The 85,818-nt window shown below is 41.8% G+C and carries 84 protein-coding genes, 3 tRNA genes and 3 rRNA genes; 31 read left to right on the plus strand and 59 right to left on the minus strand.

All coding sequences use genetic code 11. The features are described from left to right. The 19 genes from A7968_RS20915 to A7968_RS21000 all read right to left on the minus strand — a co-directional run. Positions 1 to 117 (minus strand): 16S ribosomal RNA (locus A7968_RS20915); the annotation flags it as partial. 786 nt (positions 118 to 903) lie between these two features. Next, positions 904 to 1,305, minus strand: coding sequence for a 50S ribosomal protein L17 (rplQ, locus tag A7968_RS20920; RefSeq protein WP_016710207.1), 402 nt, complete (start codon positions 1,303 to 1,305; stop codon positions 904 to 906). 39 nt (positions 1,306 to 1,344) lie between these two features. Beyond that, complete coding sequence (locus A7968_RS20925; protein WP_064668465.1) at positions 1,345 to 2,331, minus strand: DNA-directed RNA polymerase subunit alpha; 987 nt, start codon at positions 2,329 to 2,331, stop codon at positions 1,345 to 1,347. A gap of 24 nt (positions 2,332 to 2,355) precedes the next feature. After that, positions 2,356 to 2,976 carry a 30S ribosomal protein S4 gene (gene rpsD, locus A7968_RS20930; RefSeq protein WP_016710205.1) on the minus strand — a complete coding sequence of 207 codons (621 nt, stop codon included), beginning with the start codon at positions 2,974 to 2,976 and terminating at the stop codon, positions 2,356 to 2,358. Positions 2,977 to 2,997: 21 nt separating this feature from the next. After that, the gene (gene rpsK, locus A7968_RS20935) at positions 2,998 to 3,384 is read right to left on the minus strand and encodes a 30S ribosomal protein S11 (protein WP_002959471.1); all 387 of its coding nucleotides are present in this window, start codon (positions 3,382 to 3,384) and stop codon (positions 2,998 to 3,000) included. 12 nt (positions 3,385 to 3,396) lie between these two features. After that, complete coding sequence (gene rpsM / locus A7968_RS20940) at positions 3,397 to 3,753, minus strand: 30S ribosomal protein S13 (protein WP_016710204.1); 357 nt, start codon at positions 3,751 to 3,753, stop codon at positions 3,397 to 3,399. A gap of 125 nt (positions 3,754 to 3,878) precedes the next feature. Continuing rightward, positions 3,879 to 3,992, minus strand: coding sequence for a 50S ribosomal protein L36 (gene rpmJ, locus A7968_RS23050; protein WP_002959476.1), 114 nt, complete (start codon positions 3,990 to 3,992; stop codon positions 3,879 to 3,881). A gap of 22 nt (positions 3,993 to 4,014) precedes the next feature. Continuing rightward, positions 4,015 to 5,343 (minus strand): preprotein translocase subunit SecY, encoded by a 1,329-nt coding sequence (secY, locus tag A7968_RS20945; protein WP_064668466.1) that lies wholly within the window; start codon positions 5,341 to 5,343, stop codon positions 4,015 to 4,017. A 10-nt stretch (positions 5,344 to 5,353) separates the two neighbouring features. Beyond that, complete coding sequence (gene rplO, locus A7968_RS20950) at positions 5,354 to 5,788, minus strand: 50S ribosomal protein L15 (protein WP_064668467.1); 435 nt, start codon at positions 5,786 to 5,788, stop codon at positions 5,354 to 5,356. 5 nt (positions 5,789 to 5,793) lie between these two features. Further along, positions 5,794 to 5,976 carry a 50S ribosomal protein L30 gene (gene rpmD, locus A7968_RS20955; RefSeq protein WP_016710201.1) on the minus strand — a complete coding sequence of 61 codons (183 nt, stop codon included), beginning with the start codon at positions 5,974 to 5,976 and terminating at the stop codon, positions 5,794 to 5,796. Positions 5,977 to 5,979: 3 nt separating this feature from the next. Beyond that, positions 5,980 to 6,486, minus strand: a complete 507-nt coding sequence (gene rpsE, locus A7968_RS20960; RefSeq protein WP_002959485.1) for a 30S ribosomal protein S5 — start codon at positions 6,484 to 6,486, stop codon at positions 5,980 to 5,982. Positions 6,487 to 6,495: 9 nt separating this feature from the next. Beyond that, on the minus strand, positions 6,496 to 6,846 hold the full coding sequence (gene rplR, locus A7968_RS20965; protein ID WP_008115388.1) for a 50S ribosomal protein L18: 351 nt from the start codon (positions 6,844 to 6,846) through the stop codon (positions 6,496 to 6,498). Between the two features lie 9 nt (positions 6,847 to 6,855). Next, the gene (gene rplF / locus A7968_RS20970) at positions 6,856 to 7,389 is read right to left on the minus strand and encodes a 50S ribosomal protein L6 (protein ID WP_064668468.1); all 534 of its coding nucleotides are present in this window, start codon (positions 7,387 to 7,389) and stop codon (positions 6,856 to 6,858) included. Between the two features lie 13 nt (positions 7,390 to 7,402). Beyond that, entirely contained in the window at positions 7,403 to 7,795 is a 393-nt protein-coding gene (rpsH, locus tag A7968_RS20975) for a 30S ribosomal protein S8 (RefSeq protein WP_064668469.1), read from the minus strand. Between the two features lie 21 nt (positions 7,796 to 7,816). Continuing rightward, positions 7,817 to 8,122, minus strand: a complete 306-nt coding sequence (gene rpsN / locus A7968_RS20980) for a 30S ribosomal protein S14 (protein WP_058562128.1) — start codon at positions 8,120 to 8,122, stop codon at positions 7,817 to 7,819. Between the two features lie 10 nt (positions 8,123 to 8,132). Then, positions 8,133 to 8,672, minus strand: coding sequence for a 50S ribosomal protein L5 (rplE, locus tag A7968_RS20985; protein WP_016710195.1), 540 nt, complete (start codon positions 8,670 to 8,672; stop codon positions 8,133 to 8,135). Positions 8,673 to 8,688: 16 nt separating this feature from the next. Further along, entirely contained in the window at positions 8,689 to 9,003 is a 315-nt protein-coding gene (gene rplX / locus A7968_RS20990; RefSeq protein ID WP_016710194.1) for a 50S ribosomal protein L24, read from the minus strand. Positions 9,004 to 9,013: 10 nt separating this feature from the next. Beyond that, a complete protein-coding gene (gene rplN, locus A7968_RS20995; protein WP_011329449.1) occupies positions 9,014 to 9,382 on the minus strand; it encodes a 50S ribosomal protein L14 in 369 nt (122 codons plus the stop codon). A 275-nt stretch (positions 9,383 to 9,657) separates the two neighbouring features. Beyond that, on the minus strand, positions 9,658 to 11,598 hold the full coding sequence (locus A7968_RS21000) for an AsmA family protein (RefSeq protein WP_064668470.1): 1,941 nt from the start codon (positions 11,596 to 11,598) through the stop codon (positions 9,658 to 9,660). Positions 11,599 to 11,835: 237 nt separating this feature from the next. Here A7968_RS21000 and A7968_RS21005 point away from each other — a divergent pair, with 237 nt between their 5' ends. From A7968_RS21005 to A7968_RS21020, 4 genes are all read left to right on the plus strand, one after another. Next, positions 11,836 to 12,255 carry a hypothetical protein gene (locus A7968_RS21005; protein WP_016710192.1) on the plus strand — a complete coding sequence of 140 codons (420 nt, stop codon included), beginning with the start codon at positions 11,836 to 11,838 and terminating at the stop codon, positions 12,253 to 12,255. An 8-nt stretch (positions 12,256 to 12,263) separates the two neighbouring features. Beyond that, positions 12,264 to 12,464, plus strand: a complete 201-nt coding sequence (locus tag A7968_RS21010) for a helix-turn-helix transcriptional regulator (protein ID WP_016710191.1) — start codon at positions 12,264 to 12,266, stop codon at positions 12,462 to 12,464. A gap of 150 nt (positions 12,465 to 12,614) precedes the next feature. Next, entirely contained in the window at positions 12,615 to 13,778 is a 1,164-nt protein-coding gene (locus tag A7968_RS21015) for a hypothetical protein (RefSeq protein WP_064668471.1), read from the plus strand. Between the two features lie 290 nt (positions 13,779 to 14,068). After that, positions 14,069 to 14,746, plus strand: coding sequence for a TorF family putative porin (locus tag A7968_RS21020; RefSeq protein WP_064668472.1), 678 nt, complete (start codon positions 14,069 to 14,071; stop codon positions 14,744 to 14,746). A gap of 148 nt (positions 14,747 to 14,894) precedes the next feature. Here A7968_RS21020 and A7968_RS21025 read toward each other — a convergent pair whose 3' ends face one another. Next, the gene (locus A7968_RS21025) at positions 14,895 to 15,788 is read right to left on the minus strand and encodes an aldo/keto reductase (RefSeq protein WP_064668473.1); all 894 of its coding nucleotides are present in this window, start codon (positions 15,786 to 15,788) and stop codon (positions 14,895 to 14,897) included. Between the two features lie 168 nt (positions 15,789 to 15,956). Between A7968_RS21025 and A7968_RS21030 the strand changes: the two genes are divergently transcribed. Genes A7968_RS21030 through A7968_RS21045 form a run of 4 tightly spaced genes read left to right on the plus strand, consistent with a single transcriptional unit; the run spans position 15,957 to position 19,819 of the window. Then, positions 15,957 to 16,667 carry a YIP1 family protein gene (locus tag A7968_RS21030; RefSeq protein WP_064668474.1) on the plus strand — a complete coding sequence of 237 codons (711 nt, stop codon included), beginning with the start codon at positions 15,957 to 15,959 and terminating at the stop codon, positions 16,665 to 16,667. Positions 16,668 to 16,714: 47 nt separating this feature from the next. Further along, complete coding sequence (locus tag A7968_RS21035) at positions 16,715 to 17,881, plus strand: efflux RND transporter periplasmic adaptor subunit (RefSeq protein ID WP_064668475.1); 1,167 nt, start codon at positions 16,715 to 16,717, stop codon at positions 17,879 to 17,881. Then, positions 17,881 to 18,588: an ABC transporter ATP-binding protein gene (locus tag A7968_RS21040; protein ID WP_064668476.1), complete on the plus strand. Its 708-nt coding sequence runs from the start codon at positions 17,881 to 17,883 to the stop codon at positions 18,586 to 18,588. The genes A7968_RS21035 and A7968_RS21040 overlap by 1 nt, the downstream gene beginning before the upstream one ends. Continuing rightward, positions 18,581 to 19,819 carry an ABC transporter permease gene (locus A7968_RS21045; protein WP_064668477.1) on the plus strand — a complete coding sequence of 413 codons (1,239 nt, stop codon included), beginning with the start codon at positions 18,581 to 18,583 and terminating at the stop codon, positions 19,817 to 19,819. The genes A7968_RS21040 and A7968_RS21045 overlap by 8 nt, the downstream gene beginning before the upstream one ends. Here the strand turns inward: A7968_RS21045 and A7968_RS21050 are convergent, their stop codons facing one another. Both A7968_RS21050 and A7968_RS21055 read right to left on the minus strand, forming a co-directional pair. After that, entirely contained in the window at positions 19,820 to 20,149 is a 330-nt protein-coding gene (locus tag A7968_RS21050) for a Bor/Iss family lipoprotein (protein WP_064668478.1), read from the minus strand. It abuts the gene before it with no gap. Next, complete coding sequence (locus A7968_RS21055) at positions 20,146 to 20,460, minus strand: Bor family protein (protein ID WP_064668479.1); 315 nt, start codon at positions 20,458 to 20,460, stop codon at positions 20,146 to 20,148. Before A7968_RS21055 ends, A7968_RS21050 begins: the two co-directional genes overlap by 4 nt. 204 nt (positions 20,461 to 20,664) lie before the next feature. Between A7968_RS21055 and A7968_RS21060 the strand changes: the two genes are divergently transcribed. Further along, positions 20,665 to 21,540, plus strand: a complete 876-nt coding sequence (locus tag A7968_RS21060) for an endonuclease/exonuclease/phosphatase family protein (RefSeq protein WP_064668480.1) — start codon at positions 20,665 to 20,667, stop codon at positions 21,538 to 21,540. Positions 21,541 to 21,589: 49 nt separating this feature from the next. Continuing rightward, complete coding sequence (locus tag A7968_RS21065) at positions 21,590 to 21,895, plus strand: YfeK family protein (protein ID WP_244270416.1); 306 nt, start codon at positions 21,590 to 21,592, stop codon at positions 21,893 to 21,895. A 68-nt stretch (positions 21,896 to 21,963) separates the two neighbouring features. On the opposite strand, the gene A7968_RS21070 is transcribed toward A7968_RS21065, so the two are convergent. Then, the gene (locus tag A7968_RS21070; RefSeq protein WP_064668482.1) at positions 21,964 to 22,416 is read right to left on the minus strand and encodes a hypothetical protein; all 453 of its coding nucleotides are present in this window, start codon (positions 22,414 to 22,416) and stop codon (positions 21,964 to 21,966) included. A gap of 182 nt (positions 22,417 to 22,598) precedes the next feature. On the opposite strand from A7968_RS21070, the gene A7968_RS21075 reads away from it, so the two are divergent. After that, positions 22,599 to 23,276: a nitroreductase family protein gene (locus tag A7968_RS21075; protein ID WP_064668483.1), complete on the plus strand. Its 678-nt coding sequence runs from the start codon at positions 22,599 to 22,601 to the stop codon at positions 23,274 to 23,276. Here the strand turns inward: A7968_RS21075 and A7968_RS21080 are convergent. Further along, positions 23,269 to 23,577 carry an ArsR/SmtB family transcription factor gene (locus A7968_RS21080; RefSeq protein ID WP_064668484.1) on the minus strand — a complete coding sequence of 103 codons (309 nt, stop codon included), beginning with the start codon at positions 23,575 to 23,577 and terminating at the stop codon, positions 23,269 to 23,271. The genes A7968_RS21075 and A7968_RS21080 overlap by 8 nt on opposite strands. 97 nt (positions 23,578 to 23,674) lie before the next feature. On the opposite strand from A7968_RS21080, the gene A7968_RS21085 reads away from it, so the two are divergent. The 3 genes from A7968_RS21085 to A7968_RS21095 all read left to right on the plus strand — a co-directional run bounded on the left by A7968_RS21085 (position 23,675) and on the right by A7968_RS21095 (position 26,066). After that, the gene (locus tag A7968_RS21085; RefSeq protein WP_064668485.1) at positions 23,675 to 23,863 is read left to right on the plus strand and encodes a YgaP family membrane protein; all 189 of its coding nucleotides are present in this window, start codon (positions 23,675 to 23,677) and stop codon (positions 23,861 to 23,863) included. Further along, positions 23,863 to 24,207, plus strand: a complete 345-nt coding sequence (locus A7968_RS21090; RefSeq protein WP_064668486.1) for a rhodanese-like domain-containing protein — start codon at positions 23,863 to 23,865, stop codon at positions 24,205 to 24,207. The genes A7968_RS21085 and A7968_RS21090 overlap by 1 nt, the downstream gene beginning before the upstream one ends. A gap of 77 nt (positions 24,208 to 24,284) precedes the next feature. Next, positions 24,285 to 26,066, plus strand: coding sequence for an alkaline phosphatase D family protein (locus A7968_RS21095; RefSeq protein ID WP_064668487.1), 1,782 nt, complete (start codon positions 24,285 to 24,287; stop codon positions 26,064 to 26,066). Positions 26,067 to 26,152: 86 nt separating this feature from the next. Here A7968_RS21095 and A7968_RS21100 read toward each other — a convergent pair whose 3' ends face one another. The 8 genes from A7968_RS21100 to A7968_RS21135 form a co-directional block, all read right to left on the minus strand. Further along, a complete protein-coding gene (locus A7968_RS21100) occupies positions 26,153 to 27,067 on the minus strand; it encodes a DMT family transporter (RefSeq protein ID WP_064668488.1) in 915 nt (304 codons plus the stop codon). Between the two features lie 191 nt (positions 27,068 to 27,258). Beyond that, a complete protein-coding gene (locus A7968_RS21105) occupies positions 27,259 to 27,822 on the minus strand; it encodes a hypothetical protein (protein WP_064668489.1) in 564 nt (187 codons plus the stop codon). A 37-nt stretch (positions 27,823 to 27,859) separates the two neighbouring features. Then, entirely contained in the window at positions 27,860 to 28,402 is a 543-nt protein-coding gene (locus tag A7968_RS21110) for a PH domain-containing protein (protein WP_064668490.1), read from the minus strand. Between the two features lie 125 nt (positions 28,403 to 28,527). Next, positions 28,528 to 32,838, minus strand: a complete 4,311-nt coding sequence (locus A7968_RS21115; protein ID WP_064668491.1) for an alpha-1,6-glucosidase domain-containing protein — start codon at positions 32,836 to 32,838, stop codon at positions 28,528 to 28,530. 21 nt (positions 32,839 to 32,859) lie between these two features. After that, on the minus strand, positions 32,860 to 35,742 hold the full coding sequence (locus A7968_RS21120; protein ID WP_064668492.1) for a TonB-dependent receptor: 2,883 nt from the start codon (positions 35,740 to 35,742) through the stop codon (positions 32,860 to 32,862). Positions 35,743 to 36,045: 303 nt separating this feature from the next. Continuing rightward, a complete protein-coding gene (locus A7968_RS21125; RefSeq protein ID WP_064668493.1) occupies positions 36,046 to 36,663 on the minus strand; it encodes a LysE family translocator in 618 nt (205 codons plus the stop codon). Beyond that, a complete protein-coding gene (locus A7968_RS21130; protein WP_064668494.1) occupies positions 36,664 to 36,846 on the minus strand; it encodes a hypothetical protein in 183 nt (60 codons plus the stop codon). It lies immediately after the preceding gene. 12 nt (positions 36,847 to 36,858) lie between these two features. Beyond that, entirely contained in the window at positions 36,859 to 37,257 is a 399-nt protein-coding gene (locus tag A7968_RS21135; protein WP_064668495.1) for a DUF3224 domain-containing protein, read from the minus strand. Positions 37,258 to 37,345: 88 nt separating this feature from the next. On the opposite strand from A7968_RS21135, the gene A7968_RS21140 reads away from it, so the two are divergent. After that, positions 37,346 to 39,127, plus strand: coding sequence for an ABC transporter transmembrane domain-containing protein (locus A7968_RS21140; protein ID WP_064668496.1), 1,782 nt, complete (start codon positions 37,346 to 37,348; stop codon positions 39,125 to 39,127). 160 nt (positions 39,128 to 39,287) lie between these two features. On the opposite strand, the gene A7968_RS21150 is transcribed toward A7968_RS21140, so the two are convergent. Then, positions 39,288 to 39,920: a YiaD family glycine zipper/OmpA-like lipoprotein gene (locus A7968_RS21150; RefSeq protein WP_064668498.1), complete on the minus strand. Its 633-nt coding sequence runs from the start codon at positions 39,918 to 39,920 to the stop codon at positions 39,288 to 39,290. Between the two features lie 261 nt (positions 39,921 to 40,181). Between A7968_RS21150 and chrA the strand changes: the two genes are divergently transcribed. Further along, entirely contained in the window at positions 40,182 to 41,333 is a 1,152-nt protein-coding gene (chrA, locus tag A7968_RS21155; RefSeq protein WP_064668499.1) for a chromate efflux transporter, read from the plus strand. On the opposite strand, the gene A7968_RS21160 is transcribed toward chrA, so the two are convergent. The 4 genes from A7968_RS21160 to speA all read right to left on the minus strand — a co-directional run bounded on the left by A7968_RS21160 (position 41,296) and on the right by speA (position 46,314). Continuing rightward, positions 41,296 to 42,504 (minus strand): mechanosensitive ion channel family protein, encoded by a 1,209-nt coding sequence (locus A7968_RS21160; protein WP_064668533.1) that lies wholly within the window; start codon positions 42,502 to 42,504, stop codon positions 41,296 to 41,298. The genes chrA and A7968_RS21160 overlap by 38 nt on opposite strands. A 47-nt stretch (positions 42,505 to 42,551) precedes the next feature. Beyond that, positions 42,552 to 43,475, minus strand: coding sequence for a 1-acylglycerol-3-phosphate O-acyltransferase, YihG family (gene yihG, locus A7968_RS21165; protein WP_064668500.1), 924 nt, complete (start codon positions 43,473 to 43,475; stop codon positions 42,552 to 42,554). Between the two features lie 19 nt (positions 43,476 to 43,494). Further along, complete coding sequence (yihG, locus tag A7968_RS21170) at positions 43,495 to 44,373, minus strand: 1-acylglycerol-3-phosphate O-acyltransferase, YihG family (RefSeq protein ID WP_064668501.1); 879 nt, start codon at positions 44,371 to 44,373, stop codon at positions 43,495 to 43,497. A 63-nt stretch (positions 44,374 to 44,436) separates the two neighbouring features. After that, positions 44,437 to 46,314, minus strand: a complete 1,878-nt coding sequence (speA, locus tag A7968_RS21175) for a biosynthetic arginine decarboxylase (protein WP_064668502.1) — start codon at positions 46,312 to 46,314, stop codon at positions 44,437 to 44,439. Between the two features lie 201 nt (positions 46,315 to 46,515). Here speA and speE point away from each other — a divergent pair, with 201 nt between their 5' ends. Beyond that, positions 46,516 to 47,379 (plus strand): polyamine aminopropyltransferase, encoded by an 864-nt coding sequence (gene speE / locus A7968_RS21180; RefSeq protein WP_064668503.1) that lies wholly within the window; start codon positions 46,516 to 46,518, stop codon positions 47,377 to 47,379. 80 nt (positions 47,380 to 47,459) lie between these two features. Here the strand turns inward: speE and A7968_RS21185 are convergent, their stop codons facing one another. The 3 genes from A7968_RS21185 to A7968_RS21195 all read right to left on the minus strand — a co-directional run bounded on the left by A7968_RS21185 (position 47,460) and on the right by A7968_RS21195 (position 50,977). Beyond that, positions 47,460 to 49,061 (minus strand): methyl-accepting chemotaxis protein, encoded by a 1,602-nt coding sequence (locus tag A7968_RS21185; RefSeq protein WP_064668504.1) that lies wholly within the window; start codon positions 49,059 to 49,061, stop codon positions 47,460 to 47,462. A 70-nt stretch (positions 49,062 to 49,131) separates the two neighbouring features. Beyond that, positions 49,132 to 50,361: a hypothetical protein gene (locus A7968_RS21190; protein WP_064668534.1), complete on the minus strand. Its 1,230-nt coding sequence runs from the start codon at positions 50,359 to 50,361 to the stop codon at positions 49,132 to 49,134. Continuing rightward, entirely contained in the window at positions 50,348 to 50,977 is a 630-nt protein-coding gene (locus tag A7968_RS21195; RefSeq protein WP_064668505.1) for a cupredoxin domain-containing protein, read from the minus strand. The genes A7968_RS21190 and A7968_RS21195 overlap by 14 nt, the downstream gene beginning before the upstream one ends. 188 nt (positions 50,978 to 51,165) lie before the next feature. On the opposite strand from A7968_RS21195, the gene A7968_RS21200 reads away from it, so the two are divergent. Beyond that, the gene (locus A7968_RS21200; protein WP_064668506.1) at positions 51,166 to 53,208 is read left to right on the plus strand and encodes a glycoside hydrolase family 97 protein; all 2,043 of its coding nucleotides are present in this window, start codon (positions 51,166 to 51,168) and stop codon (positions 53,206 to 53,208) included. 189 nt (positions 53,209 to 53,397) lie between these two features. Here A7968_RS21200 and envZ read toward each other — a convergent pair whose 3' ends face one another. After that, a complete protein-coding gene (envZ, locus tag A7968_RS21205; RefSeq protein ID WP_064668507.1) occupies positions 53,398 to 54,693 on the minus strand; it encodes a two-component system sensor histidine kinase EnvZ in 1,296 nt (431 codons plus the stop codon). A 6-nt stretch (positions 54,694 to 54,699) separates the two neighbouring features. Beyond that, a complete protein-coding gene (ompR, locus tag A7968_RS21210; RefSeq protein WP_064668508.1) occupies positions 54,700 to 55,419 on the minus strand; it encodes an osmolarity response regulator transcription factor OmpR in 720 nt (239 codons plus the stop codon). Positions 55,420 to 55,617: 198 nt separating this feature from the next. Between ompR and greB the strand changes: the two genes are divergently transcribed. The 4 genes from greB (at position 55,618) to A7968_RS21230 (ending at position 59,681) form a co-directional block, all read left to right on the plus strand. Beyond that, positions 55,618 to 56,097 (plus strand): transcription elongation factor GreB, encoded by a 480-nt coding sequence (gene greB / locus A7968_RS21215; protein WP_064668509.1) that lies wholly within the window; start codon positions 55,618 to 55,620, stop codon positions 56,095 to 56,097. A 143-nt stretch (positions 56,098 to 56,240) separates the two neighbouring features. Next, on the plus strand, positions 56,241 to 56,552 hold the full coding sequence (locus tag A7968_RS21220; protein ID WP_064668510.1) for a hypothetical protein: 312 nt from the start codon (positions 56,241 to 56,243) through the stop codon (positions 56,550 to 56,552). Between the two features lie 50 nt (positions 56,553 to 56,602). After that, on the plus strand, positions 56,603 to 57,184 hold the full coding sequence (locus tag A7968_RS21225; protein ID WP_064668511.1) for a CBS domain-containing protein: 582 nt from the start codon (positions 56,603 to 56,605) through the stop codon (positions 57,182 to 57,184). Between the two features lie 163 nt (positions 57,185 to 57,347). Further along, entirely contained in the window at positions 57,348 to 59,681 is a 2,334-nt protein-coding gene (locus tag A7968_RS21230; protein WP_064668512.1) for a Tex family protein, read from the plus strand. Between the two features lie 55 nt (positions 59,682 to 59,736). On the opposite strand, the gene A7968_RS21235 is transcribed toward A7968_RS21230, so the two are convergent. From A7968_RS21235 to bioH, 6 genes are all read right to left on the minus strand, one after another. Then, positions 59,737 to 60,486: a TonB-dependent receptor gene (locus A7968_RS21235; RefSeq protein ID WP_064668513.1), complete on the minus strand. Its 750-nt coding sequence runs from the start codon at positions 60,484 to 60,486 to the stop codon at positions 59,737 to 59,739. A gap of 64 nt (positions 60,487 to 60,550) precedes the next feature. After that, complete coding sequence (locus A7968_RS21240) at positions 60,551 to 61,279, minus strand: hypothetical protein (RefSeq protein WP_064668514.1); 729 nt, start codon at positions 61,277 to 61,279, stop codon at positions 60,551 to 60,553. Positions 61,280 to 61,485: 206 nt separating this feature from the next. Beyond that, positions 61,486 to 66,936, minus strand: a complete 5,451-nt coding sequence (locus A7968_RS21245) for a S8 family serine peptidase (protein ID WP_227008875.1) — start codon at positions 66,934 to 66,936, stop codon at positions 61,486 to 61,488. Positions 66,937 to 67,322: 386 nt separating this feature from the next. Beyond that, complete coding sequence (locus A7968_RS21250) at positions 67,323 to 68,195, minus strand: putative metalloprotease CJM1_0395 family protein (protein WP_064668515.1); 873 nt, start codon at positions 68,193 to 68,195, stop codon at positions 67,323 to 67,325. A gap of 6 nt (positions 68,196 to 68,201) precedes the next feature. Next, positions 68,202 to 68,510, minus strand: a complete 309-nt coding sequence (locus A7968_RS21255) for a hypothetical protein (RefSeq protein ID WP_064668516.1) — start codon at positions 68,508 to 68,510, stop codon at positions 68,202 to 68,204. A 100-nt stretch (positions 68,511 to 68,610) separates the two neighbouring features. Then, positions 68,611 to 69,348, minus strand: coding sequence for a pimeloyl-ACP methyl ester esterase BioH (gene bioH, locus A7968_RS21260; protein WP_064668517.1), 738 nt, complete (start codon positions 69,346 to 69,348; stop codon positions 68,611 to 68,613). A 58-nt stretch (positions 69,349 to 69,406) separates the two neighbouring features. Between bioH and A7968_RS21265 the strand changes: the two genes are divergently transcribed. Further along, positions 69,407 to 70,108: a ComF family protein gene (locus tag A7968_RS21265; RefSeq protein ID WP_064668518.1), complete on the plus strand. Its 702-nt coding sequence runs from the start codon at positions 69,407 to 69,409 to the stop codon at positions 70,106 to 70,108. A 16-nt stretch (positions 70,109 to 70,124) separates the two neighbouring features. Here the strand turns inward: A7968_RS21265 and A7968_RS21270 are convergent, their stop codons facing one another. Next, complete coding sequence (locus tag A7968_RS21270; protein WP_064668519.1) at positions 70,125 to 72,677, minus strand: M14 metallopeptidase family protein; 2,553 nt, start codon at positions 72,675 to 72,677, stop codon at positions 70,125 to 70,127. 145 nt (positions 72,678 to 72,822) lie between these two features. On the opposite strand from A7968_RS21270, the gene nfuA reads away from it, so the two are divergent. After that, entirely contained in the window at positions 72,823 to 73,398 is a 576-nt protein-coding gene (nfuA, locus tag A7968_RS21275) for a Fe-S biogenesis protein NfuA (protein ID WP_064668520.1), read from the plus strand. 12 nt (positions 73,399 to 73,410) lie between these two features. After that, positions 73,411 to 73,683: a hypothetical protein gene (locus A7968_RS21280; RefSeq protein WP_064668521.1), complete on the plus strand. Its 273-nt coding sequence runs from the start codon at positions 73,411 to 73,413 to the stop codon at positions 73,681 to 73,683. A 338-nt stretch (positions 73,684 to 74,021) separates the two neighbouring features. On the opposite strand, the gene A7968_RS21285 is transcribed toward A7968_RS21280, so the two are convergent. The 5 genes from A7968_RS21285 to nudE all read right to left on the minus strand — a co-directional run bounded on the left by A7968_RS21285 (position 74,022) and on the right by nudE (position 75,895). Continuing rightward, positions 74,022 to 74,098: transfer RNA gene (locus A7968_RS21285), tRNA-Met, on the minus strand. Between the two features lie 60 nt (positions 74,099 to 74,158). Continuing rightward, positions 74,159 to 74,235 (minus strand) — tRNA-Met (locus tag A7968_RS21290). A 78-nt stretch (positions 74,236 to 74,313) separates the two neighbouring features. Next, positions 74,314 to 74,390 (minus strand) — tRNA-Met (locus A7968_RS21295). A gap of 142 nt (positions 74,391 to 74,532) precedes the next feature. Beyond that, a complete protein-coding gene (gene cysQ, locus A7968_RS21300; RefSeq protein WP_064668522.1) occupies positions 74,533 to 75,330 on the minus strand; it encodes a 3'(2'),5'-bisphosphate nucleotidase CysQ in 798 nt (265 codons plus the stop codon). Then, positions 75,323 to 75,895: an ADP compounds hydrolase NudE gene (gene nudE / locus A7968_RS21305; protein ID WP_192543012.1), complete on the minus strand. Its 573-nt coding sequence runs from the start codon at positions 75,893 to 75,895 to the stop codon at positions 75,323 to 75,325. The genes cysQ and nudE overlap by 8 nt, the downstream gene beginning before the upstream one ends. Before the next feature lie 61 nt (positions 75,896 to 75,956). On the opposite strand from nudE, the gene yrfG reads away from it, so the two are divergent. After that, positions 75,957 to 76,607, plus strand: coding sequence for a GMP/IMP nucleotidase (yrfG, locus tag A7968_RS21310; protein ID WP_064668524.1), 651 nt, complete (start codon positions 75,957 to 75,959; stop codon positions 76,605 to 76,607). Here the strand turns inward: yrfG and A7968_RS21315 are convergent. Then, positions 76,604 to 77,227, minus strand: a complete 624-nt coding sequence (locus tag A7968_RS21315) for a dUTP diphosphatase (RefSeq protein WP_064668525.1) — start codon at positions 77,225 to 77,227, stop codon at positions 76,604 to 76,606. The two genes, yrfG and A7968_RS21315, sit on opposite strands and share 4 nt — an antisense overlap. A gap of 121 nt (positions 77,228 to 77,348) precedes the next feature. Here A7968_RS21315 and A7968_RS21320 point away from each other — a divergent pair, with 121 nt between their 5' ends. After that, on the plus strand, positions 77,349 to 77,978 hold the full coding sequence (locus A7968_RS21320; protein WP_064668526.1) for a peroxiredoxin-like family protein: 630 nt from the start codon (positions 77,349 to 77,351) through the stop codon (positions 77,976 to 77,978). A gap of 30 nt (positions 77,979 to 78,008) precedes the next feature. Here the strand turns inward: A7968_RS21320 and A7968_RS21325 are convergent, their stop codons facing one another. Together A7968_RS21325 and A7968_RS21330 are read right to left on the minus strand one after the other, a co-directional pair. Further along, positions 78,009 to 78,377, minus strand: a complete 369-nt coding sequence (locus A7968_RS21325; protein ID WP_064668527.1) for a YacL family protein — start codon at positions 78,375 to 78,377, stop codon at positions 78,009 to 78,011. A gap of 112 nt (positions 78,378 to 78,489) precedes the next feature. Next, positions 78,490 to 78,714: a hypothetical protein gene (locus A7968_RS21330; RefSeq protein ID WP_064668528.1), complete on the minus strand. Its 225-nt coding sequence runs from the start codon at positions 78,712 to 78,714 to the stop codon at positions 78,490 to 78,492. A 309-nt stretch (positions 78,715 to 79,023) separates the two neighbouring features. Between A7968_RS21330 and uvrD the strand changes: the two genes are divergently transcribed. From uvrD to A7968_RS21350, 4 genes are all read left to right on the plus strand, one after another. Continuing rightward, on the plus strand, positions 79,024 to 81,189 hold the full coding sequence (uvrD, locus tag A7968_RS21335) for a DNA helicase II (RefSeq protein WP_064668529.1): 2,166 nt from the start codon (positions 79,024 to 79,026) through the stop codon (positions 81,187 to 81,189). After that, positions 81,167 to 83,260 carry a GNAT family N-acetyltransferase gene (locus tag A7968_RS21340; RefSeq protein WP_064668530.1) on the plus strand — a complete coding sequence of 698 codons (2,094 nt, stop codon included), beginning with the start codon at positions 81,167 to 81,169 and terminating at the stop codon, positions 83,258 to 83,260. Before uvrD ends, A7968_RS21340 begins: the two co-directional genes overlap by 23 nt. Beyond that, complete coding sequence (locus A7968_RS21345; protein WP_064668531.1) at positions 83,229 to 84,338, plus strand: ABC transporter substrate-binding protein; 1,110 nt, start codon at positions 83,229 to 83,231, stop codon at positions 84,336 to 84,338. Before A7968_RS21340 ends, A7968_RS21345 begins: the two co-directional genes overlap by 32 nt. Positions 84,339 to 84,404: 66 nt before the next feature. After that, positions 84,405 to 85,253, plus strand: a complete 849-nt coding sequence (locus tag A7968_RS21350) for a hypothetical protein (RefSeq protein ID WP_064668532.1) — start codon at positions 84,405 to 84,407, stop codon at positions 85,251 to 85,253. Between the two features lie 127 nt (positions 85,254 to 85,380). Here the strand turns inward: A7968_RS21350 and rrf are convergent. Further along, positions 85,381 to 85,495: ribosomal RNA gene (gene rrf, locus A7968_RS21355) — 5S ribosomal RNA — on the minus strand. Between the two features lie 135 nt (positions 85,496 to 85,630). Next, positions 85,631 to 85,818 (minus strand): 23S ribosomal RNA (locus A7968_RS21360); the annotation flags it as partial.

The raw sequence follows: 85,818 nt of genomic DNA on the forward strand, positions 1-85,818 counted from the left end.
CTCACCCGTCCGCCGCTCGTCAGCAAAGTAGCAAGCTACTCTCTGTTACCGCTCGACTTGCATGTGTTAGGCCTGCCGCCAGCGTTCAATCTGAGCCATGATCAAACTCTTCAATTAAAAGTTTTTTCTGTCTTCTCCCATAAAGAGAGCCGACACGCTCAATGAATTCTGAATTATTTGTTTTTGTTGCCAAAAACGAATTGACTGTGCTGCAATAAATAAATTTATTGCTGTTGGTCACTCAGTTTCAATTGAGACTCTAAATTTGTTTGCGTCATCTAGCGAACTAGAATCTGCTGTTAGAACTCAATCTGTACGAGTGCCCACACAGATGATTGCTTTATATTGTTAAAGAACGTTGCGATTAAAGCGCATTGCTTTATCTCGCTAGGGCTGCGCATGTTACGCTTTCCTATTTTTTTGTCAACACTTAATTTTAAACCTTCTCAAAAATCTAAACTCAAGTTTTACTCGACTTACTAAGTAGCTAGTGCCCCGCTATGCGTTGCGCTCTGCCGTCTCAGTGGGGTCGCATTATAGGGAGATCCAAAAACAGATCAACCCTTTTTTGAAGAAAACTTTAAATAAATAACCATTCGTTGATTATTTGAACTAAACGCCCAAAAACAATACTAAACATAGCTATTTTCAGCCACTTTAGATGACTAAACGGTAAGATCTTTTAAATGGTTTGAACAAAATGATCATTATTGATGATCAACAATGCGATCAATATACATAGTTAAGTAGCGATAATAGAGTAGCTGATTGCTATTACATTAAAAGATGTTTTGAAAAGAGAGCTGCGCTTATTGGATGGTACTGAAGTAGCTTGTTTATTTATAGGAATTTTAGATATTAAAAAGCCGAGCATTAAGCTCGGCTTTTTGGTGTCTTTAAGACTTACTCAGCAGACTGCGCGTCTTCTTGAACTTCTTCGTTCGCAGATGTGCGACCTACTAGTTCAATATAAGCCATTGGTGCATTGTCACCAGCACGGAAGCCACACTTAATAATACGAGTGTAACCACCTGGACGGTCTGTGTTGCGAGGACCGATTTCACTGAACAATTTACCAACTACTTCTTTATCACGCGTGCGAGCAAACGCTAAACGGCGATTTGCTACACTGTCAGTCTTAGCCAGTGTGATTAAAGGTTCAATTACACGACGTAACTCTTTCGCTTTTGGCAAAGTAGTTTTGATGATTTCATGTTTCACCAAAGAACCTGCCATATTGCTGAACATCGCTTTACGATGGCTGCTGTTACGGTTTAATTGACGACCACTCTTACGATGGCGCATGACCCTATCCTTCTAACTAAACTAATATAGTGATTTAGATTATTCAGCTAGGCTTGCAGGTGGCCAATTTTCTAGGCGCATACCTAGAGATAGACCACGTGAAGCTAGCACGTCTTTAATTTCAGTCAGAGACTTCTTGCCTAAGTTAGGCGTTTTAAGAAGCTCGACTTCTGTGCGCTGAACTAAATCACCGATATATTGAATTTGCTCGGCTTTCAAACAGTTTGCTGAACGCACTGTTAGTTCAAGATCATCAACTGGACGAAGTAGAATAGGATCGAATTCTGGCTTCTCTTCTTTCTCTTCTGGCTCAGTAACATCACGTAAATCTACGAATGCTTCTAGCTGCTCAGCTAAGATAGTAGACGCACGGCGGATCGCTTCTTCTGGATCGATAGTGCCGTTTGTTTCCATATCAATGATTAACTTGTCTAAGTCTGTACGTTGTTCAACACGTGCTGATTCAACCGAGTACGCAATACGTTCAACAGGACTAAATGATGCATCAAGCAACAATCTACCAATTGGACGCTCATCGTCATCAGAGGATAAACGGCTAGATGCCGGCACATACCCACGACCACGTTCAACACGAATTCTCATGCTGATCGCACTGTTATCTGCCGTTAAATGACAAATAACATGTTCTGGGTTAGCAATGGTTACATCGCCATCGTGCTGAATATCAGCCGCAGTCACAGGGCCTACACCAGACTTAGTCAGGGTAAGAAAAACTTCATCTTTACCTTCCAAAGTAACTGCTAGACCTTTAAGATTTAACAGAATTTCAATGATGTCTTCTTGTACGCCTTCTTTCGCGCTGTATTCGTGCAACACACCGTCGATTTCAACTTCGGTTACTGCACATCCTGGCATTGACGAAAGAAGTATACGGCGTAAGGCATTCCCAAGAGTATGACCGAAGCCACGCTCTAATGGCTCTAAAACGACTTTAGAACGAGTTGGGTTAATAGCGTCGATATCGACTAACCTTGGTTTTAGAAATTCTGTAACAGAACCCTGCATTTTATCCTCTCTTAACTCTTAACTTTACTTAGAGTAAAGTTCGACGATTAGTTGTTCATTGATGTCCGCAGACAGGTCTGAACGCTCTGGTAGGCGTTTAAAATTACCTTCCATTTTCTTACCGTCAACTTCAACCCAAGTCGGTTTTTCACGTTGCTCGGCTAGTTCTAGAGCAGCGATGATACGAGCTTGTGTCTTAGACTTTTCACGGATAACTACTACATCTTCTGGAGTAATTACGAATGAAGGAATGTTCACAACACGACCATTAACTAAAACCGCTTTGTGGCTTACTAACTGACGTGCTTCTGCACGTGTGCTAGCAAAACCCATGCGGTATACAACATTGTCTAAACGTTGCTCTAAAAGCTGTAACAAGTTTTCACCTGTGTTGCCTTTAAGGCGAGCAGCTTCTTTGTAGTAGTTACGGAATTGCTTTTCTAATACACCGTAGATACGACGTACTTTTTGCTTTTCACGTAATTGTAAACCGTAATCAGATAAGCGACCTTTACGAGCGCCGTGCTGACCAGGTGCAGTCTCAAGTTTACACTTAGAGTCGATAGCTCTTACGCCGCTCTTAAGGAACAGGTCAGTACCTTCACGACGACTCAGCTTGAGCTTAGGGCCCAAATATCTTGCCATGTTATTTCTCCTAACCTATTGTTAAACGCGACGTTTCTTCGGTGGACGACAACCATTGTGTGGTATTGGCGTCACGTCAGTGATGTTGGTGATACGGTAACCAGCAGCATTCAAAGCACGTACAGCAGATTCACGACCTGGACCTGGACCTTTGATGAAAACTTCTAGATTTTTTAAACCGTATTCTTGAGCAGCAGTACCTGCACGCTCTGCAGCAACCTGAGCAGCGAATGGTGTAGATTTACGTGAACCACGGAAACCTGAACCACCGGCAGTAGCCCATGATAGTGCATTACCTTGACGGTCGGTAATTGTAACAATAGTGTTGTTGAAAGAAGCATGAACATGAGCCATACCATCAGCAACTTGCTTTTTAACCTTTTTACGACGAATTGGTGTCTTAGCCATAATACTATCCCCTTATCGCTTAATAGGCTTACGAGGACCCTTACGGGTACGCGCGTTAGTCTTTGTTCTTTGACCACGTAGTGGTAAAGAGCGACGGTGACGTAGGCCACGGTAACAACCAAGGTCCATAAGGCGCTTGATATTCAAAGTAACTTCACGACGAAGATCACCTTCTACAGTGTACTTGCCAACTTCTTCACGAAGTACGTCAAGTGTTTCGTCTGAAAGTTCACCGATTTTTGTGGTTTCGGCGATACCAGTCGCTACTAAGATAGCCTTAGAGCGAGTCTTACCTATGCCATAAATAGCTGTTAAACCAATAACTGCATGTTTATGATCAGGGACGTTAATGCCAGCGATACGGGCCACTAACACATCTCCTATATTTGAATTTGGTTATCATCTGTTTGAAGAGCCCGTAAGGATACTCAAACGAAGACCAAATCACAATTGAAAACACAGGCCGAGAAACCTCAGCCTGCACGACTTATTAATTAACCTTGCCTTTGCTTATGCTTAGGCTCACTGCAAATTACACGTACAACACCGGCACGTTTAATAACTTTACAGTTACGGCATATTTTCTTAACGGAAGCACGTACTTTCATTGCTCAACTCCGTAAACTGACCTTATCGACCGTAGCCTTTAAGGTTCGCTTTTTTCAGCACAGAATCATATTGATGAGACATCATATGAGTCTGTACTTGTGCCATAAAGTCCATGATGACAACAACGATAATCAAAATTGATGTACCGCCGAAGTAGAATGGCGTTTGCCATGCCATCGTCATGAATTCGGGCACCAGACAGATAAAGGTTATATACAAAGCACCTGCCAATGTCAGGCGTGTCATCACTTTATCAATGTATTTCGATGTCTGCTCGCCTGGACGAATACCTGGGATAAATGCGCCAGATTTTTTCAGGTTATCTGCTGTTTCACGTGGGTTAAACACCAACGCTGTATAGAAAAAGCAGAAGAAGATAATAGCCGCAGCTAAAACTATTGCATACAAAGGCTGACCTGGAGTCAACGTTGTAGCAATCGCTTGTAGCACATCAGCGACAGGACCTTCACCCTGGCCGAACCAGCTGGCAATAGTACCAGGGAACAGAATTATACTGCTAGCAAAGATTGGTGGAATAACACCCGCCATGTTTACTTTTAGTGGTAAATGCGTGCTTTGGGCAGCAAATACTTGACGACCTTGTTGGCGCTTTGCGTAGTTAACGACGATACGACGTTGTCCACGTTCAAAGAACACTACAAGATAAGTAACAGCGAATACGATTACCGCAATCAATAACAGTGCTAAAACATGTAAATCACCTTGGCGCGCCATTTCGGCTGTCGAACCAATAGCAGACGGCAGGTTAGCTACAATACCAACAAATATCAGAACTGAGATACCGTTACCGATACCACGTTCAGTTATTTGCTCGCCCAACCACATCAGGAACATAGTACCGGTTACTAAACTCACCACTGCGGTGAAATAGAATCCGAGACCAGGGTTAACAACTAACCCGTCCATCATACCCGGTAAGCTTGTGGCAATACCGATTGATTGGATAGTAGCAAGCAAGAGCGTGCCGTAGCGTGTGTACTGGCTAATTTTCTTACGACCTTGTTCACCTTCTTTCTTAAGCTCTATAAACGGAGGATACATATGCGTTAATAGTTGCGTAATAATTGAAGCTGTGATGTAAGGCATTATACCCAGTGCTAACACCGAAGCGCGCTCAAGCGCACCACCGCTGAACATGTTAAACATTTCAACAATGGTGCCCTTTTGTTGCTCGAAGAAATCGGCAAGTACAGCGGCGTCAATCCCAGGGATTGGCACAAATGAACCTAGACGGTAAATAATGATAGCGCCCAATACGAATAGTAATCGACGTTTCAATTCCGAAAGCCCACTTTGTGCACTTTGTATATCTTGACCTGGTTTAGCCATTAGTACTTCCTTAGTCTTCTACCTTGCCTCCGGCGGCTTCGATAGCTTCGCGAGCACCTTTAGAGGCTTTAAGGCCTTTAACGGTAACAGCGCGTGAAACTTCGCCAGATTTAACAACTTTAACGAACAGAACGTTCTTTTTAACTAGACCAGCTGCCTGTAACGTACCTAGGTCTACCACATCGCCTTCAACTTTAGCGATTTCGTATAGGTTAATTTCTGCAGATACTAAAGATTTGCGAGAAGTGAAACCAAACTTAGGTAGACGACGTTGCATAGGCATTTGACCGCCTTCAAAACCAACGCGTACTTTACCGCCAGAACGTGATTTTTGACCTTTGTGACCACGGCCACCAGTCTTACCAAGACCAGAACCGATACCACGACCAACACGTTTACCAGCAGATTTAGATCCTGCAGCAGGAGAAAGTGTATTCAAATGCATTCGAATTACCCCTCAACCTTAACCATGTATGAAACTTGGTTGATCATACCACGTACACATGCTGTGTCTTCCAACTCAACAGTGTGATTGATACGACGTAAACCAAGACCGCGTAATGTAGCTTTATGCTTCGGTAAACGACCGATAGAGCTCTTTACTTGTGTTACTTTTACAGTTTTATTAGCCATGGTTTACCCCAGAATCTCGTCTACTCGAAGACCACGTTTTGCAGCGATCGACTGAGGAGAATTCATATTCTCAAGAGCTGAGATCGTTGCACGTACAACGTTGATCGGGTTAGTAGAACCGTAACATTTAGAAAGTACGTTCTGCACACCAGTAACTTCTAGTACTGCACGCATAGCACCACCTGCGATGATACCAGTACCTTCAGAGGCTGGTTTCATAAACACAAGAGAGCCAGCATGACGTCCTTTAACAGGATGCTGTAATGTGTTGCCATTTAGGTCTACGTTGATCATGTTACGACGTGCTTTTTCCATTGCTTTTTGAATAGCAGCTGGAACTTCACGTGCTTTACCATAACCGAAACCTACTTTACCTGCGCCGTCACCAACTACAGTTAGTGCAGTGAAGCTAAAGATACGACCACCTTTAACTACTTTAGACACACGGTTCACCGCGATTAGCTTTTCAGCTAGATCAGGCTGTTGTTGCTTTGCTTCTACGTTAGCCATTGTCTACTCCTAGAATTGCAAACCGGCTTCACGCGCAGCATCTGCTAGCGCCTTCACACGGCCGTGATATTTAAAGCCACTGCGATCAAAAGCAATCTTTTCGATGCCTTTGTCAGCCGCACGTTCAGCAACCGCTTTACCAACTGCTTGTGCAGCTGCAACGTTGCCTGTGCCTTTAACTGTTTCGCTAATAGCTTTTTCAACAGTAGAAGCAGCAGCCAGTACATTACCCTCAGCGTTTACAACTTGAGCGTAAATGTGACGTGGCGTGCGGTGGATAACAAGACGCGTTGTGCCTTGTTCAATATAATTTCTACGAGTGCGTTTAGCACGACGTAGACGAGCTGTTTTTTTATCCATCGTCTTACCTTACTTCTTCTTAGCCTCTTTACGGCGTACATTCTCATCTGAATAACGAACACCTTTACCTTTATAAGGCTCAGGTTTACGGTATGCACGAATGTTAGCAGCTGTTTGACCAACTAACTGCTTATCTACGCCCTTAACTAGAACTTCTGTTTGGCTTGGAGTTTCAATCGTAATTCCTTCAGGAACTGCGAAATTAACTGGGTGTGAGAAACCAAGAGTTAAATCTAATGTTTTACCCTTAGCTGCAGCACGGTAACCAACGCCTACTAACTGAAGTTTCTTCTCGTAACCTTCATGCGTACCAACAACCATGTTGTTGATTAGAGCGCGAGCAGTACCTGCTTGTGCCCATGCATTGGCTACGCCTTCACGAGGTAAAGTTGTAATAACGTTGTCATTAAGTTGTACTTCAACTGCATCGTTGATAGTACGCGTTAATTCGCCGTTTTTGCCTTTAACTGTGATGTCCTGGCCTTTTAATGTAACTTCTACACCGGCAGGAACATTAATTGGTGCCTTTGCTATGCGAGACATAGTTCCCCTCCGATTAAGCTACAAAACCAATGATTTCACCACCAACACCAGCACTACGTGCGGCGCGGTCTGTCATTAGGCCTTTAGAAGTTGATACGATAGCGATACCTAGACCACCCATTACCTTTGGTAATTCGTCACGTCTCTTATAGATACGTAAACCAGGGCGGCTAACACGCTGGATATTTTCAATAACAGCTTTGCCTTCGAAGTATTTCAACTCGATAGAAAGCTCAGGTTTAACATCGCCGCTTACTGCGAAATCAGTGATGTAACCTTCATCTTTTAATACTTTAGCTAATGCTACTTTCAGTTTTGAATTAGGCATCGTTACAGATACTTTCTTCGCTGACTGACCGTTACGGATACGTGTGAACAAATCCGCGATAGGATCTTGCAAGCTCATAGTCTTACTCCCGTGATTCTATTACCAGCTAGCCTTTTTAAGGCCAGGAATTTCACCGCGCATAGCTGCTTCGCGAACTTTAATACGGCTCATGCCGAATTTGCGAAGGTAACCATGTGGGCGGCCCGTAATGTTACAACGATTACGTTGACGTGCAGGGCTAGAATCACGTGGTAAAGCTTGTAGCTTTAATACCGCGTCCCAACGATCATCGTCAGATGTTTTCACATCGCTGATGATAGCTTTTAGTGCTGCGCGCTTTTCAGCGAACTGAGCAACTAATTTCGTGCGCTTTGCTTCGCGCGCTTTCATAGAATTCTTTGCCATAACCCTACCCTTATTTCTTGAATGGGAAGTTAAACGCTTCTAACAACGCACGGCCTTCCTCATCTGTTTTCGCAGATGTAGTGATTGTGATATCCATACCGCGTACACGGTCTACTTTATCATAATCAATTTCTGGGAAGATGATTTGTTCACGTACGCCCATGCTGTAGTTACCACGTCCATCAAAAGACTTAGCACTCACACCACGGAAGTCACGGATACGTGGGATAGCGATTGAAACCAAACGCTCAAAAAAGTCCCACATACGCTCGCCGCGTAAGGTTACTTTACAGCCAATTGGGTAGCCTTCACGTACTTTAAAGCCAGCAACAGATTTGCGTGCTTTAGTAATAAGTGGCTTCTGACCAGCAATAGCTTCTAGATCCGCAACAGCGTTATCTAAAATTTTCTTGTCAGCTAGGGCTTCGCCCACACCCATATTCAATGTGATCTTTTCGATCTGAGGGACTTGCATGACAGAGCTGAAACCAAACTTCTCTTGAAGTTCAGCAACTACTTTGTCTTTATATACTTCATGCAGTTTCGCCATCATTCTACTCCAACTATTAGATAGTTTTACCAGTAGATTTAAAGATACGTAATTTCTTACCATCTTCAATCTTGAAACCTACACGATCTGCTTTACTCGTTTCCGAGTTGAAGATCGCAACGTTTGATACGTCAATAGACGCTTCTTTCTCAACAATGCCGCCAGGCTGGTTCAATTGTGGAACCGGCTTTTGGTGCTTCTTGATTAAGTTAATGCCTTCGACAAATACTCGACCAGACTCGGTAACAACTGAAAGCACTTTGCCGCGCTTACCTTTGTCTTTACCTGCTAGAACGATTACTTCGTCATCACGACGGATTTTTGCTGCCATGATTGACTCCTTACAGTACTTCTGGGGCTAGTGAAACGATTTTCATGAACTTATCATTACGAAGTTCGCGAGTCACAGGGCCGAAAATACGTGTACCAATTGGCTGCAAGTTATCATTTAAGATAACAGCCGCATTGCTGTCAAAACGGATCAAAGAACCATCTGGACGACGAACGCCTTTCTTAGTACGCACAACTACCGCGTTTTTAACATCACCTTTCTTCACTTTACCGCGAGGAATTGCTTCTTTAACAGAAACTTTAATGATGTCACCAATCGCTGCATAACGACGGTGCGAACCGCCTAAGACTTTAATACACTGCACTTTGCGAGCGCCGCTGTTATCAGCAACTTCCAGCTGAGTTTGCATTTGGATCATGTTAATGACCTCCGGTGTAGTTATTACAACTGCCTTAAATCGTTTAAAATCAAGGCATTTAGGTTAAAAACCACTCGAAAAACAATCTAGTTGCATTCCAAGGGCGGGCAATTGTATCAGCATTGGAGGGGTAGTGGTAGGTTATTTTTTAATTAATTTAGAAATACGAGGGTGGTTATTTTGCTTGGCAAACAGTTTTTGCTATTTTTTCATTGATTATAAAACAATCAAGGCAAATTTATGCCCTGATTGTTTTATCACCGAATAAAATCGGCTTAATTGCCAAATAAACCTTTTAATTTATCTTTAATTTTATCTTTTGCTTTTTCTTTAACTTCGTCTTCTGCGGCTTTGCTTACGTCTAAACTAATGCCAACATCATGGAATGGTCCTTTGATACGCACCGGTATTTTAAAGCCAGTGCTATCATCTGTCGTGCCCTGCCCCTCAAGTGAATCAACAATGCCAGTGACTAAGCGATAGTTAACCGTCGTAGCTGGAAGGTTTATATCTCCTTCACCACTGATACGTACTAACGGGCTTAGTAAACTAAGATCCGTATTTTTACCAACGCCATTAGTAAAGTTAAAGCTACCAGTCAGTGCTGAGAAATCGGTTTGCTGGGAATTATCAAAGCCAGTATCTAGCCCTTCTGATACTGCTCCAAGGTTGCCTTTAATTAGCTCTTTGCCTTTACGTACCATTTCAGCGATATTAGCGCCTTTAACTGCGCCATCAGCAAACTCAAATGCTAGTTTACCTTGCAGGGCACCCATAAAATCTTTTTGGCTTTGCCCTGATGTTGCTAAGTCCCAATTTAACGAGCCTTTGCCCATTAGCTTATCAAAACCAGCAGCATCGGTTAGCAATGGTTGGGCATCTATTTTATCTAATGAGAAGTTGGTGGCAATTTTATATGGTGCTTGTTTCGCATTAACTGTAATTGTGCCTTTACCATTACCTTCGTAGGCGGCAAATTTATCCAGACTAACGGAAGCAACCGCGTTTTTAAGATTAATTGTAAACTGATTGGCACCAAGTTTGATTTCATTTGCTTTTAAGCCACTTGAGCGGATCACGACATTAGCATCAAGGGCATTTAAGCCACTTAAATCCATTTTTGTGTCATCCCAAACAATTGGCTGCGCGGGAGCATCCTTTGCAGGCTCTGGCGCTTCAGTTTGTGCAACCGCTTCTGGTAGGTATGGATTTAAATCAAGCATGCCTAAATCAATATCAGCCGTAACAGCTAGGCGCTTGCCAAGGTTTAACTCACTTTTACCCTTGATCTCTAACGAATCCAATGTCGCAACTAATTCAGCTAGGTTAAACTTGTCACCTTGCATGCGCATTTTACCGCTAACGCTAAAGGCATTAAATGCGTTTTCTTTAGCGTTCAGCTCTACTCCTTGCCATTTAGCAATATCTTTAACGGAATCACCGCTAAGTGCTAATTGACCTTGAATATCTTTGCCTTGCTCAGCAATTGAGCCTTTAAACTCAACATCGACCAATCGAGAAGTCACACTTTTAGTCACATTAAAGGTATCACCTGCAATGGCTTTAGCGGGGTTATCAACCGTTACATCCAGTTCAAAGCGCTCTTGCATATAAGTAATTGCGCCTTTTACCTCTAATGTTTTATGTAATGAAGGCAGTAAAATTGCTAACTCAAGATCGCTGATCTCTTGCTTAACGCCAGTCGCACCATCTAAGTAAACAAACTTACCGCCGTAAATGGCCACTTCACCTAATGCAATATCAAAGTTTTCAGGTAGCTTAACTGGGCCACTATTTTGTTGCTGCGCTGCTGGCTGCTCTGCAACCGCATCAAATAATTGCCAGTTTGCTTTACCATTTTTATCTGTTTCAAGCAGAATATTTGGTTCATTGATCACAAACTTTTCTAGTTTCAGTTCACCACCAAATAGCGAAAACCACGGAATATGAATGGCCAGTTGCTGCATGCTTGCCATATCAGCGCGTGAGCCCGTTTTCATATTGGCAAAGTGCACATCTTCAAGCTCAAGTTTTAATGACGGAAAAACAGATAAGGTTTTGTCACCTTTAATGGTCAGAGCTCGCCCTGTGGTTTGCTCTACCTGTTGCGAAACTTTGTTAAAGATTGCATCGGTAGGGATTAAAAACGGCGCTGCAACGATTAAAGCAACAAGCAATAACAGTATAACGCCAATAACTTTAAATAAGGTTTTCATGATGGTCCTTTCAAATGTGCAAATAATACTCTTATCATAGCGGGAGTTAGCACTAAAATCATTGCTATAGCTATAAAAAAGCCATTTCCTAGTAGTTACACCCTCGATATAAAATCTTACTGAAACATTGTGATACCTTTAGGTTACAAAAATAACTTGACCAAATGATACCTCAAGGTTACATTGATACCTGTAGGTTACAAAAACACAAATTAAAACTTTCACAGGATGGATATTATGAAACAACAAGATATTAAAACCGAAGAAAAATTTATGGCGCAAAACGCATGGTTTTCCATATTCATGGGTGTAACTTTACTAATTATCAGTGGTTACCCCATACTTAATCACACATCAGTACCGTTGTTGTTTTTAGGAAGTGCAGCTTTTCTTGGCTCATTCTTTATGTTTGTGATCAGAGGCGGTTTTACATGGAAATTAAGTTACCGCCTGACTTATAAAGATGAGTATTTAAACACCATAGATACGATTGCCTATAAACATGTTGTACTGGCACTGTTATTTAGCATGGGCACAATATATTTATGCTCTGACAGTCTCGCGTTACAAGTATCGCATAGTATGATGGCTACTTTTTACTTAGCTGTTATGAGTTTGGTGTACGGTATTTCCATCCTTTGGCAAAGTCGTGATTAGGAGTTAATGTGCAAAACCATATAGCAGAATTTCGCAAAGCCGCGGGGCTATCGCAGCAAGAACTAGCCGATGCGATTAATGTTTCGCGCAAAACCATTAGTACGGTCGAAACATCGCGCTTTACACCGTCGGTGATCATTGCGTTGAAAATAGCACTGCACTTTAATACCTCGGTTGAGAGTCTATTTATACTCGATGAGCACGATTAATACAGCAATGATGCAATCTTGAGATTTTCAGAACTATCTTGATTGCATCCCTTCTATTCTTCGGTATGATGCACAGCCCTGTTGTTTTAGAGCGTTTTGCGCTAAAATTGAACAACATGAAAAATGTATCTAACCGGAGTACCATCAGGCATGAAAAAACTGCTCATTTCACCTTCACAAATGGCATTAGGCGAACAAGAAGGCCAGATTTATCAAAATATTTTAAAACAGGCTTCTGAGATCAGCTTAAATCTGATGGCGGTGAAAATAGAAAATCATCCTGAAGACTTCTTAGGTTGGTGTTACGAATTACTACATGCTAGCCGTGACCGTATCAATCATGATTTACTTGAAACCAATCAGTTACCAACTTTAAAGAAACTTCATGATTTATTAATTTCAGCAATTAGCTTTTTGCAGTTAAAAACACTACGTGTCGCGCCTTGGCCAGTCGTCAGTGTATTTATTGAGCAGCACAAAGACGTATTAGCCCTTGATGAGCAATTGCGCCTGACTCAGTATATTGCAGGTATTCGTGAACAATCTTTAAAAGAAATGATCCCTGAAGATTTATTAACCTTTACTGGTAAACATACTTCATCGCTTGATCCAAGCAGCTATAACTTTGATGTTGAATGGTTCAGCTCAACTAAGAGCGCCAAGGCTTTCCATCAAATGCTTGCTGACCTTCCTGCTTTATTTGATGAGGCGTTAGCGCATATTCCTCTTGAAGGCGAAGTAACCGAAGCTGATTACCAAGAGTTTGTGCTAAAATACGTACACGCTTTTACTGACAACAATGAAAAGCCAACCTTAGCACCGGCAACTCGTTTATTGGCCATGCGTCGCCCTGATGTATTTACACCATTAAACAACTCACGTTTAGATGCCTTATGTTCTGCGTTAGCAATCACTAAATTAAACAATCGTGACTTTGCACGCTATTGGCAAGACATTGTACAAGCGATCCACGCTATGTCTTGGTTTAAAATGGCCAATGGTGACAGCGAGCTGGATCAACAACTTGTTGCAATCAAAGCACTAGTCCCATGTTTTTTCTATTATGCTGATACAAACAGCGCTGAAAACTCAAATTACATCAAGTTATTGAGTAAACCCAAACGTACTACCAGTACCGCTACTAAAAAAGTACGCCGCGGCAAAGAGTCAGCTGAAATATTAGTTGACCGCGCCCTTGCTGCAGATGATATTCCAGAGCATATCCGCGCAAAACGTGATTCTATTATCAGTGAAGTACAAAAAGGCCGCGGCGTTGCTGAGACCATCAGCCTGATGCGTACAATTTTTGGTTAAGCCACAGTAAAGAATACAAAAACCCGCTGCAACTCAGTTGTGCATGCGGGTTTTTTTATGCACCAACAAAGTGCGCTGCCATCACCTATAATTACACTCTCCTCCGAAGCCCATAATTTAACCACATGTTTTAAATAGATTTTAAATTTAATTTAGAAGGTTTCACTTAACTTGGCACAAGCAGTGCAAATATCTTGTTAGACAACTAGAAATGGGATCGACAATTACTAGACTGCAATCTAATAAATAATTGCGAACCAAAAAATCAGCATAACAACAGGATACTAAACATGTTAAAACTAAAATCAGCGATTGCTATCAGCACTCTTGCACTTATGGCCGCTACATCAACAGCTGCTTATGCCGAAGTAACAGCTAACGCCGCAGCAACATCAAACTACTTATGGCGTGGCCAAGAACAAACTGGCGGTGACGCAGCTATATCAGGCGGTATTGATTACGCTAGCGAGTCAGGTTTTTATGCCGGAACTTGGGCGTCTAACGCCAGCTGGGCCGATGAAATGACCTACGAGCTTGACCTTTACGCTGGTTTTGGTGGCGATATTAATGAAAACATGAGCTACGACGTTGGCTACATCTATTACGCTTACCCTGATGCAGCTTCTGGCGCCGATGCAGACTTTTCAGAAATTTACGGCAGCATCAGCATGGGTGCCTTTAGTTTTGGTGCATCAGTACTTGCAACATCAGCGGCAAGTGGCGATGGTACAGACTTTGGTGATTCGCTATACCTAACTGCAGATTACGGTTTTGCAATTGGCAGTAATGGTACTGAAATGGCCTTACACTTAGGCCATTACTCAGGTGACTTTATTGGTGATGACGACATCATAGACTACGGCGTATCTATCTCTAAAGATGGCTTTACCTTTGGCCTCTCAGATACCGATATGGATGACAGTGATATTAAGGCTTACGTTGCTTTTGCAATGGATTTTAGCCTATAAAAAGAATGTGTTACTTGCTGCAACACTAAGGGCCGAAAGGCCCTTTCTCGATCTTGGTAAGCGGTAAGCCATAAGTCAAAGAAACTAATCAATCCAGATTTTATGTCAAGGCTTACCTTAAACTCAGGCTGCTTAAAACTTACCACTCCTATGGCACGCTATGCCCTGTAGAACCTTGCCAAATCCGATACCATTGCTCTCGGCTAAGCTTTAATTGTTTAGCGGCAACAGCTGATTTAACTCGTGCAATATTACCTGTGCCCAGTACCACTGATGGGCTGCTTGGGTGCATTAATAACCATGCATATACGACTTGATCTATTGAACTTGCACCTATTTCACTGCCTACTTGTTCGAGTACATGACGCAAACGAATGGCTTTTTCATCGTTTTCAGCAAATAAACGTCCACCTGCAAGCGGTGACCAACACATTGGTTTAATACCCAATAACTGGCATTGGTCTAAACTTCCATCATCGAGTACTTTCATTTCATAAGGTGAAAACTCAATCTGGTTTGTCACTAACTCAAAATCTAAACGCGATTGTAATAAGCTCAATTGTGAAGGGGTAAAGTTAGATACACCAAACTCCAATACATCGCCATTTTGCTTCAGGGTAGTAAATGCTTGAGCTACCTCATCGGCATCCATCAAGTAATCAGGGCGGTGAATAAGTAAAACATCTAAACGGTCAGTATTAAAATGTTTAAGAGAGCGCTGTGCTGAGGCAATGATATGCTGTGCACTTGAATCATAATGATTAGCTTGGCCTGCTAAACCGAGACTCGGGAATGCTGGTTTAATACCGCACTTGGTAATAATTTTAATCTCATCACGGATACTCGGCTTTAGTGCCAAAGCTTTGCCAAATTCGGCCTCGCAACCATATTCACCATAAATATCAGCATGATCGGTATGTTTTACGCCCGCCTCAATAGCTTGCTCAAGAAACGTTAAACATTGTTGTGGTGAAACTTGCCAATCAAGTAGTCGCCAAAAACCAAGCACTAACTCATCTATTTTTCGTTCTACGTTGTTCATCTCTACCTTCATTTTATTAATTAATATCTCAACAATTAAGCGAACGTTAATAAACCGTTACATTTTAACCGTATTTATGCAAGGGTTATGCTTTATTCTACCGACTTAATAAGGTATTAATAGCAATAATGTATGTACCAATATAATGGCTAAAAAGGAATAATAACAATGAAATCATCAAACGCCCTAACTGCTTGCGTTGATATTTTTATCAGCCCAAGTAAAGCTTTTAACGGTTTAAAAGACGCAAGAGGTTGGTCTTGGCTTGCTTTTACACTCATAGCCGCAGCACTCGTTATTAGTACTTATGTATTTTACAGTCACGCAGATACGCAATTTATTTTAGAAGAGCAAATTGCTGCGGCCAGCGTAGACGCCACAATTGGCGAACAGAAAATGATTCGTCAAAGCATGGAGCAAAGTATTGATAACCAAGTGTGGTTTGCCATTGGCGGAGGTATCTTCGGACTCATAATTATAAATGCATTGCTCGCTGGATATTATCTATTGGTATCAAAACAAGATCCAGATGCTGAGTATGGTTATGGCGCTTGGTATGGGTTTGGTTTTTGGGCCATGATGCCAATGGTTATTTCAAGTCTCGGCATTATAGCGCTAGTTTTTACGGCAACGACCAACGAACTCTCGGTGAGATTGTTTAGTTACGCTTCTATAAATCAATTATTGCTAGGCTTAGAGCTTGGCCATCCATTTTATACCATGATGGAAAGTTTAAATATCTTTAGTATCTGGGGAATTGCTTTAGCTGCTATTGGTCTCAAATGTTGGACTAATTTCAGCTTAAACAAAGCGATTCTTTTTGCAGCCCTACCCAGTGTTGTTATTTATGTGATTTGGACAATTATTGCATTGCTTTAAATTGACCGGGTAAGCTTGCTTACCCACGAACATATACGGAAATAACAATGAAAAAAGCTATAATCATCATCTTGGCAATTGCCGCTTTTGTCACACTCATAGTGTCCAAACAAATTACTGGCAGTAAAGATGCACCTGAAGTAAATATAGCGTTAGTTGAACAAGGCAGTATTGCCGACTCTATTATGGCCTCTGGTAATTTGGTATTTAATACTCAAGTACAGTTGCGCTCTGAAGTGACCGGTCGTGTAGACAAAGTATTTGTTGAAGAAGGGCAAAGTGTCCAACAAGGTGATATTTTAATGCGCCTTGATACCACAGCATTTGAATCAGAAGTCACCCGTAATCAAGCCGTTTTACGTGCCAGTGAAATCGAAATTAAACACAGTAAAACCCGGCTAGTAAATATTGAGCGTCAGTTGAAGCGCCAAAAAGAATTATATGATGTAGGTCTTGCGGGCCAAGAAGTATACGAAAACCTACAAAATGCGCGTGACCTTGCCAAGATCGATATAGAAGCGCGAGTTGAAGCTTATAATCAGGCTAAAGCATCTCTCTCCATTGCCGAAGATAGGCTAAGTAAAAGTGTATTCCGCGCACCAATGAGTGGTTTACTTGCCTCTGTAAATATTAAAGAAGGTGAAACGGTCATTGCAGGTACTACTAACATTATTGGCTCAGACCTTATGCTAGTAGCCGACCCCAGTGCTATTTTAGCTGAGTTGAGGGTTGATGAAACTGATATTGCAGGAATTAAACTTAACCAACATGCAGATATTTATGCAGCCGCTTACCCAAATCAACCTTTCACAGGAAAAGTAATAAATATAGGTACTTCTGCTAAAAACCAAACCGGTTCGCAAGGGTTATCATTTAGAGTGAAAGTACTGCTCGATAAAACCGATAGGCAACTGTATGCGGGCATGAGTTGTCGTGCAGAAATAGCCACGAGTATTGCCGTTGATGGCCTAAAGCTACCAATCGAAGCGGTACAAAAAGAAGATGACAAGTACTTTGTATGGCGCTTAAATGACGATAACACCGTTACTAAAGCCTATGTAGAAGTGGGTATTTCATCTGATATTGAACAAGCAATAACCAAAGGCTTGGAAAAAGGCCAACGTATCGTAATAGGTCCAGCTCGTCCTGTTAGCAAGTTGAATGAAAATGACCTAGTTAAAGTGAAGCAACCTACCGCCAAGGATACACAATAATGTCAGCGGTGATCCAACTTAAGCATATCAACAAGCAATACAAAATGGGAGAGCAGATATTTAAAGCCCTTGATGATGTAAATGTTGAAATTGCTGAAAATGAATATGTGGCAATCATTGGCCCTTCAGGTTCAGGGAAATCAACTTTAATGAATTTACTAGGCTGTTTAGATACACCAACGAGCGGCGATTACTATTTAAAAGACAAACTTGTAAAAAGCATGACGGAAACAGAACTGGCACATCAGCGCAATGAAAGCGTTGGTTTTATTTTCCAAAGTTTTAATCTACTACCTCGCGCATCGGCATTAGAAAACGTAATGCAGCCTTTGGTATATCGCTTTATTGCTGCTAAACAACGCAAGCAAAAAGCTCGAGAAGCACTACAACGTGTTGGTCTAGGCGATAAAGTTGATCACTTATCAAGCCAGCTTTCGGGTGGTCAGCGGCAACGTGTCGCCATTGCACGTGCGCTAGTAACTAAGCCACATATTTTGCTTGGCGATGAACCAACCGGAAATCTAGATAGTAAGACAACGACCGAGATCATGGCGTTGTTTGATGAGCTACATAGTGAAGGCCACACTATTATTTTGGTAACTCACGAGCAAGATATTGCTGATCATTGTCAGCGCGTCATTCGCCTAGTTGACGGCAAAGTGGTCAGTGATGTACGTAAAGGTGAGGGGAATAAACAACATGTTTAAATCTGCTCTTGCCATCATGGAAGGTACTAAAGCGGCGTTGATGGCAATCAAAGCCAATGCAATGCGCAGTGCGCTCACCTGCTTAGGTATTATCATCGGCGTTGCAGCAGTTATCACCGTGGTTGCCGTTATGCAGGGATTTACTAAACAAATCAATGATCAATTGGCTGACATGGCCCCAGATGTTACGTCTATCAAACCATTTACTAGCATTGAGCAAGAAATGGTAGGTAAAAATGCGAAACTCACCTACACAGACTTTTTAACCTTAAAAGCACGAGTAAAAGAAGCCGAAACATTCACTGCACTCATGTTCACTTGGCGATTTTCAGGGGGCGCTGAGTATGGGAATAAAAGCCATTCATCACGAGTAATGGGCACAGAGCAAGATTATCAAAAAGCATACCGCACATTCCCTGAGTTGGGCCGCTTTATACGTGCAGAGGATGATGAAAAACGCCGCCGTGTAGCTTTTATTGGCCCATCAATCATAGAAAAACTAAACCTGCCAGAAAACCCCGTTGGCGAATATATAAAACTTGGTGGCGAATGGTTTAGGATTATTGGCGTTGCTGAAAAGCAAGGTAGCTTACTTGGATTTGATCAAGACGATTATATCAATATCCCTATCAGTACCATGAGTGCATTAGAAGGCGCGAGCAGCACCAGTAATGTACAAATTATGTTTCGACTTAAAGAAAATAGCGACGAAGAGCTCGTCCTTGCTAAAATCACCCGTATTTTGCGGCAATTACATAAATTAAAAGACGGCGAGGAGAACGATTTTGAATTTGAAACAGCTGAAAAAGCACGCGCCAATGTCGATAAGTTTACCGGCAGCGCCACGGCTATTACCGCTGGAATCGTCGGTATTAGCTTAGTTGTGGGTGGTATTGGTGTTATGAATATCATGTTGGTGTCTGTAACTGAACGTACCCGTGTTATCGGTACTTTAAAAGCGTTAGGCGCAACACCTGGCTTTATAATGCTACAGTTTTTAGTTGAGGCGGTGGTATTGTCGTTATTTGGTGGTTTGATCGGCTTAGCTATTGGCTATGGCGCTGCAGCATTCATTTCGTTTATGGTACCCAGCATGCCCGACGCTTATATCCCTGGGTGGGCAGTGATGCTGTCATTCGGCTTTACTTCACTGATTGGTATTGTATTTGGCTTAGCCCCGGCGATTAAAGCAGCAAGGCTAAATCCAATAGATGCATTACGTTACGAATGATCATTGCACTTTATAAGGTACCTGAGCACAGCTTACTTCTACTGTTTTTGGGTACCAAATAGGGCCAACTTCGTTAACAACCAATTCTGCTAAGCCATTAGTAAATGATTTATAGGAGTGCACACTTTGCCACTGCGAGTCAGTACAGATTTCAGATAAATCAACCGCACTCGAGCCCTCATAAAGGGCGGCGGCAAAGTTGTGATGCCATTGCTCACTTTTATGGTTTTCAGCTAAGTCATCATACTCACCGTTATCAAAGTGAATATTAGTACACCCCGCTAACACGACAATAAATACAATTGCGAGCAACCCTGTTAACTGTTTCATATACTTACTCCTGCGCTATCTTGTTGCTGACACCAGACTTTAATTGTGTGCGGTGCATAAATACCTAACGTGACTAACCCAAGCGCACCATCGGTAAATGTTTGTTGTGATTGCATTTGCACCACAGTTTGCTCACCACATACTTTTTTTACATCAATACGCTGTTCACCAACTAGTCCCCACATAAAAAATGGGCGGCTATCTTGGTAGGTCGGCTCTGAAGTCAATTTCGCTATTTTTTGTGGTTGAATTGTTACTGCTGAACAACCGCCAAGCACAATAAATAACAAACTAGTTAAAAAAATTCGCATAACTTTATCCTGATTAATTAAGTGGTACAGAGTGTAAAGTGAATGGGTACTAAAAAAAGTAAGAAACTGTATTGAAAATGTAGACAACAGGCTGTATTCATTAGCTTGGCAAGCTTTTTTAGGAACTTTATCTTATTTAGAGTGCCTAAAACGCAGTACCACTGTTATAACCACAGTTTTAGTCATATTGCTTTAAGGTCATTGATGCAGAAAAAATCATTTTCTTTTATTACTGTTGTTGCGACTGTCATTGTCTTACTAAGCATCACAGCACTGGCTACAGCACCATTGTCGGATGAAGGTAAAGGCTTTACTGAAACAGCTAATACAGTCACGCAATGTGCCCAGCAGCTAGCTGCCAGCAGGCAACAAACGTATAGCAAAAAATATATTATCCCTGAGCAGTTAAAGCTACTTAGCTGGAACATTTACAAAGCTCAAATTCAGGGCTTGTATCAAGATTTAGCACAACTCAACCAACAGGCGGATATCCTATTACTCCAAGAGGTAATTGAGGATCAACGTCTCAGTGCCCTAAAACCCTATTGGCGTTTTTCACCAGGCTACAAAAGTGGCGATGTGCAATCAGGCGTGATGACGCTAAGCCGCTGGCCTGCGACAGTGCATTGTACATTTACTCATACAGAGCCGTGGCTACGTAGTCCAAAAGCGACCAATATTGTTGAGTATGTGATGGCGGACCAGCAGCACTTATTAAGTGTAAATTTACACGGTATCAATTTCACGTTAGGTACTGAAGACTATGAACAACAAATCGATGCTGCTGTACAAGTAATGCAACAACACCAAGGTCCGATTATTTTTGCCGGTGATTTAAATGCATGGAGTGATGCAAGACAAGCTGTGGTGATTAACGCATTATCAAAACTAGGCCTTTCAGAAGCGCTATACCTTGACGATAAACGCACTAAAGCGTTTGGCTTGGCCCTTGATCAAGTATGGACTCGCGGTGTGACTATCAAAACGACCCGCGTGCCACAGTATCAAAGCTCTGATCACAACCCAATACTAGTAACTTTACACCTAAATGAGGTTATAGATGAAACACTTACCCAATAATATACGCGTTGTTCTTGCCTGCCTTTTACTCTGTGTTAGTCAGCTTAGTATGGCAGCAAGCGCAGATCAGGAAGTCAGTCACTTAATCAGTTTTATTGAGCAAAGTAAGGCAACCTTTATCCGTAATGGTGATGAACATACCAGTGAAGAAGCAGCTGAGCACTTAGCCATGAAATACCGCAAAGCTAAACGCTACGCAAAAACCGCCGATGACTTTATCGCGAACCTTGCCAGCAAGAGCTCATGGAGTGGTAAGCCTTACACTGTGATCTTAGCCGATGGCACGACACTCACTGCCAACAAGTGGTTAAGTGATGAATTAATACTTTTTAGAAAAACAGAAAAGCCGCAATAGATGCGGCTTGGTTTCACTCTTTAGGAGAGGTGATTTAAATTCTGAAATATCGTTTAAAAAATTAAAGATTAATATTGTAGTAAATTATTTTCATCTTGCTCTTCATTCTGATCAATAGAATCAATCATAATATCAGCAATATCATTAGTTTGTTCAATTTTGTCTTTTGCTAAATAGGCATTACGAACGGTGTCATTATTTTTAGCAAGATATGCTTCACCGACTGAAAAGTTATCATCCGTAAAGTTATCAACTGCATCCGCCTTAGCGAGCGACTTTTGAATATCTAAATATTGCTGCACCTTATTGTTTACAGCCTGACTGATTTCACCAAATGCAGGGACTTCTGGTGTGATAGGTTGAGCATTCAAAGCTCGTGCTTGTGCTGATATTTGAATCATATCAGTCTTAGTTGCTTGCTCCACGGGCGTGGTTTGTGCTGTTGCAAACTGTTTATTTGCATCACCTAAACGGGTGTTAAGTTGATATTGATTGATTTGATTAGCGGCTTGAATGTTCATGATCTCTCTCCATCTAGATCGACACTATATGCAAAGATAGGTGAATGTTTTGTGAACACAACGTTCGATAAACAAACAGAAAAACCCAAAAGAGCGAAACTGTAAAGTAGATACTACTTGCACCTAATCTTGCGACTAGGTATAAAAATAACCACACATACTTTTATAAGAAGCGAAAAGCCATGCAGCAACATGATAATCAACCACTTAATGACTTTACCGAATATCCACACGATGAAATGCTGGAGCGCGCACAAGAGTTTTTAGCAACCAGCCAACGCCGCCATAGTATTCGTAGTTTTAGCGACCGACCGGTGCCAAAAGATATTATTCAAACCTGCATTAAAGCCGCAGCTACAGCACCAAGTGGTGCAAACCACCAACCGTGGCATTTTGTAGCAATTAATAGTAGTGATGTGAAAAAGCAAATTCGTGAAGCAGCCGAGAAATTAGAACGCTCATTTTATGAAGGCCGCGCTGGTGAAGAGTGGTTAGATGCTCTAAAGCCATTAGGCACTGATGCCAGCAAACCTTATTTAGAGCATGCACCTTGGCTAATTGCCGTATTCAGCCAAAAGAAAGGCGGCTTAAATACTGATGATAAAAACACCAACTACTATGTGCATGAGTCAGTCGGTATTGCCACCGGCTTTTTAATTCAAGCATTACATCGCGCAGGGCTTGCAACACTAACTCACACACCTAAACCAATGAGCTTTTTAACCGACATTTGTGGCCGCGACAAAGACAACGAACGCCCCTATATGCTGCTCATTGCCGGTTACCCAAGCGATGATGCTACTGTGCCTAATCACGCACTGGTGAAAAAATCACTCGATGAAGTTGCTACGTTTATTTAGTGTTTTCCTCTTTGCAAAACCATTGATAGAGCATCGCTATGATCGACTCAACTTTAGGGTCGGTCAAATAATAATAAATAGTATGACCATCACGGCGTGTAGCCACCATCTCGGCTTTACGTAAGCTCGCCAAATGTTGCGACAGCGCAGATTGCGCTAACGGCACACGCTCATTTAACTGCCCTACACTTAACTCATTGTTTAATAGGCTACATAAAATCATTAAGCGATTTTTATTCGCCATCAATTTTAAAAACTGTTCAGCCTGCTGTGCATTATTCGCTAATTGCTCAATATTCATAACGATCCCACTAAAACGTTCTAAGTAAAGTATAGACTTTTACATTAGTAAAACCTAATATAAATAACATTAGAAAAAACTAATATAAGGTGCATATATGAAAGTGAGCGATGGAATTCTTTTACTTGCAGGTAGTATGGTGACAATTTCAGTCATATTGAGCTACTTTGTAGATAGCCGTTTTATGTGGTTAACATTATTTATAGGAGTAAACCTGATCCAAACAGCGTTTACTAAATGGTGCCCACTGATAAATTTTTTGCGCAAACGAGGGTTTACAGACTAATGCTTACTTCAATCCCAGATCTAATGAAAATAATTACGCCAAACCAACGTCGTATTACTGCTGAGCAAGCAAAGCAAGAGCTTGAACAAAATCACGGCCTACTCATTGACGTACGAGAACCAGCAGAGCACGCCACCAAAGCGGCAACGGGGGCGATTAATATTCCTCGTGGTTTACTTGAAATGAAGTTGATGGAAATTGAAAAAGATCCAGCTCGACCCATTTACTTACACTGTGCCAGTGGCGCACGGGCCACATTAAGCGCTGAAGCACTTACCCGTGTCGGTTATGAGAATGTCAGTGTAATTACCTGTAAAGCTGACGATATTTGCCAAGTATTTTAATATAACTGGCATCACAGCTTCACATAAAAGTCATACTGGTCGGATAAGCTCGTACTTTTAATTTACGGTACAGAGCAATGACGTTTACACGAAGAAGTTTCTTAAAAGCCTCGGCGGCAGGGTTTGGTGTCGCCGTTTTATCATTAGGATTAACAGCTTGCCGGTTTGACGATGAAGATGACGACATTCTTGACGTGAGCTTTGATCATGGTGTTGCCAGTGGTGATCCATTAGCCGACAGCCTAATTCTGTGGACTCGTGTAACCCCTCTAGATCCAACCACCACCAGCATTAAAGTACAATGGCAAGCAGCAACCGACCCTGACTTTACTAATATCAGCCACAATGGTGAAACACATATAAGTGCAGCCACTGACTTCACCCTAAAAGTCGACCTACAAGGCTTAAACGCCAACACCACTTACTATTATCGCTTTAAATCAAATGGCAAAACCTCACCGATTGGTGCAGGTAAAACACTACCAACAGGCAGCATTGATAAAGTGAAATTTGCTGTTATATCGTGTGCCAACTACCCAGCAGGCTTTTTTCATGTGTATGGTGAAATAGCCAAACAAACAGACATAGACGCTGTATTGCATTTAGGTGATTACATCTATGAATACGGCAATGATGGCTACGCTACTGAAGATGCTGCTATTTTAGGCCGTTTACTGCCAGAAGATAACAGTGACGAAATAATTAGCTTAGCTGATTACCGTAACCGCTATGCCCACTATCGTACTGATGCAAACTTACAAGCTGCGCATAGCCTCTGTGCATTTATTACTGTGTGGGATGACCACGAAATTACCAATGACACATGGCAAAATGGCGCAGAAAACCATAATGAAGGCGAAGGTGAATTTAGCGAACGTAAGCTACATGCCCTACAGGCCTATTTTGAATGGATGCCAATCCGTAACGTTGCAGATAAAGAACGAATTTACCGTCGCTTTGAGTTTGGTAATTTAGTCTCTTTATACATGCTAGACACGCGTGTACTCGCCCGTGATGAGCAACTAAACTATGCTGATTTTGACCTGACCAGTGCACAAGGACAAAGTGATTTTGCAAACGCAGTAAGCTCACCAACGCGCGCATTACTTGGCAATGAGCAGCTTACTTGGCTCACTGATGGCATGACAACATCAAACTCAAAATGGCAGGTACTTGGCCAACAAGTACTGATGACCAAAATGCATTTGCCGTTTGAAGTACTGCAACTACTAGTGAGCTTACAAATAAGTCAAGCAAATGGCGGCGACACTAATGCATTATTAGCACAAGCATCGGCATTATTTGCTGAACTTGCACAAATCAAAGGCCGCGTGCTTGCAGGCGATCCAAGTGTTACTGATGCGGAACGCGCTCGAGTTGATACTACTGCACCATACAATTTAGATGCATGGGATGGTTACGCCTACGAACGTGAAGTGCTGCTTGGTACTGCCATTGCCGCACAAAAGAACTTAGTGGTTTTAGCGGGTGATACTCATAACGGTTGGGCTGGGCAATTAGTTACTGATGCTGCAAACCCAATTGCAGCGTCACAAAATGCCGGTGTAGAATTTGCTACCTCTTCGGTGTCTTCGCCTGGTCTTGAAGAATACCTAGCGCTGAATACACAAGGACCTGAAGTTACGGCACAAATGGAGCAAGTTATTGCACTATTAGTCAATGATCTTATCTATAACAACTTAGTCGATAGAGGTTACTTAACCGTGACCTTTACCCCAGAGCAAGCCACCGCTAAGTGGAATTACGTGAGCAGCATTAAAACCGCTTCATACGAAATGCAAACCGAGCGCAGTAAAGAGCTACGTATGCTAGCAGGTCAGCCAGTAATACAAGGGTAAAGATTCTAGGTGCTAGGAAAAAGGTTTTGATGAAAGATTAAAACAGCCCGGCGATCAGTTGATCGCCGGAATTTTACACTGCGGCTTTAATCATTGGTAATTCCTTTCAAATTCTTAGTGTGACTATTTCTCTCAAAGTGCATAAATAAAACATGAGCGATACTTGATAGCACGATCAATACAATGCCTGCGATACCCAATAAAGTTTGAGTTTGTTGAAGAAAAATGTAGCCCAAAATACTAGAAAATAGAATTTGCGCATATTCAAGCGGCATTAGCTTAGATAAGTCACTTTTATTAAAAGCGAAAAACCGTGCTGCAAGTTTAGTAATAAGTAGCCCACCATATAGCGTAATTAGTAGTGCACTATTTGTATCTATAGGTTTCCACACAAAAATAGCGACGGGTAATAAGATAATCGCCGAATAGAGGGGAGCAAAAACCATTTGAGGCACAACTTTCTCTGCATTGCCGATTTTCTTTAAGTTAATATTATAAATGACTAAAATAGCTACCGCTGACAGCGCAAAGAGCAATCCTAGATAGAGATTTTGCTGCGCTACTTGGCTCGTCATTAGTTTTGGTGAAAGCAACATCATCACTCCAGCTAAATTCAAAATAATAGCGATATAGACATAGGCTTTTGGTTTTTCTCTAAAGATAAACACCGACAAAATGGATGTTATAAGTGGCACAAAAAAGTTAATCGCGGTTACTTCCGCTAAACTTAAATATTGCAGAGCATAAAACAAACATATTGTTGAACTAACACCAAGCAGTCCTCTGAAAATATGTAACTTCATTTTTTGGGGTTTAATATTTTCCCATTTACCTTTAGAGAATAATATAATGGCCGCAAAAGCAGCAATTATATTAACCAAAAAGACAACTTGGAATGGGCTGATAGCTTTACCTAAAAAACCACCGATTAGTAACATCACACTTAAAATGAGTGAATCTGACAACATCCAAATTACTGCGGCTGACTCTTTGCTAGCCATTTAATTCTCTCCCTGTGTTTGTATAGCACAAATATATGCGACAAAATTAGCGCCCCATTAGAAATCAACCACTTTGACCCCTAATAAAACTGCATCCTTTTCAGATAAAACCGCTTTAAAATACACCCATAAAAGGTACAAAACAAGGGCGTATAAAAATAATTTGAGTTGATCAGGTAGGACGCACTGTATTAATTTCGCGGATACTCGCACATTGCCATATACCAATTGCCAGTTACATGTTCGTACTTACCATAATCTTTAGCGCCGTAACCGAGCACACATAAACCTATTTTCTCAGGGTTACCAAAAACAAAATAACCTTCTTGTTGCCTATCCTGGTATGAAAAGGTAAATGCTTTTCTAATCAACCAAACACCCTGAAAATATTGAATCCAAAGAACATCTATATTTTTATTCAGTAAAAACTCAGTGAGCTCATCCAAACTTGAATCGGTCACCTTCACGAATTCTTTACTGCCTTTTTTTCTTATTAACTTATGCGCGAAACGCTCACCACTTTTATCATCAACCCATTGTACAGCCTGAAGATCTCTTTGCTCTGCAAGTAAAATGGCGTGCTCCAAATCATTCTCGTGTTTTTTGAGAAAGTTTTTAGCTTTTGATTCAGGGCTATTAACCGTAAAAAATAAAAAGCTTGCTAGAAAAATAACTACAAGCACCGAGAATAAAACAATGAATCTTGGTATCAGAGTCTTCCTACGAAACAGCTTAATATAAGGTGTATTTTCCATATGTTCCTTAAAGCAAAATAGGATTACTCATATCTAACTATTTCCGCTCATCCAATAACGTCACTAACATTTGTTCAATATTTTTCACACTGTAAGTAAGTGCGCGTATTAGCTCAACTTGGCTTTGTGGCTCATCACTGTTCGCTTTTGTTGGTTGCTGTGCGGTTAGATTATCTTTTTGAGTTAAGATTGCCTCGCGAAACTCACTGGCATCAACTACCCCAAGTAACGATACTAATGCGCCATGACCAGACTGACCTGCGGTTTCAAAGCTTAGTCGATATAAACCAAATAAACGCATCAACGGGCCTTGGCTTAACCCGACGTCAGTTATTTTTTCAAGTGGGATGGACTTTTCTTCTTTGAAAAATACACCGCGCTTTACTACCAGTTTACGCTCAAGTAATTGAGCCGACATAGCGGCTAATATACTGCCACTTACAATCCAAACAATCAGTACTATTACCGGGATAAGCGGAATAGTCACAACTCCTAAGGTGCTTGCACATACTGCAAAAATTAACCAATAAGGCTTTATTTTAGGATCAAACGTAGCACTTTTTAACATAGCTTCTGACATCGTAGTTACCCATAATCGTATTATGATTATAAATTACGCTAACTTTGCCTAGGCTGCAATTTGATCATAAAAAAACCGAGCATCTAGGATACTCGGTTCTGATTGTTTATAAAGTGTATTAATGCTTAGTTCTTATTGATCAGTACCTGCACATTATTACGATTAGGGCCAATAACCGTAAAGGTATAATTGCCTGCGTCAGTAATGGCTACATTAATATTTGCCCCTACAGCTTCAAGCAAACTTTGCTCGCCAACTATAACCTGTGGAGATTCACCTTTGCCGCCGTAGTCCACAGTGTTCCAATCTTCAGAGGCTATTTTGAACTCATAATCACCGGCATCTAAATCAAGTGATGTACTATAAATAGCATTCCCTTGATAGATTAGGGGGTTGTCGGTACCCCAGCCATTTAAGCTGCCACGTAAGTAAACTTGAGTGTCTGCAAACATTTGCGCATTAAATACACTCAGCGTGGGTGCATTCAAATCACTGGCATCAAAAATGAACTGATATTCACCCTCGGTTGCAACATCCATCGTCATATTAGCGCCTTTAACAGCTAATAACTTATCTTCGGCAACGGTTACGATTGCATCCGCTTCACCGGAACCATAATCAACGGTATCCCAATCTTCAGAAGCAATTTTAAATTCATAACTGCCTACACTGAGTATTTTAGTAAAGGTATAAACGCCTTTACCTTGATAGATTAACTCATCACTGGTGCCCCATTCATTTAAGCTGCCACGAACAAATACAGGCGTGCCAACGAATCGTTCTTCGTTATAAATTCTCAGCGTTGGATTGTCTTTATCGCTGGCATCAAACGAGAATACATAAGTTGCATCAATTGCGGCATTAAAGGTCATATTCGCGCCACTGCGCATTAAAGGCTCGGTTTGATTTTCCAACACAGCTTTATCAGCATCAGACAGCGCGCCAAAATCCACACTCGACCAATCTTCAGAGGCAATTTTAAATTCATAATCTCCCGCAGTTAAAGTAATAGCGATACGGTATTCACCATTGCCCATATACTCAAAGCTGTCAGCTGTGCCCCAATCATTTAAACTACCTCGCACATATACTGTGGTGCTGCCAAAAGGCACTACGTCTGGCGCGCCCACTGTTGCATTCGCACTTAAGCCTACACCTTGGTTCTCGCCTTGTGGTTTTACAAATACCGCGATTGTATAAGCTGGGACTGTAAATGTACCGTCGGTTTCACTGGCAGTAAAACTCACTCCAGACATACTGCTATCGGTGCTGTTTTTAAGTATTGGATGTAATTCAAACCCAGCAGCGGTTGGTACTGTATGTGAAAGCGCTTGCTCAGTTGCATTAATTACTACTACGAGCGCGTCAACTTGGTTATCTAAATCTGCAAAACCTTGACCGTCATCAATGCTCATTACAATCAAACCATGTTGCTGGTTTTTACCAACATTGTGAAAACCTACACGGTCAATAACATCTTGCTCTGTGGTGAGTCTAAATAATGGGCTGCTACTACGAATAGCTAAAAACTCTTGGAACACATCCCCTGCGTAAGCTATATCTTGCGGCTGTGCAGCAGCTTGTGGATTACCAGAGACCTTAATGATCTCAGGCCATTTCTGTTGGTTTTTCTCAGCATTAGGTAAACCAATATTCCAATTATTATTTTCTTTCGTTAAATCTACCGCATTAAACCAATCACCCGCATTGTAGCTGTCACGATCCATTGATTTTGAGCGCAGTAAATCTGCACCTAATTGCATAAACGGGATACCTTGGCTTACTAATGGAATTGCTAATGCCATATTATGCGCACGCACTCGTTGCTCAATACTCATACTTGTTGCATGTTTATATTGCAGTTGATCCCATAAGGTTTCGTTATCGTGCTTTGATACGTAGTTAATGCTGTCAGCAGGGTCTAAAGCATAAGCCGTCGGCTGCGTATTCCAGCTAAAGCTATTACCTTTTGCCGAATTACCTTTAAAGTCTTTCAGGATATAGTTTTGTAAATTACCCGCCAGTGATAAACGCAGAGTATCTTGGTCTGCTAAATTACCATCGGTCGGGTTATTGCTAAACATAGCCCCACCGCGCACAGCCTCACGGATGCGGTCATTGAATGTGCCAACTTCAGAGCCTGCCATATCAGCTTGCTTAGCTTGAGTGAACAATCGGTTATTAGCGACTTCACCAAAATCCCAGCCTTCGCCATAAAAGTAGTTGTCAGGGTCAACAGCTTGCACCGCTTCACGCGCTGCTAAAATTGATGATTTAGGCATGTGGCCCATTACATCAAAACGGAAACTGTCATAACCAAAGTCGCGAGCAAGTATGACCAGTGAATCGCTAACAAACTTGTCCATCATCACATGTTCAGTCGCGGTGTTTTCACAGCATGTTGAGCGCTCTATCGTGCCTGATACTTCATTGTATCTGTGGTAATAACCAGGCACGAGTTTATCAAACACTGATTTTTCCCAAATGCCTGATGACGTTGTATGGTTATATACCACATCAAGAACCACACGAAGACCGACTTCTTGCAGTGATTGCACCATGGCGCGTGTCTCTTTAACCCGAGCAATGCCCTCGCTGCTTGAAGCATACGAGCCTTCAGGAGCAATAAAGTGATGCGGGTCGTAACCCCAGTTAAAGCCGTCTAAATCACGCATCGCGCTGGCAAGTGCTTGTGTATCATCAGAACCCGAAAAGTAACTCTGCATTAAATCAGCAATGATGCTGTTTTTATCTTCGATTTTACAAGCATCGGCGGCATCGTCTATTCGCTCACATAACTTACCTAAGGTGTCAGTGATTTCAACGCGTTGCTCTGCATCTTCTTCAATGGTGCCAATGTCAGTGACTGGTAGTAAGTGAAAATGCGTTAAACCTTTGTCAGCTAGTTGTTTAAGATGCTGCATGGGTACACTGTCAAGCTCAGTAAATGCTAAGTATTTACCTCTGTTTGCTGCGCTTACTGACGTATCACGAACACTAAAATCACGCACATGACCTTCATAGATAATGGCATCCTCAGGGTTAGTAATTGTTGGCACAATGCGCTCGTCCCAGCCCTCTGGTTTAGTGTCGTCATCATTTAAATTGATCAACTGCGAATACAGGCCATTACTAGATACATTGAGTGAGTAAGGGTCAGTGCTCCATAAACTTTCAATCGCTTGAGTAGTGGGGTGGTAAACATCAAACGCAAAGCGGTAGTAATGACGGTCGTATTTACTATCTAAACTCACTGACCAAATACCGGTATTGTTGTCTAACGTCATGGCGGTGCTATGCACTTGTGCTTTATCGGCGTCAAATACATTAAGCATCATATTGCTAGCGGTTGGTGCCCATACTGAAACATCAATTACATTGTTATTATAATGCACGCCTAGCATGGCTTCGTTCGCGTCACTTTCACCTTGGGTGTACAGCGCATCCAACGCTTTGGCGGTTTGCACAAAACTTGCTTCAAGTAGCTTGCCATCAGCATCGTAGCCTGCAACGGCTAACTGCTGCTTAATGAGTTGCTTGGCGGTTTCGCCATCCCAATTACCTTGATAGGCAGTCCAATCTGTTAAGTGCGGTACTTTCGCTGCCTGTGCATCGGTTAAACTCGTTGTCGTTAATTCAACGGTTTTACCATTTAAGCCTGTATCAACATCAACAACCAATTCGGCGGCAGCAGATGAATGCAGCTTAATGATTTGTGTAAGCTTATTACTTGGCTTATACAGTACAGTATTTAAATCAATCCAGTGAGCTGATGCACCATCAATTGCAACTGGGCGCTCACCAAGGCTTACAACTGGGTATTCAAATACAGATGGCTCACCGTCAAAGGTGAAATTCATACGCACAAAACGCTCATCGTCTTGCATCAGTGGCATGGTTAAATCCACATCACCATGTGCTTTGCCTGAGCCTTCTGTGCCAATATGAATAATAAAATTAGCACACTCGGTGTAACCGTCTTTGAGTGCCACAATCCAGTAAGCACCATAGTTAGGATCAATACCGTCGTATTCGTGACCATCGGACCACTCTGTAGCATCAAACGGTGGCGCGTAAGCATCACAGCCGTCGGTATTCCATGAGTGTAATCGATAACCTTCGTACCCTTCATTTTCAGGGCGCTTATAAAATAAAATAGCCTCGCCTTCGCCTGCAAATACCACAGGGTCTGGTAAGTCGGGGTTATAGCCACTGGTACAGCTTTCATTATTTGCATCTGGAAATAACGGTGCGTCGCAAGAGATAGGCTCTGGGTCAACGCATTGAGTGCCTGCTGAGTTAGGCACTTGTGGTACATCGCAAGTCAACAAGGCTTGACCTGCTTTGACATCGCTACTGCCTGAGCCACCACAGCCAAACAGTAGTGTTAAGCTCACCGCTAATAGCAAATGAGTCAATTTAGTTATTTTATTCATTATTTATGCTCCAATTTGCTATTAGTGGCTATAGGTAAAACCTAAATAAACCTGACGACCAAAGTACTGGGTAGTACCGGTGATATTTTCATTGCCAAAGTAACTTTGGGTTGGTTCATCGGTAAGGTTATTAACCTGCAGCAACATGCCAAATGAGTCAGTAAATTGATAAGAGGTTTGAAAGTCGACCACGGTCTCAGCATCAAAATTGACCACCTGCTCATTGATCGCCACTTGCTCTGAGACAAAGTCTGAGCGGTAACGCACATTAAGGCGGGTTTCAAAATTATCTAAGCTGTAAAATATAGTGCCGTTTAACACGTTTTTAGACAAACCAGGTAAGCCTTGTGTAACCGTTTCACCACCTAAGCTAGTGATCGATTCAACTTCGCTTTCGGTGTATGAGTAGCTCCCGTTAAAACCGAGGCCATCAAACGGCGCGGGCAAAAACGAAAGTACTTGCGTGTAGGCAAGTTCAATACCGCGAATATAACCACCATTGGCGTTATTTACCGCCGTTGTGTAAGTGCCGTTAGTTGTGGCAACTTGCTCGCCGCTGACGGGGTTTTCTATATAGTCTGGAACGTTAAAACCGTTACCTTTAAAGTCAAACCCTTCAATGGCGATGGTATCGATAAACGAATCAATGTTTTTATAAAAACCTGCGATCACTAGCGCACCATCTGACTCATCAAAATAATGCTCATAAGAGATATCGTATTGGTCGGCATAAAATGGTTTTAAGAATGGGTTATTGGTACTTGAGCCGTTAATTTTTCCAGTAGTTTCATCAGCTTGTGCACTGGCATCTCCCGCTAGGCGATTAATCGGTGGACGCGACATCACTTTAGCCGCCGCAAAGCGTAATTGCGTGTTATCCGTTAGCTGAAAGTTTAAATTAAGGGATGGCAGATAATCGGTATACGTTGTGCCAAGTACATTAGGTAAATAATTTTGATTTATGATGCCGATACTGTCGGTAATGTTTTGGGCACCCAGTGCCAAATCACCATTAACGTTTTCTAAAATAGTGGCCGATTGGTCGGTATCTACACGGCGAATACCAATATTACCCAGCACTGGCATATTGCCAATTTCAGTATTAATATTGAGCATGGCGTAAGCTGAAAGCACTTCCTCGTATACCGAACCACTTTGTAACATAGTCCACGAGTAGTTAGTGGTGTAACCTTGTGGATCTACTACACCATCTGCGTTACCCCAGGTGGTCACCGGTGTAGGCGCACCTTCTGGGAACCACGCATTGAGCGCTTTATCTACATCAATCGCTAAATAGGATGGAAAGTAGCTAAACTCGCCTTCCCAATCAACAACATTTACCATGTCATTGGTTAAACGCAGTGGCGGCTCAGTTGCTGAGAAATCACCGTCATTGCCGTATTCAAACACCGAACGATTGTTGCTGTATTCGCGATCTGAATAACGCGCACCAAATTCCACAGAGCTAAACCAGCTGTTATCCAACTCGTATTTAAAATCAAGGCGATAAGCTTTTACTTCATCTTCATTTTGATAAGGGTAAATACCGTACTTACTGACCATTACCCGGTCGATATCGCTAAATGCAGCGGCTTGATTAAAGCCTACATCCGGTAAATTCAAACCATTGAGCTGGTAGTTTATTGATACATTTTTATCTAACACTGGTTCTTGCGCTGTCGCATCTTCGGCAACCAACGCCCACAATAAACCATTGCGGAAATTACTTTTAGCCCGTGACAACGACACATCAACGTTAACATTTAAGCGCTCTGTCACTTGCCAATCAGCGTTAATGCCATAGCTATCTACTTCGTCAAAGTCTTGGTTATCATCATTGACAATTTCAACACGAGTGTAGCCTTTTGAAGTACGATTAACAGAGGCGCCAACCACTGAATTACCCTCTAGCTGAGCGTTTGTATAAGTGGCCGTTGGGCCGCCTAACTTTACTCGTAAACCACGGGCAAATGACTCAGTATCAAAGCGTGATAAAAACACGTCTCCTTTTAATTTAAAATTATCCACCGGCACCCACTCAATCGCCGCCATATAACCGTTACGGGTTTCTTCACCCCCTAAATGCTGGAGCTCAAAGCCTTCGCTGATATATTCGTTTTCTGGTTTTACTTCAGGGCCATTAGTATCATTAGCAACACCGTCGACATCTTTATGATCGTTATAGGCCAGGCCAATAAATTGTGTTGCTACGCTTGGTTGAAATAACCGTGCATAGCCAAGGGCGACACCTAAAGTATCGTCAAGATACTTACCTTGATAGGAAAAGCTGATGCGATCGCCAAACTCAGTGGCATCGTTCACCTCTGACGCTCGGTCGTTGTACATACCTCTGGCGTTAACCACAAACTTGTGTTGCTGATCATTATTAAGCGGGCTGGCTGTTTGCAGCTCTACCGTACCTGCCACGCCGCCTTCAATTAATGACGCCTTTGGTGATTTATACACCGCAGCTGAGCTGATCAACTCAGACGGGTATTGATCAAACTCAATACTGCGACTGCCGCTAGTTGATACTTGCTCGCGACCATTCAAAGTTGAAAATACAAAGCCACCGGACATACCGCGAATGTTGATTTCTGCCGCTTGCCCGCCGGTTCGTACCGCAGAGATCCCCGGCAGTCGTGTCAGTGCATCTGCCATAGATACATCAGGCAAAGCGCCTAAATCATCCGCCGACAACTGCTCTGATACCGTATCGGTAAAGCGTTTTTGATTAAGTGATTGGATTAAACTACGACTAAAGCCACGCACTTCAATGACTTCAAGGTCCTCGTCTAGTTGTGGTTTTTTTGCGGTGTTTGGTGCGTCACTTTCAGCCGCCGCCAATGCATTGCAGGTTGCAAACATCGCGAGCATTAACGCACTCAGTTTGAATTTCCCCATAAGTTTCCTACCCTATTGATTTTATAATTGTGTGCTGTTTATTTTTAATTTGTGGATAAAATAAAACCAACAAAGTGTAACCAAATAGTAAATTAAGTGTGATGAATACGTATGCAGCAGAAAGGGTAATAGCTAGCAAGGAGAGGAACTTAGTTTCTAAGTGTTGCGATCATGTAGATAACGTGAAATAAATTAACTGACCAATAGAGTAACTGAGTTTTACAACGCTCGCATATAGGGGAGTTGAAAATTACTAAGAGTAGCTTTTAAGGTAAGCGGTAAGGATTGCTAAAATTTAATAACCTACACCATAAGCACCACTCTTATTGCCAACCCTATAAAAACCACCGCTAATATTTTATCAAGCCAAGGGGATGATTTAGTAAAAGCAAAACGCTTTTTTGAAAGCTCTGTCAAGGCTGCAACAAGCAAATACCAGCCGGTATCAATCAACAACACGGTTAAACACATGATCATACCAACCTGAAAAGTTAAGTTTACAGGGTCAATAAACTGTGAGAACAAGGCTAAAAAGAATACAGCGAGTTTAGGGTTCAAAAATGCGATAGCAAAACCATCTTGTAGCGCTTGTTTGCTATTACCACTTTGCTGAGCAATCTGTAACTCATCAGCACTTGGTTTTGCTAATAAGATTTTAATTCCTAAATATGCCAAGTATGCTGCGCCTAGATACACTAACACTTGATATACAGTGGGAAATTGCAACATCAGCGCACCGAGGCCAAGTAACGATGCTGCGGCATAAAAACCGACACCAACACCATGACTTAGCGCTGCCAGCATGCCATTTTTCATACTGCCATGAATGCTGTGTTTTAACACCACAGCCAAACTTGGCCCAGGTGACATTGCACCCATCATACAGACAGCGACTAAACTGAGCCACAGTGATAGTGTCATCTACAACTCGTTATTTTCAATGAGCAACGCATAGCCATTCGCTTCGCCGAAAAACCCTGTGATTGAGCTTACATTTATGACTTTCCAGCCATCTTGGTTTAACTGATAAATCTTTTCATTAAGTGCTTTAATATCTGCGCCACCAAAAAAACGCGTCTTTTTAAATTCTATTATTTTTTGCACTGCTATAACCTTTTAAAGTTGATACTCAAAATCATAAAAATGAATACCAGCTTCGATGCGAATTGCCATTTTCCCGCTAAGGCCGGTAAGTTCATGGCTACCCGAATCTGGCACTACATTTAAAATCAATGAATCTTGGCCTTTATCCATAGTACCAAAATGTTGCAGGACAAAGCTGCCTTGTTTACCTGCAAGAGTACCAACTACTTGTTCAATTGCCACATAACCGGCACTACCTTGGGTGGCGGTCATGGCGCTGAGCATTTCGCCGGTGCTGGTCGCCTCAAGCTCCCCAATAAAGGTTTTATCAATCGACATACGACCTAAATTTACGCCATCAATGCCTTTTGCATAGCCTTCAATGGGGTTGAGTTTAACGTTAAATTCACCGGTTATTTTATGAGTTGCCATGTTAGTCCCTTAGTTGTTATGAAGTTAGTTATTGAAATTATGATTTAAGTAACCATATCTATACCCTATTGCACAAAAAGAATCCAGCATGAGCACCAATAAAGCCGAGCCAAAAGACAAAGCTGCTTTTAGTAGTTTGATTCCGATTTTTCAGTTTATTAAACCCTATAAATGGGTGGTATTTTCGGCGCTTGTGGCGCTACTTGTAACCGCTGGGGTTAATTTATCACTGGGCCAAGGGGTTAAATTTGTAATCGATCATGGCTTTATTGCCGGCTCTCAAGAGCAATTAAAACAAGCCATAATCGTGCTAATTGGCTTAATCAGCCTATTAGCCATCGGCACCTTTAGTCGCTTTTATTTAATGTCGTGGATTGGTGAGCGCGTTAGTAACGATATTCGCAAAGCGGTATTTGATCGCATAGTTACTTTGCATCCAAGTTATTTTGAAGAGAACCGCAGCGGCGAGCTAATGTCGCGCTTAACAACCGACACCACTTTATTGCAGTCAATCATTGGCTCGTCATTTTCCATGGCACTGCGCAGCGCACTAATGTTGGTAGGTGGTTTAGCCATGTTGTTATTTACTAATTTAAAGCTCACTTTAGTGGTGGTGGCTTGTGTGCCCTTGGTGCTCGTACCAATGATGATTTTTGGTAAAAAAGTTCGCAAGCTTGCCAGCTCTAGCCAAGATGCCATTGCCGATATCAGCACTTATGCCGGTGAAATAATTCAAAATATTAAAGTAGTGCAAAGTTATAGTCATGAACAACGTGAGCAAGCCGCATTTGCCGCTGAAACCGAAAAAGCTTTTAAGGTTGCTAAAAGTCGTATTAAACAACGTTCGTTTTTAATTGCCGCAGTGATATTTTTAACCTTTAGCGCCATTAGTGTGATGCTGTGGGTCGGTGGTAGTGATGTACTGGCAGGGACTATGAGTGGTGGTGAGCTAGGTGCATTTGTGTTTTATGCCATTATGGTGGCAATGTCGGTAGCAACGGTGGCCGAGGTCTATGGCGAGCTGCAACGCGCGGCGGGTGCCGCAGCAAGACTACTTGAATTACTCGCGGTAAAAAGCGAAATAGTTAACCCAGTACAACATCTTGATGACCAGTTACACAACAATACTGATTTAGCCGCCATAGAGCTCAGTAATATTACCTTTAACTACCCGTCCCGACCTGATGTTAGTGCACTTAAAAATGTATCACTCAGTATTGAGCAAGGGCAAACGGTGGCGATTGTAGGTCCTTCTGGTGCTGGTAAAACCACGTTATTTGAATTACTGCAACGTTTTTACGACCCTGCCACTGGCGCTATAAAATTCCATGGCATTGATATAAAAGATCTATCACTCAATACGCTACGAAACAGCATGGGCATGGTGGCACAAAACCCGATATTGTTTAGCTCTGATGTAATGCATAACATTCGTTATGGCAACCCAGATGCAACCGACGAACAAGTATATTCCGCAGCCAAACACGCCCATGCTGATGAATTTATTGCGCAACTACCTAATGGTTATGCAAGCTTTTTAGGTGAGCAAGGAGTGCGCTTATCTGGCGGGCAAAAACAACGTATTGTACTAGCACGCGCAATATTAAAAGACCCCGAGATACTGTTACTTGATGAAGCAACCAGCGCCCTTGATGCACAAAGTGAGCATCATGTGCAAGCTGCGCTGGAGCACTTAATGCAAAACAGAACCACTTTGATCATTGCTCATCGCCTCGCCACAGTAAAACACGCCGACGTTATTGTGGTAATGGAACAAGGTGAAATTATAGCAACAGGGACTCACCAACAGTTATTAGCGACAAACCCGCTATATCAAAAATTATGTGAGTTGCAGTTTAATAGGGATTGAAAGCGGTAAGCGGTAAGCGGTAAGCGGTAAGCGGTAAGCGGTAAGCGGTAAGCGGTAAGCGGTAAGCGGTAAGCGGTAAGCGGTAAGCGGTAAGCGGTAAGCGGTAAGCGGTAAATAATCTCAATCATTTGCTTAGGTAGCAAATGATTGAGATAAAACATTAACCTTCGGTATTAGGTACGATTTGAATTTCTACACGACGGTTTTGCGCTCGGCCGTTGGCGCTGTCGTTACTGGCGATTGGACGAGTTTCGCCGTAACCGCGAGTACTAATACGTGCCGCTAGAATTTGCTGATTCACTAAGTAACTTTTAACACTCTGCGCACGCTGCTCAGATAGGTTCATATTGTAGCTGTCTTTGCCTGTGCTATCTGTATGACCTTCGATGCTTAGGTAGGTTTTTTCATATTTGTTCATCACTTTTGCAATAGCATCTAAAGTGTTATGAAACCCTGATGAAATATACGATTGATCAGTCGCAAAAGTGATATTTGATGGCATCACTAAACGTAAGTTATCGCCTTCACGCACAACTTCTACACCTGAGCCTGCGAGCTCATCACGAAATGCTGCTTCTTGCTTATCCATGTAATCACCAACAGCTGCGCCTGCTAGCGCACCAATAGCGGCACCAATAAAGATACGTTTATCATCATGATCTCCCGTTGCCTTACCAAGCACAGCACCGGTAGCTGCACCAATGCCTGCGCCCATACCTGTGTTGGTGGTTTCACAACCGGTTAGTAATAGCCCAACAATTGTTGCCGTTAGTAATGGTTTGGTTAAAGTCATGGTATCTCCTGGTTATTATTTCTTTCATTAACATCTATTATGCAACAATTGCAATGAACGAAATATGAAGAAGATGTTAAAAGCACAGCGCCTACTGAACCACGGTAGAGGTAATTGAACAGCTATACATATACCCAGCTAAACATGATAAAAACAAATAAACACATATTTCCTGTACTCAGATACAATCTGGATGAACCATCTAAATGTCACGAAAATTTGTCATAATGTAATTATCTCAATATTAAGAGCGATACGTTTATGTTGCTTGTTATTTTTAAACAGTTTTTCTTACTTGGTTGTATGAGCTTTGGCGGGCCTGCAGCACATCTAGGTTATTTTAAACGCCACTTTGTTGATAACTTACAATGGCTCAATGCGCAGCGTTATGCGCAACTGATCAGCCTTAGTCAAGCTTTGCCTGGGCCTGGCTCAAGTCAGGTTGGCTTCGCGATTGGTGTAGAACGTGCTGGGGTATTAGGCGGTATTGTGGCATTTATTGGCTTTACCTTGCCGTCATTTTTGATCATGGCGCTACTCGCCATCAGCGCCCATCAATTTGACGCTATTTATTTCGCAATTATTGCCGGTTTAAAATTGTTTGCTGTGGTGATCGTCGCTGATGCAACCCTTAGTATGGCAAAAAGTTTTTGTACTAGCTGGGCTCTTAAAGCGATTGCTGTATTAAGTACTTCAGTGCTGATATTAGTTCCTAACTTAAGCAGCCAAATTTTAGTACTCGTTATTGCAGCGGTAATTGGCGCTTTTTATCCTTTACTGAAACTAGCCCCAGATGAAGCCTCTAGTGAGAGCCGTAGCCTCGCAATTAATTGGCCCGCCTTAATACTATTTGCACTGTTATTGCTGGTTAGTTTTGTACCATTAGGTTCTCAATTTTCGGCGTTTGCACCTTTTTATCAAGCCGGTGCAATGGTATTTGGCGGCGGTCATGTTGTGTTGCCGGTTTTACAAGCAGGTTTACCAAGTTTACCAACCGAGCAATTTTTAAGTGCCTACGCGAGTGCGCAAGCCGTGCCAGGCCCCATGTTTACCATTGCAACTTATCTTGGTGCTGAACTCAATAATAATCAGCCATTAATGGGGGCAGTGGTTGCCACTTTGCTAATTTTCACCCCAGGATTTTTATTGATGTTAGCATTTCAAAAAAGCTGGTTACAATTAGCGCAGAGACCGCGTTTTGCTAGTAGCATAGCTGCACTCAACGCTGCCGTTGTGGGATTTTTAGCCGCAGCATTGTATTCACCGATTTGGACATCAGCCGTTCACTCTATTTGGCATATAGTGATTGTTGCCGCCGCTTTTACATGGTTAAGACTTGCAAAGCCACCTATTTGGTGGCTGTTAATCGCATTTGTTAGTCTTGGTCTACTCCAGTATTATTTGCCACTTTAATCGTAGGTTTAATACCAGTTGGGTTAATTGGTGCAGGGCTAAATTGCCCTGTTACGCTTTGATAAGGACGCAAATCAAAAATAGGTAAAACGGCAAGTAAATGATCCATGATCTCTGCTTGCAGGTGCTCATACGATATCCAACGTTTGTCTTCACTAAAACAGTAAAACTCAATAGGTAAACCATGATTTAATGGTTGCAACTCACGCACCATCAAGGTCAGTGAAGTATTGATCTTACTATGTTGCTTTAAATACCCTTCAGCATAACGACGGAACAACCCTAAGTTTGATACCGGATCAGGTAAGGTATTCATTTTAATATAGTCTTTCAGCGCGATAGTTTGGCCAATGGTTTTAGTAAGCTCATCGTCCGCTAAACGAATACTGTTCATATCAATATTCAGTGAACGCTTAATACGACGCCCACCCGACTCTTGCATCCCGCGCCAGTTTTTAAACGAACCTGCTACCAGCATATAAGTTGGAATAGTCGTAATAGTGTTATCCCAGTTGCGTACTTTTACGGTGTTTAAGCCTAAATCAATCACCTCACCATCCGCGCCGTAATTATCTACTTGGATCCAGTCACCATAGGTCACTAAGCGGTTTGCAGCGATTTGAATGCTAGCAACAAAACCTAAAATAGTGTCTTTAAATACCAATAAGGTAACTGCGGCAATTGCACCAAAACCAGAGAGAATATAAGTGGGTGATTTTTCAAGTACAATACTGACTATCAAGATGGCACAAATCATGAAAGTGATTAGCTTAACAACTTGAATTAGACCTTGAATGGGCACTTCACGGGCAAACTCTAGCTGGTTATAAATACCTCCAGCAATACTGACGATACTACTAATAATAAAACCAACATGAATAATAAGCAGCGTTTGGCCAATCGTTTTAAATACCTCAGCGGCAAATTCACCAACGGGGTAAACGCTGTCAAACGTCGCCAAGAATAATACACAACACAACATGCCAGCAAAACGGCGATTAAGCTTAGTCAGCATTGGTGCCAAAACACCGATTCGTTCGGGAGATAGTTTTGTCACCACTTTTTGAATGCCTGGCAACATTAAGCGACGGGTAAATAAATACAGGACTAAGAGCGAGAACACCCCGATCGCGGTGGCGGTAAGGGAGCTAAACAACGCTGTATCAGGCATACCTTCAAACCAAGGTGTTACTAATTGCTGTAGACGAGTTTGTGTAGTCACGGTTGTTCAATCTCCTTATTATTGATTATTACAGCGTCAAATGCCTGCTCGGCATACGCTGTAGCCAATTCACTATCTTTACTTAACCATAATTGGTTGATCGATTCTTGGAAACGCGCTCTAAACTGGCTATCTTGCTGGTAGTTACCCAATAATTCAGAGCTTACAGGCACTAAGCTAATATTAACGGTTACTTTATCTAAACGCCCGCGTAAAAAACTACCACAAATATGATTACTTTGCGCTTGGTACAATAGGGTTGTATTGAGAATGGCATCAAATTGATCGCCAAGTACTTCTAATGCAAATGCAACGCCGCCTGCTTTAGGTTTTAATAAATGCGTAAAGGGGCTTTGTTGTGCGTGATGCTTTGCTTTGGTAAACCGGGTGCCTTCAACAAAATTAATAATGGTGGTTGGGTGACTACGGAAATTACGGCAGCTATGCTTAGTACGTGCAACATCAAGGCCTTTAAGTTCTGGATTTTTAGCAAGCTGAGCCTTACTCACTCGCTTCATAAATGGCATCCCCATAGCCCACGCACCAGAGCCAATAAGCGGCACATATTTAAGCTCATCTTTTAAAAAGAACTTAGGCGCGGGCAACACATCAATGGCACTAAGTACCACAATATCAAGCCAACTAAAATGATTTGATATCAGTAAGTACCAACCGAGTTTATTGACATCCCCATTAATAACTGTGGTGATTTCTGCGTTGCTTAACTTTAAACCGAGTCTGTTACCACTACACCAACCTTGATAAGCACTATGCAGTAAGTTACTTACCCAAGCCATAGGCAATACTAGCTTTATTAACCCAAGTGCTAGCACAATGCAGCCCCACAGTAACGTATTACTAAAAAGTACAACGCCTACAGTAAGGCCGTTTAGCCATTTCGGTATGATATTTTTTAGCATGTGTACTCACTGTTAAAAATCACTTAGCTTGTTGCTCAAGTTTAACAAGTTGCTGCTCTTTCTCTTGCCATAAGCGATTTAATTCTGATTGGAAGCTTACTCTAAACTCTGAGTCGCCAGTGTAATCGCCAATTAATTCTTCACTTACCGGTATAACCTCAACGTGTACGTTGATCTGCTTAACTCGACCACTGGCAAAATCAACAAAGGTGGGTATGCCATCAGGATACTGAATTGTTACGTTTACTACTTTAGATATTTGCTCCCCCATTGCTTGCATTACAAATGCAACACCACCGGCTTTTGGTTTCAACAAGTGTGGAAACGGACTATTTTGACGCTGGTGCTTTGCCTCTGTAAAACGCGTACCTTCTACAAAGTTAACAATACTCACTGGCATTTCTTTAAATTTTTCGCAGGCTTTACGCGTCGTTTCTAAATCTTTACCACGCAGTTTGGGGTTCTTTTTAAGCTGGCTTTTACTGGTGCGGGTCATAAACGGGAAATCTAGCGCCCACCACGCCAAGCCTAAAATTGGCACATAGAGTAGCTCTTTTTTTAAGAAGAAGTTTAAAAATGGGATACGGCGATTCAATAAACGCTGTAGTACCAAAATATCCACCCAGCTTTGATGGTTGGCAATAACCAAGTACCAGTCTTTTAACTTAACGTCCTCAAGACCGGTAACGTTTAATTGATACGGTGTAAAGACATTTTGATTTAACGAGTTACAAGTCACCCACATAGTCGCACACTTTTTAGCCGCCCAACTCATGGCTTTTTGCAATGGTTTAATCGGCAGTAATTTAATTAAGCCACAAATAAAAATCGGGATAAACCAAATCACAGTATTTATGGTGTAGAAAAATATACTAAAAATACAACGGATCAAAGACATTACTACTTAATTCCTTTCATTAAAACTGTTCGGTGACGTATAACATATTATGCAGTATCGCAATTAATCTTCAAAATAGGTATACCCTGCAAGGCCGGCATTTAGCTCCGCTAAATATTGCTGCTTAACAGGTTCACTAATATCTAATTGTTGGACTGTGGTAGCAAAGTTCTCCGCAAAAATATCGCTATCATAATCAACAAACTTTAATACATCCTTAACGCTATCACCCTTAATCGCATTAGTAAGCTGATAGCCTTGCTCGGTGAGTTCGACGTGCACAGAGTCAGTATCACCAAACAAGTTATGTAGGTCCCCCAATATCTCTTGGTACGCACCAACCATAAACATAGCAATGTGGTACTGCTGCCCAGGTACATATTGTGGAATAGGCAAACTGGTTTCAATCCCTGCCCCCTCAACATATTCACGAATTTGACCGTCAGAATCACAGGTAATATCCTGAATAATGGCACGTTGTGTTAGCGGCTTGTCGAGATTTTCAATCGGCATTACCGGAAATAACTGCTGAATGCCCCAAACATCAGGCAATGATTGAAATAATGAAAAATTCACAAACAGTTTATCAGCTAATTTTTCGTTTAAGTCATCAAGCACTTCACGGTGCGCACGGGCATTGCTTAATGAAGCTCGAACACGATGCAAAATAGTAAAATAAAGCTGCTCTATTTTTGCCCACTCCAGCATGCTTACTAAACCATGTACGTATTGATCATGTGCTTCGCTAAATAAATGCATCGCATCGTGGTAAATTTCCAGTGCCATACGTGGGTTTAAACGCTGTAAACATTGCCACATCTCATCAAGTACTAAGGCACTATTTGGCGCAGGCGCACTTGGGTTACTGTGATTAGGTGCTTGTTCTACGTCAATAACATCAGTGATCAACACTGCGTGGTGCGCAGTGAGTGCACGACCTGATTCTGTAATAATCGCTGGATGCGATAGTTCATGCTGCTCACAGACTTCTGCAAACGCATTAACTACATTACGGGCATATTCTTCAACCGTGTAATTCATCGAACAGGCACTACGTGAACCAGAACCTTCGTAATCAACACCTAAACCACCACCAACATCCACCGTATTAAGTGGCACACCTAATTGGCTTAATTCGGCAAAGTGACGTGAACATTCACGTAAAGCACGGTGAATATCACGAATATTGGCAATTTGCGAACCAATATGAAAATGCACCATTTGCATTAAATGCAGCTTGTTATGTTGTTTAAGTACTTCAACGGCAGTTAACACTTGCCCAGCCGTTAAGCCAAATTTACCTTTTTCGCCACCGGTATTTTGCCACTTGCCTTTGCCCACTGAATTTAAACGGATACGAATACCAATAGCGGGTTCTATGCCTAAATCTTCAATTTCAGCTAATAAGGTTGTTAATTCGGAGAGTTTTTCAACCACAATTTTTACTTTGTGACCCATTGCTTGGCCAATGCAAGCTAAACGTAAAAACTCACTGTCTTTATAGCCATTACACACAATCGTGATCGGTTGCTTCGCGACACCCAAAATTGCCATTAATTCAGGTTTAGAGCCAGCCTCCAAGCCAACTAAACCACTCGGGTGTGCTAATAGTTTGCTGACCACGGAACGTTGTTGGTTTACTTTAATCGGGTATACACAAGTATATTGCCCTTGATAAGCACGCGCATTACGGGCACTACTAAATGCACTGGTGAGTGTATCAACCCGATTTTGCAAAATATCGGTAAAACGCACTAATACAGGTAGCGTTAATCCTTGTTTTTTGAACTGCTCAGTCAACTCGGTTAATGAAATAGCGGCTTTAGTTTGATCACCATCCGGATAGGCAACAAGCTCACCTTGGCTATTGATATCAAAGTAACCATCGCTCCAATGTGCGACGTTATATGTAGAGCGTGCTGTATCTAAACCCCAGGTCATGGCAAATTCTTCTATAGTTAACTGTTTGGCGGAATCACGTATTTTAATACGTCATAACTCCCTACGCTAACAAAAAATGACCTTTAAACCAAAGCAAGGATAAAATATTCGCTATACTGGTTAAAATTTCATTGAGCAAAACGCCAAGCACTGGCAGAATTGCCCCTTTTTCATACTCAACTCAAAAGTGTAACTAGCGACATGGCAAATTTAGATCAAAGTAAATGGTTTACCGAAATCAGTGAACGTGACGGCAGCGCGTTTTCTCTGCGCATCAACAAAAAGTTAGAAGAGCAGCAATCACCTTTTCAAAAGGTTGAAATGTATGAAACAACTGACTTTGGCAACCTAATGATTATTGACGGTTGTACTATGGTAAGTAGCCGCGAGAACTTTTTTTACCATGAAATGATCAGCCACCCTGCTTTACTTGCTCACCCAAACCCAAAAAATATAGTGATTATCGGCGGTGGTGATTGCGGTACTTTACGTGAAGTACTTAAGCATCCTGGCGTTGAGTCTGTTACCCAAATCGATATCGATGAAGTAGTAACACAAATGTCGTTAAAATATTTCCCTGAATTATGTGAAGCAAACCAAGATCCACGCGCTACAGTAATGTTTGACGATGGTATTAAATACATGCGTGAACTGGCTGCTGATTCAATTGATGTAGTGATTGTTGATGGCACCGATCCAGTAGGCCCAGGTGAAGGTTTATTCAACCATGCATTTTACACTAGCTGCTTAAATGCCCTTCGCACTGGCGGCATTATGGTACAGCAAAGTGAATCGCCACTTATGCACATGCCATTATTAGTAGAAATGCGCGATGCAATGACAGACGTTGGCTTTAAAGACTTACAAACTCTGCCATTCCCACAGCCGATTTACCCAAGTGGTTTATGGTCAGTGACACTCGCGCGTAAAGATGAACCTTTCGCAGGCTTTAGAGAAGATGCTGCCGCAGAGCTTGCCCAAGGTACTGAATACTATAACAGCGGTATTCATCACGGCGCACTGGCAACTCCTAATTATATGAAGCGTGCTTTTGCTAAACAGTAAACTTTGTATATTTGATTGATCTAAAAAAGGGTTCATGCGAACCCTTTTTTATTGCCTGTCACTGTATGTGCTGCTTTGGGCTAAACTTTAAAACGTTGTACCAACCGATTCAGCTCATCGGTTAATTGATTCATTCTTACAGCCACTTCCTCGGTGGAACGCGCAAGTTCGCCACCTTGCATAGTTTGGTCATTTAAGGACGATAAATTATGGCTAATTTCTTCAGCAACCGCAGTTTGCTCATCGGTTGCTTGCGCTGTTTGCATCGCCATATCATTCACTTTTATTGATGATTGCTGCATAGCATTTAGCACATCATTAGTTTGTGTAAATGAGCTTACCGCTTCATCAGCGAAGCGCTTACCACCATTAATTGCCGTTAACGACTGTTCTACGCTATTGGCAAATTGTTCCACCATTTTTTGTATATCATTAGTACTTTCTTGGGTGCGAGTTGCCAAAGTCCGGACTTCATCAGCCACCACCGCAAAGCCTCGACCTTGCTCTCCCGCTCTTGCAGCTTCAATAGCAGCGTTCAACGCAAGTAAATTAGTTTGCTCTGCAATTGCACGGATCACCTCGAGTACTTTGGCGATATTATCAGAGCTTTGCTGTAGCTCGGTTGATTTATTACTCGCGTGTTCCATGTTGTCAGATAACGCGACTATTTTATCACTCGAATTAGCCACCGCCGTCAACCCCTGTTTAGCTAGTTGTTGTGAATTATCGGCTTCTTTAGATGACTGCTGCGCCACATTAGCGACTTCGCGACTAGCGACACTCATTTCATGCACCGCACTGACGATAGACTCAGATGCTTGGCTGAGCTTTTGGTTGATCTGATTATTTTGATTAGCAAACTGATTGAGATCAACACCTAAGTGATTTAGCTCTTTTGCCTGCTCTAAAATATCTCGTATAAGCTGTTGTAGGTTATCTAAAAAACGATTAAATGCCGTGGCTAACTCAGTAAACTCATCCTTGCTTTTCACTGCTATTCGCCCGGTTAAATCGCCATCACCTGAGGCGATATCATTGATTCGCGCAGTCACATAATTCATTTGCTTCGTTAATTGCCGCGGAATGCTATAACTAAACCAACCAGAGATAGCTAACAACACTACTACCATAATCAATAAAAATCCTTTGGTGGTGGTGATTTTTTCAAGCAGTTTTTGCTTTTCGTTTTTAGATGTTAGTTCGGCTTGCTCACCGGCTTTATCTAAAATGTCACGTAGTGCCGCGAATTCTGTATCAGCTTGAAGGCTCTTTTGCTGATTTTGTGGATCATTAATATATGCATTTGATGCCGACAGCCAGTTATCAAAAGCGCGGTTAAAATTTGTAAATTGCGCTGTAACTTCTGGATAAGCTGATAAATACTGTAAATACAGCTTAAATCTTTCAGCCACTTGCTCGGCATTTTCTTGATGTTCTTGTCGCTCTTCTTTACTGCCTATTTTATTAGTAACTAGATGTAACTCTGCTACTTTGGCTTGATAGAGATCGCGATCGCCATTAACGACTACTGAAATTGCATTTAGAAACCGCTCAGATTGTGCATCTAAAGCCGCTTTTTGTAGATTAATTAAATATGTGTAACCTGTGATCAGCACAATTATTGCAACCCCAAGTAGTACAATTGGAACGGAGCTTTTAATACGAATACTCTGTAATTTCATGCCTCACCTTTACCTAAAAATTCAGTATCAATCGATATTTGAAGGTAGTTCAAATGCAAAAAAATTACCATTAATAGCGCCACTGCACATTTAAGCTCAGCTGCTGTTGCGATAACTTTTTAGCAACCCCCATCGCCTCACGATTATCGGCCTGACTATGTAACGCAGAACCTTCAATGCCCAATTGCCATTGCGGGGTTAATTGATAGCGCCAAGTTGCAGTTATACCTTCACCATGACTAGCGTTTGGATCAAACGCCCAATCATCATGATCAGTTACCTCAAAAAAATCATACCGTACAGAGAACCGGTGTTTTTCGGTTTTATGGCTAAGTAACGCAAAATGGCTGTAAAAATCATTGTTAACACCACGATTTTTGCCCATTGCCGTTTTACCAGACATAGCTTGCACTATTAAGCGGGTTTGAGCTGTAAATTTATAAAGCCAAGCTGCACTGGCAAAGCGCGTATCCCATGCATATTGACCTGTAGCATAATTAAGTGCAGTCGGATCGCCATTATTATCAAAATAATAAAAGCGAAATTGTGATTTTTTTAAGTAATCCCAATGCATTCCCAAGTAATAACCAAACCGTCCATCAACCTCTTCAAAGGGCAAAACCTGATTTGCTTGATGCTGTAATTGTGGTGTATTGAAAGATGCAATCGGTGCAAAAGCGATACTCTCATTGAGAGTCGTTTGACGGTCATGTAATGCAAATCCACGCCATGAAAGTAACGTTCCAGCCGGATCATTGCCTTTAAAACTCGCGCCCACAAAGCTAAAGCTATGGGCACTATTAAAGCTTCGACCAGGGCGCTTAATGGTTGCCTCTACGCCTAAGGTACGTATTTCTTCGCCTACCCATGAGTTTATTGCAGAGTTAGTATAATTATAAGGCGAGAGCCAACCTATATCGGGGTTTTCTAATGACAACTGCGGGTAAAAAGCACCAACGCGTACATGCCATTTATAATTACTTGCTGTGAGTGGTTGATACTGGAAATAAGCTTGGCTAAAACCTAACGTCGCCTGCGGATCTTGGTAGGTATTAATAACCCCATGTGCCGACCAACTGGTACTTAAATCGACTCTGAAATCAAGCAAACCTTGGGAGAGCACAATACCATCATTATCAGTGTCATACCGGTACAGTCCAATTCCACCTTGCTGCCAACTCAATTGTGGATCACCTTTTACTGCACTCAACTGTAGTAAACCTTTAACCTGTGCAACCGCATTTAAACTGAACGCTAATCCCAGCAGATTAAAAGCCAAAATGGTTTTATTCATAGTCATCAAATTCATCAACACCAATCGTAATACGAGGAACGATAGATTGTCCTATTTGATAGACAATCGCTGCGCTGCTTAGGGTGATAGTTTTGCTCTCTGTTTGACTAATATCACTGAATCCTTCATGCCATACATTAAACTTAAACTCGCCGTGATCTGGAGTCAGTTCAATTTGCCCTTGGTTATTGGTAACGCCATAAAATGGACTATCAACCACCACAATATAACCCAACATCCAATCATGAATATTACAACCTAGCTCAACGACCCCAGTTTGCTCAAAGCGGATCGGGGCTTGCGGTTGTTCACGATACAGCTTTAATTCAAATGATTTGGCGCTTGAAAAAGAGTAAACGTGATGCATGATAGAATCCGCATTGGGAAACTCAACCTGTGCATTTTGCGGTACCACTAAAATATGAGGAGTAAACTGCCGCTCTTTTTGCGTCATGGTAAATGGCGAGTCCGTTGGCAATGCTTGTAGAGTATTATCTGTTGCAGTTAGCCATACCACCGCATTCGCAAGCGGCTGCTGGTTTTGATCATTAATGGTGATGGTTACAGCATGACTTTTATTCATCATAAAAATAAATAAAGTAGCGATAAATAGTTTGCTCATCTGGATGTCTTATTATTTGACTTTATTCATTATAGACCGATTCAATTAATACTTTGTTAATTTTATTTTTCATATTTAGCTAAAACTTTGCCAACTAATAAATTGAATACGTATGCAGCCATCTCGTAATCAAGGCGCTTGCGCTTTATGCTAAATGATTCAATTAGGTTACACCTCAAGGAACAGCTATGCGATTACCTTTGCTACTTCTACTTGGATTTTCAAGTGCTTGCTTTGCTAAAGACGCGACGATTCAATCCCCGAACGGAAATATAAAAATAACCATTTCGGATCAGCAAGCTATGCCAAGCTATAAAATTAGCTTTAACGGCAAACATGTTATTGAAAACTCTTCTCTTGGCTTTGAATTTAAACAACAAGCCCCTTTTGCCGAGGGTTTCAAAATAACTGACGTAAAAAACGCTCAACATGACAGTCAATGGCAACAGCCTTGGGGTGAGAGAGCAACAATTATTGACCAGCATAACGAAATCGCCGTTACCTTTAGTAAAGCAGCCCCTCACGCCGGTACTTACACAGTTCGCTTTAGAGCTTTTGATGATGGCGTAGGTTTTCGCTACGAAGTACCTAAACAGGCAGGGTTTGAAAACATCGAAATAACCAAAGAGCTTACCGAATTTGCCATTGCGGGTGCTGATAAAGCCACGGCCTGGTGGATCCCTGCGCGTGGCTGGAACCGTTATGAATATGTTTATAACACCACCCCACTACAACAAGCTGCGTTGGTGCACACACCATTTACGTTTAAAAATGCTGACGGTGTGCATGTGAGCATTCACGAAGCAGCACTGGTTGATTACGCGGGGATGGTATTAAATCAACGCCGCCCAGGTACTCTACAAGCCGATTTAACACCTTGGTCTGATGGCATTGCGGTAAAAAAACACGGCGCGTTTAATACACCGTGGCGCACCATTCAAATTGGCGAGAAAGCCGTTGATTTGATCAACTCAGATATTATTTTAAACCTTAACGAACCAAACAAACTCGGCGATGTGTCTTGGGTTAAACCCGGTAAATATGTCGGTATTTGGTGGGGCATGCACATCAATGAGAACACTTGGGGCAGCGGTGAAAAACATGGCGCAACCACCAAAGAAACCAAGCGATACATGGATTTTGCGGCTACATACGGTTTTGATGGCGTATTAGTTGAAGGTTGGAATATTGGCTGGGATGGCGACTGGTTCTTCAACGGTGATGTATTTAGCTTTACTAAACCTTACGATGATTTTGATATTGCAGAGCTTACTCGCTATGGCAAAGAAAAGGGCGTACAGCTAATCGGCCACCACGAAACCTCAGGCAACGTAACCAACTACCGCGAGCAAATGGAAGACGCCTACGCACTGTACGAAAAATCTAACGTCAGCCAAGTAAAAACGGGCTATGTAGCAGATGGTGGTAACATCAAACGTATTGATGAAAACGGTATTATCCGAAAAGAATGGCATGACGGCCAGTTTATGGTGAACGAATACCTACACAGCATAAAACTCGCTGCTAAACATAAAATTAGCATTAACACCCATGAACCAATAAAGGATACCGGCCTGCGCCGTACTTATCCAAATTGGATTGCTCGTGAAGGTGCTCGCGGCCAAGAGTTTAATGCCTGGGGCACACCGCCAAACCCACCTGAGCATATTCCAATGCTCGCTTTTACGCGTATGCTGGCAGGGCCGATGGATTTCACTCCGGGTATTTTTGATATGAGTTTTAACGGGTTAGGTGCAGATACCAACCGACCACAAACCACACTAGCCAAGCAACTTGCTTTATATGTAGTGATGTATAGCCCAATTCAAATGGCCGCTGACTTACCGCGTAATTATTTAGCTAAGCCTGATGCGTTTCAGTTTATTCAAGACGTGCCAACTGATTGGCAGCAAAGTATTGCGCTTGATGGGGAAGTTGGCGACTACGTGGTATTTGCACGTAAAGAACGTAAACGCGATAACTATTCGGGGAACGATTGGTACTTAGGTGCAGTGACAGATGAGCAAGCCCGTAGCGTAGAAGTTAAACTCGACTTTTTAGAGCAAGGCAAAAAGTTTGAAGCACAGATTTACCGTGATGGTAAAAACGCTGAATGGAAAAATAACCCGTATGATTTAATCATCGAAAAACGTGTTGTAACAGCGGCAGATAAATTAACCCTAAAGCTCGCCACCAGCGGCGGCACAGCGATTAGATTTAAAGCACTGTAGGAATATCAGCTATCAGCTATCAGCTATCAGCTATCAGCTATCAGCTATCAGCTATCAGCTATCAGCTATCAGCTATCAGCTATCAGCTATCAGCTATCAGCTATCAGCTATCAGCTATCAGCTATCAGCTAAAAATTAAAGTCATGCTTACTAAAAAGCAAGCATGGCTTTTAAACTGACGGCTTACGGCTACTTAGGTAAATAAATTTGTGCACTTAAACCACCTTCTGGGCGATTAACAAGTTTAACTTTACCGCCGTGCATATCAATTATGCGCTTTATGATCGCCAAACCTAAGCCGCTGCCTTCACTGCCTCTGGCTGCGTCACCTTGTTTAAACGGTTCAAATACAGTTTCTAGTTCACTCTCAGGAATACCTGGGCCATGATCATTTACCATCACCACAGCGTATTTTTTATCGCTGCTAATCGCCGTTTCAACCTCAATATCGCCATCTGAATAACGAATAGCATTTTCAATCATATTGGTAACAACTCGCTTAATTGCCACCATGCTTAAAGGAATATTGCCAATGCTAGGGTTTTCAGTAAAAGTGATGGTGCGTTGATGTTTTTGCTCTGAGTGCACCACTTCTGAAACAATCGCATTAAGATCTTCAAGCGCGAGCTCTTCACGTTTGTGGTGGCGTAAATACTCAATAAATTGATCAATAATGGCATTCATATCTTCAATGTCGTAGATGATCCCTTCTCGCAGGTAATCTTCTTCATCCGACATCATTTCGGTAGCGAGGCGAATGCGTGTCAGTGGCGTACGTAAGTCATGTGAGACACCCGCCATCAATAATCGGCGGTCGTTTTCAAGCGCTGCAATACCCCGCGACATCTGATTAAACGCGCGAGTTACTTCAATCACTTCAGTTGAGCCATGCTCTTCAAGCTTAGTGGAAAAATCTCCAACCCCCACTTTTACTGCCGCTTGTTGTAATGCCTTTAATGGCCGGTTTAAGTGACGGGCAAACAACCAGCCCCCTAGCACACTTAAAAAGCCGATACTGGATAAATAGAAAGTTAAAAATTCGAGGTTATTTTCTTGAAAGCCAGTAAGCGGCACTTTAACCCAGTAACCCGGTGCTTGTGGTGCTTCAACCCAGTACACGAGCGGATCTGTTTGACTTATGCGCACTCGGGCCGAGCCATTTAGCTGCTCAGACATACTGCGTGATAGCATTGAATACTCACGAGTTTGACCAAGACCTTCGCTCATTGCTTGGCGCTGGGTCATAACTTCGATACCGGTTATTTCAAAAAACTTATTCGATACTTCATCGCTGATCTCAACGCCATCTTCCCAATCAATAAACACGGTTTTGATCTGCTTGGCTAAAATCAGATTAACTTGCTCGATAGTGGGCTTAACGACATAAAGGCTCACCGTGATATACGATACAACTTGGTTGATCAGCAATAATGCCGCTACCAAAAACACCGTTTGGCCAAATGCACTTTTGGGAAACATACTCATATCAGGTTATTTTTCACCATCAGGTACAAATACGTAACCTAAGCCCCACACAGTTTGGATGTAACGTGGATTAGCGGCATCGACTTCAATCATGCGGCGCAAGCGCGATACTTGTACATCAATACTACGTTCTAGTGCACTGTAATCACGGCCACGTGCTAGGTTCATTAACTTATCACGGCTAAGCGGCTCTCGCGGATGTGTAACCAGCGCTTTCAATACTGCAAATTCACCGCTGGTCAACGACATGGTTTTGTCACCTTGGCTCATTTCTCGTGTCGCTAAATTAAGTGAAAATTCCCCAAACGTGATCTCATTTTCTTCTGCGGCAGGCGCGCCGGGTACCTCTTTGGCGCGACGGCGTAAAATAGCTTTAATACGAGCTAATAATTCTCGCGGATTAAATGGCTTTGGAATGTAGTCATCTGCGCCAAGTTCTAAGCCAATAATTCGGTCAACTTCATCACCTTTAGCGGTAAGCATTACAATGGGGATTTCATTTTCTTTTTGACGTAAACGTTGGCAAATAGATAAGCCATCTTCGCCCGGGAGCATCAAATCAAGCACCATTAAGTGGAAGTTTTCACGTTCTAGCAGGCGGTCCATTTGTTCTGAATTACCCGCTGTACGTACAATAAATCCTTGTTCTACCAAGTAGCGCTCCAACAAGCTGCGTAAGCGCATATCATCATCAACGACTAATACTTTTGTGGTTTCATGTCCCATTACTTTCATTCTTATTGTTTTGTACTGTTACTGATTAATATAAATGAAAAACTTGATAATAAAAAACTAATTAGGTCACTAGATTGTTACTGAACATTTCAAGCAGGCTTAAATACTGACAACAGTGAAAATCAGCTCGACAAGCCAACAAGATTTTTATACCTTGCTTACGTGTTTCCTAAGGTAAAAAATTGCAACGTGAAAACTAATTTAGTTACCCGCGAAGGGTATTTACAGCTACAACAAGAACACGATCATTTATGGAATGTAAAACGCCCAGAAGTCACTAAAATAGTAAGTTGGGCCGCAAGCCTGGGTGATCGCTCTGAAAATGCAGACTATCAGTACAATAAGCGTTTACTTAGGCAAATAGATCGTCGCGTACGTTATTTGCGTAAGCGCATGCCCGATTTAAAAATTATTGACTATTCTCCTGAGCAAGCTGGCAAAGTGTTTTTTGGCGCATGGGTCGAAATTGAAAATGAACAAGGTGAAATACTCAAGTTTAGAATTGTTGGCCCTGATGAGATTTATGACCGAAAAGACTATATTTCCATTGACTCACCGATGGCGCGCGCGCTATTAAAAAAACAAGTAGACGATGAGTTTTATGTTACCACCCCGCAGGGTAAAAAAGAGTGGTACGTGAACAGCATTTATTATCCTGGTGCCGAATGACGCTTAGTGCAAATATAACAGTAGCCCATTTATTATTCAGATAAGGTTAATTATTGATTGTCTAAAGTGAATTTGTAGACTATAAATAAAGATACTCAAGTAAAGCATTTCGCACTTGAGTTTGGAATTGGAAGGTCGTAGTTATGTCAAACGCAATACATCGCATCATAAGTAATGCCATGTTGTTTGCACTTTTACTAAGTGTGAGTTTGACTTCTGTTGCGCATGACGGTAACAATTCTAAAGAATTAGCTTCTCCAACCCCACACTACTTTGCTTGTGACACAGCAGAGCAAACCAACCCTGACTTTGACTTAGACACACAGGTTGACGGGATCTCTATCAGGGTGCTTCAACCACTCCCTGAAAATACTTCATCACTTTATGTGAGTGCTACTTTAACACAACCTTTTAGCCAAGCTTACCAACGTGGTCCACCTAGTTATTTAGTTTAATTTATTGCTTAAAAACTTTATTAAATTTAATAACATAATTGGTGATTACTATGGCTAACTTTAAAGAACTTCGTACTCAAGATATTTCTAAAGGCGTTTTATCTCATACTTACAGTGAAACTCAGCCGTTAATTGATTTAACGTCTCCGGCTCTAAAAATGGTGAATAATTTCACTCAAAAAGATCCGTTACGCGCGCACTTTGAAACCAGCATTGTGGATGCATTAAAACAAATAACCAGCCAACATACCGACTTTATTCTGGTGGTCGATGACAACGAAAAACTTGTGGGCATAGCCTCTAGTGCCGATTTACAAAGCTCAAAAATAATGATCTTAGCACAGCGCTTAAATGTCGCGCGCAATGAAGTTAGCTTACGTCACGTAATGACTCCGCTTAGTCATTTGACGGGTGTGAGCATGCAAAGCTTAAGCTATGCATGTATCGGAGATGCGCTACAAACGATGGAGCAAAACGGCATTATGTTTTTATTAGCTACCACAGCACACAATGAGATCTGTGGTTTGATCTCTGCGCGTGAGATTGCAAAAACATTGCAAATTCCGGTTCATATTAGCCCAATTGCTCACTCATTTAGTGAAGTAATGGAACATATTGAACACCCTCATTAAGCACGGATACATGTTTAATTGAGTCCCCTCTTGAAAAGGCCTTAAAGTATATAAATAGCATGCTTTAAGGCCTTTTTATTAAGCCCTGCTGTGATATTATTCAAGCAATTATTTACGCCAAAACTCTCGTTCTGGTCTTCAAATTGTTTAATAAGGTTTTTGCATGAGCAATATCTCTGCACGTTTAGCCACTGAGCTAAATGCTCAAGAGCAACAAGTTGTTGCTGCTACAAAATTACTCGATGAAGGTTCAACCGTACCTTTTATCGCCCGCTATCGTAAAGAAGTAACGGGGGGGTTAGACGATACCCAATTACGTTTACTAGAGCAGCGCTTATCTTACTTACGTGAACTTGAAGAACGTAGAGCGTTTATTTTAGCGACCATCAAATCACAAGATAAGCTCACTGCTAGTTTAGCGGCGGATATTAATAATGCAGATAGTAAAACTGAGTTAGAAGATCTGTATTTACCTTACAAGGCCAAGCGCCGCACTAAAGGCCAAATAGCAATTGAAGCTGGTCTTGAGCCTCTCGCTGATGCGCTTTTCAAAGATGCTTCATTAGATCCTGAACAACAAGCAACACGTTATTTAAACCCAGAAGCGGGCTTTGCCGACGAAAAAACAGTACTGGATGGCGCTAAATTTATTTTAATGGAACGCTTTGCCGAAGATGCAAAACTGCTAGCAAAATTCCGTAATCACATTAGCCAGCATGGCCAAATTGAAGCAAGTATTATTGCAGGTCAAGAACAAGCTGGCGCTAAATACCGTGATTACTTTGATCATCAAGAAGCCCTTAAAAAAGTGCCTTCGCACCGTGCATTAGCTATGCTGCGCGCGCGTAATGAGGGTGTTTTACAACTGAGTATTAATCCAGAGCCAAGCTCAGAAAACCCAGCTCATATGTGTGCCGTAATGATTGCCGATCACTACCGCCTTGATATTAATAACCAAGCAGCAAGTGCATGGTTGCTTGGCGTTGTGCAATGGGCATGGAAAATTAAACTGGGTCTGCATTTAGAGAATGAATTTTTAGCGGCGATGCGCGAAAAAGCAGAAACCGGTGCTATTGATGTCTTTGCGAAAAACTTAAAAGACTTATTGATGGCGGCTCCTGCTGGCGCACGTACTACTTTAGGGCTTGATCCTGGTTTACGCACGGGCTGTAAAATTGCCGTCGTGGATAGCACAGGTAAATTACTGGCAACGCAAACAATTTTCCCACATGCACCGCAAAACCATTGGGATAAATCAGTACGTACGCTAGAGCAACTATGTCGTCAACATAAGGTCGAGCTAATCGCCATTGGTAACGGTACTGCATCACGTGAATCGGACAAACTGGTTGCTGAACTTATCAAAGCGAACAGCGAGCTTAAACTAAATAAAATCATGGTTAGCGAAGCCGGTGCATCGGTGTATTCAGCATCAGAATTTGCCGCTAATGAGTTTCCTGATCTAGATGTTTCATTACGTGGCGCAGTGTCTATTGCTCGCCGCCTGCAAGACCCACTTGCCGAACTGGTTAAAGTTGAGCCTAAATCAATTGGTGTAGGCCAATACCAACACGATGTATCGCAAAGCCAACTAGGACAAACGCTAACTTCTGTAGTAGAAGACTGTGTTAACTCGGTAGGTGTCGATTTAAATATGGCCTCTGTGCCTCTGCTTGCTCGCGTATCAGGGCTAAATAAAACCTTAGCGCAAAACATTGTTAATTACCGCGATACTCATGGCTCATTCACTAAGCGCTCAGAACTGAAAAAAGTTGAACGTTTAGGGCCAAAAGCATTTGAGCAAGCAGCCGGATTCTTAAAAATTAGTAATGGTAGCGATCCGCTTGATAAGTCATCCGTTCACCCGGAAGCCTACCCTGTTGTTAAGCGTATTTGTGAGCAAAATAGCCTAGATGTTACTCAACTTATAGGTAATTCTGAACTACTTAATAAGTTAGTCGCTAACGACTACACGGATGAAAAATTTGGCTTGCCGACCGTCACCGACATCATTAGTGAACTGGATAAACCAGGCCGAGATCCACGCCCTGATTTTAAAACCGCTGAATTTAAAGCCGGTGTTGAAAACATTAGTGACTTAAAACCAGGGATGATTTTAGAAGGCGTTGTTTCTAACGTTGCTAACTTTGGTGCGTTTGTTGATGTGGGTGTACACCAAGATGGCCTAGTGCATATTTCAGCAATTACTAATAAATTTATTTCTGATCCGCGTGAAGTGGTTAAAGCTGGTGATATTGTAAAAGTAAAAGTAGTGGAAGTTGACGCTGCCCGTAAACGTATTAGTTTTACCATGCGTTTGGACGATGACATTGATACTAGCAACAAGCCCGCGCCATCAGCCAGTCAAAAGCCGCAAGCTAATAGTCGTAACAATGCTCAACAACCCCGCGCTGCTAAACCAAAACGAGATACCGGTAATGCAATAATGGGTAATGCATTTGCAGACGCCTTCGCAAATGCAAAAGTGAAAAAATAACCGGTAAAAAAACGCCACAAATTGAGTTTGTGGCGTTGTTTTTCATAACTAAAAATTAAAAGTAATAACGTAATGTAGCTGTTATGTCTGCATACTCATCAACATAGCGGTATGAAGCCGCTAGATTTATTCTTTGTGTTATCGCGTAGTTCAAACCTGCTTTTAACACTAGATTATTATCACTTTCATCATCATGCAAACGCTCGTAACCAACCCCTGCGTTTACTTCAAATTTGCTCGTTAATAAATGCCTAACCTGCGCATTCATTGCAAAAACATCGCTTGTATCTGAGCTGTTATAGCTTGATTTTGAAGAATAAAAAACATCTCCTGCGTATTCACGTTCATACAAGATTGTTGCATCAGACTTAACTTTGAGTTGTCCATAATTCAATGCATAATCAAATGAAGTAACATCTGAAAAATGCTGAATATACCCAAAGCCAAGGCTATAACGTGTTAGCTCCATATCGATGACACTGCTATATGTATCGATAACATCGCTTGAATAAGTCCCATCAGGAAAAGGAGGAGACAAGTATTTAGCAACGCTTGAATAGTCAGCGCTACTTTGAGAATACGAGCCTGTAAAATACCAATTTTCAGAAAATTGTTTACTGAGGTTTATAATATACCCACCATAACTAGGCGCACCAGAACGGTCTACATCCGTTTTATCATTGCTTTTAATGTCAGTTCTTATGTAGCCAACTTCAATATAATCGTAGCTCAAAAATGATGTTTGATTTGCCATTGCTGAGATTGAGAAAAGTGATAAAGCACCTGCTAATACTGCATATTTCATTTAATTTTATTCCATAAAAAACGCCACAAACTCAGTTTGTGGCGTTGCTGTTTATAACTAAAAACTAGAAGTAATAACGTAAAGTCGCTGCGATGTCTGCATACTCATCAACATAACGGTAAGATGCACCTAAAATTGCTTTATCTGTTAGTGCAAAGTTAAAGCCAGCTTGGAGCACTAAGTTATTATCACTTTCATCATCGTGCAAGCGCTCGTAACCTAAGCCTGCATTTACTTCAAATTGTTCAGTCAATAAATGTCTGACTTGAACATTAGCAGCAAGAATTTCAGCACTATTTGAATCTGAATCACCATACTCAGAAAACGAAAGTACCATACCTTCAAATGTTTCTTCGTCAGTTATTTTTAGGTCAGTGGTATACTTTAGTTTACCTAGGTTAATGCTGTAATCGATGTTTGTCACCGCAGACAGCTGTTGAATATAACCTGCGCCAAACTCAATTCGGGTAAGCTCTGCATCAAGTTCCCTTTTTAAATTAAGTGTTGAGGTACCTACAAGCTCATCGTTTTGGTAAATATTGCGATAATTCTCAGATTCGCTATACAATGTTTCATCTGCTGTACTTGCGTACAAACCAGTTAGGTACCAATTATCACCAAGCTGCTTACTCAGCTTAACAACATAGCCGTCAAAGCTAAGTTCATCCAAACCATCTACGTCCATTTTTGCATAGCCAACTTCAACGTAGTCGTAGCTTAAGCCTGATGTTTGGTTTGCCGCTGCGGTGATTGAAAAAAGAGATAAAGCGCCTGCGATTACTGCATATTTCATTTAATTGTCTTCCATAATAAAAATCGCTGCAAAAATAACAGCTTCATAATGTTTCGACAATCTAAGGTTCTGTTTTAGAGTAAATCAATGTAAAAACAGCTGGTGTATTGGTTGAAATTTTAACAATAAAAAAGCCGCGAATTTTGATTCGCGGCTTATATTACTATTTAGGGAAGCTGATGCTCGGCCTAATAGTTGACTACTAATTACTTACGACGACGTGCGCCTAATAATGGTAGTAGTAATAACATTAAGTAACCAAATGAGCCACTATCGTCTTCTTCAACTTCAGGGTAAGTACAGCTACCATCATCTGTATTAGCTTCAGAATCAAAGTTAGTTGCTGCTGGGTCCGTACAACCAAGCTCAATACCATCTGAAATAACAGATAGAGTAAACTCTGTCATCAGTGATTTCTCACCGCTGGTTAATGTTACTTGCACTGGAATATTACCGAAGAAGTGAGTATTTGGTTCGATGCTAAATGACATGCCATCAACCGTAACAGCTGCATTTTCAGCTGCCACTGACAAGCTAAACTGTTCGGCAGTTTCACGCGATAGGGCTACGTTAATGCCTTCAAGTTTACCATTTTCAATCACCGTCATATCCGCAAGTTCAACAATCGAAAGATCCACAGCAGTGACCGTAACCATAAACTCGGTAGTCAGCGTGTTATTTTCGCCTGTTAGCGTCACAGTTACTGGAATCTCACCAAAGAAATCCGCATCTGGTTTTAAGCTAAATGCCATACCATCAACCATCGTTGTGGCGTTGCTAGCATCTACGCTCAAACTAAATACCTCTTCTGTTTCACGTGAAAGAGACACGGCAATGTTTTCTAGCATATCACCTTGCATCACGCTCATATCAGTAATGTCGTTTACCATCACAGGTGCAATTTCACCATCTGACTCAACCGTCAATAAGAACTCAGTTGAGGCTTTATCAGTTGGATCTGCTTTATCTTGCACTGTGACTGTGACGTATGTTTCGCCAAAGAAGTAAGGGTCTGGAATTAAGTTAAATGACATACCATTCACTTCAGCAGTTACGCCTTCACCAGTAATTACTAGCTCATTTGGTGATTGATCCGCATCCAGCACCATTACCTCGATACCATCAATACGGCCATTTTCAGCCACTGTCATATCATCTAATGCTGAGATTTTCAGGTTACCTGCAACAGTAATTGAATGCGTTACTGCCTTAGCGTCACTATTACCTAATTGATAATCGAGGGTGATATTTTGAATTGTGCCTTTCGCTTCTGGTTTTACTGCCGCTTTAAAGCTTAATTCAACTTCACTTTGTTCAGGACCAACATAGTCAAAACAAATCACTAAATCATCATGAAGTAATTGATCAAGGTTGTTATAACCAAGCATTTCGAATAAATCACCGTCTTTGAAACCATAATTACGGGAATATTCACTTGCACCACCTTCAACAAAAATAGCACCTTCTGCAACATTTGCCCCCAGATTATCGTAGGCAAAAATCATTTCATGCATACCAGGGTGATCATCAATGCCACTGCGTAAAATCACTTCATAGTCGAAAGATTCACCGGTTTTTTTATCTGTTACATTATCAAATTCCATGAACAGCAAGTCGCCTAAGTCTGGACGATCACTCTTATATTGAGTTGCTAGCGTCAACCCTTTTGGATCATCTGGATGACGTAAGTAATCAACTTCAAACGAACCACGCCAAAATGGAGCTAACGCTTCTAATAAGAAACCAGGCCCACGGTGTTGGCTCATAATCCAATAGTAAGGCGTAAGCTGTAACGCTCCCACTGTGTGCATGCGAATTTCATTAATATTAGGTTGGTTATAGAGTTCAAACTTAGCGTTATCTAACATAAATAACCAATCAACAGGTACATCGAAGTATGACTTGTCAGCCCCTACATACCACTCAGCATTAGGTTGCATACCGAACTCATGTAAATCGATATAGCCCCCCGTTGAATACTCATCAATCAATGGTGTGTGACACATAGTGTCTGTGACATTGGTTGTTACTTTGTATTCTCGTGCAATGTTTCGCGTTGCTTCTTGGTTACTTTTAATGGTCAGTTTGTTGCCATCAATGCTAATAAGTTCAGCAATTTCAGGGTTATTACTTTGTAATGTATCAGCTGCTAAGCGAAGACCTTCTGGCACTGTTACTGACATATCATAGGCACGCTGCGCTGATTCAAAGTTAGCTTTAAGCTTAACGTTAACATCAACAACATCCATACTACGAGCTGTGTCTTGACTTACGTTCAATGCTATTGCATCTGCATCACGGTATAAGTCAAGCGCAGTAAAACCTAAGCTACCTTCGGCACCGGGCATATCACCAAGCTCAAAACCGCCATAGTAAACATCACCAGCTTGAGCTTCAGGAATGTCCCAGTTTATTTCCAACGGATAATAGCCATTACCGTCATGTGACGCAGGACCAGTAATATTAATATTACCTGTGTTTGTATCTTCACCTATTACAGCGTAATGCATGGTCGCACGATAGTTTTCACCACGAATGCCACCTAAGTTTGCTGTCGCAATCCAATATTGACCTGGTGCGGGATCGATAATGCTACAATAGTTAGCTTCTGCATTACTTGATGAATAACAAACCATCTCTTCATAAAGTGCATCTTTGATAGCCGCAACGTTGTTGTCTATTTCTTCTTGCGATGGCATAAAACCATCACTGTTGTTTCGGTCTGCACCTATCATTAGGTGAGCATGTGCACGTTGAAAGCGCTCATCTTGGATATCATTCAGCCCCGTTAATTGTTTAGTTTCAGGCACTTTTGCCACTAAACGATTTGTGCCTTCTGGAACATTAATGAGTTGAATATTCCAACCAGCTTCGATACGGTCTGGGGTCACAAACGGTGCAACAGCTTCAACTTCAAAGGTTGACTCGGTTGGTTTTACGAGACCGTAATAGCTTGGCGTAAATTCACTATAACTATCTGTGTTAACTAAGATTGTTTCACTAGCTTGATTTCGTGCCATGTGAATTTCTTCAGATAATGGTAATTCATCTAAATTGTTGCGGGCTACAATCGGTAAATGAGCATCGGGTGCTGCACCATTTATTTCGGTTAAAACGACTTTACCATTAAACATTGCACCTATATTTTGCAACATTTCCCAAGGAGCGCCTGGATCTGTAGGATCTAACTTATGCTCTATAGCATTCGGTAAAGACATAGTGATCAATAAGTCCTGTGATTCACCCGCTTTTAAATCAAATTGCGTTGGCGTTACAGTAGCAGATACCCCCACTTCTTCCGTAAGACCGAGTGCCGTCCAAGCCAATGCCTCTGCATTCCAGCTACCATCCTGTGTTGCAGTTACCGTTCGCATCCAGCTACAGGTTAGCTCACAATCCATTTCAACCATTGAAGGTAAGTTTAGCCAGTTAACCAGACCACCATTATTAGGGTTTGCCGCTTCATAATCTTCCAACGCAACATCCATAATTAAGCCTGATTTAGCCGCATCTGCAACATTGATACTGCCAGCGCCCGCCATAAAGTTATAGTATGGGTCAATCAAACCTGAGTTAGTCATAATTTTCACATTATGCGCGGTCATCATTAGCGCTGATTGTATTTCTGCTGGAGTCCAATCAGGGTGTAGTTGCGCTAATAGTGTCATAGCACCAGTTACGTGTGGGGCAGCCATTGAGGTACCGCTCATAAACGTCCAGTCTGATGCGCGCGGGTTTGCAGTAAACGGTTGCTCATCCGCATTTGCAGCGTAAATACCAACACCAGGCGCGGTTAGATCGGGCACTAGAGTATTATTCGTTCTACTTGGCCCCATAGAGCTAAAGATAGCTAATTGGTTACCCGCTACAGGATCAAGGTCATAGTTATTCTCTGCTTCTGAAATAGTCGCGATAGCTTCACCAACAGGATTAGCATTCACCCAGTTTCTAAGTTTATAACGTGCCGATGTCGTTACTTGAATACCTGGAATTACATAGCTATCTGTTGCTAAATCATTTGCTGATGAAACAATGTTCTGCAAGATAAATCCACCAGCACCACCAGCGGCAACATTTTTCGCTTTATCTACACGAGGGGCATCCCCTCGCTCACAAATAACAATTTGATCTGCTGTAAACGTACCTGCTGGGAAAGGCACATTACATGATGCTGCATTAAATGCATCAGACTCATCTGGATCAGGATAATTTTCTGCTAGAACAACGGCTCCAGTTATGCCACCCGTGAAACTTTTACCTGTTATTTCATCTGGATTAGGCGCTTTTTCACCTTGGAAGTTACTAATAGTTTTATCACCAAACGACGCAACACGATCGTGAGTCGAAGCACCTACCGTGGTAACCCAAGGTGAAGCATGGTCGGCAGTATAATATGAAGGGCCAGAGTTACCAGCTGCTGCAGCAACATTGATACCCGCTTTACGGGCGTTTAAAAAAGCCAACTCCATTGGATCTTCCCACGGAAAGCTCTCAGCACCACCAATTGAGAAGTTAATGCTATCAACGCCATCAGCAATGGCATCTTCAAATGCTGAAAGAATGGCTGATTCTGGGCAACCTGAGTATGGATCTCCGCCATTACCTGCCCAGCAGACTTGATAGGAAATAATGTGTGCACGCGGCGCTACACCACTAGTTTGTGCAAAGGTAAATGGTAAGTTTTCACCATCACTTACTTTTTCGCCAGTTGCGGCTTGCAACGGTGTATCTAACAAAGTGTTACCAGCAGCCGTGCTTGCCGTGTGCGAGCCATGACCATTGTAATCTTCACCATTTTCAGGTCGGCGATCATCACGATCAAAAATAGAATCTCTATTTGCTGAGGTTATTTCCGGATATGAGCGAACACCTATTAACTTATCATTACATAGCGTTGCGTCTTCAACGCAGTCACCAACAAAGTTACCTGCACCGAGTGGATTCATTTGTGAAAATTGCTCATCACTGACAAACGCTGGGTGATCGGTATTGATACCTGTATCAATAATACCAACAACCATGCCTTCACCTTTAGCTGCAATTCCGCCGATATCGTTATCACCTTGCCAAATGCGGTCAGCGCCAATAAATTGTGGCCCACGGTCTGTTCGTAGTTCAAAAATACGGTTAGGAGTAATACGTTTAACCCCTGACTGCTTAGCGAGTAACAATGCATCTTGTTGGGTCATTTCGACAACGGCCGCATTATTTGCCAGTGTGAACTGCTTCTTAACTACAATATTCGCACCTTGTCCACGAGCACTACTGAGTACCGCATTTTGGCGCTGCTTTAAAAATGTTTGATAATTGCGCACTGCATGAGATTGCGTGTTAACACGCTCGCGTACCATAACTGAACGTAATTCTTTTACCGCTGTTGCAGCATAACCTTGAATATCACCTTGGTAACTCGTTACCGGTTCTTCATCAAGTTGCACAATATAAGTTTGCTTACCAGTAACACCTTGTTGAGGTTGGAATACCTGCTCAGGTGTTTGGTTTTGATACTGCTGATTTAAACGGCCAACATTACCACGAAGCAAACCATTGTTTTCAATTGCTTGTTTTTGTTCTTGATAGTTTGCTACATCTTGTGATGTAAATGTTGGCTCATATAAGTCGACATTTATCGCCTTTTTAAAGCCTGGTTCGGCCACTGCATATCCTGTAGCTCCGACATATATTGCTGCAAATATAGCCAAAGAGCTTTTTTTGAAATGCACTTTCTTGTTATTGCACGGTTGCATATTCATCCTATTAAATTCGTTTGTTAGGCAGATACTCTGCTTTGAATTATTGCTGTTGGTGCTAAATCTAATTAGCAGGATGAGATATACAACGGGATTTTTTAACGGTCAATTTTACTGCGACCTATAAAAGACACAAAATTAACATTCAATAAACAAAAAAGTCACATACAGCTTGGCTTTGCATTGCTTTTATATAAAATGTAGCAATTTGTATCTTATAACTGGTAACTTCAATAAAAACGTCAATATTTTAAAAGGGTTATATGAGGGGGAGGCAATCTACCGCGTCGAGATTAAATGGTGGTAGAAAATTGACTATTACTACGAGGTTCTGTGGTGAACTGATAAAACTGAGCAATGCGACCTGCACGCGCCTCAACATCAGCAGAGCGTTGCGGAAAATTTTCAATAGCGTCATCATCTATAGAATCGCTCGCAGCAAACTCATTATCGATTTTAAATGATGATTTATTGTCTTCATCCGCTGCTTCAACTTTATCAGTATTAGCAAGCTCAGCTTGCGCTGCGGCAAGCTTTTGAGTGGCATCAGCCGCAATAGCACGATCAGCACCCGAAGGCTCTGCTGGAGCAAGTGCTGCAGCACGTACCGTTTGCATTTTTTCTATAGTGGCTTGTGGATCACCTTCAATTTCCGCAACGTCAATTTGAACTTCACCACCAACGGCGTAATTGGTCCCATCGGGGCCACGCTGATATTCATAGCTAGGAAAACCTGCATATTGCCCACCAACAGCAGCATGCGCTTGTTCATGAATACGCACTTCGGTATCACGAGCTTTAAGCTCTTTAATTTGCTCAGCATCTTGTTGCTCTTGCTGTGCAGCTTGTGCTTGTTGCTGCGCTTCTTGTTTAGCTTCTTGCTGTTCTTCGCTTTGCTCTGGATTTTGCTGTGCATCACCTTGCTGACGCTGTTGAATTACTTTTTCATCGGCAAGTTTACCCTTAGCATCATATGTGCCGGTATCATTGCTACCGGGTTGTTTGGTTTTTTCATTATCACCGAGGGCTTTGTTTTCAGCATTACTCGGTTTTGCAGCAGCAGGTGGCGGGATAACTTCCCGAAGTTGGTTGTCACGCCGAGCAGTTTCCGTATAAACATTAGCGGTGTTTATATTTACATTAGGAAATGGCGTGACAATGTTCATGGCAAATTAAACACGAATATCAATCAAAGTCCCCAGCACTTCGTCCGCGGTTTGAATTGATTGTGTATTCGCTTTGGCGTTAAACTCTTCAACTTTCAAATTCACCAAGGCTTCATCAATGCGAGCAGGTTGCGATACCGGAGCGGTGACCGCTTCTTCCGGACGCGCAGCCTGAAGCTGACGCTGCTGGGCAAGCTGTGCATCATCTTGTTGCTCTATGCTGGCGCGATTAATTTCTGCGCTGGCTTTTTCAATGCCCTGACTGGCACGATTAAAACCTTCAACACCATTATTAAAAACAGATCCGATTGGCATATTAAACTCCCACCAATGATATATTGGTTAATTATCGCTCATAAAACAGCCAAAATAAAGCTTTCCACTAGAGTTTTTGGGACTCCTTTAGCGTTACTTTTTAAAGCATTGATTTGATGGCGGATAAAAATTCTTTTTTGTGCGAAATAAAAGGGGCATGAGATGCCTTATCTATCACTTCATACTCAAAATCGCTATTTAAAGCCTGCATTTTAGCCACTGCACGATATGGCACTAACGCATCTAAACGACCAAATACACCGCGAATTGGTACCTGACAATTAGCAAATGCATTGCGTAAATCATCATGCTGTAAAATGTCTAAGCCAACACTTAGGGCACTTTCTTGCGGTGCTGGATATTCATTTAATAATTTTTTCAGTTGTTTTATATCATCACGGGCACTATCACTGCCCATAGCTTGTATTGCTAAAAACCGTTCAATAGTTTTTTCACGATGAGCGACTAATTGATCTTTAAACGCAGTGAGTACATTGTCTTTGATCCCAGGCCAATTATCGGTTTCAGCAAAAAATGGCGTTGCGGCAACTAATATTACTTTCGCCACTTTTTCAGGCCAATGTTTAGCAATATAAACAGCAAATAAACCACCTAGTGACCAACCCATTAAAGTCGAGTTTGGTTGCAATTGCTTACTTAATTGTAACGCAGCAGCATGTAAACTATACGGTTTTGGCCATGCTTCACTATTGCCGTAACCCGGTAAATCAAGGCAGCGCACGGTATCGGCATGAATAAACTCAAGTTCAGGTAAAATAACCTGCCACACTCCTTGGTTCATTCCCCAACCATGTAATAACACTAACTCATTTTGCATTTTCACCGACCCTGTTCCAAACTTAGCGCTCATAATAGCGCTTAAGGGAATGAATGCAATGACTGCTTTTAATCAATGTCTTCAGCAGTTAGGAGATTGGTTTTTCCCTTCTTTTTGCGTGCAATGCCAGTGCGTTGTTAATAGTAAATATAGCCTGTGCGAACAGTGCCTAGCAGATTTATCGCTATTCGATTTACAGGCACATCCAAATCTATTGTACCGTCCTGATATAGTAGAGCTGTTCCCTGACTGCCAGTTTGATCATCTATTTGCTTGTGCTTGGTATCGTCCTCCATTTGATAACTGGCTCAGCCAACTAAAGTTTAGTAACCAAATTCATTATAAAAAAGCCTTATCACTAATAATTAGCCTGCAATTTACTATCAGTAAACACACCAGCGACTCATGGCCTGAGCTATTTATTATTTTACCTTTACACCAACAGCGGTTTTTACAGCGCGGCTTTAATCAAGTATCACAATGCTGGTTGCCTTGCTTAAAAGATGAGCCGGTTGATTTTCTAAGTTTACAGCGCAGTAAAAAAACCCAAGCGCAATCATCACTCAGCAAAGCTAAACGAATAAAAAACTTACAGGGTGCGTTTATATGCAATACCGATATGACAGGAAAAACCGTGGCTATTGTTGATGATGTGATGACCACAGGCGCCACTTTGAATGCAGCCACTGTGGCACTTAAACAAGCGGGTGCTAAACAAGTCTGGGCATTTGTGACTTGCTTAACACCATTGCGGGATTAATCCTTAAACGGAGTAATTATTCTGCATTTGCGCTAAATGTATGACCGAAAAATAACGCATTACTCAATAACCGACTCGTGCCGTACCAATAACCTCTGAATACAGGGTTATCTGTCATACCAATTACATTACCACGACCATACGAATGAGCGACTAAACCAGCCGCACCAGCAACTTGTTCAATATTTACGTCATCGGTAAAACCCGCTAGCAATGGTTTTTCCGTGTACTGCAAGACATTAACAAATGGCGCCGGTGACATTTCCAGTAACCAGGTACTATTTTTAAACACTGGCAAGGTATTACGCTGTAATGAAAAAGTAAGTGGGTGAGTTAAATCGACTTTCGTATTAAAGATTGCCCCAGCGATACGCTGACGCCCTGCTAGGTGATCTTTATCACCATAATGCAAGCCATCGGTCTTAAAGGCACTGGCAACATCTCGGCGTGATAAATAGGTAGTTTTTAATAGTTGCTGATCAACTAAGAACTTAGCTCCACCTTTATGCCCCCATATTACACCACCTTTACGGACCCATGTTTTAATAGCAACTTTATCAGCATCACTCAAGCTGTTGTAGTTACCATGTGCTAGTACGATATGACTGTAGCCACTAAGCTCTAAATTACCCAAGCGTTCTATTTCCACTATGGTCGGCGCCACGCCGACAAAACGATCAAGGTAATACCACACTTCGCCAACTTCATATTGACTAGTCCCTTGGCCGCCCACAAGCAACACTTTAGGTGCTTTAACGACCGCAAGAGTTCGTGATCCTAAATCGGCACCTTGTGAAGTCAAGCCCGAGGTAATTGGCGTGATGGCAATACCAAATTCATTTTGCGCATCATTTAATAATGTAACCCATTGTGGATTAGTTTGAATCCCTGCAGGAACAATAATGCTCCCTGCGGCAAATTCTTCAGTACTGGTAAGTGATTTAGCTGATAATGGACTTAAAGCGACACGCGCCTGCACGCCTTGTTGTAATAACTTATTAAGCATTTTTGGTGCTAAATAATTATCCCACTTAAAGCCAAACGCATACTGTGCCTCCAATGCTTGAAATTGAGCTTGCTCAGGCTGTTGCCATGCATCTTTGCTAACGTCCAAGCCCCAACCGCTTTTTATAGCTGCAAACTCTAAATTAAAAGCATGAGCTAAAGTCCAACCTGATACATCATAAAAAGTATTATCAACAAAGCGCTTTTGCTCACTGAAAATCGCTTTTACTAAACGAAATTGTGGTTGTGCAAGCGGTACAAAATAGCTCCCCGCTGCAAAGCTTTGCCCATTTGCTTTTACTGCTTTATTGAGTGGGTATGCCTGAATTTGATGCTGCTTTAATAAATCTAAAAACAGCGTCATACGGGTAGTATCAGCACCACTTTGCACAACATAACCCTTATAATCTTCATCATTAGCAAGCTCTACAGCATTGTTATAAAAACTGGCTTGATAATCCAGTAACGCTTGACGGTTATCTATCGCCGCCTGAAATGTAGATAGGCTCGTAAGCAGCTGATTTTTAATTGTGAAAGGAAAAGTTAAAGTACCGTTTTGTGTTTCCTGTACATGACCCCGTGAACTGGCTTGCTCAAATAAAATGCCCACGCCACCGTTTACATCTGGGTAGGTAGAGCCTTTGCCATAGTAAAAGTCATCAAAGCTTTCTTCGGTAAAATACAATGCATTATGTTCATCTAATGTTTTTGCATGGTAGTTACCGATAGCCTTTGTAAGGCTAACATTTTCATCAGGGGTGATAGGGTGTTTGCGCGATGGAATACCTGGTTGAAAGAAAAAGGTGCTGTTAGGGCCCATTTCATGAAAATCAGTCAATATATTTGGCTTCCAGTGATGAAACTTAGCAATTCGTGCTCGCGACTCTGGATGCTGTAGCAGTAACCAATCACGATTTAAATCAAACCAGTAATGATTAGTGCGGCTACTTGGCCAGCTTTCAATATGCTCTCGCGTTTGTGGATCAGACGATAAGTTCATGCCGCGATTGCTATTAGCCCAATTAGCAAAACGCGCTAAGCCATCGGGATTTAATGAAGGATCGAGTAAAATAACGGTATTATTTAATAGCGTATCTATTTCTTTACCTTGCGCAGCAGCTAAATAATACGCCACTAATAAGGCTGAATTACTACCCGATGACTCATTACCATGCACGCTGTAACCCATCCATACCACGGCAGGTTGATCTGTGTTTTTGGCTTTTTCTGAATCTGCTAAACGAGCTAAATGTGCTTGGCGGAGTTGCTCTACATTCCCCAACTTATCAGCTGCGGTGATAGTTAGCATAACAAGCGGGCGCTGTTCGTGAGTGCGACCAATCACTTCAAAGTTAATACGGTCACTCTTCTCTGCCAATATCTCCATATAGCGAACGAGTTGATCATGGCGGACATGCCACTGCCCAACTTCATAACCTAAAACCTGCTCTGGAGTAGGAATTGTTGGATCAAATTTCACATCATTATTGAAATAATAGGAAAGCGGTTGCGCTAAACAAGAAAAGCTCAGCAATAGTGTAAAGATTGTTATTATCAAACGCATATAAAACACTCAGTAAATGATCAATGTTTGCACGCTACCACTGCTTAAAATAGATGCCAAATTTTTACGCTCAACACTGGCGACAACGCGATGAGCGGAGTATGATAACCAGTATCCGAGTAATTTAGTCAAGTATAGTTGTTTTATGATTTCTATTTCCGAAACCGCACAATCGCATTTTGCAAAATTATTAGCTGACCAAGCTGAAAAAACAAATATTCGTGTATTTGTTGTTAACCCTGGCACATCACAAGCGGAATGTGGTGTTTCTTATTGCCCAGAAGATGCAGTAGAAGCCACTGACATTCGCCTTCCTTTTAACGGTTTTGATGCTGTTGTTGACGCTGAAAGCGCGCCATTTTTAGAAGAAGCTGAAATTGATTTCGTTACCGATAAAATGGGCACACAGTTAACACTTAAAGCCCCTAATGCAAAAGCCCGTAAAATCGGTGATGACGCAAGCCTTAACGAACGTATTCAGCACATGCTAGAAACAGAAGTTAATCCTCAACTTGCTAATCATGGTGGCCAAGTAAGCCTTGTAGAAGTAACCGCTGAAGGTATTGCGGTACTACAATTTGGCGGTGGCTGTAATGGTTGTTCAATGATCGACGTTACGCTTAAAGAAGGCATTGAAAAAGAAATGATTGCAAAGTTTGATGAGATCACCGGTGTTGCTGATATCACAGACCACAAAGCTGGCGATCATTCTTACTATTAATCGCTCATCATCATGTTAAAGCGGCTGATATATCGCTTAGGCTCTGAACCTAAGCTCAGCTTAAAACGCTTTTTACGCGGCCTAGCACTGTTTGTGCTGGCCGTGATATTTATTGCTCTTGGGTATTACACCCACTTCAGCTTACAAATCATCGGCTTAGTAATTTTAGCAATCGCACTATTCTTCGCAGCCTGGGGTTACCTTGGTATTTTTGCTAATCGATTCTCACAGGTATTAGATAGACAAAGTTCCCGTACAGAAGAAGATCCTGATCTTTGGAAGTAGGTTCTAGGTTCTAGGTTCTAGGTTCTAGGTTCTAGGTTCTAGGTTCTAGGTTCTATCAAATGCTGACATAAAAGGGTTGCGGGAGCCAGAGTTTATGAAGAGCGAACCGACGACCTTCGGGTTATGAGTAACCCAACAGTGCATTCACTGAATTTCAGACATAAAAAAAGAGTGTCGATTCATTATTACTTGATTTCAGTGGTTGCGGGAGCCGGATTTAAATAGATGGCCTTTGCTGGCTAATGTAGAGCTGAGACCGACGAGCTATTTATTTCACTGAATTTTAGACATAAAAAAACACTCATTAAGAGTGTCGATTCATTATTACTTGATTTCAGTGGTTGCGGGAGCCGGATTTGAACCGACGACCTTCGGGTTATGAGCCCGACGAGCTACCAGGCTGCTCCATCCCGCGCCTGAAATTGCAGATTTATTTATAGTTGCTATACATGACAACTTGGCTTCCAATAAAAATTGGTTGCGGGAGCCGGATTTGAACCGACGACCTTCGGGTTATGAGCCCGACGAGCTACCAGGCTGCTCCATCCCGCGCCTGTATATTTTAAGTCTATCGACTAGTGATTTTTAACTCTCACCAAGAGTTTACAGTAACCGCTTCTTTAAAAGAATTGGTTGCGGGAGCCGGATTTGAACCGACGACCTTCGGGTTATGAGCCCGACGAGCTACCAGGCTGCTCCATCCCGCGCCTGTAATTTCTTATTCAACAATTTCGCGCTTTTTGCGAGCCTGTTTCGAAGAGAGCGCTATAGTATAGGAATCAAATTATAATGCAACAGTTAAACTGCTTAAAGCTGTTCAACCGCACAAAAAGCAAACAAACAGAGTGATTAAACGGCTCTTTGGTGCGGATTTATCATTTTTTGCCATTCCCAATCAGGGTGGCCCATTACTATGAAGTCAGGATTCTCTGTACTCTCACGTTGATTATAGGTTAACGGGTTAAACTCAGCATCAGTAATACAGCCCCCCGCTTCTTCAACAATTATTTGCGATGCTCCTGTATCCCACTCTCCAGTCGGCCCGATCCGTAAAAAACAATCCGCTTTACCTTCTGCGACAATGCAGGCTTTTAAAGAACATGAACCAACAGCAACCGTTGTAAATTGCATATTCAAGTACTGGCTTACCGCTTCAATTTTTTGTCGACGACTTACCGCTAAGGTTAAGTTATCTGGGGTGGCAACATTAATTTGCTGATCGTTACCATCAATACGTTTAAATGCACCATTTTGATAACTGGCAAAATAAGTAGTTTCTTTCGCAGGCCAATAAATCACACCAAGTACCGGACGATTATTTTCAATCAGGGCGATATTTACGGCAAAATCACCGCTTTCTAAAATAAACTCACCCGTGCCATCCATTGGATCGAGTAACCAGTAACGCTGCCAATTTTTCCTGTCTGCCAAAGCAGGGATCGGCGTCTCTTCCGACATGATAGGAATATCTGGCGCCAGTGCTTTTAATCCAGCAACCAGTACATCATTAGCGGCTAAATCAGCTTTAGTGACGGGTGTATGATCTGACTTTTCTTGCTCGCCAATATCATCTTTCTTGTAAATTGCCATTATTGCTGCTCCTGCGCTTTGCGCAAGCTCAATACATGGCTCAAGTAATTCAATCATTCGCAGCTCCCACTTCTAAATGCTTAGTTAATAATAGCAAAGCTGCAACGCTTCGTGCTTCGGTGAAGTCTGATTGTTGTAATAATGACTGCCAATCTGTTAATGGCCACTTAACAACCACTAAAGGCTCAGGCTCATCGCCAACTAATGTTTGTGGGTAAAGCTGTTGGGCAAATAGTATATGCATGGTGGCATTAAAGTAACTTGGCGCCATAGACACTGTCTTTAGTGACTTTAACTGCTCTGCGCCAAAGCCTACCTCTTCTTTTAGTTCTCGATTAGCTGCTTGCTCTGGGGTTTCGCCAGGGTCAATTAATCCTTTCGGAAAACCGAGTTGGTAGTCATTAGTGCCGGCACAATATTCACGCACCAGCAGCAGTTCATTTTCAGCCGTTAATGGTACAATCATTACAGCGCCTCGGCCACCGCCGCGAATGCGCTCATATTGACGCTGTTCGTCATTTGAAAATTTTAATTCAAGTGATTCCACCGTAAATAATCTACTCTTAGCAACGACTTCGGTGCTAAGGATCTGTGGTGGTGTTGGGTGCTTTTTCTGTGTCATTGGCATTAATTTGCTATCATGGCAGTTAGTTCAATAATAAACCCTATAAGATGAAATTCCTATGCTAAATTGGTCGAAAATCGATACAGTGCTATTAGATATGGATGGTACTTTACTCGATCTCCACTTTGATACTCACTTTTGGCTTACCGTGATCCCTGAACAACATGCCATTGTACAAAACATTAGCTTAGCGCAAGCTAAAGCAGATATTCTTAAACGTTATCAAGCGGTCAGCGGGCAAATTCAGTGGTATTGTTTAGATTACTGGGAACAACAACTTAACCTGCCAATCATGGAGCTAAAGCGTCAACACCAGCATTTGATCAAAGTACGTGAAGATGTACCAGAATTTTTAACTGCATTACGAAAAGCAGGTAAAGAGTTAATCTTACTGACCAATGCACACCCAGAAAGTGTGATGCTCAAATTTGCACAAACCGACATCGATAATTATCTCGATGGCGTGATTTCAACACATCAATTTGGAGTTAGTAAAGAGCACCAACCATTATGGCAACAAGTACAGGCTGAGTTAGGTTTTAATAAACAACGAACGTTATTTGTTGATGATAGTTTAGCCGTACTTAATGCAGCGAAAGAATATGGTATTGGCCATTTATTGGCGGTTGCTAACCCTGATAGCAAACAACCGCACAATGAGCTCAGTGACTACTTAAACGTGACCGATTTTCGTACTCTGCTCCCTTAGTTTTTCGGGTAACGAGCCTCTAAGCCTTGGTAAACAAGCTTTGCGAAATCAGCATGCTCAGTATCAAGGCTTTTAACCACCTCAACTAAATGCTCGTTGTCTTCTTGACCATTCCAAACTTTGATGTAGCTACCGTCTTTATAACCATGATCTTGGCGGAAAAAGTTAAGCGTATTTTTACCAACATAACCACGATATAAGTCATCGATATCCATACCAATTTGCGCCATACAGCCAGCAAAAGCTGCTGCATTAAAGGTTTTATCTGCAACAGCTGATGCAGCTAGCGTTTCTAACGTTTGCTTGAAATCATCGGCTTGTTGCGGTGCACTTAACTGTGCTTCAAGCTGTTTAGCAAGCTCTAAGTAGCTTGTTTCACCATCAATACGTAGCGATAAACCAAAATGAAAAATATCAACGAGCTCTAAAATAACTTGTTCAGTATCTGGTGTTTGTTTTTTCCACCATTTCCAACCGTAATGATCAAGCATTTCTGCACATTCAACCCAAATAGCACGATACCATTCAAAGCCTTGGCTAAACCATTGCTCATGAACTTTGGTGTTCATCGCATTTTGCATTTCTAGCATCACCACTAGTTTATTTAAATTGGCAGACATATCTCTTCCAGTTACTATTTTAATTGCGGTAATAATACAGGTAAGATGAAAGAAAAACACCTCCAAGTCGTTCTACTACTCTATGATTACAATAATTAACTAAAGATGAGTAAACACTATCATGTTAAAATCAATTCTATTAAGTTGTATATTTTTACTCACGTTTCATGTAAGTGCTAATACTTCATTGAATATCGCGCCTGCTGCTGAAAAAGCCAGTCCGTTAATGCCAGGTTTAACGATTCCAGCTTTAACACTCAAAGATCAAAATGGTAAGAATGTTGTTTTAGCGGAACGTTTTGCTGAAAAAACGACGGTGCTTATCGTATACCGTGGTGGTTGGTGCCCATATTGCTCGAAGCAATTAGCGAATGTGCAAAAAATTGAAGCTGAACTCGCTGACCTAGGTGCGCAAATTATTGCAGTATCACCAGATAGTCCAGAAAAATTGGCTGAAAGCAAAATAGATTCACCAAATTATCAGCTACTTTCTGACGATAGCCTATTACTTAGCCAAGCGCTTGGTTTAGCTTTTTACCTTGATGATAAAACAGCGACTATTTATCGCAATAAGCTCGGTGTGAATTTTGTGTCTCTTGATGGTAAGGCGAAGGTAGCCTTACCTGTGCCGGCAGTTTTTGTAATTGACCAGAAAGGTTTAGTGCATTTTCAGTACGCAAACCCTAATTATAAAGTTCGCCTTACTGAAAGCTTACTATTAGCGGCAGTAAAATCTGTATCTGAGCAATAGCGTAATTAGCAGAGGGTTTTAACCCTCTGCTTACCTGCCGGTGGTAAATTCTTGCCATGAATTAATCAGATCTACAAAATCTTCAAAACCACAGCCACTGCTTAAACCATTTTCTTCGAGCATCAATTCATCATCTTGATAAGCAAATAAATCTTCAGAATCTTGATGTAAGGCATGTGCTTCAAAGATGGCTTCATCTTTATTTAAAATCAAATCAATTTCTTGGCCTTGCAGTGTCAGCGCTTCAAAACTACTCGCAACTGAGGCGATTAAAGCCTGCACCATATTGATTTTATCTTTACCGATTTCTTCATTTAGCCAACGGCCAATAACAGCATGCTCACTGCTAATTTTAATACGTAAGCCACTTATTGGATCGCGTATAAATTGGTATTCCATAACTTTACCTAAATACAACTAATACCCAGAATTATACCCTAGGCGGTTGTGGATCACTAAAGCCAGATACAAAAATAGCGCTAAAAAGCGCTATTCTTTTCAAGTGATACAGCTACCGGTAACTTTTGAAACGAGCCGCATCGATGATTGCCCAAATATAGACAATAGGGAGTAAAACAAAACCTACCACTACGTAGATAAGTGCTCCACTAATAACCCAAGCTAAGAAAAAGAAAATAGCGGCCATTATACGCCCTTGAACTAACTGCCCAAGACCTGGAAAAAATATATTACAAATCGCCGCAATTACATTACCGCCTGAACCTTGCTCTGCCATGTTAACCTCAATTATTAATTTAATTTTCTTTTTAGATACTTACACACATCATGCCAATTATTTAAGTAATTAAAAATCAGTAGGTTACAATAAAAATATTTTTAATAGTTTTTACTAAATCGTGATTTTTACTAAATATCAGTCAAATTGGCTACAGCTAATAGCGCTCATTACAACAGCTTAGCTAAAAAACTCATTAAATAGAATAAAGAACATTTTAAAATTAACTGTTTATAAAAACAGTATTTTATTTAGCCTAACAAAAACACCTGTTATACTGCCCTTAATATTGATTGAAAAGGCGTGATGATGGACGTTTCTGAATTACTCGATGGCTTAAATGACAAACAACGGGATGCCGTAGCTGCTCCACTGCAAAATATGCTGGTGCTGGCTGGCGCAGGCTCAGGTAAAACTCGAGTACTTGTTCATCGCATCGCATGGCTTATGCAGGTAGAGCAAGCTTCTGCTTACAGTATTTTTGCAGTAACCTTTACCAATAAAGCCGCTAAAGAAATGCGCACCCGAGTTGAAGAAGCTCTTAAAGCGCCTGTCGGTGGTATGTGGATCGGTACCTTCCATGGTTTATCACACCGTATTTTACGCGCCCATCACCGTGAAGCTAATTTACCTGAAGCATTTCAGATTTTAGATTCAGACGATCAGCTACGCATGATCAAACGCTTATTAAAAGCCATGAATATTGATGACAAAAAATGGCCCGCAAAGCAGTTTGGTTGGTATATCAGCGCCAAGAAAGATGAAGGCCTACGACCAAAAGATATTCAAGCTTATGATATCAATGAGCAAATGATGCTTAAGGTCTATACCGCTTATCAAGAAGCCTGTGACCGTGCTGGATTAGTTGATTTTGCCGAAATATTACTGCGTAGTTTTGAGGTTCTGAAAAACAATCCAACTTTACTACGTCACTACCAGCAACGTTTTGCCCATATGCTAGTAGACGAATTTCAAGATACCAACACCATTCAATATGCATGGCTTAAATTACTCGCTGGCGATACCAACAGCATTATGATTGTTGGTGATGATGACCAGAGTATTTACGGATGGCGCGGTGCAAAAATTGAAAACATTAAGCGCTTTTTAACCGACTTTGAAGCCGAAACAATTCGCCTCGAGCAAAACTATCGTTCTACCGCCACTATTCTAAAAGCGTCTAATGCGCTTATTCAAAATAACTCAGACCGGATGGGTAAAAGCCTCTGGACCGATGGCAATGATGGCGAGCCTATTTCTGTTTATGCCGCTTTTAACGAATTAGACGAAGCGCGCTTTGTCAGCAGCAAATTACGCAGCTGGCTCAATGCAGGTAATGCATTACAAGACGCAGCGATTTTATACCGTAGTAACGCGCAATCGCGGGTACTTGAAGAAGCCATGCTACAAGAAGGCTTAAAATACCGCATTTACGGCGGTATGCGCTTTTTCGAACGCCAAGAGATTAAAGACGCACTGGCGTATTTACGCCTTGTTGGCAATCGCCAAGACGATGCCGCTTTTGAGCGTGTTATTAACACCCCAGCCCGCGGTATTGGCGACAAAACCCTAAGCCATATTCGTGATTGTGCACGCAGTGAATCACTGCCGCTTTGGTACGCTGCAAAAGCCATTGTTGAGCAACAGCACCTATCAGGGCGTGCGGCTAGTGTTGTAACTAAGTTTGTTGAGCTGGTTGAGCACATTGAAGACAAAATTGGCGATCTCACGCTAGAAGAGCAAGCCAAATACGCGATTCAAACATCGGGCCTTATGGCAATGTATCAAGCTGAAAAAGGCGAAAAAGGCCGTGCTCGGGTAGAAAACTTAGAAGAGCTGATCAGCGCCTGTGGCCAATACGAACTCCCGGAAGATGAAGAGTTTAGCTCACCACTGCAAGGATTCTTGGCTTATACCTCCCTGGAGTCGGGTGATGGCCAAGCTGAAGAGCATGAAGATGCCGTGCAAATGATGACACTGCACTCAGCGAAAGGCCTAGAGTTCCCGCTGGTATTTATGGTTGGTGTTGAAGAAGGCATGTTCCCATCACAGCAAAGCAACGAAGAATCAGGCCGTTTAGAGGAAGAGCGACGTCTTTGCTATGTAGGTATGACTCGCGCAATGGAAAAACTCTACATCAGTCACGCTGAAAGCCGTCGTCTTTATGGTCAAGAAAAATACCACAGCCCATCACGCTTTTTACGAGAAATGCCTGAAGATTGCATTGAAGAAATTCGTATAAAAACCCAAGTATCGCGCCCGCCTGCAGCTGGCCGATTTAGCTCATCGGTGAGTCATGCAGCATTTGAAGAAAGTGGCTTTAACTTAGGGCAGCATGTATTACATGCTAAATTTGGTATGGGAACAGTTATTAATTACGAAGGCAGTGGCGCTCAATCTCGCGTACAAGTGAATTTTGATGACTTTGGTAGTAAGTGGTTAGTAACTGTTTATGCACGACTGCAAGCTATTTAGTCCGCAATTAGCATCTTTCCTCACGCAACTTGCCTATGCAAAACATAGGCAACTGCTATTAGTTACTGGCGAGCAAAATTGGTGTTACCAGCAAGCCAATCAGTTACTCCAACAACTGGCTCCCGTCCAATATAAGGTATTATCAGCCAGCCGTGAGCTCAAAAATAGTAGCTGGACTGAACATACTCATCAGATCCTCGGCCAAGAATTTCAACATGTTATTTATGATGGCTTTAGTGGCTTAGCCCCAGATAAACTCGCCGCTCTCAGCGGCACAGTGCAAGCTGGCGGGTTATTTATTTTATTATTACCAGAGCTGGCTGATTTACAGCATTGGTGCGATCCAGCCCTCGAGACCTTTCAATCATTTGCGCAACAACGCCAGCACAGTTACTTTAATCAACGTTTAGCGGGTTTACTCACCAATAACTCACTACTGCATTTTAGCCAAACAGAAGGTTGGCAACCACTTCCTAAAGTGAGCACAGAAGCTGGCGTACTTTCACTGACAGAGCAACAGTATTGTGTTGAGCAAATAATTAAAACCGCAACAGGAAGAGCAAACCGGCCATTATTGATCAGTGCTGATCGTGGCCGCGGAAAATCTGCGGCACTCGGCCTTGCAGCAGCAAAGCTTAGCGATAAAAACATTATTATCTGCTCACAACAATTTTCAGCTCTGCATAGCTGCTTTAAACATTTTGCTGCTGAGCGAGGCTGCCATTATCAAGCACAGCAAAAACAACTCGCTAACCTACGTTACATTGCACCAGATCAACTATTAAGTGAGCAGCCTCAATGCGATGTGCTGCTAGTTGATGAAGCCGCAGCAATCCCAGTGCCCATGCTTATCAAAATGCTTGATCATTATCCCCGCATTGTATTTGCCAGTACTATAATTGGTTATGAAGGTAATGGCCGCGGTTATACTTTGCGCTTTAAACGCTATTTAGAAAAGCACTTTAAAAATATGCGCAGTGTTAATTTAGAGCTACCAATACGTTTTGCCCCAGCGGATCCTCTTGAACAACATATTTGTAAACTCTTAGCCCTAGATGCAGACTATACAAGCAGTGAGTTTACTAATACGGCACTTCAGTTTAGCGAGCTGCAAGCAACGGAATTAGCCCACGATGAAGCGCTACTTCGCCAAGTCATGGGTTTATTGTCGTTAGCGCACTATCAAACTAGCGTGAATGATTTACGCCATCTACTGGATGCCACAGCACAGCGAATTTTTGTCTGCCAACAACGTGATACGCTTCTTGGGGTATGTTTAATTACTATTGAAGGCGGTTTAAGTGCAACAATAAGCGAGCAGATCACCAGTGGCCAACGCCGCCCGCAAGGCCATTTAATGGCGCAAACCTTAGCACAACTAACTGTTGAGCCAAAAATACTCACCTTAAGCTGCGCTCGTGTAGTCCGCATTGCTGTTGCGCCATCGCACCATAACAACAAGATTGGTTCAAAGCTACTTGCGCATTGCGAGCAACAATTAACTGCAAGCTGCCATTGGTTTGGTGCCAGTTTTGGTGCAAATGCCAGCTTACTAAAGTTTTGGCAAGCGGCGGGCTTTAATCTGGTCAAACTGGGGTTCAAACAAGATAAAGCAACCGCAGAACATGCGGCACTAGTACTAAAAAGTTTAAATCGAGACAATACCTTAAACGATCAACTAGAAAGCGAATTTCAGTCTGATTTTGCATTGCACCTGCTCGATCATTTTAACCAGCTAGATCAGCAATTAGTCGAGCAAATACTGACAGCCTTTATGCCATGCCATGTGGATCGCCACTTAGATAAACGATTAAAATCTTTATTAACAACAGACTATCAATTACACGCCATAAAACCTCTACTATGGCGGGCATATTGGTGCACACCTCGCAGCTTGTTAACTTGTGATGAAAATACCAAATGCATTTTTATTAGGCTAATATTACAAAACTGGTCACCTAAAAAGGCACAAATAGCGCTACAGATCAGCGGTAAAAAATCACTCGATAAACAATTTAAACAGGCTGTGACTAATTGGTATGAGCAATATTTACTTAAGAAATTACCTTAGCGTTGTTTTATTGTTGCTATTGTTTAACGACAACTGTGCCTATGCCGAAGATAAACAAGTTATAAAGCTAGGTATGTCTACCGCCTTAACAGGACCTGCTAAACAAATTGGTGAGCAACTTTACCAAGGTAGTAATGTCTATTTTAACAAGGTAAATAAAAGTGGCGGCATCAATGGAGTTCAAGTGCAGCTTATTGTTGCCGATGATGGTTACGAACCAAGACGAGCAGTTCGTAATACTCGTCACTTTATTTATAAAGACAAAGTCGATGCGCTATTTGGAGCGATGGGCACACCAACAAGTTTCGCGGTTTCTGCTCTGCTTGAAAAGTTACAAACTCCTTATTTGATGCCTTACAGCGGCGCCGAATTTTTGCATTACCAGCCAAAAATGAACGTGTTTAATCTACGCGCCAGCTATGAAGATGAAGCTGACGAACAAATAAAATACCTGGTCGAAGAAAAGAATCACAGTCGTATTGGATTGTTAATTCAAGCTGATGAGTTTGGCTTCGTAGTAGAATCAGGGCTAAGAAAGTCACTCGCTAAATTTAATCTAAAACCAGTCAAAGTCGCACGCTTTCAACGTAATAGCCATGATATTGCAAATGCTTTAAAAACACTTAAAGCCAGTGGCGTGACTGCCATTAGTTTAGTAGGTACTTATAAGCCATTATCAGAGTTTATAAATAACGCCTATGAGCAACAATTTACCCCTGAATATACCAGCGTATCTTTTGCTTCAAGTTCAGACCTACTTGCTCTACTTAAATATCCCAGTGAAGTGATGGTCACCGAAGTCGTGCCAAACCCACATAAATGCAGCGCCTATTGGTGCCGTGAATTCTTAAAAGATATGGCACTGGCTAATATTAACAAACCAAATCGCATCCACTTTGAAGGCTATCTGAATGCGATGGTATTTACTACCGCGGCACAACGCTGTCCTCAACCACTGCAACATAATTGTTTGATGCAGCGCTTAAATATTATTTTCAGTGATGATAAACAAATAAACGCGTTATTCATCAATAAAACTGATAAAAATAAACATATCGTCTACCGCTCTGTGCTGTAACAAAATAACTGCGTTTTCTAAATAATGTTCTATTCTTAATCTATCAATCTAGGAGATGAGGGCTGTATGGATTTAATTAATTTTAGGGTAGGCCAAAAGACGATTTCATTAAAAATTCTCGACATCCTTTTAACTGAACGCTTTGAAGATAATTTAACCTCATTACCAAACGACAATAAAAGCTTTATTGGTGTTAAAGATTATATGGAAACCCCAACCCCGATCTTTGATTTAGGGATTATTCTTAATAAACAATCAACACAAGAAACCAATCAATCATTGGTCGAATTATTTAGCGAGTGGCAACAAAAGCAACAACAATGGTTTACTGCACTGGAAAACAGTATCAAACATAATCAACCGTTTAATCATAATACTGATGTTCAGCAATCAAATTTTGCAAAATGGTACAGTCATTTCAAAACTGAAAACGAAGATCTAAAAGCAATTATAGAGCGCTTTAAAACCCCGCATAACCGACTATACGCAAGAGCGAATAAATTAATTGAGTTGGTAAAACAAAACAACGAAAAACAAGCGCTAGTTGAACTGAGCATAGAGCGTAACAGCAACTACATGCAACTCATCAGATTGTTTGAATCAGCCAAAGAACAGATCTTACTCGATCATAAACCCATTATCATCTTCACCACAAAAGATGGCAGAACCCCTCATATAGGTTTACTCGTTGATAAAGTCGAAGATAACATCAGCTATAAAAAAGAAGATATCAAACCGTTAGACAAACTCACAGATGTCGGCTTTGATATTGATCCACAAACAAAGAATATGATGCGCGGCCTAATCAAACTGGAAAATAAACATAGCGTACTCATAGACCCAAGTGCGATTTTCAGACCACAGCACTTAATGCACCAACAGGCAGAAGAAACCGAAGAATATGGATTGTTTTAGCACGCTAGAATGGTTAAGTATTTAAGCCGATTGGTATAATTTTGCGAGTTTGCGAGTTTGCTAATTCACTTTATTCCAGACAACAAAAAACCCGTCACATAGCTGTAACGGGTTTCTTTAATTTGGAGCCTGGCGATGACCTACTTTCACATAACAAATGCTACACTATCATCGGCGCTGTTTCGTTTCACTACTGAGTTCGGCATGGGGTCAGGTGGGTCCAAAACGCTATTGTCACCAAGCAAATTTGGTGTAAGTTCGATTTAATCAAACTTACTAAAATTTGGAATTTCTGATAATAAAAAGTCTTCAGTAATCTACTTTAGTTATATTAACTTCTTCGCTTAAACTGTCGCATAAAACGCGTTTGGCGTTGTATGGTTAAGCCTCACGGGTAATTAGTACAAGTTAGCTTAACATATCACTATGCTTCCACACCTTGCCTATCAACGTTGTAGTCTTCAACGGCCCTTCAGAGACTTTAAAAGTCTAGTGAGAACTCATCTCGAGGCCTGCTTCGCGCTTAGATGCTTTCAGCGCTTATCAGTTCCGAACGTAGCTACCG

The sequence above is a fragment of the Pseudoalteromonas prydzensis genome (genome assembly GCF_001661495.1).
GTDB lineage: Bacteria > Pseudomonadota > Gammaproteobacteria > Enterobacterales > Alteromonadaceae > Pseudoalteromonas > Pseudoalteromonas prydzensis.

Excerpts from the sequence above, each read along its gene's own strand:
- A7968_RS21220 (WP_064668510.1), top strand. The coding sequence starts at position 56,241 with ATGTCAAACGCAATACATCGCATCATAAGTAATGCCATGTTGTTTGCA.
- uvrD (WP_064668529.1), top strand. The coding sequence starts at position 79,024 with ATGGACGTTTCTGAATTACTCGATGGCTTAAATGACAAACAACGGGAT.
- A7968_RS21270 (WP_064668519.1), bottom strand. The coding sequence starts at position 72,677 with ATGCGTTTGATAATAACAATCTTTACACTATTGCTGAGCTTTTCTTGT.
- envZ (WP_064668507.1), bottom strand. The coding sequence starts at position 54,693 with ATGAGTATGTTTCCCAAAAGTGCATTTGGCCAAACGGTGTTTTTGGTA.
- A7968_RS20925 (WP_064668465.1), bottom strand. The coding sequence starts at position 2,331 with ATGCAGGGTTCTGTTACAGAATTTCTAAAACCAAGGTTAGTCGATATC.
- A7968_RS21195 (WP_064668505.1), bottom strand. The coding sequence starts at position 50,977 with ATGAGCAAACTATTTATCGCTACTTTATTTATTTTTATGATGAATAAA.
- A7968_RS21095 (WP_064668487.1), top strand. The coding sequence starts at position 24,285 with ATGACGTTTACACGAAGAAGTTTCTTAAAAGCCTCGGCGGCAGGGTTT.
- rplO (WP_064668467.1), bottom strand. The coding sequence starts at position 5,788 with ATGCATTTGAATACACTTTCTCCTGCTGCAGGATCTAAATCTGCTGGT.
- A7968_RS21200 (WP_064668506.1), top strand. The coding sequence starts at position 51,166 with ATGCGATTACCTTTGCTACTTCTACTTGGATTTTCAAGTGCTTGCTTT.
- A7968_RS21280 (WP_064668521.1), top strand. The coding sequence starts at position 73,411 with ATGTTAAAGCGGCTGATATATCGCTTAGGCTCTGAACCTAAGCTCAGC.
- yihG (WP_064668500.1), bottom strand. The coding sequence starts at position 43,475 with ATGCTAAAAAATATCATACCGAAATGGCTAAACGGCCTTACTGTAGGC.
- A7968_RS21110 (WP_064668490.1), bottom strand. The coding sequence starts at position 28,402 with ATGTCAGAAGCTATGTTAAAAAGTGCTACGTTTGATCCTAAAATAAAG.
- A7968_RS21005 (WP_016710192.1), top strand. The coding sequence starts at position 11,836 with ATGAAACAACAAGATATTAAAACCGAAGAAAAATTTATGGCGCAAAAC.
- A7968_RS21330 (WP_064668528.1), bottom strand. The coding sequence starts at position 78,714 with ATGGCAGAGCAAGGTTCAGGCGGTAATGTAATTGCGGCGATTTGTAAT.
- nfuA (WP_064668520.1), top strand. The coding sequence starts at position 72,823 with ATGATTTCTATTTCCGAAACCGCACAATCGCATTTTGCAAAATTATTA.
- A7968_RS21035 (WP_064668475.1), top strand. The coding sequence starts at position 16,715 with ATGAAAAAAGCTATAATCATCATCTTGGCAATTGCCGCTTTTGTCACA.
- rplN (WP_011329449.1), bottom strand. The coding sequence starts at position 9,382 with ATGATCCAAATGCAAACTCAGCTGGAAGTTGCTGATAACAGCGGCGCT.
- A7968_RS21105 (WP_064668489.1), bottom strand. The coding sequence starts at position 27,822 with ATGGAAAATACACCTTATATTAAGCTGTTTCGTAGGAAGACTCTGATA.
- rplQ (WP_016710207.1), bottom strand. The coding sequence starts at position 1,305 with ATGCGCCATCGTAAGAGTGGTCGTCAATTAAACCGTAACAGCAGCCAT.
- A7968_RS21135 (WP_064668495.1), bottom strand. The coding sequence starts at position 37,257 with ATGGCAACTCATAAAATAACCGGTGAATTTAACGTTAAACTCAACCCC.
- A7968_RS21060 (WP_064668480.1), top strand. The coding sequence starts at position 20,665 with ATGCAGAAAAAATCATTTTCTTTTATTACTGTTGTTGCGACTGTCATT.
- A7968_RS21075 (WP_064668483.1), top strand. The coding sequence starts at position 22,599 with ATGCAGCAACATGATAATCAACCACTTAATGACTTTACCGAATATCCA.
- rplF (WP_064668468.1), bottom strand. The coding sequence starts at position 7,389 with ATGTCTCGCATAGCAAAGGCACCAATTAATGTTCCTGCCGGTGTAGAA.
- bioH (WP_064668517.1), bottom strand. The coding sequence starts at position 69,348 with ATGCAAAATGAGTTAGTGTTATTACATGGTTGGGGAATGAACCAAGGA.
- A7968_RS21070 (WP_064668482.1), bottom strand. The coding sequence starts at position 22,416 with ATGAACATTCAAGCCGCTAATCAAATCAATCAATATCAACTTAACACC.
- rpsE (WP_002959485.1), bottom strand. The coding sequence starts at position 6,486 with ATGGCTAACGTAGAAGCAAAGCAACAACAGCCTGATCTAGCTGAAAAG.
- A7968_RS21160 (WP_064668533.1), bottom strand. The coding sequence starts at position 42,504 with ATGCCTGATACAGCGTTGTTTAGCTCCCTTACCGCCACCGCGATCGGG.
- rpsN (WP_058562128.1), bottom strand. The coding sequence starts at position 8,122 with ATGGCAAAGAATTCTATGAAAGCGCGCGAAGCAAAGCGCACGAAATTA.
- rpsK (WP_002959471.1), bottom strand. The coding sequence starts at position 3,384 with ATGGCTAAGACACCAATTCGTCGTAAAAAGGTTAAAAAGCAAGTTGCT.
- A7968_RS21085 (WP_064668485.1), top strand. The coding sequence starts at position 23,675 with ATGAAAGTGAGCGATGGAATTCTTTTACTTGCAGGTAGTATGGTGACA.
- A7968_RS21265 (WP_064668518.1), top strand. The coding sequence starts at position 69,407 with ATGACTGCTTTTAATCAATGTCTTCAGCAGTTAGGAGATTGGTTTTTC.
- yihG (WP_064668501.1), bottom strand. The coding sequence starts at position 44,373 with ATGTCTTTGATCCGTTGTATTTTTAGTATATTTTTCTACACCATAAAT.
- A7968_RS21350 (WP_064668532.1), top strand. The coding sequence starts at position 84,405 with ATGGATTTAATTAATTTTAGGGTAGGCCAAAAGACGATTTCATTAAAA.
- nudE (WP_192543012.1), bottom strand. The coding sequence starts at position 75,895 with ATGACACAGAAAAAGCACCCAACACCACCACAGATCCTTAGCACCGAA.
- A7968_RS21015 (WP_064668471.1), top strand. The coding sequence starts at position 12,615 with ATGAAAAAACTGCTCATTTCACCTTCACAAATGGCATTAGGCGAACAA.
- ompR (WP_064668508.1), bottom strand. The coding sequence starts at position 55,419 with ATGGGACATGAAACCACAAAAGTATTAGTCGTTGATGATGATATGCGC.
- secY (WP_064668466.1), bottom strand. The coding sequence starts at position 5,343 with ATGGCTAAACCAGGTCAAGATATACAAAGTGCACAAAGTGGGCTTTCG.
- rplE (WP_016710195.1), bottom strand. The coding sequence starts at position 8,672 with ATGGCGAAACTGCATGAAGTATATAAAGACAAAGTAGTTGCTGAACTT.
- A7968_RS21185 (WP_064668504.1), bottom strand. The coding sequence starts at position 49,061 with ATGAAATTACAGAGTATTCGTATTAAAAGCTCCGTTCCAATTGTACTA.
- A7968_RS21235 (WP_064668513.1), bottom strand. The coding sequence starts at position 60,486 with ATGAAATATGCAGTATTAGCAGGTGCTTTATCACTTTTCTCAATCTCA.
- A7968_RS21255 (WP_064668516.1), bottom strand. The coding sequence starts at position 68,510 with ATGCCAATCGGATCTGTTTTTAATAATGGTGTTGAAGGTTTTAATCGT.
- A7968_RS21225 (WP_064668511.1), top strand. The coding sequence starts at position 56,603 with ATGGCTAACTTTAAAGAACTTCGTACTCAAGATATTTCTAAAGGCGTT.
- A7968_RS21020 (WP_064668472.1), top strand. The coding sequence starts at position 14,069 with ATGTTAAAACTAAAATCAGCGATTGCTATCAGCACTCTTGCACTTATG.
- rpmD (WP_016710201.1), bottom strand. The coding sequence starts at position 5,976 with ATGGCTAATAAAACTGTAAAAGTAACACAAGTAAAGAGCTCTATCGGT.
- A7968_RS21065 (WP_244270416.1), top strand. The coding sequence starts at position 21,590 with ATGGCAGCAAGCGCAGATCAGGAAGTCAGTCACTTAATCAGTTTTATT.
- A7968_RS21115 (WP_064668491.1), bottom strand. The coding sequence starts at position 32,838 with ATGAATAAAATAACTAAATTGACTCATTTGCTATTAGCGGTGAGCTTA.
- A7968_RS21030 (WP_064668474.1), top strand. The coding sequence starts at position 15,957 with ATGAAATCATCAAACGCCCTAACTGCTTGCGTTGATATTTTTATCAGC.
- A7968_RS21125 (WP_064668493.1), bottom strand. The coding sequence starts at position 36,663 with ATGACACTATCACTGTGGCTCAGTTTAGTCGCTGTCTGTATGATGGGT.
- A7968_RS21230 (WP_064668512.1), top strand. The coding sequence starts at position 57,348 with ATGAGCAATATCTCTGCACGTTTAGCCACTGAGCTAAATGCTCAAGAG.
- rplX (WP_016710194.1), bottom strand. The coding sequence starts at position 9,003 with ATGGCAGCAAAAATCCGTCGTGATGACGAAGTAATCGTTCTAGCAGGT.
- A7968_RS21000 (WP_064668470.1), bottom strand. The coding sequence starts at position 11,598 with ATGAAAACCTTATTTAAAGTTATTGGCGTTATACTGTTATTGCTTGTT.
- A7968_RS21040 (WP_064668476.1), top strand. The coding sequence starts at position 17,881 with ATGTCAGCGGTGATCCAACTTAAGCATATCAACAAGCAATACAAAATG.
- rpmJ (WP_002959476.1), bottom strand. The coding sequence starts at position 3,992 with ATGAAAGTACGTGCTTCCGTTAAGAAAATATGCCGTAACTGTAAAGTT.
- A7968_RS21345 (WP_064668531.1), top strand. The coding sequence starts at position 83,229 with ATGAGCAATATTTACTTAAGAAATTACCTTAGCGTTGTTTTATTGTTG.
- A7968_RS21050 (WP_064668478.1), bottom strand. The coding sequence starts at position 20,149 with ATGAAACAGTTAACAGGGTTGCTCGCAATTGTATTTATTGTCGTGTTA.
- speA (WP_064668502.1), bottom strand. The coding sequence starts at position 46,314 with ATGACCTGGGGTTTAGATACAGCACGCTCTACATATAACGTCGCACAT.
- A7968_RS21325 (WP_064668527.1), bottom strand. The coding sequence starts at position 78,377 with ATGGAATACCAATTTATACGCGATCCAATAAGTGGCTTACGTATTAAA.
- A7968_RS21120 (WP_064668492.1), bottom strand. The coding sequence starts at position 35,742 with ATGGGGAAATTCAAACTGAGTGCGTTAATGCTCGCGATGTTTGCAACC.
- A7968_RS21315 (WP_064668525.1), bottom strand. The coding sequence starts at position 77,227 with ATGTCTGCCAATTTAAATAAACTAGTGGTGATGCTAGAAATGCAAAAT.
- A7968_RS21045 (WP_064668477.1), top strand. The coding sequence starts at position 18,581 with ATGTTTAAATCTGCTCTTGCCATCATGGAAGGTACTAAAGCGGCGTTG.
- A7968_RS21190 (WP_064668534.1), bottom strand. The coding sequence starts at position 50,361 with ATGACTATGAATAAAACCATTTTGGCTTTTAATCTGCTGGGATTAGCG.
- A7968_RS21320 (WP_064668526.1), top strand. The coding sequence starts at position 77,349 with ATGTTAAAATCAATTCTATTAAGTTGTATATTTTTACTCACGTTTCAT.
- chrA (WP_064668499.1), top strand. The coding sequence starts at position 40,182 with ATGTTGCTTGTTATTTTTAAACAGTTTTTCTTACTTGGTTGTATGAGC.
- A7968_RS21240 (WP_064668514.1), bottom strand. The coding sequence starts at position 61,279 with ATGAAATATGCAGTAATCGCAGGCGCTTTATCTCTTTTTTCAATCACC.
- A7968_RS21055 (WP_064668479.1), bottom strand. The coding sequence starts at position 20,460 with ATGCGAATTTTTTTAACTAGTTTGTTATTTATTGTGCTTGGCGGTTGT.
- yrfG (WP_064668524.1), top strand. The coding sequence starts at position 75,957 with ATGCTAAATTGGTCGAAAATCGATACAGTGCTATTAGATATGGATGGT.
- A7968_RS21100 (WP_064668488.1), bottom strand. The coding sequence starts at position 27,067 with ATGGCTAGCAAAGAGTCAGCCGCAGTAATTTGGATGTTGTCAGATTCA.
- A7968_RS21340 (WP_064668530.1), top strand. The coding sequence starts at position 81,167 with ATGCACGACTGCAAGCTATTTAGTCCGCAATTAGCATCTTTCCTCACG.
- rpsD (WP_016710205.1), bottom strand. The coding sequence starts at position 2,976 with ATGGCAAGATATTTGGGCCCTAAGCTCAAGCTGAGTCGTCGTGAAGGT.
- rplR (WP_008115388.1), bottom strand. The coding sequence starts at position 6,846 with ATGGATAAAAAAACAGCTCGTCTACGTCGTGCTAAACGCACTCGTAGA.
- A7968_RS21150 (WP_064668498.1), bottom strand. The coding sequence starts at position 39,920 with ATGACTTTAACCAAACCATTACTAACGGCAACAATTGTTGGGCTATTA.
- A7968_RS21025 (WP_064668473.1), bottom strand. The coding sequence starts at position 15,788 with ATGAACAACGTAGAACGAAAAATAGATGAGTTAGTGCTTGGTTTTTGG.
- speE (WP_064668503.1), top strand. The coding sequence starts at position 46,516 with ATGGCAAATTTAGATCAAAGTAAATGGTTTACCGAAATCAGTGAACGT.
- A7968_RS21080 (WP_064668484.1), bottom strand. The coding sequence starts at position 23,577 with ATGAATATTGAGCAATTAGCGAATAATGCACAGCAGGCTGAACAGTTT.
- rpsH (WP_064668469.1), bottom strand. The coding sequence starts at position 7,795 with ATGAGCTTGCAAGATCCTATCGCGGATTTGTTCACACGTATCCGTAAC.
- cysQ (WP_064668522.1), bottom strand. The coding sequence starts at position 75,330 with ATGATTGAATTACTTGAGCCATGTATTGAGCTTGCGCAAAGCGCAGGA.
- A7968_RS21140 (WP_064668496.1), top strand. The coding sequence starts at position 37,346 with ATGAGCACCAATAAAGCCGAGCCAAAAGACAAAGCTGCTTTTAGTAGT.
- A7968_RS21250 (WP_064668515.1), bottom strand. The coding sequence starts at position 68,195 with ATGAACATTGTCACGCCATTTCCTAATGTAAATATAAACACCGCTAAT.
- A7968_RS21090 (WP_064668486.1), top strand. The coding sequence starts at position 23,863 with ATGCTTACTTCAATCCCAGATCTAATGAAAATAATTACGCCAAACCAA.